This window comes from Amycolatopsis echigonensis, from assembly GCF_002846615.1.
Classification (GTDB): Bacteria; Actinomycetota; Actinomycetes; order Mycobacteriales; family Pseudonocardiaceae; genus Amycolatopsis; species Amycolatopsis echigonensis.
Window position 1 is genome coordinate 8,029,775 of sequence record NZ_PJMY01000003.1, and the last position, 113,197, is coordinate 8,142,971.

Here is a 113,197-nt window from a genome sequence, read left to right on the forward strand (position 1 = left end):
GCGCGACGTCGACGCCGCCGCTCACGACGCGGCCTTCGGCGCGGATCAGGAGGGCTCGGGCGGGGGTTTCCTCCAGCGAGCCGATCGCGTCCAGAAGCGCGTCCTGGAGCGGCTTCGTGTACAGGTTGAGCGGCGGCTCGTCGATGGTGAGCACGGCGAGCCCGCCGTCGCGTTCCAGCCTCGTCATGCTTGCTCCTCGTTCGCGGTGAGTTCGTCCCAGTACGCTTGCGCGGCCGGCCGCCATTCCACGTGCTTGCGGTGGAACAGCTCGGCCGCCTTGGCACCGCTCCAGCTCGGCGGCAGGAGCTCGGCCGGAAGTTGCGGGTCGAGGAACGGGAACCGGCGCCATTCGTGCACCAGTTCGGTCTGCGCGCGCAGCACCGCTTGCGCGCCGGAGGGCGACACGCCGGTGAAGCGGTCGATGAAGTCCTCGTACCGGTCGGTCAGCTCGGACAAATCCCACGACCGCGCGACCATGCTCTCCTGGTCGCCGATCGCGCCGTACTCCGCGGTGAAGGACATCGCCTGCGCTTCCAGGCCCAGTTCGGCGACGATCTTCTGCGCCTCGGGCTCGCGGCTCGGGTCGGGGCTCACCCAGACGCCCGCCACCGGAGAACCGAAACCGGCCCACGTGAGGCGCGTGCGCAGGCGGTGGCGCAGGTCCCGTTTCGCCTCCGGCACGGAGACGATCAGCATCAGCCAGCGGTTCTCCCAGACGCGCGCGTCGCGGCCGAAGGCGTATATGCGCTCGGCGCCCTCGGTGAGCAGCCGCCTCCCCGGCGGGGTCAGCGACCACCGGACGCGGCGGCCTACGCGCTCCGACACCAGCCAGCCCTCGCCCGCCGACCGCGCCAGCGCCTGCCGCGCGGACTTCTCCTCGATGTCGAGCATGCCGAGGGATTCGACCAGGATCGACGTCCACACCGGACGGTCGCGGGGCAGCACGTACTCGCCCAGCACGGTCATCAGCAGCGACCGCGCGCTCGCGTGGCTCACCTCGCGCCGTCTGCTGACGGACGGCCGGGGAGCCCGCTGCTTCCCCTGTCCGAACGGGACCGGGGCGGGTTCCGCCATCGCTTTTCACCGACCTCACTGCTCTTGTTGGACCCGGCAACCCGCCCAGAGTACCCACTCGGAGTGACGGAGCCGACACACGGCACGCGGCGCGAGGGCTCCCCGTAAACTCGGCTCCGATATGAGCGCCACACTCGTCGCGAAGGACCTGGCCGCGGGCCACGGTGACCGCGTCCTCTTCTCCGGTCTCGATCTCGTCGTCCCCCCGGGCGAGGTGATCGGCCTGGTCGGCGTCAACGGCGCCGGCAAGTCCACCTTGCTGCGCACGCTGGCCGGACTGGCCCGCCCCGAATCCGGCGAGGTCCGGCTGAACCCGCCGACCGCCACGGTCGGGCACCTGCCGCAGGAACCGGAGCGGCGCGAGGGAGAGTCGGTGCGCGCCTTCCTCGCGCGGCGCACCGGCGTCTCGGACGCGCAAACCGCACTCGACGCGGCGACGGATGCGCTCACCGCGGGCGCGGACGGCGCCGACGACGCCTACGGCACCGCGCTCGACCGCTGGCTCGCGCTCGGCGGAGCCGACCTGGACGAACGCGCCGGCGAGGTCGCCGCGGACCTCGGGCTGGCCGTCGACCTCGACCAGCCGATGGTTTCGCTCTCGGGCGGGCAGGCGGCGCGCGCCGGGCTCGCGTCGCTGCTGCTCAGCCGTTACGACATTTTCCTGCTCGACGAGCCGACGAACGACCTCGACCTCGACGGGCTCGCCCGCCTGGAGCGGTTCGTCACCGGGCTGCGCGCGGGCACCGTGCTGGTCAGCCACGACCGCGAGTTCCTGGCCCGCACGGTCGACCGCGTGGTGGAGCTGGATCTGGCTCAGCAGCAGGTGAAGACGTACGGCGGCGGCTACGAGTCCTATTTGGAGGAACGGGAGGTCGCGCGGCGGCACGCGCGCGAGGACTACGAGGAATACGCCAATACCCGCGCGGCGCTCGAAGCCCGGGCGGGCATGCAGCGCGCGTGGATGGAAAAGGGCGTCAAGAACGCCCGGCGCAAGGCGACCGACAACGACAAGATCGGCCGGAAATTCCGCAGCGAAGCCACCGAGAAGCAGGCCTCGAAGGCACGCCAGACGGACCGGATGATCGAGCGGCTCGAGGTCGTCGAGGAGCCGCGCAAGGAGTGGGAGCTGCGGATGGAGATCGCGGCCGCTCCGCGCGCGGGCGCGGTGGTCGCGACGCTGCGGGACGCGGTCGTGCGACGTGGCGGCTTCACGCTCGGGCCGGTGGATCTGCAGATCGACTGGGCGGACAAGGTCGCCATCACCGGCGCGAACGGCTCGGGCAAATCCACGCTGCTGGCGGCGTTGCTCGGCCGGTTGCCGCTGGACGAGGGCAACGCCGCGCTCGGACCGGGCGTGGTGGTCGGCGAGGTCGACCAGGCCCGCCGGCTGTTCCTCGGCGACGTCCCGCTGGCGGAGGCGTTCGCCCGCGAGGTCCCGTCCCTCGCCGACGCGGAAGTCCGTACTCTGCTGGCGAAATTCGGGCTCAAGGCCGCGCACGTGCTGCGCCCGGCCGCGACGCTTTCGCCCGGCGAGCGCACCCGTGCGGCGCTGGCGTTGCTGCAGGCGCGCGGGGTGAACCTGCTGGTGCTGGACGAGCCGACCAACCATCTGGACCTGCCCGCGATCGAACAGCTCGAGTCCGCTTTGGACGATTACCCCGGCACGCTCCTGCTGGTGACGCACGACCGCCGGATGCTCGACGCGGTCGCGGTGACCCGCCGGCTGGAAGTGGACGGCGGCAAGGTTTCCGAGCGTTAGCCAGCCCGACAGAACCACGCCCGAGGGCTACGGACCGGCCGGGGTGGGAACGCCGCAGACGGCGCGCGGAGCCTCGAAGCATTCGTCCCCTGGGTTTCTGGGAGCGCTCTTCGCGGGTCAGGCGCAGACTTTGCGGATCGCCGCATCGATTACCCAGCCAACTTCGTCGTTGAAGAAGCCATCGGTTTCGGCGTCGTCGCGACCGTGCCGTCGAATACGCCGTCGAAGCCCAGCGGGATCGAGTTTCCCTTGCCGGACTGCGCGCCACTGAGGTTCCTTGACCAGAGCCGCCCGACAAGAATTGCCACCTCGGCAACGGCGATCACCGCTGCGCGATTAGCTCCTTCAGCCGCTCCAGCCGGGCCGCGGCTTCCGAGCCGGGTTCGGCCGACCAGATCACCAGCTGCTGGTCCTCGTTCCCGGCCTGCTGGAAGCTGTCCCAGTCCAGCGACATCTCCCCCACTTCGGGATGCGCGACCGTCTTCGTGCCGAAGTTTTGGTGCGCTACCCGGCGTTCGGCCCACCAGCGACCGAAATCGGGGCTGTACAAGGACAAATCTCCGACCAGACGGGACAGTGCGGGGTCGGTCGGGTTGCCGGCGGCGTTCATCCGCAGCACCGCGACGCACGTGCGCGCGACCTGCTCCCATTCCGGATACCGCGCCCGCATCTCCGGATTCGTGAACACGAGCCGGATGTAGTTGCGGTCCTTTTCCGGGATTGTCCCGAAATCCACCAGCAGCGCGGCGGCGAGGTCGTTCCACGCCAGGATGTCCAGGTACCGGCTGAACACCAGGGCGGGCACGTTGTCGAGCTGGCCCAGCAGGCGCTCGATCTGCGGCCGGATCGCGCGGCGGCGCCGGGCGGGTTCCCGAGGAGGCTGCCCGTCCGAGCGGGCGAGGAGGGTGCGGACGTAGTCGCGCTGTTCGTCGTCCAGGCGCAGGTTTCGTTCCAGCGCGGCCAGCACCGGTTCGGACGGGGCGAGCCGGCCCTGTTCGATGCGGGTGTAGTAGTCCGTGCTGATGGAGACCAGCTGAGCGATCTCCTCGCGGCGGAGCCCGGGCACGCGGCGACGCTCCGCGGCGGGCACGTCGAGACCGACCTGGTGCGGTTGCAGTTCAGCGCGTCGGTGCTGGAAGAACTGTCCCAGCTCGCGTAGTTCCGTCGATGCTCCGGCCATAGGTTTGAGTCTACGGCGCGGCGCGGAGTTTATCCTGGGAAGGATCGTTCCTAGGATAATCGCTCAGCCCGCCAAGCCCAGTGAGGCGCCGAGCAGCAGAAGCCCCTTCGCCGTCCGCGGATCCGCACCGGTCAGGTTGGCGATGCGGGACAGGCGATTGTCCACAGTGTTCGGATGGACGTGCAGCTTCCGCGCAGTCTCACGACGGTTGAAATCGGTGTCGAAGTACGTCCGGAGCGTCGTCGTCAGATCGGGCTCGCCGCTCAGCCGCGCCGCGAGCGCGCGCAGTTGAGGGGTGGCCGCGCTGTCGTGGTTCAGCTGGTATTCGAAGAGGTGGTCCGCGAGCACCGCGACCGTGTCGGGGACCGAATTCAGCCGCAGCAGCCGCTCCGCTTCCGCCACCGCCGCCGGGATTTCCGCCAGCTCGGCCGCGTGGGCGAACCCGCCGGTGATCGCCACGCCGGTCGTCTGATGCGCGCGCGGAACAGCCTGCCGGGCCTCGGCCAGCGCCGCCTCCGGACTGTCCGAAGCAGACGGAATCAGCAACAGACCGCCGTCCGCGTCCAAGGCGGCCAGGACGTCTCCGGACAGTTCGCGATGCAGGTGCTGCAACAGCGACCTCGCCTTTCGCTGCCCGGCCAGATGACGGCCGACCGCGTCGCCGACCGAATCCGCCGGGTCCGCGGCGAAGCGCAGCGCCAGCACGCCGTACGCCGGGGCGAGCCGGACGTCGGCCGGTTCCGGGAGCATCTCCCCCGCGGCCAGCCGCCGCACGAGAGCCCGTGTCGCCTCGCGCTGTTCGCGGTCCGCGATCTGGAATTCCTTCTGGTGCGCTTGCACGGCCGCGTTCATCACCCGGTGCAGGCACTTCAGCAGCACCGCGGCCGTGTCGCTGGGCGGAGACCCGCCGGAAAGAGCCTGGACCTCCGCCCACACCTCCTCGGCCGCCAGCAGGTACGCGTTCACGAACTCGCTGACCGGCAGTCCCTCCGCGCCCCGCTCCCGGCCCCGCTGCCGGAACAACTCCAGCTCGTCCTCGCGCGGCTCGCTCCCCTCCCGCGCCGCGCGCGCGAACATCCGGCCGAACTCGCGGACCGTGTGCGCCATGTGCGGGTGCAGGTGTGCGGGCACCTCGCCGCGGTAATGCGGGGAGGTCTCGACGTACCGGCGGATCGTCCGCTCGACGACCTTCGGCAGCCGGTGCTCGAAGCCGCGCCACGACAGTTGTGACATGTCACAGCACGGTAGCCGAAAACCTGGGCGATGTGCGCTACCAGCTGGACAGGCCAGCGGCGACAGTTGGGGTTGTGTCCATGACCGCGATCACAGGAGGCACCGCCCCATGCGCTGCGAGCCGCTGTTCCGCCCGAAGTCGGTCGCCGTGGTCGGCGTGTCCGCGACCACCGCGGTGTCCTGGGGACGGATCGCGCTCGACCGGCTGCTGCGCGGCGGCTACGGCGGCGAGGTCTACGCGGTCTCCCGCGGCCCGCTCGACCTGCCCGGCGTCCGCACGGTCGGCTCTCTGGCCGAGATCGGGCACGGCCCCGACCTCGTAGTTCTCGCGACCCCGGCGGAAACGGTTCCCGCGCTGGTCCGGGAAGCGCGCGAACTCGGTTCCGGGGCGGTCATCGTCTTCGCCTCGGGCTTCGCCGAGGGCGGCAACACCGCACTGGAGGACGAACTGCGCGAAGCGGCTGGCGACCTGCCGGTGCTCGGGCCGAACTGCCTCGGCGTGGTGAGCCATCCGGCCGGCGTGCAGTTGTCGACGACCGTTTTCCTCGACCGCGAACGCGTCCCGCCGGGGCCGGTCGCGATCGTCACGCAGAGCGGCGCGATGGGGTTCGTGCTCGCTGACCTGCTCGAGCAGGCGGGGATCGGCTACTCCTACTACGCGAGCGTCGGGAACGAAGCCTGTCTGCCCAGCCACGAAATCGGCGGCGATCTGCTCGACCAGCCCGACGTCGAGGTGCTCGTGCTTTATCTCGAAGGCGTGCGCGACGCGGACGGGCTCCGCGCGCTCGGCCGTCGGGCACGAGCAGCGGGCAAGACCGTGGTAGCCCTAGCGGTGGGCAGCAGCGCCGCCGGTCGACAGGCCGCGCTGTCTCACACCGCGGCCGTCGCCGGGGACCATTTCCTGCTCGCCTCGCTGTGTCGCCAGGAAGGCATTCACCTGGTCACGGACGACGACCAGCTCGTGGACGCGGTGCTCTGCGCCCGTAAAGGCACGACGTTGCCGCCGGCTCCGCGGTTGGCCGTGCTCACGATGTCCGGTGGCGCGGGCGGCATCCTCGCCGACAACTTGACCGCGCTGGGCGTGCGGATCCCGCCGCTGTCCGACGCGACCCGCGCGAAGCTCGCGGAGGTCGGCGGGGTCGAGGCGGCCGACGAGAACCCCGTCGACCTCGGCGGCAACATCGACCGCTGGCTCGACCGGGTCGGCGATCTCCTGGGCGCGCTCGACCAGGACCCGGAGCTGGACGGCGTCGTGCTCTATCTGACGTTCGGCGACCGGTTCCGGGAGGCCTACCACCGGCTGGCCGCGGCTGCCGCTGCGATGCGGACGCCGACCTGGTTCGTCTGGGCGTGCGCTCCGCCCGGCGAGCTGGCGAGTGTCGGGCGGCCGGACACCGTACTGCCCAGCATCGGCGCTCTCGTGCGTCGGCTTCGAGTCCTCGTCCCCGACCGGGTCCCGGAGCCCGCGAACCACGCCACGGCCGACGACCGTCCGGTGTGGACCGAACTGCGCGCTATTCCGCTGCTCGAAGACGCGGGCATCCCGCACGTGGACACCGTCGCCGGCATCGATCTCGCCGCCGCGGTCCAGCGCAAGGGCTGGCCGGGGCCGTATGCGGTCAAGGGCGATGCCGCTGACGTGCCGCACCGGGCACGCGCCGGGCTGGTCCGCGTCGGCGTCACGGCGGCCGAACTGCCCGCGGTGCTGGACACGCTCCAGGCGAGATTGGACGAGGTCTCCACCGACCCGGATCGCACCCTCGTGGTGCAACCCCTGCTGCCGCACACCGCCGAACTCGCCCTCGGCGCGACGCGGGATCCGTTGTACGGCACCGCGATCGTCCTCGGCGCTGGCGGCGACCGTGCCGAAGACCCCGCCGCACCACGCCGCGCGCTGCTGCTCCCGGCCACCCCGGAGCAGCGGGCCGAACTGGCCGCCTGGGCCGGCGACGTCCTCGCCGCCCCGGTCCCCGCCGTCGCCGCCGCGATCGACGGACTCGTCCGCGTCCTCGGCGACCACCCGGAATTCGCCGAAGCCGACCTCAACCCGCTCTGCGTCACGGGCGACGACCTGGTCGCCGTCGACGCGCTGTTCACCGAAACCGCACCGGAGGCACCCCGTGACTGACCTGCTCGACTACGCCGACAAAGTCTGGCGAGGCGAGGCCGACACCCGCGTCTACCACACCGGCACGCTGCGCAAGGACGGTCTGCACGAGCTGGCCGAGGGCGTCTGGATGTGGCCGGCGTTCGGCAACGTCTTCCTCTTCCCCACCGACGACGGCCTGTTCTGCTTCGACACCGGCGAACGCCGCACCGCGAAAGACCTGTTCGGCGCGACCCGCGCGCGCACCGACGCTCCGCTGCACACCGCCGTCTACTCGCACGGGCACATCGACCACGTCTTCGGCGTCGGCCCGTTCGATCTCGAGGCCCAAGAGCGCGGCTGGCGTCGCCCCACCGTGCTGGCCCACGAAAACACACCGCCGCGTTTCGCACGGTACGAGCGCACCCGCGGCTACAACACGGTGATCAACCAGCGGCAGTTCCAGTCGCCCGGCTTCCGCTGGCCGGACCGGTACCGGCACCCCGACGTCACCTACCGCGACACCACGACACTGCGGATCGGCGACCTCGACGTCCGGCTGAAGCACGGCCGCGGCGAGACGGACGACGCGACGATCGCGTGGCTGCCCGACCGGAAAACCCTGTGCTGCGGCGACTTTTTCATCTGGTCCTCCCCCAACCCGGGCAACCCGCAGAAGGTACAGCGCTACGCCGCCGAGTGGGCGCAGGCGCTGCGCTGGATGGCCGGGCTGGGCGCGGAACTGCTGCTGCCCGGCCACGGCGTGCCGATCGTCGGCGCCGGCCGGATCCGGACCGCGCTGTCCGACACCGCCGAGTTCCTCGAAACCCTGCACGACCAGACCGTGGACGCGATGAACGCGGGCGCGACGCTCGACGAGGTCGTGCACGGCGTCACCGCGCCCGCCGAACTGCTGGCCAAGCCGTACCTGAAACCGTCGTACGACGAGCCGGAATTCGTCGTCCGCAATGTCTGGCGGCTCTACGGCGGCTGGTACGACGGCAACCCGGCCAACCTCAAACCCGCCCGCCGCGCCGACCTGTCCCGCGAACTCGCCGACCTGTCCGGCGGCTCCGACCGGCTGGCCACCCGGGCGCGGGAGCTGCTCGCCGCCGGCGAACACCGGCTGGCCGGGCACTTCGCCCAGCTCGCCGTGGACGCGGCCCCGGACGACGAGACCGCGCACAGCGCCCGCGCCGAAGTGTTCACCGCACTGGAAAAAGCCGCGACTTCGACGATGGCCAAGGGCGTGTACGCCTGGGCCGCCGCCGAATCGCAAGCCGTGCTCGACGGCACCGACCGCGCCGAGCAGCTGCGCACCCGCACCGCGGGCCGCACCCGATGGGCCTTCTGACCCGCCGGCCGTTCCGCACCACCCCGTCCGACAACGACGTTGAAATGGGGACTCCACGATGAACGCTCCCGCTCTCCCCGCCGAAACCGCCGCGCGCCGGCGCACCGGCGGCACCAGCACCCGCGGCTGGGTCGTCACCGGGCTGCTGCTGGTGTTCATGCTGATCAACTTCGCGGACAAGGCCGTGCTCGGCCTCGCCGCGAAACCGCTGATGCACGATCTCGGCCTGTCGCCCGAGGCGTACGGCCTGATCAGCAGCGGGTTCTACTTCCTGTTCAGCATTTCCGCGATCGTGGTCGGCTTCGTGTCGAACCGCGTGCCGGCGAAGTGGATCCTGCTGGTGCTGGGCGTGATCTGGGCGCTGACGCAGGCCCCGATGCTCGGCACGGTCGGCTTCGGCGCGGTGCTGGTCAGCCGGATCGTCCTCGGGGCGGCCGAGGGTCCGGCGAACCCGCTGGCGATGCACGCGGCGTACAAGTGGTTCCCCAACGAGAAACGCGGGCTGCCCAGCGCGTTGCTCAACGCCGGTTCCGGCATCGGCGTGGCCTTGGCGTCGCCGCTGCTGACCGCGCTGATCGTCGGCTACGGCTGGCGGTGGGCCTTCTTCGCGCTGCTCGTCGTCGGCCTGATCTGGTCCCTGCTGTGGGCGATCTTCGGGCGGGAGGGGAAGGTCGCCGGGACCGCGTCGGTGCACGCGACCGCGGTCAAGTCCGAAGTGGACGAACCACGCGTGCCCTACCGGCGGATCCTGCTGAACGGCACGTGGCTCGGCGGGTTCCTGGCCGGATTCTCCGCGTACTGGGCGCTGTCCGTGCTTGTTGCGTGGGTGCCGCATTACCTCGAGTCGGCGTTGCACTACAGCACGGTGACCACCGGAACGCTGGTCGCGCTGCCGTGGATCGCGTCGGTCGTGTTCAACCTCGCCCAGGGCGCGCTCAGCGACCGGCTGATGCGGCGAGGCGTGTCGAGCCGGGTGGCGCGCGGAGTGCTGGGCGGCGTCGCGGTGCTGATCTCCGGTCTCGCGATGCTGCTGTTCCCGCACACCGGGGGCTGGTTCCGGATCGCGCTGCTGACCGTCGCGTTCAGCCTCGGCGGGGTGGTGTTCGCGCTCGGCGTCACGATGAACGCCGAGATCAGCCCGACCCGGCAGCGCGGCGCGGTGCTGTCGATCACCGTCGGCCTGACCACCACGGCGGGACTGCTCGCGCCGTACCTCACCGGGCGGTTCATCCAGGCCGCGTCGTCTCCCGTCAGCGGCTTCACGCTCGCCTTCACCATCAGCGGCCTGCTGTCCGTCGCGGGCGGGCTGCTGGCCGTGTTCTTCGTCAACCCGGACCGCACCGCGCTGCGGCTCGGGCTCCGCACCGATCGGATCGAGGTGACCGGCTGATGCCGTTCCAGGACCGGAAGAACCCGCTCTACGGCACCGGCGAGATCACCGAGGTCGCGCCCGGCGTCCGCACGATCGGCCTGCAGGGCAACAGCCTGGCGGTGGAAACCCCTTCGGGCCTCGTCGTCGTCGACACCGGACCGTCCCCGGACGTCGTCGCGCCGGTGCTGGACCAGCTGGGCGAACCGGTGCGGTGGATCGTCTACAGCCACGGACATCTCGGCTACAACTACGGCGTGCCCGGGTTCTTCGACTACGCCGCCGCACACGGCGAACGCCGCCCGACCGTCGTGGCGCACGAAAACGTCATCCGGCGCTACCAGCGGTATCTGGAGACGGCTGGGCTGCAGAACCACATCAACACCCGGCAGTTCCGCCGCGCGATGCCCGACCTGACCGCGCCGCCGCCGATCACCTTCCCCGACCAGACCTACCGCGAAGCGATGACGCTGGCCCCGGACGTCCGGCTGCTGTGGGCACCGTCCGAAACGGACGACGTGACCGCCGTATGGCTGCCGTCCCAGCGGGTTCTGTACGGCAGTGCCGCGGTGATCAACGGCATCCCCAACATCGGCACGCCGATGCGGACCATGCGCGACACCGTCCGCTGGGCCGACACCTTGGACCGGCTCGCCGCGCTGAACCCGGCCGTGCTGGTGCCGGAGTTCGGCCCGGTGGTGCGCGAGGATCCGGTCCGGCAGCTCACCATGACCGCGGCCGCGCTCCGGTGGCTGCGCGGCGCGGTCGTGGACCAGCTCAACCAGGGCAAGCGGGCGGACGACATCGTGCACGATCTCCGGTATCCGGCCGAGCTGTTCGACGTGCCGTGGATGCGCGAGCACTACGGGCACCGCGAGTACATCGTGCGCGACATCGTCCGCTCGGAAACCGGCTGGTGGGACGGGAATCCGACGACGCTGCACCCGTCCCGCCCGGACGTCGCGGCCGCGGCCCGGGCCGAGGCGATCACGGACAAGCAGGCGGTGCTCGACCACACCTCACGGCTGCGCGGGGAGGGACGGGTACAGGAGGCGTTGCACGTCATCGACTTGCTGGCACTCGCGCCCGGGGACGACCCGTTGGTCAAGCAGGCGCGGGCGGTGAAGGAGGAGCTGTGCGCCGAGCGGGCTGCGGAGGCGAGCAGTTACGTGTCGCGGAGTTTCTATCGCAGCGGCTGGTGAGGGGTTCGCCGGGAAATTTTCTGGTGAGTCCCCGGTCGGTTGGCGGCGCGACCTGCGGTTCCAGCCCCGCCGTCTGGGTGCCCAGGCCGTGGTGCGGTCCGTGGCCGACATGATGGTTGCGCGTTCGGGCGAGGTTCAGGCTCGGGTCGGAGCGCAGGCGCGACAGCTGGTCCGGCACGCCTGCCCGATCGGCGCTCGGGCGGAAATCCGGCGCGGCGGGCATTAACGGATCCTGCACCGCCTCGACCTCACTCCAGGGCAGCGAGAACCAGCGCGGCCATCACTGCCGGGTCGCCGTTTTCCGGGCGCAGCACCAGGTCAGGGGACGCGGGCCGTTCGTAGGGCGCGTCCACTCCGGTGAATCCGGTGATTTCGCCCGCGCGCGCCTTGGCGTACATGCCCTTCGGATCGCGGTCCTCGCACACTTCGAGCGGTGTGTCGACGAAAACCTCCAGGAACGGCAAACCCGCGGCTTCGTGCACTGCCCGGGCCAGTGCGCGGTCGGCCTGGTACGGGCTGATCAACGACACGACCGCCACTACCCCAGCGTCCGCGAACAGCTTGGCGACCTCAGCGACGCGGCGGATGTTCTCGGCTCGCTCGGCCGGGGCGAAGCCGAGGTCGCTGGTGAGGCCGTGCCGGAGGTTGTCTCCGTCGAGCAGGTAGGCGGGGCGGCCTGAGGCGACCAGCCGACGCTCCAGCTCCACGGCCACGCTCGACTTGCCCGACGCGGACAGCCCGGTGAGCCAGACGGTCCGGCCGCGGGTCGCGCGTTCGTCGCGCGACACCGCCGCCGGATGCCAGACCACGTTCGGTGCCGTCGTGCTCGGGCCGGTGATCATGCCCGCCCCGACGGTGTCGCCGGAGTGTTCGTCGACCAGGAGGAAACCGCCGGTCGGCCGGTTGCGGAGGTAGGGATCGAACAGAAGCGGCTGCCGCGTCCGCAGGCGGACCCGGCCGATTTCATTGAGCGACAACGACTCCGCGGATTCGTCACGGTGGAGCGTGGTGACGTCCAGCCGGTAGTCGAGCGCGCGAATCTCGGCCTTGGTCTCGCGAGTGGTGTGCCGGACGAGGTAGCTCGCACCCGGGGCGAGCGCGGCCTGCTCGGAGAACCAGCACACCATGGCGTCGACATCCTGGCCCACGTGCGGACGGTTGCCCGGGCGGCAGATCAGGTCGCCGCGGCCGAGGTCCAGCTCGTCGGCAAGCTCGATCGTGACGGCCAGCGAAGCGAACGCCTCACTCACCTCCACCCCGCCCGGACCCCAGATCGCGCGCACCGTCGTGGTGAACCCGGACGGCAGCACGGTCACCTCGTCGCCGGGCTTGAACACACCGCCGGCCACGGTCCCGGCGTACCCGCGGAAATCCCGGCTGTGCTCGCGAATCACATATTGCACCGGAAAACGCGCGTCGACCAGATTCCGGTCGGACGCGACGTGCACCTGTTCCAGGTGGTGCAACAGCGAAGTGCCTTCGTACCAAGGCATGCTCGCACCCCGGTGCACCACGTTGTCGCCGTGCAGCGCGGACATCGGCACGAACGTCAGATCCGGGGTCTGCAATTTCATCGCGAACCGGCGGAATTCTTCGCGGATTTCCTCGAACCGCTCCTGCGACCAGTCGACGAGGTCCATTTTGTTCACGCACACCACCAGGTGCCGGATGCCCAGCAGACTGGCCAGGAACGCGTGCCGGCGCGACTGTTCGAGCACGCCCTTGCGCGCGTCGACCAGGATCAGCGCGACGTCCGAAGTGGACGCTCCGGTGACCATGTTCCGGGTGTACTGCACGTGTCCCGGGGTGTCGGCGATGATGAACTTCCGGCGGGGCGTGGCGAAATACCGGTGCGCGACGTCGATCGTGATGCCCTGTTCGCGTTCCGCGCGCAGGCCGTCGGTGAGCAGGGCGAGATCCGGATACGCGTCGCCCCGGTCCCGGCTCGTGCGCTCGACGGCCTCGAGCTGGTCGGTGAAGACTGTCTTCGAATCGAACAGCAAGCGGCCGATCAGGGTGGATTTTCCGTCGTCCACGCTGCCCGCGGTCGCGATCCGCACGGTCGTGACCCGGTCCCCGGCGCTCATCAGAAGTAGCCTTCCTTTTTGCGGTCTTCCATCCCGGCCTCGGAAATCCGGTCGTCGGCCCGGGTCGCGCCGCGTTCGGTGACCCGCGTCGCGGCGACCTCGGCCACCACGTCCGACGGGGAGGATGCGGTCGACTCGACGCAGCCGGTGCAGGTCGCGTCGCCGATTGTGCGGAAGCGCACCGTTGCAGGGTAAGGAACTTCGCCCTCAGCCAGGGGGAGAAACCGGGTATTCGCGAGCAGCATCCCGTCGCGCTGGACCACCGGCCGGCGATGCGCGTAATACAGCGACGGCAGGGTGATGTCCTCCGCTTCGACGTACTGCCAGATGTCCAGCTCGGTCCAGTTCGACAGCGGGAAAACGCGGATGTGCTCGCCTTTGCGATGCCTGCCGTTGTAGAGATTCCACAATTCCGGACGCTGCCGCCGGGGATCCCATTGCCCGAACTCGTCGCGGAAGCTGAACACCCGTTCCTTGGCGCGGGCTTTCTCCTCGTCGCGCCGCGCGCCGCCGAACACCGCGTCGAAGCCGTTCTCGCGGATGCCGCGCAGCAGCGTGGCCGTCTGGAGCCGGTTCCGGCCCGCCTTGGGATCCTCGACGCTCCGGCCCGCGTCGATGTCGTCCTGGACGCTCGCGACCACCAGCCGCAGTCCGTAGCGCTCGACGGTTTCGTCCCGGAAGCGGATGACCTCGTCGAAATTGTGCCCGGTGTCGACGTGCATGACCGGGAACGGCAGCGGCGCGGGCCAGAACGCTTTCGCCGCGACGTGCAGCATCACCATCGAGTCTTTCCCGCCGGAGAACAGCAGCACCGGCCGTTCGAAGGTCGCCGCGACCTCGCGGAAGACGTGCACGGCTTCGGCTTCGAGCGCACCGAGGTGGCTCAGCTCGTAGGCCGGGGCTGCCTGGGTCGCCATCGGATCCGCCCTTCCGGGTTCGAGGACAAAAAAGTAGAACAGGTTCTTGCGCAGGGTCAAGCGGCGGAGGACGCTGAGCGCATGGACCTCGCCGCACTCGAAGAAATCCGCCGCGTGAAATTCCGCTACCTCCGCTGCCTCGATCTGAAGCGCTGGGACGAGATGGCGGAGACGCTGACCGCCGACGCCCGCGTGCACTACGGCACGCCGTCCTACGGCGAACCGCTGAACTTCGACAACCGCGACGCGCTCATGGAGTTCCTGCGCACCGCCGTCGGCCCCGGCATCACGACGATGCACTTCGCCGGCCACCCGGACATCGAAATCGACGGCGACACGGCGACCGGCCGGTGGCTGTTCCAGGACAAGGTGATCGTCGCCGAACACCGGGTGGTGATCGAGGGAGCCGCGTACTACGAGGACACGTACCGGCGCGAGGACGGCGAGTGGCGGATCAGCAGCACCGGGTACGAGCGGCTGTACGAAACGCTGGTCTCGATGAAGGACCAGCCGGGGTGGAACCTGACGGCGAACATGTGGGGCCAGCCAGCCTGACCACGGCGGTCAGGGACCGCTGGAGTTCCGGGCAATGCTCCTTCACGCCCGAGCAGGACGCACTCCGCCCGCCTCGGCGGTCACCGCGTCCGCGACCGCCGCCAGCGCCGCACCCCGGCGCGCGATTTCCGCGCCGGTGATCGGTTCGCCGACCGACAGGGTCAGCACCAGTTCCTGCCGCCCCGCCGCGTCGAAAGTCGGGGCGGCGAGCAGGCTGACCGCGTGCTTCTTCCGCGGTTCGAGGTCCGCGCCGAGGTACACCCGCTCCCCCAGGCTCGACACCAGCTCGCCGACCAGCCCGCGCACCTCGGGCGGCAGATCCCCCGCCGCCACGCCCGCCATCAGCGTGTAGAGCCGCCGTCCCGCTGACGTCAGGCTTTCCACCAGATAGCCGTGTTCCCGGCACTCGGCGACCACGCGCCGCAGGTACGCCTCGTCCAGCCGGACCGGCACCGCGGGCGGCGTCGCGAGCCAGGCGTCGAAGGCGGAGTCGGCGTCCCACAGCACGTACATCAGCCCGACCGGCGGCGCGAACGGATACGTCTCGCCGAGCCGCACCTTGCCCGGTCCGGCGCTCTGCAGCATCAGGATGCGCCCGTCGACCACCGCCGACGCGGTGCACGTCGCCTCGTACCGCGCGCTGAGTTCTTCCAGGTGGGTGCGGGCGATTTCGCTGGCTCCGAAGCCCTCTCCCGCCGCGCGTCCGGCCGCGATCATCGCCGGGCCCAGGCGATACGTCGTCGTCCGGGGGTCGCGGACCACGTAGCCACCGGCGGTCAGCTCGGTGAGGATCCCGAGACAGGTCGGCTTGCTCAAGTCCAGTTCGCGGGCCAGCGCGGACAGCCCGAAGCGCTGCCCCGGCCGAGCCGCGAAGTAGTCCAGCAGCCGCACGACCCGTTCGGTCGGCGGCGAGCGCCGAGCAACCGCCATTGACCCGTCCTTAGAACGCGTTCTAGTCTCGATCGACACCGAACGTACCACCCCGGTACAGAATTGGACCAGCGTGAGGAGTCTCCGGTGCTGACCGAACCGCTCGCCGGCGCGATCGCCGAAGCCGAAAAGATCATTGCCGAGGCCCCGCACGTCCGGACGGAACAGGACCTGGTCGAGGGCTACGACTACCTCGCGGGCAGCATCCGGGCCTCAGTCCAGACCGCGTGGGCCTACGACCGGGACTTCCCGTACTTCACCCTGTCCACCGGCCCGTACACGAAAATGGGCCTGGACAACCCGGACACCCTCTACTTCAACGCGAACATCCGCGAGGACCGCGAATACGTCGTCACCGGAACCCGCGGGACCACCGCCGACCTCAGCTTCCAGGTCCTCAACGGGGACTACACGCCGGTCGAGGTGCCCGACAGCATGACCGCGTTCGACGACCGCGACATCCCGATCGCCGCCGACGGCTCCTTCGAAATCCGCTTCGGCCCGGCGAAACCCGATCCCGAGCCTGGTTATTTCGTGCTCGGACCCGGTTCGTCGATGCTCGTCGTCCGCGAGGTCTACAGCGACTGGGCGACTGAACGGCGCGGCACGATCCAGCTCCGCTGCGCCGACACCACCGGCGAGGCACCGCCCGCCCTGACCCGCACCGCGATGGAGAAACGGTACGGCGTCACCGGGAAAATCCTGCTCAGCCGGCTGCGGACGTTCCTCGCCTTCCCGAAGTGGTTCTACCTGAACCTGCCGGTGAACACGATGACCGAGCCGCGCAGCACGCCCGGCGGCCTGCCCACGCAGTACTCCTCGGCCGGGCATTACGAACTCGCCGACGACGAGGTCATGATCGTCACCGTGCCGCGTTCGGACGCGCCGTACCAGGGCATCCAGCTCGGCAGCACCTGGTATGTCTCACTGGACTACGTGCACCACCAGACCAGCCTCACCGCCGACCAGGCCCGGGTCGACCCGGACGGGAAGATGCGGTTCGTGATCAGCGAACGCGACCCGGGCGTCGCGAACTGGCTCGAACGCACCGGGCACGACCGCGGCTACGTCCAGATCCGCTGGCAGCGGCTGTCCCGGGAACTGACCACAGAGGACGGTCCGGAAGTCGAGGTCGTGAAGTTCGGCGAACTCCCGGACCGGCTGCCGTATCACCGGGAAGCCCGCGTGACCCCGGAGGAATGGGCGCAGCGGATCGCCGCGCGACAGGCCGCGGTCGCGGCCAGGATGCTGGGCTGAACCGATGGACCTCCTGACCGGCAAAGTCGTTCTCGTGTCCGGAATCGGACCGGGACTCGGCCGCTCCATCGCCCTCCGTTCCGCCGCGGCCGGGGCCGACGTGGTCCTCGCGGCCCGCACCGAGTCCCGGCTCGCCGAGGTCGCCGCCGAGGTCGAAGCGCTCGGCCGCCGCGCCGTCCCGGTGCCCACCGACGTCACCGACGACGCTTCGGCGGCCAAGCTCGTGGAGACCGCGCTGAACGAGTTCGGGCGGCTGGACACCTTGGTGAACAACGCTTTCGCAATCCCGCCGATCACCGACCTCGCCGAGGTCGATCTCGATGCGGTGCGCGCCGGGTTCGAGACCAACGTGCTGGCCGCGCTCCGGCTGACCCGGCTCTGCACCTCAGCGCTCGCCGAGAGCGCCGGTTCGGTCGTGATGATCAACTCTGCGGTGCTGCGGCATTCCCGGCGCACCTTCGGCGCGTACAAAATGGCGAAGGCGAGTTTGCTCGCGCTCGCGCAGAGCCTCGCGTCGGAACTCGGCCCGCGCGGGATCCGGGTCAATTCCGTTGCCCCTGGCTACATCTGGGCGGATTCGCTCAAGTGGTACTTCGCCTATCTGGCCAAGGAACGCGGCGTGCCCGCGGAGCAGGTATACGCCGAAACAGCGGAGACGATCGACCTGCGCCGCCTCCCGGAACCGGACGAGATCGCCGACACCGTCGTCTTCCTCGCCTCCGCGCTCGCCCGCTGCGTCACCGGGCAATGCCTCGACGTCAACGCCGGCGAATACCACCACTGAGGGGAAGAGCATGCGTCCAGGACGAGACAGCGTCGGCACGGTCGAAGACCTCCACGCGTCCGCCACGAAAATCACCGGCCTCGACGATTTCGGCGGCGACGAATACCTCGAAGGTCTGCGCGTCCTGCTCGATTCCTATGCGAACGAAGCCAATTTGACCCCGTACGGCAACAAAGTCCACCGCGCTTTCCTGCGCGGCGCGTTGGTCGCACGGTTGCTCAGCGAAGCCTCGTGGAAGCAGAATCCGCAGTACGCCGACGTACCCATCGAGCGGCCCATCTTCGTCACCGGCCTGCCGCGCACCGGCACCACGGCGCTGCACCGGCTGCTGACCGAAGACCCGGCACACCAGGGCCTCGAAGTGTGGCTGACCGAAATGCCGCAACCGCGCCCGCCGCGCGAGACGTGGCCGGAAAACCCGGTCTTCCAAGCGATCCAGGCTGGATACGAACAGCATCACGTCGAGCATCCCGAATTCATGGGCCTGCACCACATGTCCGCCGACCAGGTCGAGGAATGCTGGCAGCTGCTGCGGCAGTCGCTGAAATCCGTCTCGTACGAATGCCTCGCGCACGTGCCCGGCTACTCACGCTGGCTCGACGGCCAGGACTGGACCGACGCCTACCAACGGCACCGGCGCAACCTGCAACTCATCGGCCTGCCCGACGCCGGCCGCCGCTGGGTCCTCAAGAACCCGAGCCACCTGTTCGCCCTCGACGCGCTGCTGGAGGCCTATCCGGACGCGCTGGTCGTGCAGACTCATCGCGCGCCCAGCACCGTCATCGCGTCGGTCTGCAGCCTGACCGAACAGGCTTCGGAAGGCTGGTCGGACACGTTCCGCGGTGAGGTCGTCGGGCGCAGTCAACTCGACCTCTGGGCCCGCGGCGCGGAACAGTTCGCCGCGGCCCGCGCCCGCCACGACCCCGCGCAGTTCTGCGACGTCCGGCACGAGGACTTCGTCGCCGATCCGATCGGCACCGTCGAAGGCGTCTACCAGCACTTCGGCCTCGACCTCGCCCCGCAAGCGCGTGAGAAGATGGCCACGCTGCACGAACGGAGCCGCAGCGGAGACGCGAAACCCCGGCACCGCTACGACCTCGCGGACTTCGGCCTGACCGCCGAGGAGGTCGACGAGCGGTTCGCCGGGCACCGGAGCTGAAGCCGTTTCGAGACCGGGCTCCTCGCCGAACCGGCCACGCGGGACCGGGCCACCCCCTAGGATCTGCCTGACCTTCCTCGAGCGGAGAGCAGGCATGACGACCTTCACGTACACGATCCTCGAGATCATCCCGCGGGCATTGCTGCTGATCGTCGGGCTGTTCGGCCTGATCCTCTCGATCGGCCGGCGCTCGCGGGGCGGCTCCGGGATGATGGTGGCCGCCTTCGCGGTCATGCTCGTCACCACGGCGCTGGGCATCGCGTGGCAGCTCATGCTGTCGAACGTGGCTTCCTGGATGGCGTCGGATCACCTGAGCAGCGACGAGATGCAGACGATCATCCTCGCCGTGAGCATCCCGCTCAGCCTTCTCGAGGTGCTGTCGTGGCTGCTGGTCGTGCTCGCGGTCGTGAAGGGCAACCGCGCGCCGCAGCCCGGTTTCGCGCCGGGCGGGTACCCGGCGGCCGGGCAGCCGGGGTTCGCTCCGCAGACCGGCTACGGCCAGCCCGCGTATCCGCAGACCGGGTACGCGCAACCGGGCTATCCGGGCCAGTCCCAGGCTGGTCAGCCGCAGCCGCCTCAGTCCGGCTACCCGCAACCGGAGCAGCCCGGTTATTCCCAGCCGGGCGAGGGGGCTCAGCAGCCGCCGAACTGACGCCAGGCCGCCTCGCATTTCGGCGCGCAGTCCACTGTAGACACACTTGGCAGCCTGCCGGGCAGCACCTCGGAAGTGCGGCGCCCGCTTTCGCTACCGGGAGACGGTGGCCTGAATCAGCTCGTAGGCCAGGTCCGGCTGGACGCCGTCCGGATTGGTGAGCCCCTCCTCGTCGTACCAGGAGGCGTCGGCTTCCGGATGCGGCCCGCTGACCCCGACCCGCCCCTTGCCGTACGGGGCGACGACCACCGCGGCGGCCCCGTCGGGGTAGGTCGCCAACACCGTCGCGCCGGATCCCTCGTCCAGCCGGAACGCGGGCCCGTCCTGGAAGTACATATGCCGAGGCTTGCCGCGCCAGTTGACCTCGATGACGGTGTCGCGCTCGTCCGGAACCGTGGCGCCGGGAGTCCCCGCGTACCCGTGCGCGTCGCCGGGCAGCAGGCCGAACCCCGGATCACGCCCCGCCAGGTAGCCGCCGAAGCACAGTCCGAGATAGCTGCCGCCATTCCGGACCCAGTCGCGGACCGCGTCCGCGGACTCGTCCAGGTCCCGCCAGGTCCGGTCGAGATCCTGGCCGCCGCCGGGCTGGACGTACAACTGCGCTTCCGCCAGCACCGCCGCGGTAAGCGGCTTCCCCGTGCCCGGCCCGACGTACTCGACCCGGTAATGCTGCGGCGCCCGGCGCAGCAGATCAGCCACCGAGGGGCCGCAATCAGCACACCCCTGCGGGCCGTTGTAAACCAACGCGAGCGGCGCTTCCGCACTGCGCGCCGGAGGCTTCGCCACGACTCCCGGCTGGCCGCACCCCGCGGCCAGCAACGCGGTGGCGGAGAGGAAGCCGCACAGCAATCGTCGTCGCGGCACGGCAGTACTGGACATGGGTTCGCTCTCCTCTGATCGCCGATCCAGCTGCGGGCACCCTAGCACTACCCGTTATCTTCTCGTAACAGTTAGGGTTTGGGCTTGATAAGGTCGGCGTTGACCTTCCCCGGGTCGATCGTGCCACCGACCGGGCGCCGCCCGCCTGAGGAACCCCATGCCCGCCTGGCCCGCCACCGAGGCTGACGCCCTCGCCGAACAAGACCGCCTGCGCGCCCTCGTGGACCCGACCGGCCCAGCCCTCTCCGACGACGCGCTGGTCGCGGGCGTCGACGTCGCCTATGACGACGAACGGGACGTCGTCGTCGCGGCTGCCGTGCTCCTCGACTTCACCACTCTCGAGACAGTGGAGGAAACGACCGCGGCCGGGACAGTCCGCTTCCCGTACCTCCCCGGTTTGCTGGCCTTCCGCGAACTCCCGCCGGTCCTCGACGCTTTGGCCGCCCTCCGCCACCGCCCGGACCTGGTCCTCTGCGACGGTTACGGCATCGCCCACCCGCGCCGTCTGGGTTTGGCCAGCCATCTCGGCGTCCTCACCGGCCTCCGGACAGCCGGGGTCGCCAAGACTCCGTTCTCGTTCACGCACGACCAGCCCGGCCCCGCGCGCGGCGATTGGTCTCCCCTGCTCGACGGCACGGAGATTGTCGGCCGCGCGCTGCGCACGCGGACGGGAGTCAAACCGGTCTTCGTTTCGGTAGGCCACCGGATCGGCTTGGCCGAGGCGTGCGAGGCGACGTTGGCTCTGGCTTCGCGCTACCGCCTGCCGGAGACGACCCGTCGAGCGGACTCCCGGTGCCGACGGGCATTGGCGGAAGCTGTTCTTCGCGGCCGAGGCGAATCCCGAGGACTGGCCTAAGTTTTCAGGCCGTCCTCAGCCATTCGCGGAGGACCGCGAAATCCGTCTCCGCGAGACCGCGATCCGGGTCCACGCGGTGCAGCAGCGCACGGCCGGGATGCCGAGCCAGCACCCACTCCCGGTCGCCGCCGGTGATCTCGTCGTCCGCCCAGACGAAAGGACGCCCGTCCGCCCAGGCGACCAGGGCCCGGGTCTTCCAGTGCACGCCGAACCACCGATCTTCGCGTTCCTCCGCCGCCGAGGGCTCCGGCCAGCGCACGACCGGCAGCCGCGGCAGGCCGAGCCGCGGCGCGATTTCGGTGTTGGCTTCGTCTCCCCAGGTCGTCGCCCACACCAGTTCGGCGGGCAGCGAGGCGAGCCGGATCCCCAACCGGGGATCGAGCCGCTCCAGCGGAGGAGCCGACTCGGCCTCGCGACCCGGCGCGGAACCGTACGGCAGCAGCGTTCCGTCGACATCGAGGAAAAACACCGGGCAGCGACCGACCCGGCAACCGAGGGAAGACACAGTCGATTCCATTGTCCGGCCAGCATATCCGGTTGAACGGGCACCGCCGAGGCAGCTACGTTCACCACCGAACGGAGGGATTCCCGGTGACCGTCATCGACAAGATCGCTTGGCTCCGCTTCGACGCGGGCAGGATTCTCAGCACCCGCTCCCGCGGCAAGGACGTCTACTACCTCCCCGGCGGCAAGCGCGAACCCGGCGAGACCGATCTCCAGACTCTCGTCCGCGAGATCGACGAGGAACTCTCCGTCGCCATCACGCTCGAGAGCGCGCGGCATTTCGGCACCTTCCAAGCCCAAGCGCACGGCCACGCCGCGGGCGTCGCCGTCCGGATGACCTGCTATACCGCCGGCTATCGCGGCACCTTGGCTCCCCGCAGCGAAATCGCGGAGATCGTCTGGCTGACCTACGCCGACCGGGGCCGCGTGTCCCCGGTCGACCAGGTCATCTTCGATCACCTGCGCGAGACCGGCTTGCTAGCCGACGCTCCGCACTAGACAGCGAAGCAACTACGCCCCCGCGGCTTCCGGCACCCCGTATCCCCCTCCCCCGCCGGACTCGCAGCGCAGCACATCTCCCCGGCGCACCCGGAGGCTGTTCACCTTCAACATCTCCCGAGCCTCCGGCGTACCAGGGTTCAGCACCACCCGCGGCGGAGCACCCGACGATCCGCCGAAAAGACCCCACGCGGGCGTCACCGACCGTTCCCACCACAGCGACAGATCCTGATCCGCCTCCATCACATATTCCCGGATCACGCCGTCGCCCCCGCGCCAGCGGCCCGCGCCGCCGGAACCGGTACGGATGCGGTATTCGTTCACCCGCACCGGATACAGCGTTTCGACCACCTCGACCGGAAGGTCGCGCAGCGAGCCGTTCACGTTGTTGATCAGCGCCGTCTCCCCGTCCCCGCCTTCCCAGGCGCCCCAGCCGCCGACGGTCGCTTCCAGCGTCACGAACGGTTCCCCGGTCCGCGGGTGGTCCCCGGCGAACTGCACGATCATCGAATCGCCGTAGCTGGCCGCGGCGACGCGGTCCGGCATCGCGGGCGCGAGGGCAGCCACCACGAGGTCGATGAGCATGCCGAGGCTCGAGTAGTAGTACTGGCACGCCGCCGGCTCGCGCGCGCCGAGCATCGACCCGTCGCGGACCTGCACGTCCAGCGGCGCGAACGAACCGCCGTTCAGGCTCACCTGCGGCGAGATCAGCAGCTTGTACCCCACCCGCGCGGCCGAAATCGCCTGGGAGCGGCCGCAGTTGACCGGACCGGTGGCCTGGTCGGCGCAGTCGGTGAGGTCGATCGTCATCGACTCGCCCTCGACGATCACCCGCACGCGCACCTTCAGCGGCGTGTCCGGGTCGATCGCGTCGTTGTCCAGATAGCCCGTCGCCTCGTACTCGCCGTCCGGGATCGCCGCGATCCGCTCGCGCTCCAGCCGTTCGGTCTGGGCGAAGATCTGCTCGCGCGCGGCGTCGACAGTTTCCGCGCCGTAGCGGGCAAACAGTTCGCCGAGCCGCCGCACGCCCATCCGCGCACAGGCGATCTGCGCGCGCATGTCGCCGAGGGTCACGTACGGGAATCGCACGTTCGTCTCGATCAGCCGCAGGATATCGGCGCATTCGACCCCGCCCGCGACGATCCGCGTGGGCCCCATCCGGAGGCCCTCTTGGTAGATGTTCGTGGAATCCATCGAACCGCCGGGGTCCTTAGAACCCATGTCGATCCAATGCGCGCGCGAAGCCGCGAAGCCGACCAACTCGTCGCCGACGAAGATCGGCGCATACACCGTGCAGTCGTTGAGGTGCGTGCCGCCGATGTAGGAATCGTTGAGCACCCACACGTCGCCCGGCTGCCAGACGTCCGCGCCGAACAGGTCCTCGGTGTGGCTCGTGCAGATCTCCAGGTTCCCCAGGAAAATCGGCAGCCCCGACGACTGGCCGAGGACGCGGTGGTTCCGGTCCAGCAGCGCGACGGCGCAGTCCTTGCCCTCGTAGATCGTCGGCGTGTAGGACGACCGGATCAGCGTCATGTTCATGTCCTCGGCCGCCTGGATCAGCGCCGAGCGGATGATTTCGGTGGTGACGGGGCTGATGCTCACGCGTGCTCCTCCTGCAGGTGATCGGCGGCCGCGAGGGTGACGACCAGGAAGCCGTGGTCGTCGACGGCGAGTTCGCCCTCCGGCGGGACGACCGTCGTGGCGGTTTCCTCGTGCACGATCGCGGGTCCGGACAACCGGCTGCCGGGGGCGAGCGAGGCGCGCGCCACGATCGTGGTGGGCACGGGCTGTCCGGCGAAAACGACGTCGCGGACGACCGGCTCCGGTCGATCGGCGCTCGTTTCGGCGGACGCTGCGGCACGATCGACGAGGCCGTGGCCGGTGGTGCGGAGCGCGACGAACTGCACCGGTGCGCCCGGGGTGGCGTGGCCGTAGCGCTGGTGGTGGATCTCGGCGAACCTGGCCTCGACCGCGGGCAGGAACTCGGGGCTGTCGACCGGGTCGTCGTCCAGGATCGGCACGGTCAGGGTGTAGTCCTGGCTTTCGTAGCGCATGTCGACGCCGTGCGTCACCGACCGGCGATCTTCGGGGATTCCCTGTTCCCGCAACGCTTCCAGCGCTTGATCACGCAGCGAGTCAAGTGCCGTGCGCAGGGCGCGGGTGTCGAGCTCGGCTCCGTTGGCGAAGAACTGCATGGTGAAGTCCCGCCGGACGTCGGCTTCGAGCATGCCCCACGCCGAGAACGCGCCCGGGAACCGCGGGACGATCACCTCGGTGATGCCGATTTCCTGCGCGATGAACACCGCGTGCATCGGTCCCGCGCCGCCGAACGCGAGCAGCGCGAACTGGCCCGGCTCCCGGCCGTGCTCGACGGTCAGGGTGCGGATCGCCTGCGCCATCTTCGCGTTGCCGACGTCGCAGATGCCGGACGCCAGTTCGACCGGGTCCATGCTGAGCCGCTCCGCCAGCGTCGAGACGGCCGTGCGCGCGGCGTCCAAATCGAGCGGCATGCCGCCGCCGGCGAACGACTCGGGATCGACCCGGCCGAGCACGCAGTTCGCGTCGGTGACCGTCGCCTGCGTGCCGCCCCGGCCGTAGCACGCCGGGCCGGGCACCGCACCCGCCGACTCGGGACCGACCCGCAGCGCGTCGCCCTCGGCGTAGGCGAGCGAGCCGCCGCCCGCGCCGACGGTGTGCAGGTTGACCAGCGGCATCAGCAGCGGGAAACCTTCCGCCTCGCCGTCCGGCGAAACGTCGGCGGCGTAGTCCATCACCAGGGAGACGTCGAACGAGGTCCCGCCCATGTCGACGCAGATCAGGTCGGGACGGCCGAGCAGCTTCGCCGCCGCGACGCCGCCCATCGTGCCGCCGACCGGGCCGGACAGCAGCGTCTGCAACGGATGCCGCCGCGCGAAACCGGCGTTGACCAGGCCGCCGGACGACTGCATGACATGCACCGGGACGTGCAGGCCCTTCTCGGTGAACCGCGCTTCGATGCGGTCGAGGTAGCGGTGCACCGACGGACCGGTGTAGGCCTCGAGCACCGCGGTCGACGTACGCTCGTACTCCCGCCATTCCGGCGCGACCTCGTGGGAGAGCACGACCAGCGCGTCGTCGCCGAGTTCGTCGCGCAGGACCTCTCCCGCTCGGCGTTCGTGTCCCGAGTCCAAATAGGAAAACAGGAAACACACCGCGACGGCCTCGAAACCCTCTTCGCGCACGCGTTTCGCGACCAGCCGCACCGCGTCCTCGTCGAGCGGTTCGAGTTCCGCGCCGGTGGCGTCGAGCCGTCCGGCGACCTCCGCGACCGCTTCGGGCCCGACGAGCGGCGCGGGCTTGCGGTAGTGCAGGTCGAACAGCCGGTTCCGGTTGCCGCGCGCGATCCGGTAGACGTCGCCGATCCCCTTCGTGGTCAGGATCAGCACGTTCGCGCCGCGCCGCTCGAGCAGGGCGTTCAGTCCTTGCGTGGTGCCGTGCACGAAGAACTCGATCTCCGCGAACGGCAGGTCGAATCCTTCGAGCGCACCGAAAACGCCGCGCGCGAGGTCGTCGGGCGTGGTGAGCACCTTGCCCGCGCGCAGCCGCTGCGTCGCGCCGTCGTGGACGACCACGTCGGTGAAGGTGCCGCCGATGTCCATGGCGACCCGGTAGGTCATGAGAACTCCTTGTCGGATAAGGGAAATCAGGTGAGCGCGCGACCCTCGGTCTCGGGCAACGGCAGAACGGCCAGCAGGGCGACGACGAGGAAGGCCATGATCGACGCGACGGTCAGCGAGGACGCCACGCCGTGGTCCATCATCGCGCCGATCACCGGGACCGAAACGGTGTTCGCCAGCAGGATCGCCGAGGTGGACCAGGAGTAGCCGACGCCGCGCAGCCCGGTCGGCAGCACCTCGGCCGACCAGGTGTTCCAGATGCCCCAGGCGCCGAGCGAGAAGAACGCGAGGATCAGGTTCCCCGCGTACAGCTGCGCGGAACCGGTGGCGAGTCCGAAGAGGACGCCGCCGATCGCCGAGGCCAGCGCGAACAGCAGGAAGATCCGCTTGCGCCCGTGGCGGCGGGTCAGCCACGCGGCGAGCAGGTAGCCGGGAACGGACACGACCTGGGTCACCGCGACGAACCACAGCGCGCCGGACACGCTCAGCCCGCGGTTCTGCAGCAGGACCGGCAGCCAGGTCTGCAATCCCCAGTAACCCCAGCTGAAAGTGAACGACGTGAGCAGCATCGGCAGGAACCGACGCCGCACCGGCGAGCGGAACAGGTTGCGCACCGCGCCTGCCTTGCGGTCGGCGTCCTCGACGGAAAACGTTGTGCTGGCGGGGATTTCCGCGCCGAGACCACGCAGCACGGCGGCGGCTTCCGCGTGCCGGCCGCGCCGCGCGAGCCAGTACGGCGATTCGGGCACCCAGCGAAGCACGGCGAACGCCCACAGCCCGGCCAGCGCGGCGACAACGGCGACGGCTCGCCAACTGATCATGCCGAGCGACTGGCTCACGCCGATGCACAGCAGCGTGCCGATGGGAAACCCGATGCTGAGCGCGACCGCGCCCTGGCCGCGGCGAGCGGTAGGCAGAAGTTCGAGGAAGTACGGGAACGTGACCGCGTAGACCCCGCCGAACGCCACGCCGGACAGAAACCGCAGCACGACAAACGGCCAGAACGCCGGCGAAAGCCCGGCGGCCAGCGCGAGCACCGCGTAGATCAGCAGGCTCGCGACCGTCACGCGGCGGCGGCCGAGCCGGTCGATCAGCCCGCCCCACAGCAGCGCGCCGGGCACCATGCCGAACGCGACCGCGGACAGCGCCCAGCCCAGTTTCGTGTTGTCCACGCCGAATTCGCCGGCGATCCCGTTCGAAACGTACACCAGCCCGACCTGTTCCCAGGCTTCGACGACGAACGCGAAGAACAGCACTGATCCGGCGAGCCAATGCCGTCGGGTCAGCCGCATCCCGGTGCAGACGTCGCCGACGGTCGGCGCGGCGGTGGTGGTGGGCGGGGCGGGCTCGTGCGGGGCGGCCATGGCGCCTCCTATCATCATCAAAACGTTTTGATGAGCTTTCGCGGCATCAAACCCGCGCGCCGCCGCGGTGTCAAGACCTCCTCCGCCGGCCGGTGGGCGATACTGGGCCGTCCGGAGGCAGGACGAAGGGGAACCACGGTGGGCGGCGAGGCGGGCAAACGACCGGTGACGATCCGGGAGGTCGCCGAGCGCGCCGGGGTCTCGATCAGCACGGTTTCGCACGCGCTTTCCGGGCGCAGGCCCATTTCGGCGGCGACCACGGCGCGGGTCCGCGAGGCCGCCGCGGAGCTGGGCTACGACCCGAACCCGAACGCGCGCTCGCTGCGCACCGGCCGGTCCGGGCTGGTCGGGCTCATCCTGCGACCGCGCTACGCGGTGGCCGGCACGCCCGACCGGGCCGAAACGTTCAACCGGCTCGTCGGGTCGATCGCGACCGAGATGCTGCGCCGCAAAACCGGGTTGATCCACGTGCCCGACCTGCACGACCCGGCGGTGGCGAGCGTGCCGATGGACGGCTGCATCGTCGCCCACCCTTACGGCGGCGACACCGCGCTCGCCGAACTGGTCGGCCGCGGCCTGCCCGTCGTGACCGTCGAGGAGGACCCGGAACAGCCGGACCTGCCGTGGGCGGTGCGGCTGGACTATCCGCCGGTGGTCGAGGCGCTGCTGGACCATCTCCACGACCAGGGCGCACGCGACGTGCTGCTGCTGTCCGGCACCGAGGACAACGCCTGGAACCGGCGGCCGCGCGAAACGTATCTCGCCTGGTGCGAGCGGCGCGCGCTGCCGCCGCGGACCGCGTTGCTCAGCGAGGGCCTGACCCCGGGCGACGTGCCCGAACTGGTGCAGCCCTTGCTGTCCGGCCCGGACCGGCCGGACGCGATCGTCGTCGCGACAAGCGATTTCGCCCCGCTCATCGCCGAATCCGCCGCGGCACAGGGCTTGCGCGTCCCGGACGATCTGCTGCTCGCGGCGCTGACCGACAGCGAGCACGCGCGCACGAGCATCCCGCCGATCACCGCGATGGACCTGACCCACGAAGCTCTGGCCGAACGCGCCGTCGAACTGATGCTGGCGCGGCTGTCCGGCGCGGAAACGCCTGACAGGCCGGTGTTCCTGACTCCGGAACTGCGGCTGCGGGAATCAACCCAGCGGCGAAAGTGACCCACGCCGGTCAGAGATCTTCCGCCGAGAGCGCCAGCCACAACTCCAACCGGTCCCGCGGCCGGTCAAGCCGCCGCCGGGACACCCGCTCCGCGGTCCGCAACCGGGTCCGCACGGTATTCCGATGCACCCCCAGCTCCCGCGCGGCCGTTTCCAGATTGCCGTCCGCGTCGAGGTAGCGCCGGAGCGTCGGCACCAGCTCGCTGCCGGTGCGGCGATCGTGTTCGCGCAACGCCCCGAGCACCGCGGTCGTGAACGGGGCCAGTGCCGCCGGGCGCAACGCCTCCCGCAGCAGCCCCCACGACGACGCCTGCTCAGCGTCCACATAGGACGAGTCGGCGGGCACGACGTCCGCGGCACTAGCCCGGATCCGCGCACCGAGCCCGGCCGCAGCGGGCAGTACCGCCGCGGCACGGGGTCTTCAAGCCGCTGCACACGATCGCGAACGCGATGCTCCGGCAGACCCGTGAAGGCGCGGACATCGGTGCGGAGCAAGCAATCTCGCTCCAGGAGGCACTGCGAGCGCACACGCTCGACGCGGCGTACACGCTCGGCATGGAGGACCGGATCGGCTCGCTCACTCCGGGAAAACTCGGCGACGTCGTAGTGCTGGACGCGGACCTCGAACAGACCCGACCGGAGAACTTCGGCGAGGTCCACGTGACCACCACGGTGCTGGACGGGCGGATCGTGCACCAGCGGTAACCGCGTGGCCGGGGCGGTGTTCGCGGCCCCGGCCAGGTCCGCCGCTACTCGACCGGGGTGACCTCGGCCATTTCCGACCAGGCCTCGCCGTCGAGGTTCTGGTAGTTGATCTGAGGCTTCTTCGCCACGACCGTCGCCATGAACGGGAAGAACTCCTGCGCGTGCGCGGTGGCGACGTGCGCGTCCCCAGCGGCGCTGTCGGCGAAGACCTCGACGATGACGAATTCGTTCTCGTCGCCGCCGTTCTGGTAGTAGTCGAACGAGACATTGCCCGGTTCGCTGCGCACCTGCTCGGTGTAGCGCTGGATGCCTTCGAGCCACTCGCCGCGCTTCTCGGGGCGGATCTGTGCTTTGAGGACGATCAAGATCATGCCCCCAGTATCGCAGCAACCTCCTTGAGCCCGCAGTGTCTCTGCGCGGCCGTCGAGCCTCCCGTCTTGACGATCGAGAACGGTCGCACGCACAGCACCGAACCTCCGGCCGCGACCACCAGCACGGCCGCGGCGCGGGAGCACTGCTGATCGGAACCGCGCCGCGAGTGGCTGACCGATCCGGACCGCGGACCCCTGAGCCAGCGGACGTCACGCTGACGTCACGGATCCCCGCCCTCGCGGCGGCTCCGTTGACACGTCCGCCATCCGGGTGACATGATTCCGACACCGCTTGGAAACGTTTCCAAACCATCCAGCGCGTAGCTTGGAAACGTTTCCAACAGCGGTTTCCGTACCGCTGTGTCCGACTGGGAGGGACGATGACGTCAACCCGAGCCACGCTGATCCAGGTGGCCGAGCGCGCCGGCGTGTCGCTGGCCTCGACCTCGCGCGCGCTGCACGGGACCGGCGCGAGCAAGGCGATGGTCGAGCGCGTGCGCGCCGCCGCGGCGGAACTCGGGTACAGCGCGGACGCGATCGGGCGGTCGTTGCGGTTGAAGAAGACGTCGCAGATCGCCTTCGCGGTCGCGGACATCGGCAACCCGGTCTACGTCGAGATCATGCGCGGCATCCACGAAGTTCTCGCACCGCACGGATACCGGGTCGTGGTGATGTCCACCGGGGACACCGCGACGTCGACCGCCGAGCTGATCCACAGCCTGCACGGCGGGTTCGTCGACGGCATGATCGTCATCCCGCTGCGCACCGACGACGAGCTGATCGAGCAGATCGGCCAGGCCCCGGTGCCGGTCGTGGTGATCGGCCGGGCGATGAGCGACCGCGGGATCAGTTCGGTCTCCACCGATTCCGCGGCTGGGATCGGCGCGGCGGTGCGGCACGTGGTGTCGCTCGGCCGCCGCCGGATCGGCTTCCTCAACGGGCCGCTCGACACCACCCCGGGCTCTTCGCGGCAACGTGGTTTCGACGAGGCGGTGTCCGCGAAGGACTTCTCCGCCGAAGGAACGGACGTCGAGGTCGCCGCCGATTTCACGGTCGCGGCGGGGATCGAAGCCGCCCGGAAGCTGCTCGACCGTCCGCACCGGCCGGACGCCATCGTGGCGGCCAACGACCTGCTCGCCATCGGGGCCGTCCGCGCCGCCCGGGAGCGGGGCCTGTCCGTCCCGCGCGACGTCGCCGTCACCGGGATGGACGACACCGAACTCGGGCAGGTTTTCCTCCCCCGGCTGACCAGCGTGTCCCTCGGCTCGGCCGAGCGCGGGCGCGCCGCCGCCCGGCTGATGCTCGGGCTGACCGAGGACGCGGACGCCCCCGCGCAGCAGATCTCCGTCGGCACCGAGCTGTTCGTCCGGGAGTCCACTGTGGACCAGAACGGAGAGGACGCGGAATGACCACCGCGACGCAGCCGCGGCGGGTCGCCCCCGCTCCCCGCCGCGCCCGAAGAAGACCACGCTGGCCCGCACTCGCCGGCGCGAGGCGATCGCGCTGGTGATGCCGTCGCTGATCCCGATCCTGGTGCTGTCCGTGGCTCCGCTGGTGATCGGCATCGCGCTGGCGTTCACCGACACCCGGCTGGTGCGGCATCCGGACTTCGGCTTCGCCGGGATCGACAACTTCGTCCGCCTCGGCGGGAACTCGCTTTTCTGGGACTCGCTGCGGATCGGTCTGATCTGGACGGTCGGCGTGACCGTCCTGCAGCTGGCCGCCGCGATGGGCCTGGCGTTGCTGCTCAACTCCGGGCTCAAACTGCAGGGCCTCACGCGAGTGCTCGCGCTCATTCCGTGGGCGATGCCGCCGGTGGTCGTCGCGATTATGTGGCAAATGATTTATTCGGCCAACGGCGGTCCGCTCAACGCCTTCCTCGGCAGCATCGGACTGCCGGACGGAATCAACTGGCTCGGCGATTTCACCACCGCGTTGCCCGCAGTGATCGTAGTCGGCGTATGGGTCGGCATGCCGCAGACCACCGTGACGCTTCTGGCTGGCCTGCAACAGATTCCCGCCGAACTGCACGAAGCGGCGGCGGTGGACGGAGCCGGGGCGTGGCGCCGATTCACCGCGGTGACCTGGCCGAGCATGCGCCCGATTGTCAGTTCCATCACATCGCTGAACTTTATCTGGAATTTCAATTCCTTCTCGCTCGTTTACGTGCTCACCGCGGGCGGCCCGGGCGGCAAGACCATGGTCCCGGTGCTGTTCGTCTACCTCGAAGCGTTCAAGAACCGCGAGATCGGCTACGCCGCCGCGATGGGGCTGGTCCTCGTCCTCGTGGTCGTCGCGCTGCTCGCGATCTACCTGCGGTCGCAGTTCCGCGGCGACCGCCCGGAAAGGGGGCGGTGATCGATGCGCTGGTCCGTACGCCCCGCGCAGTACCTGGCTCTCGTGCTGTACCTGCTGTTCCTCGGTTTCCCGCTGCTGTGGCTCATTTCCGCGTCGGTCAAGTCGTCGGCGGAGCTGAACTCGCTGTCGGTCAACCTGATCCCGAGCGACTGGCATTGGGACAACTACGGCGAAGCGCTTTCCCGGCAGGGCCTGCTGCACTCGGCGCTCAACAGCCTGTTGGTCGCGCTGGCCAGCACCGTGCTGGCGATCCTGATCTCGGTGCCCGCGGCCTACGTGCTGGCCCGGCTCAAGGGCAAGCTGCGCATCGCGGGCGTCACCTGGATCCTCGTCAGCCAGGTGTTCCCGGTGGTGCTGGTGATCCTGCCGCTGTTCCTCGTGCTGCGGACGCTCGGCCTCGCCGACAGCCTCGTCGGGCTGACGCTCGTGCACACCACCTACATCCTCCCGTTCGCGCTGTGGATGCTGCAGGGCTACGTCGCCGCGATCCCGGTCGAGCTGGAGGAGGCCGGGGCGATGGACGGCGCGAACCGGTTCACCGTGCTGCGCACCATCGTGTTCCCGCTGCTGGCCCCGGGCGTGGTCGCGACGGCGATGTTCAGCTTCGTGTCGTCGTGGAACGAGTTCTTCTTCGCGCTGGTGCTGCTGCAGACGCCGGAGAACTACACCCTGCCGATCACGCTCACCATGTTCATCGGCGGCGAGGGCAAGGTCGCCCTCGGCCCGCTGGCCGCGGGCGCCGTGCTCGCGGCGATCCCGAGCATCGCCTTCTTCAGCCTCCTGCGGAAGAAACTCACCGGCGGCCTCATGGCCGGGGCGGTGAAGGGATGAGCCCCACCCCATCGGAAACCCCTTCGAAAGGTCGGTCGATGAAGACACGACGCGCGGCAGCCGCCGCCAGCCTCGCCCTCACCAGCTTGCTCGCCGCCGCGTGCGGCGGCGGCAGCGGCGGGGACAGCGGGAACGGCGGTCCGGTCACCCTCACCTTCCAGTCCCTGTCCGACCAGCCCGCCGCGATCACCGCCACGAACAAGATCGTCGGGCAGTGGAACCAGGCGCATCCCGAGACTCAGGTGAAGGTCGTCCAAGCCGGCTGGGACAGCGCCTACGACAAGCTGATCACCCAGTTCAACGCGGGCACCGCACCGGACATCGTGCACTACGAGGCCGCCGGGATCGGGCCGTTCGCGACCGACGGCTACCTCGCCGACCTCTCCCCTTACCTGTCCGAGCAGAAGCGGGCCGACATCCCGAAGGGCGTGCTCGACTCGGTGACCGTGGGCGGCAAGGTCGTCGCCTACCCGACCGAGCTGCAGTCCTATGTGGTCTTCGCGAACAAGAAACTGCTGGAGCAGTCCGGCGCGCGGATCCCGACCGGCGACACGATGACCTGGGACCAGCTGCGCCAGATGGCCAAGACCGCCACGAAGGACGGCAAGTACGGCCTCGGCTGGGGCCTGTCGAGCCCGACCGCGACGTTCGTGGCGATGGCGCCGGGGTTCGGCGGCAAGTACTTCGAGGGCACCGGCGACCAGGCGCAGATCAGCATCGGCCAGGGCGAAATGGCGCTGCCGCAGCTGGTGCACGACATGAACGCGACCGACCACTCGATCCTGCCGGTGACGCTCACCCAGTCCGGCGGCAAGGCGCTGGCCCCGTTCTACGCGGGCCAGGTCGCGATGACCGTGCAGGGCTCGTACCAGGCGGCGAACATCGAGAAGGACGCGCCGAAGGACCTCGACTGGATCGCGCTGCCGCCGATCGCCGGCCCGGCCGGACCGGCGCAGGCCGCGAACCCGCAGACGCTCTCGGTCAACAAGGACTCCAAGCACGTCGAGCAGGCCGCGAAGTTCCTGGACTTCTTCACCAGCACCGAGAACCTCGCCGCGCTCAACGAGGCCGACACGCTGATCCCGGCGAGCAACTCCGCTCGCGAGGCGCTCGACAAGAAGCTCAGCGCCAAGAAGGGCTGGAGCACCATCCTGGCGTCGGGCAAGTACCTGACCTCGGCGCCGTATCTGTTCGCCGGCAAGTACGCGCAGTGGAAGGACACTGTCGCGACGCCCGCCTACCAGCGCTTCCTGGCGAACCAGATCGACGCGAACACGCTGGCGCAGCAGCTGAAGGACGGCTGGAAGAGCGTCGGCAAGTGACTGCCGCGCCGGGACCGGGCGCTGGTCCGGTCCCGGCGCACAACAGGCGCGGGCGCTCCGCCCGCGCCGGGGAACGAAGGGACGCAAGCCGGTGACCTGGCTGGAGGACCGCGCGGTGGCAGTGATCACCGGCGCGGCAGTGGGGGACGCGCTCGGCGGCGCGACCGAAGGGTGGACGCCCGAGCAGATCGAGGAGCGGCACGGCGGCCGGGTGACCGGCATCGTCGGTCCGTGGTACCCGAACTGGCGGGACGCGCGCCCGATCGCGCCGTACCACAAGGGCGACGGGCACATCACCGACGACACCTTGATGACCCGCGCGATCGTGGAGGTGTACGCGAAACGCCGCGCGCACCTCGACGCGTACGCGATGGCCGAGGACCTCGTCCCGCTGATGATCGGCGAACCGCGCTGGGTGCCGGAGCTGGAGTCGACGGCTCTGTTGCTGCAGCGGGTGTTCCTGGCGGAAAAGTGGATCGTCGCCAAGCTGCACTACGGGCACGTGGACCCGCGCGAGGCGGGCGTCGGCAACATCGTGAACTGCGGCGCGGCGATGTACATCGCGCCGGTCGGCGTGGTGAATCCGGGAGATCCGCAGGCCGCGTACGCCGAGGCGATCGACCTGACCGCGCCGCACCAGTCGAGCTACGGCCGGGAGGCCGCCGGGGTGCTGGCCGCGATGGTCGCCGCTTCGGTCGCCCCGGGTGCGGGGCTGGACGACATCGTGCGGGCCGCGCTCGCGGTGTCGCACGACGGGACGTTGGCCGCGCTGCAGGCTGTGGCCGACGCCTTCCAGGGGTGGAACGCCACACCCAAGAACGACGACGAGGAGCGTGCGCTGGCGCGGAAGATCCGCGAGGTCGTCGCGCCGTTCGATTCGGTCGGACCGGAGTACCGGCAGATGTCGATGGACGCGCGGCGGCCGTCGCGGACCAAGTCGATCGAGGAATTGCCCGCCGCGCTGGGATTCGTGCTGGGCCATCGGGGCGACTATCGCGGGGCGGTGCTGGCTTCGGTGAACTACGGCCGGGACGCGGATTCGATCGCGTCGATGGCGGGTGCGCTCTGCGCAGGGCTCGGCGGAGCGGCGTCGGTGCCGGACGAATGGATCGATCCGATCGGCGAAGCCAGCAAGATGGACTTGCGGGAGACCGGGCGGCTGCTCGCCTCGGCCGCGACGGACATCGTCAAAGCCGACCGCGCACGGGCCCAGGCGCGGCTGGCGGCCCTCGACGCGCTGGACGCGGCATGAGGCTCACCTGGGCTCAGCCCGAAGACCTGCTCGCGCACGAGTTCGTCCAGTCCGCTGCCGAGGGCAGGGACGTGACCTCGGTGCGGGAGCGCTGGATCGCCGCCGGCGGTGATCCGGTTCCCGCCGTGAGCGGGGCTGGACCGCGGCCGGCGTCCCCGGCGTTGCGGGCGCTGGCCCGGACGCTGCTGGACGAGCTGGCCGCGCTCCCCGCCGCGCCGTCGCCCGGAGAACCGGACGGCTGGGACGAGATCCTCGCGCTGCTTCCGGCCGCTCCGGTCCTGCCCAGGCGTGCCGAGGACCGCACGCTCGGCGCGTGGACCGGCCGCGCGGCGGGGTGCCTGCTCGGGAAGCCGGTCGAGAAGATCCCGCGCGAGGGCATCGAGGAGATCCTGCGCGCGACCGGACGCTGGCCGCTGGACCGGTGGTTCACCGCCGTCGGACTGCCGGACGACGTCGCCGCGCGGTGGCCGTGGAACCGGCGGTCGGCCCCGACTTCCCTGGAGGAGAACATCTCCGGGATGCCGGAGGACGACGACCTCAATTACCCCATCCTCGCGCTCACGCTGCTGGAACGGCACGGCCGCGAATTCACGACCGACGACGTCGCACAGCTGTGGCTGGAGCAGCTTCCGGCCGGGCGGGTGTTCACCGCCGAGCGTGCCGCGTACCGGAACCTCCTGGACGCGCGCCCGGTGCCGGAGACTGCGAAGCACCTCAACCCGTTCCGCGAGTGGATCGGCGCGTTGATCCGGACCGACGTTTTCGGCTGGGTCTCCCCCGGCGATGTCCGCGGTGCCGCACGGCTCGCGTGGGTCGACGCGCGGCTCAGCCACACCCGCAACGGCATTTACGGTGCGATCTGGGCAGCCGCACTCGCGTCGGCGGCGATGGTGGTCGACTCCGTCCACAGTGTCCTCGATGCGGCGGAAACCGTTCTGCCGCCGGAAAGCCGACTCGCCGAGGCGGTGCGGTTCGGGCGAGAAGCCGCTGCTTACGACGACGGGCTGGACCGGTTGCACGCCCGGTACGGCGACCTGCATTGGGTGCACGTGCTGAACAACGCCGCAGTGATCGCGTACGCGCTGGCCCGCGGCGACGGTGACTTCGGACAGAGCATCTCGCTCGCTGTCACGGCTGGCTGGGACACGGACTCCGCCGCCGCGACGGTCGGCGGAGTGGTCGGCGCGCTGGTGGGCGTGGACTGGATCGGCGAGCAGTGGACGAAACCGCTCGACAACCGGATCGCGACCTCGTTGCCCGGCGGCGAGCAGCGGATCACCGACCTCGCCGCGCGGACGGCCGGGGTGGCGCGATGACCGAGCGAGTCGCTGTCGTCGGGTCCGCGAACGTCGATCTGGTGGTCGACGTTTCGCGACAGCCGCACGGAGGCGAGACCGTGCTGGGCGGCGAGGTGCGGCGGAGTCCGGGTGGCAAGGGGGCCAATCAGGCGGTCGCCGCGGCCCTCGCCGGCGGGGTGGAGACGACGTTCCTCGGTGCGTTCGGTCCGGACGACGGGGCTGACTTTCTGTTGGCGTCGTTGACGAAGGCCGGGGTGCGGACGGACCTGGTGTCGCGAGTGGACAGTGCCACCGGAACCGCGTTCATCATGGTGTCGCCGGACGGCGAGAACTCCATTGTGGTCGCCCCGGGGGCCAACTCGCTGCTCTCGCTCGCCTCGGCGCAGCTGGAGCGGATCGCGGCGGCGGACGTCGTGCTTGCCCAGCTGGAGATTCCGCTCGAGGCCGTCACCGCTGCTGCAGCGGCCCGACGGTCTGGTGCGCGCATGGTGCTCAACGCCGCACCGTCCCGGCCGCTGCCGGACCTTGAGCTGGACGTGCTCGTTGTCAACGAGCACGAAGCTGCAGACCTGGCTGGGACGACGGGCACGCCCGAGGAGCTGGCCCGGATACTGCAGCAGCGCGCACCCGCTGTGGTGATCACGCTCGGTGCCGCTGGTTGTGTTGTCGCTGAACAGGAAATCGTGCACCTGCCTGGTTTCCAGGTGTCCTCTGTGGACACTACTGGTGCCGGAGACACGTTCTGCGGCGTCCTCGCCGCGGCGCTCGCCGAGGGTCGTCCGCTCCGCGAAGCCGCTGAACGCGCCGGGGCCGCCGCCGCGCTCGCTGTCACCCGGCCCGGCGCGCAGTCCGCCGTGCCGACCGTTGCGGAGGTCGCTGAGTTCGCGACCGGAGGAAACGCCCGATGACGTACGTGTTCAACCCGCTCGTCCCGCGCCCGATCGACCAGCCGACCGAGGTCCCGCTCGGTGCGCCCCTCTCCCCTGAGCAGCTGGCCGCGCTCGACGAGGCCAAGATCTTCGTCGGCCCGGCGGACCCCGCCGACCGTCCGGAATGGCGGGCAAGGCTGGAGCAATGGCGTGCCGACGCGCACCAGCGGCACAGTTATCACGGCCGCGCCTACGACCGGCCGGAAGCCGCGTGGGCCGCCGGATGCCACACGGTCGCGCAGGTCTGGCTGTGGGACGAATTGCTGTATTCCTTCGAGGAGCGCCGGTTCACGCCGGAGCGCTTCCTTGCCGACGCGCACCAGCGGTTCGGCGGGCTCGACGCGGTCGTGCTGTGGCACGCGTACCCGGTGATCGGCCTCGACGACCGCAACCAGTGGGATTTCTACCGCGACGTGCCCGGTCTCCGCGAACTGGTCGAGGTGTTCCATTCGGCGGGCATGCGGGTGTTCGTGGACTACAACCCGTGGGACGTCGGGACGCGCCGGGGGAAGGAAGATGCCGCGGAACTGTCCGCGGTGCTGGCCGATTTCGGTGCCGACGGCGTCTTCCTGGACACCTTGAAGAAGGCCGATCCAGCGCTGGTCGAGCAGCTCGAACGGGCACGGCCCGGAGTGGTGCTGGAGGGCGAATCGAAGCTGCCGGTCGAGCGGATCGAGGACCACTCGGCGTCGTGGGCGCAGTTCTTCGCCGACTCGCCGGTGCCGGGCGTGCTGCGGTCGCACTGGTACGAGCGGCGGCACATGCAGCACCACGTGCGGCGGTGGCACCGCGATCACACGGAGGAGCTGCAGTCGGCCTGGCTGAACGGCGTCGGCGTGATGGTGTGGGAAGTCGTGTTCGGCGTGTGGGTCGGCTGGTCGCAGCGGGACGCGGCGACGGTGCGGCGGATGGTCACGGTGCAGCGTGCGGTCGGTGACCTGCTGCGCGAGGGCGAGTGGACGCCGTTGGCCCCGTTGACGCCGGAAGCCGAAGCGGCCGGGGTTTACGCGTCGCGCTGGGACCTCGGCGACTGGACACTGTGGACGGTCGTGAACCGCGGCGACTCCGACTACTTCGGGCCGGTCGTGGACGGGCGGGTGATCGACCTTTTCGCTGACGGACGGGTGCCCGCGCGGGGAATTTCGGCGCTGCTGCGGATCGCGGACGGAGCCGCCGAGCCGCCGTGGCTGTCTCAGGTGGCGACCCTGCCGCACGATCCGGACGCCCGGTTCCCGCACCGGCTCGCGGTTCGTCGGCAACCATCGACGACAAGCGGTGCGCCCGACGCCGATGCGGTAGTGGTGCCTGCCGGGCCGTATGTGCTGACGGTCCGGTATCGGGCGCGCGAGACCGGGATGTACCAGGGCGCGCCGTACGTGGACGAGTGGAAGCCGCTCCCGCCGCGGCTGCACGACGCCCGGACGCTGCAGCGGGACGGTTCGCTGGCGTCGCCGGTCGTGGTCGCCGCCACCGAGGTGACGAACGGCGAGTTCGCGGAATTCCTTGCTGTCACTGGGTATCAGCCGGTCCAGCCGCACCGGTTCCTGGCCCACTGGGTCGACGGTCAACCGGTCGCCGAGGACGAGCCCGTGACCTTTGTGGACCTCGACGACGCCCGCGCGTACTGCGCGTGGCGCGGCGGCCGGTTGCCGACCGAGGACGAATGGCAGCTCGCCGGGGAAACCGGCGGTCTGCGGCGCGGCACGCCCGCGGTGTGGAACTGGACCGAAAGCGAACACTCCGACGGGAGGACCCGGTTCGTGATGCTCAAGGGCGGCAGTGATTACCGCGCCGAGGGTTCCGAATGGTACGTCGAAGGCGGTCGGCACGCATCGGACTACAGCGTGAAGCTGCTGCTGCCCGGCCTGGGGCTGGCGCGCGGCGCGACCGTCGGGTTCCGCTGTGCCTGGGATGTGACGCGATGACCGTGTCGAGAGAAGCGTCCGCCGGAGCGCTGGCCGGGCTGCGGGTGGTGGACGCGTCGACCTTGTTCGCCGGGCCGATGGCCGCGATGCACCTCGGTGACATGGGTGCCGACGTGATCAAGGTGGAGCACCCGTCGCGGCCGGATCCGTCGCGCACGCACGGGGTGGCCAAGGGCGACGTCAACCTGTGGTGGAAGACGTTGGGGCGCAACAAACGCACCGTCACCGCGAACCTGAGCAGCGACGGCGGGCGCGAGGTGTTCCTGGCGCTTGCTTCGACGGCCGACGTGGTGATCGAGAACTTCCGGCCGGGCACGCTCGAACGCTGGGGGCTCGGTTACGAGGACCTGTCCGCGCGCAATCCGGGACTGGTTCTCGCCCGGGTGACCGGATTCGGCCAATTCGGGCCGTACTCCCCTCGACCCGGCTTCGGCACGCTCGCCGAGGCGATGAGCGGATTCGCCGCGGCCACCGGAGAACCGGACGGACCGCCGACGCTGCCGCCGTTCGGACTCGCCGACGGAGTCGCGTCGCTGGCCACCGCGTACGCGATCATGGTGGCGCTCGCCGGGCGTACGGCCAGCGGACGCGGTCAGGTCGTGGACGTCGCGATCATCGAACCGATTCTCGCCATGCTCGGACCGCAGATCACGCGGTGGGACCAGCTCGGCACGGTTCAGCCGCGCACCGGCAACCGCTCCACAAACAACGCCCCGCGCAACACCTACCGCACGTGCGACGGGCACTGGGTCGCGGTGTCGACGTCGGCACAGTCGATCGCGGAACGCGTGGTGCGGCTGGTCGGACGTCCGGAACTGGCCGACGAGCCGTGGTTCGCGACCGGTGCGGACCGGGCCGCGCACGCGGACGAACTGGACGAGGCCGTCGGCGGCTGGATCGCCCAGCACACGCGGGACGAGGTCGTAGCCGCGTTCGAGGAGGCGCAGGCCGCGGTCGCGCCGATCTACGACGCGGCTGACATCGTCGCGGACCCGCAGTTCCGCGCACTGGGCACGATCCACGAAATCGAGGACCCGGAGCTGGGCACGACGCTGATGCAAGGGCCGCTGTTCCGGTTGTCGGACAACGACGGCGTCATCGGCTTCACCGGACGCCCGCACGGCGCGGACACCGACGAAGTGCTCGGTTCGCTGGGCTTCACCGCGGCACGGATCGCCGAACTTCGCGCGGAGGGAGCGGTATGACGCCCGCGCTGACCCTGCTCTACGTCCCGGCCGACCGGCCCGACCGCGTGGCCAAGGCGCTCGCCTCGGACGCCGACGTCGTGCTGGTCGATCTCGAGGACGCCGTCGCGCCCGCGCAGAAGGACGCCGCACGGGACACCGCGATGCGGCTGTTGGCCGACGTGCCCGCGTCGCGGCCGGTGCAGGTGCGGATCAACCACCCGGACACCCCGTGGCACGCGGCGGACGTGGCCGCAGTCGCCGCCCTGCCGACGTGGGTGGGCGCGCGATTGCCGAAGGTCGAGAGCCCGCTCGACGTCCGGTCGCACGCCGATGCCTTGCCGGGGCGGGAATTGCACCCGCTGATCGAGTCGGCGCTCGGCGTGGAGCGGGCGCTGGAGATCGCGCTCGCTTCGCCGCAGACCGCGTCGCTCGGACTGGGCGAGGCGGATCTGCGGTCCGACCTGCGGCTCGCCGACGAAGCCGGGCTCACCTGGGCGCGCAGCCGGATAGTGAACGCCGCCCGCGCGGCGCGGCTGCCCCCGCCGGCGATGTCGGTGTACGCGAACGTCCGCGACCTGGAAGGGCTGGCGGAGAGCTGCCGCGCCGGGCGGGCACTCGGTTTCCGCGGCCGGACAGCGATCCATCCGGTGCAACTGCCGACGATCCGCGCGGCCTTCTTGCCGACTGCGGAGGAGATCGCACGGGCACGGGAGGTACTGTCCCGAATGGACGGTGCCACCCAAGCCGGAGTGGGCGCGCTCGCCCTCGCCGACGGGACGTTCCTGGACATCGCGATGCGGGACCAGGCACTCGCAGTACTGGCACTCGTCTCCGATTAGGACGTGGCCCCCGGAAACCCACTCCCCGGGATGCTCCAGCCGGACAGCGATCCATCCGGTGCAACTGCCGACGATCCGCGCCGCCTTCCTGCCGACCGCCGAGGAGATCGCACGAGCGCGGGAGGTACTGTCCCGAATGGACGGTGCCACCCAAGCCGGAGTCGGCGCGCTCGCCCTCGCCGACGGAACGTTCCTAGACGTGGCGATGCGAGACCAAGCACTGGCAGTACTGGCACTCGTCGCCGATTAGGACGTGGCCCCCGAAACCCACGCCGCCGACGGAGCGCCTCGAGGTCGCGAGTGCTCGCGCTCGTCTCCGGCTAAGCCTTGTCCGCGGAAACCAAGCGCAGCAACGGGTCGAAGCGGGCCGGGCCTTCGGTCGTCAGCTGCACCGGTTCCGCGACCGGCTGGTAGCCGGTCACGACGACGGTGTACTCGCCGGGGAACAGATCGTCGACGGTGTAGTGGCCCGCCTCGTCCGTGACGGTCACCCGCTGGACCTGCCCCTCCGCGTCCAGCACCGCGACCTGCGCGCCCGGGAACGGGCCCCGGACCGCGTGCACGGTGCCGGTGAGCCGGACCGGCCGCGTCAGTTCGATGTCCTCGCGCACCGGTTCGGCGCCCACTCGCACGTGCCGGGCCACCGGCTCGCGGCCGCCTGCCTGCACCAGCAGCAGATACGAGCCCGCCGGGGCGTCCAGCGCGAAAGTATTGTCCGCGCCGGTGGTGGTGCGGCGCACTTCGTGGGTTTCCAGGGACGTCAACGACACCGAGGCAGTTTCCGCGGGAGCGAGTCCGCTCACCGAGCCGGAAACGGCCGCGGGTCGCGGGGTGCTTTGCGGGACGCCGCGGGTCTTGCGGGTCCGGGACAGCAGCACATCGACGACGCCGAACAGCAACGCGAGCCCGACCAGCGAGGTCGAGCCGATCAGCCCGAGCGCGGTCGCGCGGTGGTAGTCCCCGTGCGAGCGGCCGAGTTCGCCGAAGAACAGCGAGCCGCCGAGCGCGGTGCCGACCGCGGAGCCGATCCGCTGGCCGGTCTGCAGCACCCCAGCTGCCGTGCCGCCTTCCGCGGGCGGGACTTCTTCGAGGGTGAGCGTCGAGTTCGGCGAGATCACCAGGCCGCTGCCGAACCCGCCGACGAACAACGGCCCGGCCAGCACGAAGGCGGTGTTCGCGCCGGAGTAGTCGCGGACGAGCCACGCGGTCGTGGCGAGCCCGATCGCGACGAGCAGCGTGCCGAGGACGACCATCGGCCTGCCGAACCGGTGCACGAGCCGCCCGCCGATGGTCGGCGAGATCGCCGAGCCGATCGCGAACGCCAGCATCGCGGTGCCCGCCTGCAGCGCGGTGTAGCCGAGGCCCTGCTGGAAGAACAGCGTCAGGACCAGGAAAATCCCGGTGAACCCGGCGAAATAGACCATGCCGAGCGCGGACCCCATCGAGTAGCTGCGCACGGTCAGCAGCTTCAGGTTCACCAGCGGGTGCTTGCCGCGGTTGCCGAGCCAGCGCTCCCACAGCACGAACACGACGAGCAGCCCGGCCGCGACGCCCATCAGCCACCAGCGCGGCGACGTCGCCTGTTCCTCTTCCTCGATCAGCGGCAGCATCACCAGCACGACCGCCACGCCGAGCAGCACGCTGCCGAGCAGGTCCGGCGTCCGCTTCCGGCCGCTGCGCGCGTCCTTCGGCAGCAGCCGCAGCCCGAACAGGATCGCGAGGATGCCGATCGGCAGATTGACGTAGAACACCCACCGCCAGCCCTGCTCTACCCCGATGCCCTGGATCAGCAAGCCGCCCAGCACCGGCCCGATCGCCGTGGACAGCCCGACCGTCGCGCCGAACGCGCCGAACGCCTTGCCGCGCTCGCGGCCGGAGAACAGCTGCTGCATCAGGCCGATGATCTGCGGGTTCAGCAACCCGCCCGCGACACCCTGGCCCAGCCGCGCGACGACGAGCCAGGTCGCGTTCGGCGCCGCGCCGCACAGCACGCTGGTCGCGACGAACAACGCCAGGCCGAGCAGGAACATCCGGCGGCGGCCGTAGTCGTCGCCGAGCCGCCCGGACGGCACCAGCGCAAGGCCGAACGTGAGCGCGTACCCGGAGACGACCCACGAGACGTCCGCGGGCGTCGCGCCGATCCCGTGCTCCATCGAGGGCAGCGCGACGTTGACGATGCTCACGTCGAGCAGCGTCATGAACCCCGCGATGAGGCACACCCACAAGGCGCGCCAGCGCTGCGGATCGGGCTCGGGCGAAGGAGAAGCGTCCACGGACCGTCCTGATTCGAGACCGGTAAGATAATTACTGGTGTTAGAATACTCGCCCATGCCAGCGGAGCGGGACCACGTCGACGGAGTCATGGCGCAGATCACCGGAGTGCGCGCGGACGACCGGGTCAGCAAGGCGCTCAGCTTCCGCCTGCTGCGCGCCGCCCGGCTGCTGGAAACGGAACTGCGCCGCGAATTCGACGCCTTCGGGGTCGGCCTGTGGGAAGTCGAGCTGCTGGGCGCGCTCAAACGAGCCGGTCCCCCGTACCGTCTTTCGGCCGGGCAACTGCTGGACAGCATGCGCCTGACATCGGGCGGGGTGACCAAACGCGTGGCCGGGCTGGAACGCAAAGGCTGGGTCCGGCGCGACATCGACCCGGACGACCGGCGGCAGATCCTGGTCAGCCTGACCGACGAGGGGCTGGCCCGGGCGCACGAGGTGTTCGGGATGAAGACGCAGACGGAGGCTCGGTTGCTGGGCGTTCTGTCGCGTGCGGAACAGGACCGGATGAACGACGATCTGCGCGCGTTGCTGCTGGACTGGGAGGGGCCGGACGGACGGGCATGACCGCCCGGCGGCTCAGGCGACAGCCCAACGCATCGGCCGGCTCCCGGCACGGACGTGCCCGGCGACGTCCCCTGCGCCCGCACGTCGCCGCGGAGCGAAACCGGCACTCTCCCGCCGGGATCGCCCGGTTTAGCCCGGCCACGGCCGTTGTCCGGCGGATTGGATGCTTGAGCGGCCGTTTTCGCGAATCTCGCGCCGATCGGCCTACGCCGCGGCGGGCGCCTGCTCGCCGGAACGCCGGCGGCTCTTCGCCCCCGAGCGGGCGGCGTGGAAATTCCAGCCGAGAACCATCAGCGCGTCGACGATCCCGAAGGTGACGCCGACCCCGAAGCCGACCTCGTCCGGCCGGTGCAGGTCGACCGCTTTCTTCGGGTCCACGACTACCGAGACAGTGCTGCCCGGCTTGTCGTGTTCCACTGCCACCAAGCCGTGTTGCCCGTCCGGAGTGACGACGACCAGCGCGTTCTTCGTGTATTTGTCCGGCGGCGTGAATTGCACCGCCGTCCAGTGGTCGGTGTAGCCGGTCGCGCTCGCCCGCATCGGCACGCCGCGCGTCTCCAGCACGTAACCGTCGATCAAGGACGATCCGGTCATGAAGATCATCACGAGATGAAGACCGGCGACGAAAAGGTTCAGCACGACGAAGATGCCGCTGCGGCCCAGGATCGCGGGGAGAACGACGATCAGCGCGGCGCTGAGCCAGACCAGCTGAGTTCCGCCGCCGTGGTGGAATACGGTCAGCGTCACCCCGAACCAGGCGACCGCGAGTATCACGAATGTCGTCAGCAGCGTCCGCACCCACACCATGAGCGGATAGTAACGGCGTGCGCCCGCAGCGCGCCGAAGTGCGAATCGCGGTTTTTGCTGCTGCACGGTCGGAGCAGGTCAGGCACCGCGCACGCCCCGGCACCGCCCGGCAGTGTCTCCGACGCGGACCAGGAATTCCGGTTCGTTGTCCTCGATCCGGGCCAGCAGCTGGTGCGGCGCGAGCGCGGCGGTCCAGGTGTGGCCGGTGGCGCCGGGCCCCGGCGGGCGCAGGCGGTCTCCTGCTCGAGCTCCGCCCGGAGCTGCCGGATCTCCGCCCGCAGCCGCCGCTGGTCCTGCGCGGCACGCGCCCGGGCCGCTTCCCGCGCGTCACGACGCGCCGTCCTCGCTGTTCACCGCAGCGGCGAAGGCCGTGATCGCCTCGCGGAAGTCGACCTTGACCGGCAACCAACAGTGCTTCGCCAGAACTATGCCCCGTCAGCGAATTCCGGCCAGGATCGCCATGCGGTCCTGACGACGATCAGCACCCGGGACGGCGTCCGAACGGCGAAACCACCGCCTTCAAGACCCAGCGAACTCCCAGCAAGTCGCCCCGTGCGGTTCCGCCGAAGCGACTCCCACCGCGCGTCGCAGGGTGAGCCGGTACAGGTGCCACGGCGGCGGGCCCGCGCTCGGGGCGCTGAACGGTGCCGTCAAAGCGTCGCCGTCCGCCGTCGCTGGCCAGCCGCCGGAGCGGTAGACCTCGGCTAGCCGTGCCACGGTGCCGGCATCCGTGACTCGGTGGGCGTCGCCCTCCAGAGTCAGGTCCAGGCCGCGGAGGCGGACCGAAATGCTGCACGCCGCGTTCGCCGCGAGGTTGCGGGAACGCCTTGTGCCCGGTCCGCCGACGAAGTACAGCGCGTCGTCTGCCCAGACCGCGCCCACGCCCGCCGAATGCGGGCGGCCGTCTGGGCGGACGGTTGCGACGAAGAACGTCAAGTCTGCGGTCGGGGTGTCGGCGGCGAGGATGTCGCGGGCGCGACTCCATGGCAGCGGGGCGTTCCCGTAACGGTCGAGGTTGCGGGTTGAAGTCGGTTCGTAGTCAGTCATGCCCATGCGTCGAACGAGCAGCCGCTGAATCGACATGGCCCCGCGATTAAGTGGTCAGGCACCTCCTGACTGCACCGGGCGGTAGCGGAAACCGTCGCCGTCTCGGTCGATTCGTCCGGGCCCGAAGTGCGCGGGCAGGACGAGGGCATCTCGTTCGACAGCCAGCTCGCACAAGGTCCGTCGAGACTCCGCCGCGACGGCGGGATCCGCGTCGCCGCCTTGGGCGAGCGTCAGGTCCGAGAACTGGAACGGATGGTGCAGCACATCGCCGCTCACCACAGCGTGCTGGCCGCCGCCGCTGAGTTCGGCGATCAGGTGGGCGGTGGTGTGGCCGGGCAGGGCGCGCAGGGTGATGCCGTCCGCGACCTCGTACGGGAGGTCGATCAGTTCGACCAGACCAGCCTCGACCACCGGCAGCACGCTGTCCTCGAACGTCCGGGCCAGGTCGGCGGCCACCCCGCCTTCCGGGGCCGCGGCGTGCACCTCCTGGAGCCAGGCGTATTCGTCGCTCGCGATCAGGTACCGGGCACGCGGGAAGGTCGGATCCCACGAACCGCCGGCCAGCTGGGTGAAGCCGCCGCAGTGGTCCGGGTGCAGGTGGGTGGCCACGACGACATCGACGTCCTCCGGCACGACGCCCGCCGCGGCCAGGCGGTCCAGGTACGGCGTGTCGAACCGGTGGTGCGCCAGCAGAACCGGGCGTTCCTTGGCGTTGCCGTTCCCGGCGTCGAGGAGCACGGTCTGGTCCGGCGTGCGCACCAGGTACGTGGTGATCGACAGGTCCAGGTCGCCGCGGTGGTCCCCCAGCTGTTCCGGGGTGACCGCCGGGAACAGCTCGGCCGGGGGAAACGGCCAGTGGTCCAGTTCGGCGACCGGGTCGATCCGGATCTGTCCGAGCGTGATCGTCATCGGGCTTCCTGTCGTCCGGGCAAGGGATCGGCGCTCACCGGGGCACCGCTGCCATCGCTTCGATTTCCACGGCCAGTTCCGGTTTCGCGAGCGCCGACACGACGATCAGCGACTGTGTCGGCCAGTCGCTTTCCGGGAACCACCGGCTGAACACGTCGCCGGTCGCCGTGCGGAACCCGGCCAGGTGTTCGGCTCCGGCGACCATGCTGAAGACCTTCACCAGATGTTCCGGCCCGCCGCCCGCCGCGGCGAGCACCCGTTCGATGTTCGCCAGCGCCTCGCGCGTTTGTGCCTCCGCGTCCGGCCCGGCGAGCGTGCCGTCCGGCCGTGCGCCGATCTGCCCGGCGACCACGACCAGCTCGTGGCCGGCCGGAATCTGCGCGAGGTGACTGTAGCGGCCTATCGGAGCCGCGACCGTCCCCGGATTCCAGCGTTTGCTCATCAGGTGTTCCCCTCCCTCGGTTCGTGCCCGCAGTCCACCACGAGCCACCGACAAAAACTCGCCGGCCGGGTCAGCCGATCGCGACCACCAGCTTCCCGAACTGGTCTCCCGACGCCAATTCGGCCAGCGCACGCGGCCCGTCCGCGAGGTCGTAGCCGTGGTGCGCCACCGGCCGCACGCGGTGTTCCACGACCAATCCGACCATCTGCGAGAGCTCCCGCGCGCTGCCCATCGACGTGCGGGCCGGTAGTCACCATCCGGCCGCCGGAGCGGAGCACGGAGAGACAGCCGTCGAACGTCGCCGAGCCGATGCTGTCCACGACCAGGTCCACCGGTTCGCCGAGTTCGGCGGCCCAGCCGCCGCGGCTGCCAATCGCCCGGTCGGCACCTGATTCCGTTGCCCTGGCGAGCTTTTCGGGACTGCGCGAGGTGACGCTGACCGTCGGCGGCGTCCGCTCCCGCCGCCACGACGATTCCGGTCCCGTCCGAGCCCAGCACGGTCGACGGGTCAGCCCGACCGCGACTGTCCACGATGGACAGATCCCGGTGGTTCAGCCCGGCCGCCTTCAGCCGGACCAGCACCTCGCCCGGTCCCGGTCGCGGCACCGGGACCTCCGCGACCCGCACCCCGGCGATCCCCGGCGCGCCTTCGTGGACCCCCGCATCGGTTTTGTTGTCACGTCCGCGAACCTGGCAGCCGTGCCCCGCCGCGCCCGGCCGGACGCGAACCCCGGCACAGCGGGGAATTTCCGCCCAGCCCGTCCGTCCGCCCGCCACGGCGCGATCGACGCCGCCTCACCCCAGCGGGATGGCGCGGAAAACCCCGTCCGGGTCGTAGCGGTGTTTGACGTCCCGCAACCGGGCCGAGTTGCGGCCGAAGACGTTCGCCGAGGGGACGTCCGGACCGAGCAGGTTCGCGTACGCCTCCGGCAAGGCGAACGGGGCCAACGCCTCCGAGACGGCGTCGGCCCAGCCCCGGTCGTCGGCGCCCTCGCCCATCCCGAGCACCTCGACCATCAGATGGTCCTCCCGCAGCGGAAACGCCGTGTCCGCCACCGGAACCCGGGCGGCCGAGCCGTGGAAGTGGTGGATCGACAGGCCGGACAACGGCGAGGCCATCGCTTCCATCTGCGCCAGCAAGGCAGAGACGGCCTCCGGAGCGAACGCCGGAAGCGACCGCGTGCGGATGACGACCGATCGGCCGTCCGGGAACATCGCGTCCCGGCTCGCGACCTCCGCTGCGTAGGACGAGACCGTCTCGATGTTCGAGGCGAGCGGAGGCCCGAGCCGGGCGAGGAAGCCGTCCGGATCAGCGGGACCGCACCAGGTCGGCCAGACCACCACGCACAGCGAACCGTCGGCACCGGCGAGCATCCCGGTCTGCACGGTGAGGTCGTCCGGCGCGCCGGCCTGGATCTCGGCCACGGCGGCGAAAACGCGGGCCGCGTCAGACGCCGGATACCAGACTGGGCCGGTGGTGATCCGCGGCGTCGCGTGCAACCGCACCCCGAGCGACGTCACCACGCCGAAATTCCCGCCGCCGCCCCGCAGCGCCCACCACAGGTCCGGCAGCCGCGAGGCGTTGGCGAGCACGACCTCGCCGTCCGCGAGCACGATCTCGGCGCCGAGCAGATTGTCCGCGGCGAGCCCGTATTCGCCCAGGAAAGGACCGTATCCGCCGCCGAGTGCGAGCCCGGCGAACCCGACCGCGCCGATCGTGCCGACCGCCGCGGTCAGGCCGTGCGCCTCTGCCGCGGCCAGCACGTCGTTGGCCCGGGCGCCGCCGCCGACCACCGCGGCGCGCCGCCCGGCATCGACCGCGACGCGGTTCAGCGGCCGCAGATCGAGCATGATCCCGCCGTCGGCCACCGCACGTCCGGCCCAGTCATGGCCGCCGCTTCGCACCGACAACGGCAAGCCCAATTCGCGCGAGGCACGCACCGAGGCTTGGACGTCCGCGGTGCTCCGGCATTCCACCACCACCGCCGGACGCGCGGCGACCGCGGCGTTCCACACCGTCGCCGCCGATTCGTACTGCGGGCCGGAGGTGTGCACCTGCCCGGCGGACAGTCGGGCTCGCAAGACATCCTCGGCAGTCATCGGCCGCTCCCCTGCTCGTCGGTTCCGACTCTAGGGGCGAATCGACCGCACAAGCCCGCCGCGCACCAAGATTCAGCGGTTCACATAAGCCGCCGACGCTTCGCTGAGCGCCTCCAGCGCCGCCCGGACCCCGCCGTGCGCCTCCTCGCCGGACCGGCACGCGGCGATGATCGTGCGGTTCAGCACCGGCCGCGTCGCGAGCATCCGGACGCCGTCCGGAATCGGCCCGCGGGCGAGCCGCGGGACGAGCGCGGCGCCGACATTGCCCGCGACGAGCGCCAGTTGCGTCACGTAACTCCCGATGGTGCAACTGATCCGCGGTTCCAGCTCCTGCGAGCGGAGCACGTGCACGAGCCATTCGTAGCAGCCGGAGCGGCCGGTCCAGCTGATCCACGACACGTCGTCCACCTCGGAGAGGTCGACCGTGCGGCGGTGCGCGAGCCGGTGCCCGGCGGGCAGCGCCAGATCGGCGACGTCGGAGAACAACGTGACCTGCGTGATCCCCGGCGGCACCAGGGTCGGCCGGTCCGCCCAGCTTTCGAACACCGCCACGTCGAGGTCCCCGGCGAGCACCTTCGGGAGCGTCTGCTCGGCTTCGCCCTCGCCGAGCGTCACGTCCAGCCGCGGGTGTTGTTCGGTGAGCATCGCGAGCGCGGGCGGCAGCAGGGCGTGCACGCACGTCGCGATCGACCCGATCCGCAACGGCCCGAAGACGTCCTCGCGAAGCCGTTCGAGATCGGTGCGCGCTTCGGCCAGCTGGGCCAGCACGCGTTCGGCGTGCCCGACCAGCACCTGCCCGGCGCGCGTGAGCCGCACGGTCCGGCCGCGCGGCTCCAAAAGCGCCAGGCCCGCTTCCCGCTCCAGTTTCGCCAGCTGCTGCGACACGCCAGACGGCGTGACGTGCAGCGCGGCCGCCGCGCCGGCGACCGAGCCGTGCTGCGCGACCGCGTGCAGGGCGCGCATCCGATCCACACTGAACACGGTAGTGATGCTACCGGGTTTTACGCAGGAATCTTCACTTGTCCTTGATAGTTAGCGACCCCACGATAGAAGGCATGACCACCGAATCCGCTCCGTTGCCGACCGCCGGTCCGATCGCCGCGCTCACCGGCCGCGCCGACCCCCGGCTGCTGGCCGCCGCCGGCTGCCTGTGCATCGCGCTGACCTCGGTGCTCATCAAGGTGTCCGGGGCCAGCGGCGCGACCAGCGCGTTCTGGCGCTGCGCCCTCGCGCTGCCGCTGCTCGCGGTCCTGGCGTTCAGCGAGGCGCGGCGGACCCGCGTGCGCGCGAAGATCCTGCTGCCGCTGCTGGCCGGGCTCGGCCTCGGGCTCGACTTCGTCCTGTGGGGCGAGGCGATCCCGCGCGTCGGCGCGGGCGTCGCGACCATGCTGCTCTCGGTGCAGGTGGTGATCGTGCCGCTGCTGGCGTTCGTGTTCCTCAAGGAGCGGCCGGACCCGCGGTTCAAGTTCGTCGCGCCGACGCTGATCGGCGGCATCGTGCTCGCCGGCGGCGTGTTCGGGTCTTCGACGACCGGCTCGAACCCGGTGCTGGGTTTGGTTTTCGCGCTCGCCGCCGGGGCGGGCTACTCCGGGTACCTGCTGCTGCTCCGGCTCAGCAGCAGCCCCGCGACGCAGGTCCGCTCGCTGTCGCTGGCCACCGTGTCCGCGGGCTTCGTGTCGGTCGTGCTCGGGCTGCCGTTCGGCCGCCTCGACCTGGCGCCCAGCCTGCCGTCGCTCGGCTGGTTCGCCGCACTCGCCATCGTCGGGCAGGTCGTCGGCTGGCTGCTGATCGCCGGAGCCCTGCCGCGGCTGGCGGCCTCGACCGGCGCGACGATGATGCTGCTGCAGCCGGTCGGCGCGGTCGCCTTCGGGTTCCTGCTGCTGAGCGAACGGCCGGGCGCGCTGCAGCTCGTCGGCTGCGTGATCGTGCTCGCCGCGGTGTGTTTCGCCGGACGCGGCGCGGCGAAGAAGCCCGCGGTTCAGTCGTCGGCCAGGCTCAGCCCGACCGCGTCGAGCAGCCCGCGCGCCATGTCCCTGAACTCGTCGCGGCGGTGATCGACCAGCCCGTCCCCGCCGAGCAGGTCGGCGGCCAGCTCGTCGACCGGCCAGCGGACCAGCTTGCCGTGCCGCCCCAGCAGCAGCCCGACCTCCCGGATCCGGTACAGGTCCGCCACGTCGAGCCAGGCGTACAGCAGGATCTGCCACAGCCAGCGCCCAGCCCGGTCCGGATCGCCGACGGTCAGCACGGTCTTCACGTCCAGCAGCGTGCCGTCGGCGATCCCCTGCTCGGGGTCCAGCCGTCCGAGCAGGAGGTCGCCGTCCGCCCAGCCGGGCACGATGGTCGGCCCGGCGATCCCGAGCGGATACCCCTCCGGCGGAGCGCCGCCGAGCCGCCGCAGTTCCCAGAGCGCGCCGTTGTCGTGCAAGCGTTTCGCGAGTTCCGCCAGTTCGGTCACCTGTGCGTCGGCGGGAAGGGCGCGCAGGTCCGCGATCGTGCCGCCGCCGTCGACGACCCGCGCGAGCCGGGGATCGACGCGGCCGGAGCGGTAGATGTCCTCGCACGCGGACAGCACCCAGTTCGTCCGGGCCAGCCCGGCCTCCGCACCCGGCCCGCCGAGCACGCCGGGCGGGGCGTGCTGCGCTTGGTACCGGCGAGCGCGTCCCAGCAGTTCTCCCCACAGCTCTTCGGCGCCCGGGATCGCCTCGCCGTGCGGCAATCCGTCTCCGAGGTCGAGCCAGGTCGCGGCCGCCGGACGGATGCCGAGCGCCCGCGCCCGGTACTCCGCCGGAAGCTCGTCGTGCGTCGGGTATTGGGCGGCTTGCGCGTGCGCCCACCGGCCGCTGCCCCACTGCGCGCGCACCATGCCGAGCAGTGCGTAGTACGGCGGCGCGGGCTGCACGAGGTCCGCGATCCGCTGGCCGAACGCCCCGCCGATTTCGGCCCAGTGCTGCCGGGGCGGACGCGCGAGCGCCGGACGGACCGGGCGCACGCCGTTCGTCGTTTCCTCGATCCGCCGCGCGGCCGCGGCCGTGCCGGTGAAGACCCGGGCGCACCAGCGCGCGAGCTTCCCTCGCGGGTCGGCCAGCTCGGACGTCAACGACACCCGGCCAGTATCTCCCGGGACAGGAAGGGCAGCAGGAGATCGAGGAACGCGCGCGGACGGTCCAGCGGGATCAGGTGCCCGCAGTCCGGCAGCACGCGGCCGGCGAGGTCGTCGGCGATCGGACGCAGCTGCTGCTCCAGCGCGTCGCCCACCGGATGCGCGCCGATCGCCATCGTCGGCACGGTCAGCCGCTTCTCCGCCGCTTCGGTCAGCTGACGGACGCTTTCCGGCATTGCCCGGTAGTGCTCGAAGGCGCAGCGGAGCGCTCCGGTGCCGGTGTACGCCTCGGCGAAGGCTGCTTGGACCTCCGCCGGAACGCCCCGGCCGAGCGTGCCCTGGTCGAGGAACCACCCGACGTATTCCGCCTCGTGTCCATTAAGGACAGTCTCCGCCAGTCCCGGCACCGCGTGAAAGCCGAACCACCACGGCGGGCCGGCCGGGAAGCCCCAGGGCAGCGACTCCATCAGCACCAGGCGCCGCACCCGCTCCGGCTGCCGCAACGCCAGCAGCAACGCACTCTGGACGGACAGGTCGATCGCCACCACGTCCGCGTCCGGCTCCCCCAGCGCGTCGAGCAGGGACGTGACGTCGGCGACGACCGTTCCAGCGTCGAACCCGCTCTCCGGACGGCTGCTCGCGCCCAGTCCGCGGAGGTCCGGCGCGAGCACCCGGTACCGCTCGGCGAGCGTCGGGAGCACTGCGCTCCACAGCTGCCAGGTGTGCGGAAACCCGTGCAGCAACACGAGCGCCGGACCGCTCCCCGCGACGGCGACGTTCAGCCGGACCCCGTTCGCTTCGACCTGCCGCACCGCGTCCATCGAACCTCCTGTGGTTACCATTGGTTACCAGCACACGGTAGGTAACCCCAACGGTGCCGCCAAGACGGCACTTTCCCGACAGGTGGTGAGCCCGAGGTGACCCCCTCCCCCCGCGGCGATCTGTTCGACCCGGCCTGCCCGACGCGCCGGCTGCTCGACCGGATCGGCACGAAGTGGACGTCGATGACCGTCAAGATCCTCGCCGAGGCCGCGCCGGACGAGGTGCGGTTCGCCAACCTCCGCCGGCGCATCCCCGGGGTGTCGCAGAAAATGCTTTCGGTCACCCTGCAGAGCCTGGTCCGCGACGGCCTCGCCACGCGGCGGGTCGAAGCGACCGTGCCGCCTCGGGTGCATTACCGGCTCACCGCGCTGGGCACGTCGCTGGAATCCGCGCTCGCGGTGTTGCGGACGTGGGCGGAAGAGCACATGGCCGACGTCGACCAGGCCAACCAGAAATCCGGGCGGTAATTTTCCCCACCCTGGCGAGTCGGTCAGCCACCGCGAAGCGAAAACGGCACACACTCCCGCTGTGGAGTCGCCAACCGAACGGGACAGCAAACCCGCACGGCACGCAATCGGACAGTTCTTCGCGCATCCGCTCGCGTCGTTCCGGATCATCGTCGCGATTTGGGCATCGCTGACGCTGCTCGGCGCGGTGATGGCGCTGTCGTCCTCGGCCGCCGCGGCCAATCCAGCCGCCGGAACCGGGGTGTACCAAGCCTTTTTCCGGCATCTGACCTTCGTCGCACTCGGCGCGGTCGCGTTCGTGCTCGGCTTGCGCATCCCGTTTTCGCGGCTGCGCAAGGCAGCCACCCCAGCTCTGGCCGCGGCCGTCGTGCTGCTGCTTCTGGTGCTGACCCCGCTGGGTTCCGACCACGGCGGCGCGCAACGCTGGCTCTCCGCCGGGCCGATCACCTTGCAGCCAGTGGAAATCGCGAAGGTCGCGCTCGTGTTCTGGGGCGCGCATTTGCTGGTGTCGAAACAGAAGGTGCTGCACCATTGGCGGCACTTGCTGGTGCCGCTGATCCCGGTGACGCTCGCGTTGTGCGCACTGTTGCTGGCCCAGCCGAATCTCAGCGGCACGGTCACGCTCGCACTCATCACTTTGGGCTTGCTGTGGTTCGCCGGAGCGCCGAAGCGCTTGTTCGCCGCTATTCTCGCCGGCGGGGTCGCCGGAATCGTCGTCCTCGCCCTTTTCGCCAGTTATCGCCTCGCGCGCATCCTTTCCTTTCTTTCGCCGAATCCGGACGCGAGCGGCAGCGGCTACCAGGCGCAGCAGGCGCAATACGCCCTCGCCGACGGCGGCTGGTTCGGCGTCGGGCTCGGTCAGGGCGCGGCGAAGTGGAGCTACCTGCCGGACGTCCAGAACGACTTCGTCTTCGCGCTCGTCGGCGAGGAACTCGGGTTCGCCGGCTGCCTCCTGGTGCTCGGGCTGTTCGGCTTCCTCGCGGTCATCGGCCTGCGCACCGCCGCCCGGGTCGCCGATCCGTGGGTGCGGCTGGTCGCCGGGACGACCACCTTGCTGCTGGTCGCACAGGCGCTGATCAACATCGGCTACGTCGCGGGCGCGCTTCCGGTGACCGGGGTGACGCTGCCGCTGGTCTCCGCGGGCGGCACTTCGCTCGTGATCACCATGCTCCAGTTCGGCATCCTCGCCCAGGCCGCACGGGAGGAACCGGCCGCGCAGACGTTCCTGGCCGGCCTGCGGACCAAGGACTCCGGTACAGTCCGAGCGTGATCAAGAAGGCACTCTCCGCTGCCTTCGGGACCACGGTCACCACGACGCGCGCTGCCGGATCCTGCCCGGCGAGAAGAAAGAACTCGCCAAGGCGAGCGCTCCCGGCGAGCCGGTGACCTGCGAATACCCCGCCAGTCCCCGACCCGCGCCGGAGAGTCCTCAATGGACTCCCGGGCCCGGGCCGGGGCGTCGCGGGCTCCCCTCCGCCTCTCGGTACCCTCGTGACCTTCGGGTGAACGCGAGATGGCCGCCAGGCGAACCGGCGGACCGGAGAGGGGTTGTATGGCGACCGCGGCCGGAGCTTCCAGCAGCGAGACGTACGACGCGATCACCCATTTCGGCCTGGCGATGCCGGGCTGGGTGCAGGCTCTCGTGCTGGCGTACACGTCCTACGGCCTCGTCCTCGTGGCTCCGTTCTTCGCCTGGCTCTGGTGGCGGGCGCGGCAGACCGGCTCGCCCGAGCGGATGGCGTCGGCGCTGCTGGTCCCGGCGGCCACCGTGGTCGCCTACGCGCTCAGCGAGATCGTGAAAGCGTTCGTGCACGAGCAGCGGCCGTGCCGGGGGCTGCCGCCCGGGGCGATCGTCGGCACCTGCCCGCCGCCCGGCGACTGGTCGTTCCCCAGCAACCACTCCACCATCGCGGCCGCGGTCGCCCTCGGCGGAGCCTTCGCGTGGCGCAAGGGCGCGCCGTGGCTGGCGGCCTTCGCGGCGACGATGGGTGTCTCGCGGGTGTTCGTGGGCGCGCACTATCCGCACGACGTGCTGATCGGGCTCGCGCTCGGGGCCGGGATGGCGTTGCTGCTGCAGCGATACGCGCTGGCTCCGGCTGCCGAGCTCGTGCGGCGGTTCGCGGGCAAGGTGCCGTTCGGGTTGCTGGGTATGGCGCCGGAAGGCGCGGACGCGGTGCGTTCGGACGCTCGCGCTGCCCGCCCAGGTCGAGACGGCGCTGCTTCGCTCCCGGACGGAGCGCCGGTCCGGGCCTCTCGTCCGCCGCGGGCTCCGCGGCCAGCTGACCGGGACACGGGTGCACCGCCCACTCGCCGCGTCGATCTGCCCGGAGCCGCCGGCCAACCTGCTCCGCCCGCGCGCCGAGTCGATCTGCCCCAGGCGCACGACGCCAGCGGCCAGCCCGCCCGGCCGCAGCCGGATTCGCCGCAAGCCCGCGGCACGAGTGCCCCGCCGCCCCGGCGGCGGAATTCGCAACCGGTCGGCACCGCCGCCCCTCGGCAGCGCTCAGCCGACGGCCCGGTTCCCGGACCGCAAAACTCCCGCCCGATCCGCCCCGCAGCCCCGCGACCCGGCGCGGCCGACTCCCCGGCATCGCGGCGGCAGCACTCCCAGCCGATGCCCCAGCCCCGGTCCGCCGAGGCCCCGCCGCAGAACCAGCCGCGCCCGCCCGCGCAACCACCGGCCCGCGGCCCCGTCCAGCCGCCTGCTCGTCCGGCGCGCTCGCCCCAGGCCCGCCCCGCAAGTCCGCCGCAGGCCCGCACCGCGGGCCCGCCGCCGCCGCGTCCGTCGAACCAGGCCCAGGCCGGTCCGCCGCCGGAGGTCAGCCCGGGAGATCGCCCGTCGCGGCGAACTCCAGGCGCTTCGCGACCGACACCGCCTGGTCGGCGAAACGCTCGTAGAAACGGGTGAGCAGGCTCAGCGCGACCGCGATCCGCTGGTCGTGCGTCCAGTCCGGAGAGGTGACCGTCGCCATCACGCGGGCGTGCAGCGCGTCCACGCGTTCGTCGGCGCGGCTCAGCTCGGCGTAGCCGCCGCGGGCCTCGCCGCGCACGAGGTCGGCGAGCCGGTCCGCCATCGCCGAGGTGACCTCGCCGAGTTCGGCGAACACCGGCTCCAGGTCGGCGGACACGGTCGGCTCCGGGTGGCCCCGCCGGGCGGTGCCCGCGACGTGCGCCGCGAGGTCGCCCATCCGCTCGAGCTTCTCCGCGCAGTACACCACCGCCAGCACGGCGCGCAGGTCGCCGGCCACCGGGGCTTGCAGGGCGAGGAGCGAGTACGCCTCGTCCTCGCAGGTGGCCCGCAGGTCGTCGAGGTCGGCGTCGCCGCTGAGCACCTGCTCGGCCAGCGGCAGGTCCACAGCCAGCAGGGCCTGGGTGGCCCGGCGCATCGCCTCGGCCGCCGCCTCGGCCATCGCCGCCAGACGCCCGTTGAGCCGTTTCAGGTCGTCGTGGAAGCTTTCGCGCATGTCGGGCGACTTTACCGGCGGCCGGCGGGCAGGCCCGCGTCGGCCAGCGGCCAGGCCGGTTCCGGCTCGGCCAGCTCGTAGCTGTGGCTGCCCTCGTGCCCGCCGGGCACGCGGCAGAAAACGCCCTCGTCGGACTCCGCGCCGCAGAGCGCGCGCGTCTCCAGCACCCGGCGGCCGGGCCACCAGCGCAGCCACATCAGCCGCTCCTCGCCGCGTCCGCCGACCGGAGTCGCGTGCTCGTGGCCGTGCCCGGCCTCCAGCTCGCAGAACAGCTCGGGCTCCGTCCCTCGGACCGCTACGCTCCGCAGGACCGAGCGCTCGCGCCCGGTCAGCTCCACCGGTTCGCGGCACAGCGCACCATCGGCCATGCGGCCAGCGTAAACGGCCGCCGCCGATTCCGCGCGCAGGGCCCGGCCGCGAGCGCGTCCCGCGTGCCGGGCCCTTGTCGTGCGCGGGTCAGCGCACCCGCTCCAGGAGCGCGAACAGGTTCTCCCAGTGCCGCTTCTCGCCCTCCTCGTGGTACGCGGCCGTGTCCGACATCGTGAAGCCGTGCGACGCGCCCTCGTAGACCTCCGACCGGTAGGTCACCCCGGCCTCGTCGAGCGCGTGCTCCAGAGTCTTGATCTGCTCGGCGGTGGCCGACGGGTCCTGGTCGGCGTGCCCGAAGTACACCTCGCCGGTGATCGACCCGACCCGCAGGTGCGGGCTGTCCGGCTGGTCGGTGGCGAGGCGGCCGCCGTGGAACGACGCGATCGCCTTGACCCGGCCGGGGAACGCCTCGATCACGCGCAGCGCGTTCAGGCCGCCCATGCAGTAGCCGGTGATCACGACCGGCCCCTCGGCGACGCCGTCCTGCGCGGCGAACCAGTCGAGGTACTTCTCCGCGTCCCGGGTGATCGCGTCGGTGTCGAGAGCCTCGATCATCGGCATCAGCTTGCCGAACACCGCGCCGCGCTTCTCCGGGTCCTCCAGCGCGGCGAAGTCCACGAGCGGCGACCGGCCGCCGCGGTAGAGCAGGTTCGGGGCCAGCACGGCGTAGCCCGCCTCGGCGATGCGTCCGGCCATCTCCTCGATTCGCGGCCGGAGCCCGAACGCGTCCGGGAAGAGCAGCACCCCGGGATGCGGCCCGCCTTCCGGCACGGCCAGGTACGCGTCCGCGGTCCCGTCGGCGGCCGGAACGTCCACCATTTCCTTGCGCATCCGCTTTGTCCTCCATCGAATTCGGTGCGTACGAGAGCAAATCTATCCCGGTCCGGCTCCGGGCCGCCGCTCCGCGCGAATGTCGCGTTTCCTGTCCGGTCGGTGGACTGAACCACTGCCGGTCGGCGGATTGACGGAGTCCGGTTTGCCCGGTCAGGATCACCGGGCCCGCTCCGGGCCGCCCTCCGCAGAACGGACTGTCGATGGCCAGACCTCCTCGCTCCCCGCGCGCCCGGAACCGGGTCGCCCTCGCCGCGCTCGTCCTCCTGGGCGGGCTCCTCCCTGCTCACGCCGCACAGGCCGCTCCCCCGCGCCAGCCGGACATCGGCCGCCCCGCGCTCGACCACAACGGCTGCGCCCGCGTCGAAAACTCGCTGCCCACGCTGTCGGACTGGCCGAAAGTGGACAGCGCGATGCCGCGGAACCCGGTCGACGAACGGCGGATCAAGCAGATCGTGTCCGGCATGTCGCTGGAGGAAAAAGTCGGGCAGATGACGCAGCCCGAGATCGCCGCGATCACGCCCGCCGAGGTGACCCAGTACTCGATCGGGTCCGTGCTCAACGGCGGCGGCTCGTGGCCGGGCGGGAACAAGCACGCCAGCCAGCAGGACTGGCTCAAGCTCGCGGACTCCTACTGGGACGCGGCAAGGGCCACCAGGACAAAGATTCCGGTAATTTGGGGCATAGATGCCGTGCACGGGAACAACAATGTGTACGGCTCCACCGTTTTCCCGCAGAATATCGCGCTCGGCGCGGCGCACGACCCGTGCCTCGTGCGCGACGTCGAGAATTCCACCGCGCGGCAGATCCGGTCGACCGGCCAGGACTGGGCGTTCGCGCCGACCCTCGCCGTCGTGCAGGACGACCGCTGGGGGCGCACTTACGAAGGTTTCTCCGAGGACCCGCGCATCACCCGCGCCTACGGTTACGAGGCCATGAACGGCCTCCAGGCCGGCGCGCGGCTGCGCATCGGAGCGAACGGCGTGATCGGCACCGCCAAGCACTTCATCGGCGACGGCGGCACCACCAACGGCCAGGACCAGGGCGTGAACGCTTCCTCGGAAGCGGACATGATCAACATCCACGGCCAGGGCTACTACGGCGCGCTCGCCGCGGGCGCGCAGACGGTCATGGCGTCGTTCAACAGCTGGACCAATCCCGCCCTCGGCATCAACGAGGGAAAGATCCACGGCAGCGACAAGGTCCTCAACCAGATCCTCAAGGGCAAGATGGGCTTCGACGGCCTCGTCGTGTCGGACTGGAACGGCATCGGCCAGGTGACCGGCTGCACCAACTCCAGCTGCCCGCGCGCGATCAACGCGGGCATCGACGTCGTGATGGTCCCGAACGACTGGAAAGCCTTCATCGCCAACACCGTCGCGCAGGTGCGCGACGGCGAGATCCCGATGTCCCGCATCGACGACGCGGTCACGCGGATCCTGCGGGTGAAGATGCGCGCTGGCCTTTTCGAGGAGCGCAAGCCTTCGGAGCGTCGGTACGCCGGTTCGCCGGACGCGCTGACGGACAAGGCGCTCGCCCGCGAAGCGGTGCGCAAGTCGCAGACGCTGCTGAAGAACAACGGCAATGTGCTTCCCTTGGCGCGCAACGCGAAGGTGCTCGTGGTCGGCAAGAGCGCGGACAGCATCCAGAACCAGACCGGCGGCTGGACGCTGACCTGGCAAGGCACCGGGAACACCAACGCGGACTTCCCCGGCGCCACTTCGATCCTCGCCGGGCTCAAGGAGGATCTCGGCACCGCTAACGTCACCTTCGATCCCGCTGGCACCGCCGATCCGAAGGGTTACGACGCGGTCATCGCAGTCATCGGCGAGACTCCGTACGCGGAAGGCGTCGGCGATCTGCAGCGGAAGAGCCTGGAAGCGGCGAAGCTGTATCCGGAAGACCTTGCGGTGCTGGACAAAGTCAGCGGCAAGGGCACTCCGGTGGTTACCGTGTACGTCAGCGGGCGTCCGCTGTATGTCAACAAGGAACTCAACCGTTCCGACGCTTTCGTCGCCGCGTGGCTGCCCGGCACGGAAGGCGGCGGCGTCGCGGACATGCTGGTGCGCGGCAAGGACCACGGCGGCTACCGCGGCAAGCTGTCCTATTCGTGGCCCAAGAGCGCCTGCCAGACGCCGCTCAACCCGTGGAGTCCCGGCTACGACCCGCTCTTCGCGCTCGGCTACGGCCTCGCCTCGAACCAGCGGACCACCGTCGGAAAGCTCGACGAGACCGAAGGCCCGTCGCGCTGCGGATCGACCGGAGGCGGCGGCACCGCGACCGAGGACCTCCCGATCTACGACCGCACGGACGTCGCGCCGTACAAGAGCTTCATCGGCTCGGCGTCGAACTGGGGCGGCACCGAGATCGGCCCGGACGGCACCGCTTCGCATCCGGAGATCAATGTGGTGCCGGCAGACGTCAACGTCCAGGGCGACGGCCTGAAAGCGACGTGGACCGGCACCGGCGCGGCACAGCTGTACTCGCAGCATCCCGGCGGCACCGATGATCTGCGCGGATATCTCAACGCGGACGGCGCGCTCGAGTTCGACGTGATCGTGCATTCGCCGCCGGTGAACCGGACGGTCGTCAGCCTGCACTGCGTCTACCCGTGCTCGTCCGAGGTCAATGCCACGAAGCTGTTCGGCGATCTGCCTGCCGGGCAGAAGTCGACGGTGAAGATCCCGTTGTCCTGCTTCGCGAGCGGGCTGGACTTCGAGAGCATCGACACGCCGTTCCTCGTTTACACCGACGGCCCGTTCTCGGCGTCCTTCGCGAACGTGCGGTGGTCGCCAGGCGGGGCGAAGGATCCGGACGCGCGGAAGTGCTCCGACCTCACCGGGTAAGTCGTCCGGCGAGTTCGACGACCCGGGACCTGGCCGCCGTGCGCGACGCGGCGGCCAGGTCTTCGAGCCCGTCCAGCGCCGGAACGTCGCCGACGCGGGTGAACTCCTGGGACACGAACGTCAGCCTTTCCGGGTCGACGCCCTTGTCGCCGAGGCAGGCGCGCAGATACGACTCCTGGAACTCGAACTTCTCCCGCGGCGTGCCGGGCCCGTATCCGCCGCCGCGGGCGGCGACGACCACGAACTCCTTGTCCGCCAGCAGTTTCCGGCCGGTCTCCGGGTCGACGAACACGCCGGGGAAGCTGATCCGGTCGATCCACGCCTTGAGGGTCGCGGGCACTCCGAAGTTGTACATCGGCACCCCGAGCAGCACGGCGCGGGCTTCGCGCACCTCGTTCACCAGCGGCAGCGTCAGGTCCCATTCGCGCTGTTCGTCGTCGTCCTCGATCAGCGTCGCGATGTCCTCCAGCGAAAGCACTCCCTTGCGTTCCACCCGGCGGCCGAGCCGCGCATACGCCTCGCGCAGCGGCGCCACCGGCTCGGCGGACACGTCGCGGTGCCGCACGATTCCGCCGCCTCTCCGCCACTCGTCGGCGAACAGCGCGCCCAGCTGCCTGCTCACCGACGCCTCGCGGTCGGCGCTCGAATCGACGTGCAGCAAAGGCGCTAGCATGACGGTCATCCGGTTCCTCTCCTCGTCCTTGGTCCTCGGGCCGGCACTCCCATGACGGATCGAGACGGGAAAAGGTGACCGATGGACGACGCACTGGCGCGGCGCTTCGAAAACGAGCGCCCGCGGCTGCACGCGCTGGCCTACCGCATGCTGGGCTCCGCGGCCGAGGCCGAGGACGTCGTGCAGGAGTCGTGGCTGCGGCTGAACCGCACGTCCGGCGTCGACAACCTGGGCGGCTGGCTGACCACGGTCGTCTCCCGGCTGTGCCTGGACGCACTGCGAGCGCGGCGGGAAACCCCGGTCTCTTCTTTGCCTGATGCCGCCGGTGGCACCGTCCCCGAGGACGAAGTCCTGCTGGCCGGCGAGGTCGGGCGGGCGCTGCTGGTGGTCTTGGACCGGCTCGCCCCGCCTGAACGGGTGGCCTTCGTGCTGCACGACCTGTTCGCGGTGCCGTTCGACGCGGTCGGACCGATCCTCGACCGCAAGCCCGCGACCGCGAAGAAACTCGCGAGCCGCGCGCGGCTGCGGGTACGCGGGGAACCGGCGGTGCCTGCCGAGGAACTGGCCGAGCACCGGGAAGTGGTGACAGCCTTCCTGTCCGCGGCCCGGGGCGGGGATATGGCGACGCTGCTGACCGTGCTGGCGCCCGATGTCGTGCGGCACACCGATCCGGCGATGCTGCCCCCAGGCGCGGCTGCGGTGTTGCGCGGGGCGGACGAGGTCGCCCGGGGCACGACGCTGTTCGCGGGGAATGCTCGCCTGGCCGAACTCGCCCTGATCGACGGAGATGTCGGGCTGGTGCTCGCTCCTGCTGGGCGGCTGGTGGGGGTGCTGCGGATCGAGGTCTCGGGCGGTCTGCTCCAGGCGTATGAAGTGGTCGCGAGTCCCGAGCGGTTGGCGGGGATGGAGATCGCGACGCTTTCCCGCGATGCCGTATAGGTCGTTATACATTCAGCCGTGATTTCGCCTCGGAGCGATCCATCCGCGCCGAAATCGGGCTGCCCGGTCTACGTGCGAGCCTTGGCTGCGCGAACCTCGACGCCGTGCACCAGCCCGCGCAGAAGACGGACGTACCCGCTGTGACGGCTTCGCGGCACCGCACCCGGGACCAAGGCGGTCTCCGCGAGATCGAGGGAATCCTCCACCAGGGCGTCGTGCAGCCAGCGCCACATGAGCGACCAGGCGAGCCCGTCCTTGCCGTGCACGCGCATGACCAGCTCATGCGTCAGACGGGCATGCGTGTCGTCCACTTCCTCCACAACGAAGCCATGCGTCCCGTCGAAACCGCGCGGACGACGGAAGCGGAACACCGCCTCGCGGGCCGGAACGTGCTTCACGCAGGTGTAGCGAATCGGCCCGTGGCCGCCTGAAGCATCGACACCGAGCGGCCGGTCGAACCGCATCGCAGGCCACCGGTCCACCGGCCACAGCCGGTCGTCGTCGGTCGCCAGCGTGTCGAGCAGGCCGCCCACCGCCTGAGCATCGGCCGCGATCACCCGACTGTGGACATTGCGCACCATCACGGGAACCTCCGGTTAGCGACTACTCTCTAAATCAAATTAGAGGCTACTCTCTAGAGAGTGTCAAGGAAACCAGCACACAACGCGGATTCACTGCTGGACGTCGCCGCGGGCCTCGCGGCGGCCCAAGGCGCCGGAGCGGTCACGATGAGCGCGGTCGCGGCGGCCGCGGGCGCGCCGAGCGGCTCGGTCTACTACCGCTTCCCCGACAGAGCGGCGCTCCTGGCAAGCCTGTGGCTGCGGACGATCGACCGGTTCCAGAGCGGATACGTCGCAGCCTTGCACACCGATCCTCCCCAGGCGGCCGCCGTGCAGGCCGCGCGCCACGTCGTCGACTGGTCGCTCCGCAACCCGACGGAAGCGGCGGTCCTGCTCGCCGGCCCGGAGTCGTTCGGGTCGGCACAATGGAGCGCCGAAGCCCGCGCCGCGGCCGCGGCCCGGCAAGCGCGGCTGGACGACGCCGTACGGAATCTGGGCGATCGCCTGGGCTGGCGCAGCCAGGTCGACCGCGAACGTCTGGCACTGCTGATCATCGAGTTGCCGTACGCAGCCGTACGCCGCTGCGCCCGCAAGCCCGACGCCGACCTGGCCAGAACCGCCGAAGCGGTCGATCAAATGATCCGGAAGGTCGTGGGCGGAGGGGAGACGCCCGCCTGCGGGAGAGGATGATCTGGGTCGGACAGCCCCACCTGTCCCTCGCGTTCGATCCGCCCAGAAAGCTCTCCGCTCGGTCTGCCCGGAACCGAGCGACGGCGGTTGGCGACGGGCATCCGTCGGCGACTTTGCGGCAGCGGATCTCCTCAGTGGCCAGTTTCTGAACAGGTACGCCCGGGGGATACTCCAGATGGAGGCAATCGGTTAGAACCTCTCCGTGACAGCTTCGAGACGTCAGTTCCTCGCCGGCGCGGCGACGGCCGCCCTGGGCACGGCCGCGGCGGCGTCCACGGCCGCCGCTGCCGAGAGGACTTCCCTTCCGGCACCCGACGCCTCCGGCATCGACCACATCGTGGTCGTGATGATGGAGAACCGGTCGTTCGACCACTACCTCGGCTGGCTGCCCGGCGCGGACGGCAGGCAAGCCGGACTGACCTATGCCGACAGTGCCGGCCGGACCTTCCCGTCCTGGCATCTGGACGACTACCAGGGCTGCTCGCACCCGGACCCGGACCACAGCTTCGAGGGCGGGCGAGTCGAGTACAACAACGGCGCCTGCGACGGCTGGCTCCGCGCCGGCAGCAACGACGTCTTCAGCATCGGCTACTACCAGAAGCAGGATCTGGCCTTCTACGGCCAGGCCGCGCCGTACTGGACGACGTGCGACCGCTACTTCTCGGCGATCATGGCCGAAACCTACCCGAACCGGTTCTACCAGCACGCCGCGCAGACCGACCGGATCCACAACTCGACGACTGTCTCGACGCTCCCGACGATCTGGGACCGCCTCGCGGCCGCCGGCTTGCAGGGTCGCTATTACTACTACGACGCCCCGTTCACCGCGTTGTGGGGCTCGAAGTACCTTGCGATCAGCAAGCCCTACGCCGCCTTCCTCAGCGACTGCGCGGCGGGCACCCTGCCCGAGGTGTCCTTTGTGGACCCCAAGTTCCTCGACGAGGACACCGGCAGCTCCGCCGACGACCACCCGCACGCCGACATCCGTGCGGGACAGACGTTCCTCAACCAGGTGTACGAGGCCGTCACGGCCAGCCCGGTCTGGGAACGCACCCTGCTGGTCGTCAACTACGACGAGTGGGGCGGATTCTTCGACCACGTCGCACCGGACGTCGCCCCGGACGCGAACCCCGCCTGGGGCCTGCGCGGGTTCCGCGTGCCCTGCCTGCTCATCTCGCCGCGCGCCCGCCGCAACTACGTGGCGCACAACGTCTACGACCACGCCTCGGTCCTCAAGGCCATCGAGTGGCGTTGGAACCTCCCCCCGCTGACCCCACGCGACCAGGCCGCACGCAACATCGCCGAAGTCCTGGACTTCACCAACGCCCCGAACCTGACCGCGCCACGCTGGCCCGTGCCGACAGTCGTCGGCGCGCCCTGCGCGGTCAGCCAGTACGTCGACTACGAACAGTGGCACGCACTCCGCGCCCTCGCCCTGCAGAACGGATGGTCCCTGTGACGATGAGGAAAATGCTCCGCCGAGCCGGCCTCGCCGGCGCGGCGGTGCTCGCCGCCGCCACGATGACCGGAGCGGCCACGTCCTCCGCCCTGCCCAGCGTCGGTTACGTCTTCGTGATCAACCTGGAGAACAAGAGCTTCGACCGGACCTGGGGCCCCGACTCGGCGGCACCGTACCTGAGCAAGGACCTGCGCTCGCAAGGCGTGCTGCTGACCCAGTACTACGGAACCGGGCACAACAGCCTGGACAACTACATCTCGCAAATCTCCGGGCAGGGCCCCAACTCCGAAACGCAGGCCGACTGCCAGATCTACTCCGACTTCGCCCAGGCAGGCACGGTCGCCCCGGGCCAAGCCGTCGGTCAGGGCTGCGTCTACCCCGCCTCGGTCCCGACCCTGGCAAACCAGCTGTCCTCGGCGGGCCGGACGTGGAAGGGCTACCTGGACGACATGAAAACGCCCTGTCGCCACCCTGCCGTCGGCGCGCCCGACGACACCCAGCTCGCCAAGACGGGCGACCAGTACGCGGCCCGGCACAATCCCTTCGTCTACTTCCACTCGATCATCGACACACCGGCCTGCGCCAGCAACGTCGTGGATCTCTCCGCGCTTCCCGCGGACCTGAGCTCGCCGCAGACCACTCCGAACCTCGCCTACATCACGCCGGACCTCTGCGACGACGGGCACGACTCCCCCTGCGTGGACGGGCGACCCGGCGGGCTCGTCTCCGCCGATGCCTTCCTGCGCCAGTGGGTTCCGGCCATCATGTCCTCCCCCGCCTACCAGCGCGACGGCATGCTGGTCATCACGTTCGACGAGTCCGACGGGGCGCAAGCCGACGCGAGCGCATGCTGCGGCGAGGGCCCCGGCCCGAACGCGGCCCTGCCGGGACTCACCGGGCTCGGCGGCGGCCGGATCGGCGCGCTCGTCCTGTCCAAATACACCGCACCGGGCAGCTGGAACGACCGGCCCTACAACCACTACTCGCTGCTCGGCAGCATCGAGAACATCTTCGGCCTCCCGCGGCTCGGCTACGCCCAAACCCCCGGGCTGAACACCTTCGGCCTGGACGTGTTCAACAAGTGATCCCCTAGGCCCCCGGCACTGAGCCGGGGCACGGATTCCGTGGTGCGCACGGGTTTCGCCGATGCGGGCGGCCGACCTCCGCACCGGCCAGCCCCGGCATCCTGATCCGGTGCCGGGGAGTGCACGGCCTTGCGGATCAGGAACCGGGGACCGCGGGACAGCGCTCCCCGTCGAACACGGGCCAGCCTGGCAACCGCGGCCCGTACGCGGTCGTGGGCGATTCGAAATGTGGCCGTTTCACCGGGAATTCGCTGGTCGTCGAGCGAGCTTCAGGCCTGCCCCAGCCCAGGGGAGGTGGCGTGCCGCGCCAGGCTGGGGCAGGCATGACGGTGCGGTGAGCGATGGGCGGGACGCTCCTAACCGCACCGGGCCTTATCGGGTTTCTCCTCTTTTCGCGATTGCCCGGCCTCCGGAAAGACGGTGTCCTCCTCCGCGCGTTCGGCGGCGGCCTCTTCGGCTGTCCGGCGGAATGCGGCCAGCCGGGCCTGTTCGATCTCGGCTTGGACCTCGTAGTCCAGCCGGGCCTGGAGGTCGCGGGCGGTCAGTTTTCCGCGCGGCGGCGGGACCGCCCGGCACGCCCGCCACAGCCACATCGAGACCAGCACCAGCAGCAGGAGCACGCAACACCCGATGACCACTGCCGGAGGGCCGGTGCGGGTCGCCTCGCCGAGCGTCTCCGCTGCCTTCATGCGATCCACCCCTCGGCTTCGGAAGTGTCTTCGCGTTCGCCACCACAATGGGGCCGGGCAGTGGCCTGGACCAGCCAGCAAACCGGGAGAAAAGCGGGCGGCAACCGAGGGAATCGCCTTGCCCCGCACATGGTGACCTGCGGTAATCTAGCGACCCCGGGTTGTGGCGAAGGGGTGTCGCCCATGGGCGAACGGCGAGAAGGACTTGTCCGGGCACGCAAAGCGGCGAACCTGACGCAAGAAAAGCTCGCCGCGCTGCTCCCCGCCGACGAAAAAAGTATCCGTGCCTGGGAATCCGGCCGTTCCGAGCCGCGTCCGCACCGGCGCGACCGGCTCGCGCGGCTGCTGCGCATCAGCCCCGCCCGGCTGGAGGAACTGCTCCGGGAAGGCACCGCGGCGGGTCTTCCGAGGCAGCGGGGCGCGCCGAGCGTGCTGCTGCCCGTCGTCGTGGACGGGCGGCCCGTCGCGCTGCCGCTGGACCGGGCCACCGTCGCGGCCAGCGTCCTCGCCCGGCTCGTGCCCGGCGACGCGGCCCAGCCAGCGGTTCCGACCACAGAATGGGACGCCATGAGCCCGCTCAGTCGCCGCTCACTGCTCAAGAACGGGCTGCCGGTCGCGGCCTTGCCCGCGCTGGGAATAGGCAGTGCCGAGCATGTCGCGCGAGCGCTGGAGAATCCCCGGCGGTACCTGGACAAAACCGTCACGCAGTATTTCCGGCGACAGCTCGACCAGTACAAATACGAGGACGGCGAACGAGGTCCGGCCACCACGCTGCCGATGACGCTGGGCTTGCTGAACATCATCGACCGGCTCGCCCGCGACGCGACTGCCGAGGATCAGCGCGAGCTTCTGCGCATCGGTTCGGAGGGCGCGGAGTTCGCCGGATGGCTCTGCCGGGACCGCCGGCAGAGGGAAGATTCGCTGTACTGGCACGACCGCGCGATGGAATGGGCGCAGGCGGCGGGCGACAGCACGATGCAGGGCTACATTCTGCTCAAAAAAGCCCAGGTCGCCTACGACGAACGCGATCCGCGGCGCATGCTCGTCCTCACCAGAGCGGTGCGCAACGGTCCCTGGTCGCTCCCCCAGCGGCTGCGGGCCGAGGCCGCCCAGCAGGAAGCCCGCGCGGAGGCGATGCTCGGCGCGTCTGCGGACCAGGTGAACCGCAACCTCGACGTCGCCTGGAAACTGCTGGACGAGGCCGGACCGGCCGAATCGCCGCTGGGCGCGCACTTCAACGCGACTCTCCTGAATATGCAAACCGCGATCTGCTACACCGAAGCGGGCGAACCGCGCCGGTCGGTCGAGCTGTACGAGAAAACGTTGAAGGAAACGCACTTCTCCCGTCGCGACTACGGATTTTTCCTGTCCCTCATGGCAAACTCGCTGGCTCTTTCCGGCGAACCGGACCAAGCAGCCACCACCGCCCTCGTCTCCGCCCGGCGGGCCGCGGAAACGAACTCCCGCCGGACCAAGGAAGAACTCCGCCGGGTCGTCGGAGTGCTCAAGCCATGGCACAACCGGCCGGATGTCCGGGAATTGCGCGAGGCGCTGAACAGCTGACCGTCAGCGAAGCCATTCCCGGACTTCGCGGATCACCTGGCGTTGCCAAGCCCGCGTCCGCGGATCGGCGTACCCGGGGTCGTCGTGGACCGCGAAGCCGTGCTGTGCGCCGTCGAGCTGGAGCAGCCGGTGTTCGCAGGTCAGCTCCCGATCAGCCGCCCGCGACGACTCGACGGGGACGAACGTGTCCTCGGTGCCGTGCACGATGAGCGTGGGCGCGGCGATGTGCGGCAGGGTTTCGCGCGCCTCGAACCAGAACGCCTCGTTGAGCAAGCCGCGGCCGAGCCGGAAACCGGGCCCGTGCCCGAGGTAGTTCCGCGCCTTGAGGTCGGCGGAAGCCTTGTCGTTGAGGTAACCGTCGGCCGACCACTCGGGCTTCTCTTCGATGAACCGCCGGCGGTAGTCGAGGAGAGGGTTGAAAAGGATGAGCCGCTCGACGTCGTCCGGTCGCTTGGCCGCGTAGTACGCCGCGGCACCGCCCGAGAAACTGGCCGCCGCGAGCGAAGTGCGCACGCCCGGGACGGCAGCGGACAGGTGCTCGAGGCTGCCGCGGATCACGTTGAGCAGCGCGGAAAGGGTCAGCTCCTCTTGGCGGCCTTCGCTTTCGCCGTGGCCGGGGAGGTCGATCCTCAGGGAGGCGATGTCCGCCTCAGCCAGATTGTCGGCAAGACGGGTGAAGAAACCGCCTTCCTCGCGGGTGACGCTCGCACCCTGAACGAGCACCACCGCACGACGAGCCTCGCCCTCCGGCTCAGTCAGGGTGCTGGCCAAATCGAGGCCGTCCGGTGTGCGAACTGTCCGATAGCTGTCGCGCGACATGGACACTCCCGGAGTTGTCGTCAAGTCCCAGTGTGTCAGGTTCGCGCTCTCGGGGGACGGAAATACCCCGGCGGTGTAACGGAGTCAACAGCTGTAGCGACCGGATGCGAAAAGGCACCTGGCAGACGATGCGCAGCCGACTCGTCGGACCAGACGGCGTCAAGTGACCGCGCCCGGTCCGCGCTCTTCTCCTATCGAGGTGAACGCGCCGCAGTTCCACGCTTTAGCGTGCGTCCGGTGGAAACGCAATCACGTGAAGCAGGCCCACGAGCGACGAAGCGCCGAGGATCTCGCCCTTCCTGATCCGCTCACGCACAGACGACAACGGCACCCATGCCACCCGCTCCGCCTCGTTGATGTCGATGTCGCCGCCGACGTACTCCGCACCCCGGGACAGGAACAGCAAGTTTTCGTTGTCCGCGATGCCGACGTTCGGCTGAAGCGAAGCCAACGGCTCGCTTGTCCGAGGTCGCCATCCCGTCTCCTCTTCGACCTCGCGCGCTGCCGTGATCGCCGGGTCCTCGTCCGGGTCGACGTATCCCCCGGGCAGTTCCCACACCCATCGGTCGAAGATCCAGCGATGCCGCCACATCATCAGCACCGACGTGCCTGGGTTGTCGAGAACCACCATCATCGCGGCCTTCGGCATCCGCATGACGTATTGCTCGAAGGTCACGCCGTCCGGCAGTTCGACCGAGGCGACGCTGAGCCGCAAGCGTCGCGTGTCGTCGACAACGCGTTCTCCATGGATGGTCCATTTGGTGGCCTCAACCGGCCCATCCGGGTCCACAGCCCGACCGCCCCCGCTCGCCTACTTCTTCAACCGCCTGCTCCCGCCGTGCCAGTCCTGTTCCTTCCCGGTCTCCCCCGCCTCCACCCCGAACGACGGGAGCTGCGGCATCTCCCGCAAACTCCGCTTCAGTTCGGCGAAACCCGGGAACGCCGCCAATCCCACCACGTGGTCCCACAGCTCCACCGCCTCCTCGTCCGACGGCAGCCGGCTGATCACCGGGCCGAAGAACGCTACTCCCTCGGGCGGCCGGAAGTGCAGGATCGGCGTCCCGACGTCCTTTCCGGTCAGCGAAAGGGCTTCGTCGGTCTCACGCTGGATCTCGGCATCCCACTGAGAGTCGTCGACCGCATCGGCAAGGTCCGCCGGAAGGCCAGCCCGCGACAAAGCCGTCGAAGCGGCCGAACGAGTGCCGTGTGCAGCGCGTGCCGAGGCGGTGTCCTCGACCAGACCGCTCTCGAAGTTCTGCTCCCCCAGCGCCTCGTACAGCGGACCGACCGCTTCCCGGCCGTGCTTCGCGCGCACTGCGGCCGCCAGGCGGAGCAGGCGCAGACCGGCCGTGTGCGAAGCGTCGTACTCCGGCGGGAAGTGCGTCGCGTAGTCCACGTGCGCGTTCAGCAAGCGCAGCGAGATGAACCGCCAGTCCACGTCGTACGAGCGCTGGCGGGCGACCTGGCGGACCCACTTGCTGGTCATCCACGCGAACGGGCACACCGGATCGAAGTAGAAGTTCAGCTCGGCCATGGCCCAACTCTACGTCCGCGAAGGATCAAGCGCCTTTGCTCTGCCGGACATCGCCGGACAGCTCCTGGTGATGCTGCACGGCCAGCTGGACGATGTGCCGCACGTGCGGGTCTTCCAGCACGTACACCTGCCGCTTCCCCTCCCGGCGGGCCCGCACGAGACCGGCGAGTTTCAGTTTGCCCAGGTGGTGGCTCGCGGTCGGCACGGTCTGGCCGGTCTCCTCGGCGAGCGTGCCGACGTCGCGTTCTCCGTGCGACAGGAGCCAGAGCAGGTGCAGCCGCACGGTCGCGGACAGCAGGCCGAACGTCGCGGCCGCGTCCTGCAGCAGACCGGCGGGGAGAGGTTCTGGCGGGGGCTGGGAAGGGGTGGACACGACGGACATCCTCTCGGGTGGGCCTCCAGCGTGACCTAGCCCCCATCAGTTGCACAAGTGTTTGACTGTTTCCGTGATCTGCGCTCTACTGGTCCCCGGCCGGCGCGCGACGCCGGCCGATGAGTCTTGCGGAGGAGGTGAGCCGGGTGACCGGCGAAGGAAGTAGTCAGCACGACCGTGCGGGAACCCCGGCAGCCAGGTAGGTCCGGACGAACCCGCGCGGTCCGCTGATGCCCAGCTGACCTCGAGGGGACGACCATGACCCGCTTTCCCGCCCTGCGCGCCCACGGCGACGCGCCGGTGCTGACCCTTTTCCGGAATCTCGACAGCTCGCCCAAAGGCCTCACCGAGAACGAGGCGGCCGAACGGTTGCGCCGCTTCGGCGACAACCGCATCGACGGCACGGTCCACGCGCCCGTCCGCATCTGGGCCGCCGCGCGCAGTCCGTTCGTCGCGTTGCTGACCGCCCTCGGCGTGGTCTTCGCTGGCGTCGGCGACATCCGCGGCGCGGTGACCGTCGGCGTGATGGTCGTGCTCAGCATCGGTCTGCGTTACTGGCAGCACGCCCGGTCCGAGCGCGCGATCAGCGCAGTCCGCGACCAGATCACCACGACCGTCACCGTGCGTCGGCGCGCTGCGGCGGACTTTCCCGGCACCGAGCGCGAAGTGCCCACGGGAGATCTCGTGCCCGGCGACGTCGTGCTGCTCGGACCCGGCGACGTGATCCCGGCTGACGTGCGCATCGTCGCGGCGAAAGACTTCGTGGTCGACCAGTCCGCGCTGTCCGGCGAGGCGATGCCGGTCGCCAAGCGGGCGCCCCAGCCAGGCAAGCCCGAGGAGCACGAACTCGTCGAGACGCCCGCGCTCGGCTTCGCGGGCACGTCGGTGGTCAGCGGAACCGCCACCGCGGTCGTAGCCGCGACCGGCAGCGACACGTACTTCGGCGTGCTGGCCCGGCAATCCGCCGAACCGCGCGCGGAATCCAGCTTCGACGCCGGGGTGCGCCGCGTCGGCTGGACGCTCGTGCGGTTCATGCTCGTGATGGTGCCGATCGTGCTCGTCGTCAACGGCACGGTCACCGGCGACTGGGCGCAGGCCGGGATGTTCGCGGTCGCCGTCGCCGTCGGCCTCACGCCGGAGATGCTGCCGGTCATCGTCACCACGAACCTCGCCCGGGGCGCGGCCGCGTTGTCCCGGCGGCAGGTGATTGTCAAGCGGCTCAACGCCATCCAGGACCTCGCCGCGATGGACGTGCTGTGCGTCGACAAGACCGGCACCCTCACCGAGGACCGGATCGCCTACGCGCACAGCATCGACTACTCCGGCAGCCCAGACGGCGAGGCCGCCGAATACGCCGGACTGGCGGTGCGCTTCCAGACTGACCGGAACAACCGGCTGGACGAGGCGATCGAGACCTTGTTCGACGGCGAGGACGACCTGGTCGCCGAAGCGCTGTTCACCGGCGTCGCCGAGATCGGGTTCGACCACGCGCGCCGCCGGGCCAGCGTCGTGGTCCGGCGCGGCAGCGAGCACCTGCTGATCAGCAAGGGCGACCCGGACGAGATCCTGCCGCGCTGCAGCCACGCGCGCCGCGACGGTGTCGTCACCGAATTCGACCACGCGGCCCGGATCGGCGCGGACGAACTGGTGCGCGCGTACGCCGAACACGGCATGCGGGTGCTCGCGGTCGCCGCACGGGAAGTCGACGCCCGGCTCGACGGATACGACGAAACTGACGAGAACGAGATGATCCTCGTCGGTTTCGTGGGATTCGTCGACCCGGTCCGCGACGGCGTCGTGAACGCGGTGGAAGCCCTTGGCGAGCAAGGCGTCGCGCTGAAAGTGCTGACCGGGGACAACCGGCATGTCGCCGCGCGCGTCGCGGATTCGGCCGGCATCCCGGTCGGCGAAGTCGTGCTCGGCCGCCAGGTCGAAGCAGCGGACGACGCGGAATTGCGCGAGATCGTCAAGGACACCACCGTCTTCGCGAAGCTCACGCCGGCGCACAAGGCCCGAGTCGTCACTGCGTTGCGCGAGAACGGACGTGCGGTCGGCTTCGTCGGCGACGGCGTCAACGACGTCACCGCGCTGCGCACCGCCGACGTCGGGATCGCCCCGGACACCGCCACCGACGCGGCGAAGGACGCTGCGGACCTGGTGCTGCTGGAACGCGACCTCGGCGTGCTCGCTCGTGGCGTGGCGGAGGGGCGGCGGACGCTCGGGAACACGCTGAAGTACGTCAACATCACCGCCGCGTCGAACTTCGGCAACGTGTTGTCAGTGCTCGCGGCCAGCGCGTTCCTCCCGTTCCTGCCCATTCTGCCGATCCAGCTCGTGGTGTCGAACCTGCTCTACGACCTGGCTCAGCTCGCGCTGGCGTGGGACCGGGTGGACGACGACTACCTCAGCAAGCCGCGCCGCTGGGACGCACGCGGGCTGACCGGCTTCATGCTCGTGTTCGGCCCGTTGTCGTCGCTGTTCGACCTCGCGACCTTTGCGGTGCTGTGGCACGTCTTCGGCGCGGCCGCGGACCCGCTGCTGTTCCAGACCGGCTGGTTCGTCGAAGGGCTGCTCTCGCAGTTGCTGGTCGTGCTCGTCCTGCGCGGTCGCGGCACGCCGTTGCGCGCCAGCCGACCGGTCGTGCTGGCCACGGCAGCCGCGGCGCTCGCCGGCCTGCTGGTGCCGCTGTCGCCATTGGCCGAACCGCTGCGGATGCAGGCGCTGCCCGCCGGCTACCTGTTGTGGCTGGTGCTCGTGCTGGCCGGGTACGCGCTGGCAGCTCAGGTGGCGAAACGCGGCTACGCACGCCGGCGTGCGTGGTGGTAACTGTCCTTTTTCCGGCTTTTCCCGACCATTTCTGAACTTTTAGCGACAATCAGTGGGAGCGCAGATGACGACTGCGGAGATGTTGCTGCGCCTGGGCACCGGAGTGGGCCTCGGCACAGTGATCGGATTTGAACGCCAATACCGCGCCCGGATGGCAGGACTGCGCACCAACGCACTGGTCGCGGCCGGTGCGACGCTGTTCGTGCTGCTGTCCGCGCACGGATTCAGCGGAGCGAGCGCCGACCCGACCCGGGTCGCCGCGCAAATCGTTTCCGGAATCGGTTTTCTCGGCGCCGGCGTGATTCTGCGCGAAGGCCTGACCGTGCGCGGGCTCAACACGGCCGCGACGCTGTGGTGTTCCGCGGCGGTGGGCGCGCTGGCCGGAGCCGGGCTGTACCCGGCCGCGGTCGCGGGCACCGCCGTGGTGATGGCGGTGAACATCGCGCTGCGCCCGCTCGGCCGGGTGGTCGACCGCCGTCCGGCGACCGGCCGCGAGACCCCGACGTCGTACACCTTCCTGGCGGTGACCAAGGACGACGCCGAAGCACACGTGCGCGCGTTGCTCGTCCAGGCGCTGGCGCGCACCGATTTCGCGCTGCAGTCGGTCACCAGCACCAATACCGACACCGACGGGCAGGTGCAGGTGCGCGCCGAACTGTCCGCCGATCAGCGTGACGACAAGCAGATGGAGTCGGCGGTGAGCCGGCTGTCGATGGAGCCGTCGGTGACCAGCGTGCGCTGGCAGGCCGAGCACTCCTACTCCGACCAGGACAGCGAGAACTAGACCATGCTGCGTACCTTCCCCACCCGCGGCGCGCTCGTCCGGCCCCGCCGCACGATCGCCGACGTGGCGGTGTTCCTCGGCGCCGCCGCGGCACTGTGGCTGATCGTGCGGCTCGCGCACGGGGCCGCCACCGCGTGGACTCCGGCGACCGCACCGTCCACAGTGTCCACTGATCCGGCCGAACTCCCCTACTACGCCGGACGTTCGCTCCTGCGGATGTTCGTCGCGCTCGTGCTGTCGGTCGGATTCACCTTCGTCTACGCGACCGCCGCGGCGCGTTTGCGGCGTACCGAAAAGATCCTCCTGCCCGCGCTCGACATCCTCCAATCGGTGCCGGTGCTCGGGTTCCTTTCGGTGACGATCACCGGCTTCATCGCGCTGTTCCCCGGCTCGCAGCTCGGCCTGGAATGCGCGTCGATCTTCGCGATCTTCACCTCGCAAGCGTGGAACATGACGTTCGCCTTCCACCACTCGCTCGTGTCGCAGCCGCGCGATCTGGACGAGGCGTCCCGGCTGCTGCGGCTGTCGCGCTGGCAGCGGTTCTGGCGCGTCGACGTGCCGAGCGGCATGATCCCGCTCGTCTGGAACGGGATGATGAGCTTCGGCGGCGGCTGGTTCTTCCTCACCGCCTCCGAAGCGCTCAGCGTGAACAACCAGAAGTTCGCGCTGCCCGGCATCGGCGCGTACGTCGCGACCGCCTCCGCACAGGGCGATCTCGGCAAGGTGCTGATGGCCGTCGGCGTCATGGTGGTCATGGTCGTCGGCGTGAACGTGCTGTTCTGGCGGCCGCTCACGGCGTGGTCGGAGCGGTTCCGCATCGAGAACTCCGAAGCCGCCGAAGCACCCCGCAGCCTGGTGCTCGACCTGCTGCGCCGCTCGCGGATCCCGACGCTGCTCGGCCGGGTGCTCGGCAAACTGGTGTTCCCGCTCGACCGCGCGCTGGCGATCTTCGGCCTCGCCGAGTACCCGCTGCGGTTCTCCCCCGCCCGCAGGCGCGCCGCGGACATCGTGTTCAGCGTCGTGGTCTTCGGGTTGATCCTCTACGGCACCGTGCGCGCGGTGCTGTTCGTCGGCGAGACCACCGGCTACGGCGAGATCGGCCACGTGCTGCTGCTCGGGCTGATCACGTTCGCGCGAGTGGTGACGCTGGTGGTCGTCGGCACGCTCGTGTGGGTGCCGATCGGCGTGTGGATCGGGATGAACCCACGGGTGTCGCGGCTCGCCCAGCCGGTCGTGCAGGTGCTCGCGTCGTTCCCGGCGAACTTCCTGTTCCCGCTGATCACCGCCGCGCTCGTGGCCACCGGGATTTCCCTGGACTGGGGCGGGATCCTGCTGATGAGCCTCGGCGCGCAGTGGTACATCCTGTTCAACGTCATCGCGGGCGCTTCGGCCATCCCGCACGACCTGCGCGAGGCCGCCGCGAACCTCCGGCTGCCGCGGGCGCTGTGGTGGCGGCGGCTGGTGCTGCCCGCGATCTTCCCGAGCTACGTCACCGGCGGGATCACCGCGGCGGGCGGAGCGTGGAATGCCTCCATCGTCGCGGAAATCGTGTCCTACAACGGCGTCACGCTCACCGCGACCGGCCTCGGCGCGTACATCGCGGACGCGACCGGCTCCGGCGACGCCGGGCGGATCCTGCTCGGCGTCGCGGTGATGAGCCTGTACGTCGTCGGCCTCAACCGGCTCTTCTGGCGACGGCTGTACCGCCTCGCCGAACGCCGGTTCTCCCTGTCCTGACCCGTTTCCGCGAGAGGTGTCCCCATGTCCGAAGTCCTCGTGTCCGTCGAGCACGTCAGCAAAAGCTTCCCCGGGTCGGCGGGCGACGAACTGCGCGTCCTCGACGACATCACCCTCGACCTGCGCGAGGGCGAGATCGTCGCGCTGCTCGGCCGGTCCGGCAGCGGGAAATCGACGTTGCTGCGCACGATCGCCGGGCTGATCGGCCCGACCCGCGGCACCGTGCGCTACCGCGGCGACGAACTCGACGGCGCGAATCCGGGCACCGCCATGGTGTTCCAGACCTTCGCGCTGATGCCGTGGCTGACCGTGCAGGACAACGTCGAACTCGGCCTCGCCGCCCGCGGGGTCCCGCCGAAAGCCCGCCGGGAGCGCGCGCTGCGGGCGATCGACCTGATCGGGCTCGACGGCTTCGAATCCGCTTACCCCAAGGAGCTTTCCGGCGGGATGCGGCAGCGCGTCGGCTTCGCCCGCGCGCTCGTGCTCGAACCGGACGTGCTGCTGATGGACGAACCGTTCTCCGCGCTCGACGTGCTGACCGCGGAGAACCTGCGCACCGAGCTGATGAGCCTGTGGCAGCGCCACGATTTCCCCACGAAGGCGGTCTGCATCGTCACGCACAACATCGAGGAGGCAGTGCTGCTCGCGGACCGGGTACTGGTCCTCGGCACCAACCCGGGCAACGTGCGCGCGGAAGTGGAGGTCGACCTCGCCCGGCCGCGCGACCGCAAGTCCCCCGCCTTCGCCGCGCTGGTCGAGCGGCTCTACGACCTGCTGACCGGACGCGACCCGGCGGCCGTCGAACCCGCGCAGGCCACGCCCACCGCACGGCCGCTGCCGCACGCGTCGGTCGGCGGCCTCGCCGGTCTGGTCGAACTCGTGCACGCCCGCGGCGGGCACGCCGACCTGCCGGACCTCGCCGCCGAGCTGAGCTTCGAGGTCGACGACCTGCTGCCGCTCGTCGACGCCGCTGCCCTGCTCGATCTCCTCTTCGTGGCGGGCGGCGACCTGCACCTGACGCCGGTGGGCACCGCGTTCACCACCGCGGACATCCAGACGAGCAAGAAGATCTTCGCCGGTCAGGTCCGCGACCGGGCGCCGCTGGTGCGCACGATCGTCAACGCGCTCACCGCCAGTTCGGACGGCACGCTGCGCGCGGAGTTCTTCCTCGACCTCCTCCGCCGCGGCTTCTCCGCCGCCGACGCCCGGCAGCAGCTGGACACGGCGATCGACTGGGGCCGGTACGCGGAACTCTTCGACTACGACACCGACAGCGACCGGATCGCCCAGACGACCGCCGACTGACTCAGCTCTCCGGCGCCGGAACCGCGTCCGGCGCCGGGCTGTCCGCCGGGGCGTCCGGGGCCGGATCCCGGTTCACCACCGCGATCGCGAGCGCCCCGATCACCGCCACCACCGCGAAAAGGTAGAAGCCCCACGGATACGCCAGCCCCGCCGACAGCAGCAGCCCGGTCACCAGCGGCCCGGACATCGCGCCGAACCGGCCGATCCCGCTCGCCGCGCCGAGGCCGGTCCCGCGCGCCTCGGCGGGGTACACGCGGGCGATGTACACGTAGACCAGCACCTGCGAACTGAACGTGAAGATCCCCGCCAGCAGCACGCCGGCGTACACGCTCGCCCCGGGCAGCTTGATGCTCAGCAGCGCCAGGAACACCGCCGCCGCGGCGAACCACACGATGCTCGAGCGCCGATAGCCGATCCGGTCCGCCACCCGGCCGCCGACCAGCAGGCCGAGCACCGCGCCGACGTTCAGCACCAGCAGCAGGGCCAGCGCCGCGCCGAGTTCGTAGCCCGCCGCGCGCATGATCTGCGGCAGCCAGGTGTTCAGGCCGTACACCAGCAGCAGCCCCATGAACGACGTCACCCAGAACGCGATCGTCGCCCGGCCGTAGCCGTGCCGGAACAGCACTCCGAGCGGGTTCCGGTTCCGCCGGGCTTCCTTCGCCCGCTCCAGCGCCTTCGACTCGGGCAGGAACTTCATCATCAGCGGCACCAGGACCAGCGCGGGCGCGGCTCCGATGACGAACATCCACTGCCAGCCGAACTGCTGCAGCACGAGGATTCCGAGCAGCGCGGTGAGCACCGCGCCGACGTGGTAGCCGGTCATCAGCACGGTGGTCGCACTGCCGCCGCGGCCGATCCGCGCGTACTCGGTGATCAACGCCAGCGCGGTCGGGAGCACGCCGCCGAGTCCGAGCCCGGCAAGGAAGCGCAGCACGCCGAACAGCCACGGTCCGTTCGCGAAGGCGCAGAGCAGCGTGCAGACCGAAAAGCTGGTCACGGTCAGGAGCATCATGCCGCGGCGGCCGAACAGGTCGCTGAGCGGGCCGATCGCGAACGCGCCGACCGCGACGCCGAGCAGCCCGACCGCGGAGATCAGCGACGCCGTGTTGGGGTCGAGCCCCCACGCTTTGTCCTTGAGCAGCGCGGGCAGGACGACGCCCAGCACCACCAGGTCGAACCCTTCGAGCGCCACCGCCGTCCAGCACAGCGGGGCCACCCACCGGGCGTGGCGCGCCCGCGGATCTGTCGAGACCGTCATGTCATCACCTGCGTCATCGGAGGGGACCGGGCCGGATACTGCTTCAGAACGGGTACTGCGGAAGGTCGCCGCGCACGGTGACCCACTGGGTTTCGGTGAACGCCTCCAGGTTGGCCTGCGCGCCGCCGTGCCGGGAGCCGGTTCCCGAATCCCCCACCCCGCCGAACGGCGCGAGGGCTTCGTCGTTGACCGTCTGGTCGTTGATGTGCACCAGGCCGGACGGGATCCGCTCGGCCACCGCCAGCCCCCGCGCGGTGTCCCGGGTCAGGATGCCCAGCGACAGCCCGTATTCGGTACCGCCGGCCAGGCGCACTGCTTCGTCCACTGTGGAGAACGGCACGACCGGTGCGACCGGACCGAACACCTCCTGGGCGTAGGCGGGCGCGGCGAGCGGGACGTCGGTGAGCACGGTCGGCCGGTAGAACAGGTCCTCGTAGGTGCCGCCGGTGGCGATCTTCGCCCCGGCGTCGACGCTGCCGGCGACCACCGAGTGCACGCGGTCGCGCTGTCCCGCGTCGATCAGCGGACCGAGCGCGACGTCGCCCTTCGCCGGATCGCCGACGGTCAGCTTGGCCGCGTGCTCGGCGAGCGCGGCCGCGTAATCGTCAGCGATTTCCGCCGCGACCAGGTGGCGTCCGGTCGCCATGCAGATTTGCCCGGAGTGGTTGAACGAACCGAACGCGCCGACCGACGCGGCCTGCTCGACATCCGCGTCCGCGAGCACGACCAGCGCCGAGTTGCCGCCGAGTTCGAGATGCACCCGCTTGAGCCGCTCCCCCGCCGCCGCGGCGATCCGGCGACCCGCGCTCGTCGAACCGGTGAACGCGATGACGCGCACCAGCGGGTCCTCGACCAGCGCCGCACCGACGTCCGCACCGCCGGGCAGGAGGTGGAACAGACCTTCGGGCAGACCGGCTTCCTCGAAGATCCGGGCCAGCACGACGCCGCCGCACACCGCGGTGCGCGGGTCGGGCTTCGCCAGCACCGCGTTGCCGAGCGCCAAAGCGGGGGCGATCGCGCGGATAGACAGGATCACCGGCGCGTTGAACGGCGAGATCACGCCGACCACTCCGGCGGGCACCCGGCGCGCCATCGACAGCCGGGGCTGGCTGGAGCGCAACAGTTCCCCGTAGGGATGCGCGGCGAGCGCGGCGGCTTCGTGGCATTCCTCGGCCGCGACCGCGCGGGTCTGGAACTGCGCGAATGCCCGCGTGGCCCCGGATTCCCGCACCAACCATTCGTCGATCTCGTCGCCGTGGTCTTCGAAAAGCCGCGCTGCCCGACGCAAAACCCTGGCCCGCTGGTCGTACGGCTGAGCAGCCCACTCGCGCTGCGCTTCCTGCGCGGCGGCGGCAGCCTTCGCGACGTCCTCCGGGGCCGCTGCCCCGACCCTGGCGAGCGCGTTCCCGGTGGCCGGCTCGACCGCGTCGCATTCCCCGCCCCCGCCGGGGATCCAGCCGCCGGAGAAGATCCGGCCCTGCCATCCGCTTCCGAGCAGCGTCATGCCGTCACCGCCACTTCGAGCACCAGCGGCTCCGTGCGCGCGGCCAAGGTCGGCAGCACCTCGTTCAACACCGACTCCAGCTCCTCGTAGGTTCCCGCGCGCCGCGCCGGGCAGCCGAGCGACTTCGCGAGCCCGCTCACGCTGATCTCGTCGAACCCGGGCCACGGCGCTTTCCCGCCCCCGGCAGTGCGTTCTCCGTGCCCCCGGGCAAGTTTGTCCATGATCGCGTATCCGCCGTTGGACAGCACGAGCACGAGGACGCCCACGCCGTAATGCGCGGCGCTCCACAACGCCTGGATCGAATACAGCGACGAGCCGTCCCCGATCACCGCCACCACCGGACGCTTCAATCCGCCCATCCGCAGCCCGATCGCCGCCGGGATGCCGAAGCCCAGACCGCCCATCGCCGCGCTGAGGAACCCGAGCGGCTCGCGCGCCGGGACGAGTGCGTGCAGCAACGGACGGCTCGACGGGGATTCCTCGACCAGCACCGTGTCCTTGGGCAGCTGCCGCGCGAGCAACCCGAACACGTGCTGCGGCGCCAATTGCGCGCCGTCCTCCGGCGCTCCCGGCAGCTCGACCATCCGGCCGATCTTTTCCGCGCCCGCTTTGCGCGCCGGGACCAGCTCCGCCAGCGCACCGCACACCGCCGAGGGCCGCGCCAGCACCGCGAGGTCCACCGGGCTGCGGTGCGCTTCGTCCGGATCGTCGGTGACCACCGCGAGGCGCGTGCCCGGCTCGGCCAGCTGTCCCGGTTCCCGCGGGTACTGCCGGAAAACCGGGGCGCCGACCGAGAGCACCGCGTCGTGCCCGGACAACGCTTTCCGCAGTTCCTCGCGGCCCGGCGGCAGATGTCCGGCGAACTGCGGATGGTCCTGCGGGAAGCCAGCACGGGCGCCGAACGCCTCCTGCCACACCGGGCACGCGAGCTTCTCCGCCAGCGCGGTCAGCCCGCGCCACGATTCGGCGTCGTCGGCCCCGGCACCCGTCACCAGGGCCGGATTGCTTGCGGTACTGAGGAATTCCGCCAGCTCGGCCAGCACCGCGGGCTCGGCGGCGCTCGCACGGACCAGCTTGGCCGGGGCGGGCAGCGGCTCGTCCGCGTCCGCCGGCCGCGCCCAGTCGTCCATCGGCACGATCACCAGCGCCGGGCCGCGGTGCTCGCGCGCCTCGTGCCAGGCGCGGGCCAGCGCGCCCGGAACGTCCTGCGGGCGCGGCGGTTCCGCGATCCACACCGGCGTGGGCCGGGCGAGGTCGTCGAGCCGGTGGCCGGTGAGGAACGGCTCCAGCGCGAGGTGCCGTCGGTCCTGCTGACCGACGAGCACGACCAGCGGGGCGCGGTTGACCCGCGCGGTCGCGAGCGCGCCGACCGCGTTCCCCAGCCCCGCGGTGGTGTGCAGGATCGCGACCGCGGGCCGGTCGTTCGCGAGCGCCCAGCCGGTCGCCATCCCGACGACCGAACCCTCGTGCAGCGCCAAGACGAACTCGAGGTCGTCGGGAAGGTCGGTGAGCAGCGCGATCTCGGTCGACCCGGGATTGGCGAACACCGTCGTGGCGCCGAACCGGCGGAGCACGTCGAACGCGGCGTCGCGAACGGTCGGGGCAGGGCTCACGGACTTTCTCCTCCGGCAGAGCGGCAGCGGGCGGTCCGGAGTGTTCCGGTTCGGTTCCCGGCCGCCCAGCCCCTCTTCCACTCAGCGGAAAAGTTCGTCAGCCTTGCAATGCCCGCGTGACCCCCAGCGCGGCCATCCGGACCACCGGCACGAGCGGCGACAGATTCGGCGTGCCGCTGGGCACCACCACGGAAATGGCCGCCACGACCTGATCGCCCGGCCCGCGCACCGGAGCCGCGACCGACGACGCGCCCTCGGTCATCTCGTCGCGGGAGATGCAGAACCCCTGCAGCCGCACCTCCGCGAGCACCTGCCGCAGCCGCGCCGGGTCGGTGATCGTCCCGCTGGCCCGTCGTTCCAGCCCGGCGGCCAGAACGCGTTCGACGCAGTCCGGCGGCGCGTGCGCGAGCAGCACCTTGCCCGGTCCCGCCGCGTGCAGCGGAAGCCGCAGCCCGACCCGCGAGGTGACGACGACGTCCGGATGCGCCTCGAGCTTTTCCAGGTACAGCGCGCGGTCCCCGTCGAGCACGACCAGATGCACGACCTCGTGCGTCACCTGGAGCAGATCCTGCAGGAACGGCAGCGCGACGTCCCGCAGCTCGCGCCCGCCCGGCGCCTGCGCCCCGAGTTGCCACAGCCGGAGCCCGATCCGGTACCGGCCCCGGCCGGTGCGCTCCAGCGCGCCCCATCCGGTCAATTCGGCCAGCAGCCGGTGCACCGTCGCGGGCGCGAGCCCGGTCGCCCGGGTGATCTCGCCGTGAGTCTGCTCGGGGCGGCCCGACAGGAAGGAATCCAGCACCGCGAACGCGCGGCTGAGGACCGTGCGCCCGGGTTCGGCGGCGTTGCCGGCGATCGCGTGCCTCCGGGGCTGCGGTGGAACGGGACGGGGACTGGCCGCCCATCATCCGCCAGTCCCGCGGACACGGCAACCCGCCGCCGCGCACACCGTCCACACCGGACACTGCGCTAGCCCGCCGTCGCCGCCGGGCAGCTGTTCCGCGCGGGATCCCGCACAGCCGCGGCGTCCCGCCCGGACCGGATCACCGCCCGAACGTGCTGACCGCGGGGCGGGTCGCCAGCGCCTCCTGATTGAACGTCACCGCCACTCCCCTCCCTCGAAGCCGGGACGCCCGCTGGTCGATCTTCCACCCGTCGATCCGGACCCCGACCTCCGGATGCCGCCGCACCTGCTCGCCGTCCAGCCGCACGCGCACGGTCGCCGCTTCCCCGCCGATCAGATTCAGATAGTTGTCGCTGAACGTCGCCGGAAGAACCCGCTCCCCGGTCCGGACGTCGTACACCTGCAAATGCAGCATCAACGCCACGGACTTGCCGATGTTCCGCACGTCGACGGCCACCTCGAGCCCGTCCGGCTCGCGCGAAACGCCAGCGATCACCGAAACAGCAGCCGCGGGCATCCCGTCCAGCCCGGCGAACCCCGCCGCCCGCTCGGGATTCTCGACCCAGTAGAAGTTCCGGACCACCTCCGCGCCCCGCGGGTCCCGGAGCACCAGGCGAACGAAGGCAATATCGGACGGCGCACCCTTCACCTGCGAAGCGAGGCTCCCGACCACAGCACGATCAGAACCGGCCACTCCGTCCACCCGCACAGTGCTACCGGCGAATTCCGCGCCGTCCAGTCCGTAGAGCGTGGCTTCGACGGTGCCCCGCACCACCGTCCGGGAATGATTCGCCACCACCACGTCGAAATTCTGCGCATCCAGCACCGCATTGATCCGCCGGCAAGCGTGCTGAACAGCGTAGAACGACGAATGCGCCTCCAGATCGTGGCTGTACATCTGCCAGACAAAACTGGGCTGCGCGGGATTGGTCATCCACATGATGACCCCAGTGCGCGGATAAGGCCCGGCGCTCCGCATGTGAGCCACCGGAGCCTCGTAGATCGCCTTGATGCACTCGTAATTCATCAACTGCGACTTGCGCGCGAAATCGGGAAGATTCCGCACTTCCCCATATCGCTCGGCAGTCAGCCGAAGATACCCGGCCCCGCCCCCGTTGCCGCCGTTGCCGTTCACATCCCGGTCGGCCCAAAAATCGTCCGGATGCTCCCATGATGCCTCCGGCAACATCTTCCGCATGAACTCCAGGGTCGGAATCGAATAGGAGCCGACCTCGTTGTGAAACGGCGGCCACTGCGTCCCGTCGTTGAGCGAGAAATGCTTCGCGGGCGGCACCCAGTGGTACGGCCCGCCGGACCGGTACCCGTCGACCGGATTCGCCCCGGTATCCCCGGCGGAGCTGGTCAGCACGACTCGCTGCGGGTCGAGCTCGGCGACCAGCGCGTCCAGCCCGTCGATGAGCGGCTGCGGCGGCGGCCCCTCGTTCCCGCCGCACCACAGCAGGATCGACGGATGATTGCGGAACCGGACAATGCAATCGCGGATGTTGGCGAGATCCCTCGCGACATTCTCCGGAGGCGGCCCCTCGGTCGAGCAGAAGAAGTCCTGCCAGACCAGAATCCCGTACTCGTCGCATGCGGCGTAGAAGTCCTCGGTACTGCTCTGCCCGTTCCAGTTGCGGATCAAGTTGAGATTCGCGTCCCGATGCAACCGGACCTGCGCCCGCAGCCGTTCCCGGGGAATCCGCTTCAGCGCCTCGTCCAGCCCCCAGTTGCCGCCCATCACCAGGATCGGCTGATTGTTGACCGTGATCGCCAAACACTGGCTCACCGTCCCGGACGGCGACCGCATCGGCGTGGTGTACTCGATCCGCCGGACCCCGAAGTCGACCGACCGCTCGTCGCAGACCTGCCCGCCGACCTCGACCCCGACCGTCAAGCGATACCGATCCGGCTCCCCGTACCCGTTGGGCCACCACAACTTCGGTCGATCCAGCCGCAGGCACGCGATCTCCTTCGACGTCAGCGTCACCGACGACGCCCCGGCCGGGACACTGACCGTCCGCCGAAACTCCCGCCCGTCGAGCGACCCCGTCACCACCACGGACTTCTCGGCCGCACTGTCCAGCGCAAGCTCGACCGCGACCTCCGCCGTGCGCAAGTCCGGCGACAGCGTCGAGGTGACCTGTACGTCAGCGACCCGGACCGGCCCGGTGGTACGCCAGGTGACCGGCTGCCAGATCCCCAGATCCCGGTCCGGGATGGTGGGCAGCCAGTCCCACCCAGCGGTGCAGAAGAACGTCGGCCCGTTCTTCAACGTCACCCCGGTCGGACCGCCGTTGCGCCCGCCCCGCGTCACCCCGCTGGCGTAACTGGGCAACGCGGGCGGGTCGGTGTACTCGAGCTTCCCGACCAGCACCGCCAGCCAAGCCACGCCGTCCGCCTTGGCCACGATGTCCGTGACCTCGAAGACCGCCCGCTTGAACGCACCTTCGACCGTGCCGACCTTGCTGCCGTTGAGCCAGACGGTCCCGAGGTAGTTGATCCCGTCGAACTGCAGCCAGAACCGCTGCCCCGGGATGAGCTTCGGGACTCGGAACGCGACCCGGTACCAGTAGCCGGTGTCCTTGAGGCTGTCCGGAACCGTGTCGGTCACGATGTGGCCGTACAGCGGATCGGGATACTCGCCGTTGGCGATCATGCTCGTCAGCGGCGTCCCCGGAACGATGGCGGGCCTCAGCCCGGCAACGCTTTCCGCGCTGGCCAGCGCACTCCCGTCCGCAGCCGTGCCGTCCGCCGCGACGAATGTCCAGCCGCTGCCGATCTCCCCGCCGCCGAGTTGCCGCGGGCCGGCGTCCGACGCGGCGTCGGCGGTACCGGAAACCCCGAACGCACCGAGCACACCACCGCCCGCGACAGCAATCCCGCCGGACAGGAAACGCCTGCGATTCACCTGGGTCACGTCGCTCCCAAAAGCCTCTGACATCGTTGTCAACCGCACTTGAACCCTATTATTCGGCCGCGCGCGGCCCCGGTGTCAACCGACATCCGGAGGTTTCCGCGTCCCGGCAGGCTTTCTGTCGGGCGGACAACCGGCGGCGGCGCCCGAGAGTGAGCACCGCTGCGCCATAGGAAGGAATATTTACAAACTAGGCGGGAAATCGGCCCGCGCCTCTGGCGACCGGCCGCCTCGCGCTTTTAGGGTGACGGCGTTCGCGGCGGGGACGAATGCCCCGCTCACCGGTGCACCACCGAAGGAAAGGGAGTTTCCCATGCCCGAACCCGTCGAAACGTGGACCGCGCCCGACTTCGTCGAGTACGAAACGCCGATGGAGGTCACCGCCTACGCGGCCCGCCGGGAGGAGTGAGCCGCGGGACGGGACCGGTCCGCCGCGGTCCCGTCCTTCCCGGAAAACTGTGCCGCTCAGAGAGAATCCGGAGTACGCGAATGTCCACTGTGCACCCGATGAGCCCGGCGGAGTTCACCGGAGCCCTGCGCAGCCTCGCCCGCCGGTACTGGGGCAGCCATCCGTTCCACCAGCGCATGCACGCCGGCGAACTCACCGAGCACGAACTGAAACTCTGGGCCGCCAATCGCTGGTATTACCAATGCGTGCTGCCGCGAAAAGACGCGGCCATCATCAGCAACTGTCCGATCCCGGAAATCCGCAGAATCTGGCTGGACCGCATTGTCTACCACGACGGTGCTGTCGAAGGCGAAGGCGGAGCCGAACGATGGCTGCGGTTGTGCGCTGCCGTCGGGCTGGAGCGCACCGAAGTCCTCGACGAACGGCATGTCGCGCCGGGCGTCCGGTTCGCCGTCGATGCCTACGTCACCTTCGCGCGCACCAAACCCTGGGTCGAAGCCGTCGCCTCCGGACTGACCGAGATGTTCGCCGGGCACCTGATGCAGCAGCGCGTGGCCGACGTCCTGGCCAACTATTCGTGGATCTCCCGTGCCGACCTGGCGTATTTCACCAACCGGATCGACAAGGTCTCCGGCGAGGGCAAGGACACTTTGGACATTGTCGTGCGGCACTGCGTCACCCGCGAGCAGCAGGAGAAGGCGGTGTCCGCGCTGTCGTTCAAATGCGACGTCCTGTGGTCGATGCTCGACGCCATCGAACGCGCCGCGGCCAAGGAGTGAGCCGATGGACACCATCACCGCCGAGTCGGTGCCGAAACTGCGTCTCGGCGTGCGCCTGACGTTCGATCACGTCCGCGAGGTGCACGTGCTGTTGTTCCCGGAAGGGGTGCTGGTGCCGAACTCCACCGCCACCGCAGTCCTCGAACTCTGCGACGGCGCTACTCCGGTCTCCGGATTTGTCACCACCTTGCGCAGCCGGTACCAAGGCGTCCAAGAGAGTGAGGTCCTGGCCGTGCTGACCCGGTTCGGACAACGGCGGGTGATCGAATGGACGTAACCGCACCGCTCGGGTTGCTCGCGGAACTGACGCACCGGTGTCCCCTGCACTGCCCGTACTGCTCAAATCCCCTGGAGCTCGTGAGCCGTTCCGCGGAAATGTCCACAGTGGAATGGACCAGCGCGCTGTCCCAAGCGCGAGAACTGGGCGTGCTCCAGGTCCATCTCTCCGGAGGTGAACCACTGGCGCGCTCGGACCTTCCGCAGCTGGTCACGCACGCGAGCGGCCTTGGCTGCTACGTCAACCTCGTCACCTCCGGCCTCGGCCTGACCGAACCACGGCTGCACGACCTCGTCGAACGGGGCCTGGCCCACGTCCAACTCTCCGCGCAAGCCGCCACCCCAGAGCGCGCGAACCTGCTCGCCGGAGCGAAGGCCTTCGACCGAAAACTGGCCGCCGCCGAACTCGTGAAGAACGCGGGCCTTCCCCTGACGGTCAACGTGGTACTGCACCGGCAAAACCATGACCAGCTAGGCGAGATCATCGCCCTGGCGGAGTCCATGGGCGCAGATCGCCTCGAACTGGCCAACACGCAGTATTACGGCTGGGCCCTGCGCAACCGCGACGCACTGATGCCCACCCGCGCGCAACTCGCCGCCGCGGAACTCGTGGTCCGCGCGGCCGTCGAACGTCTCCGCGGCACAATGGAGATCATCTACGTCGTCGCCGACTACTATGAGCCATTCCCGAAGCCCTGCATGCACGGCTGGGGCGCGCGGCAACTCACCATCGCGCCCGACGGCACCGTTCTTCCCTGTCCCGCCGCCAGCGCGATCACCACGCTCGCCCTCGACAATGTCCGCGACACCGCCTTGGCCGACATCTGGTACCGCTCGGAATCCTTCAGCGCCTACCGCGGCGAGGAGTGGATGCGCGATCCGTGCCGCACCTGCGACCGCCGCACCACCGACTTCGGCGGCTGCCGCTGCCAGGCGTTCCAGCTCACCGGCGACGCAGCCAACGCCGACCCCGTCTGCTCCCGGTCCCCACACCGCGGCACCGTCGACCTGATCCTCGCCGCACCGTCCACTTCGGACTTAGTCCTGCGCGGCCCAGCCCGGTGAAAGTCATCCTCCTAGGCACCGCGGCCGGGGGCGGCTTCCCGCAGTGGAACTGCGCCTGCACCACCTGCACGTCCGGCTCGCCCCCGCGTACGCAAGACAGCGTCGCCTTCAGCGCGGACGGCCGCACCTGGCACCTTCTCAACGCCTCGCCCGACATCCGCGCCCAAATCCTGGCGACCCCGGCCCTGCGCGCCGGCCCAGGCCCGCGCGAGACGCCGCTGCGCACAGTCCTGCTCACCGACGCCGAACTGGACCACACGCTCGGCCTGCTCATGCTCCGCGAGGCAGCGGCCCTCACCATCCACGCCCCCGCCGCCGCGCTGCACGCGCTGACCGACCACTTCCCCGCCCGCCCCATCATCAGCCAGTACCACGACTGGACCTGGCTCCCCTCCACTGAGACCACCGTCGACGGCCTGCGGATCACCTCGCTTCCGGTCAGCGACAAACAACCGAAATACGCTCGCTCGTCTACTCATCCCGGCCCGTGGGTCGTCGCCTACCGCATCCACGACCCGACAACCGGCGGCACGCTCGTCTACGCGCCCTGCCTGCGCACCTGGCCGCCCGGCTTCGACGCGTTCGCCAACGGCGCGAACGTCGTCCTGCTGGACGGCACCTTCTACCGCGGCAGCGAATTCACGACCGCCACCGACAACGCCGACCTGACTGCCCAGCAGTCGATGGGCCATCTGCCGATCACCACGACGCTGCCGACGCTCACCAACCGCCCGGGCACCACTCGGTGGGCATACACGCACCTGAACAACACGAACCCAGCCGTCGACCCAGCTGGCCCAGAGCACGCCGCGGTGGTGGGCGCTGGAGCGGAACTGCCGCCGGATGGAACGGAGTTCACCCTCTGAGCCAGCCACCCACGTATCGCCCACACGGCATCACCACCACAGCAGAACCGCACCGGCCACCGACCCGGCTGCTCTGGAACACTCCGCATTTCCCGCCACCGACCGGAATCGGCACCGAACGGAACCGAGTTCACGCGGTGAACGCCAGCCCGAGATCATCGACCAGGCCTCAGCAGGCGCACACCATCCGATCAGCCACTTACGCTTCGCCCACACACGTTCGCTGCCACGGCAGAACCGCACCTGCCGCCGGACAGAACCGAACTCACACGTAAGCCAGCCACCCACGCACCACCCACACAGCATCACCACCACAACAGCACCGCAGCGGCCACCGACCCGCTTGCTCTGGAACAGGCCACATTTCCCGCCACCGACCGGAATCGGCACCGAACGGAACCGAGTTCACGCGGTGAACGCCAGCCCGAGATCCTCGACCACGTCTCAGCAGGCGCACATCACCAATCAGCAGCGCGTCCGCGGTCACGTCCTCGGCAGCGAAGTCTCAGCAGGCGCACACCACGAACCGCCCGTCCCGACAACCACCGCACACTCGGCTGCCCGCCCATCACTTCTCCACCGCAGTGTCCCGCTTCTCGACACGCGAGCCTTCCCGCAGGCACGCGGCGGCGCACCTGGTGTGCGCGACGTATTCCGCGACCAGCCCGTTCATCTCCCCGATGGCCACCTGCTCCCCACCCGGCGGCTCCGAACCGCCGCACCACCTCCGGCGGATCAAGCCCGCCCACGAACGAACCGCAGAAGCCATCCCCCAGCCCGTAACCGTCCAGCCCTGCCCACTCGCTCCGTGACTCGACGAGAGCCATGATGGCACCCAGCACCGACAAAAACCGGGGCCAGGAAAGCCGGACCACCTCACAAGTCCACTGTGGACACCAGCGGAGCCGTCGTCAGGCCTGGGGCGGCGCCGCCTGCAACGTCCCGGCGGGCAGGCGGTCCGCGCCCCAGCTCCGTTCGAGATAGCCGATGATCCGCGCGACGTCCTCGTCGGGCACCTTCTCCGGCTCGCCGTGCTCGCGGGGGTCGACGTGGAAGATGTACAGCCGGGACGCGAACTGGTCGAACGGCAGCGAGGCCTCGCCGAACCGCTCGCCGTTGCCCGCGGTGGAGACCACGACGCCGTCGCCCCAGTCCTGGCCGCTGTCGTTGTTCGGGTTGTAGAAGTAGACCCGCATGACGTCCTCGGGATCCGCGGCGGTGCGCAGGATCGTGATCGCGTGCCAGCCGACGTAGCGGGCCGCGCTGTCGGTGACCGCGATCCCGGCCGGCTGCGGGTGGATCAGCGGCTGCCCGCCGTTGTAGGACGGGTGGTAGCTCGCGTGGAACTGCCGCAGGAAATCGTCGAGGTCGACCAGTTTGCCGGTGGCGACGTCGACGTTGATCCGGAATCCCCGCGACGCCCACCAGCCGTGGAACTCGGGGTTGACCCAGCGGTGCGGATCGCCCGGCCGGTCCGCGCAGCGGCGGCCCATCTCGGCGTAGATCCGGTCGAGATGCGGCACCACGAGCGACGACACCGGGTCCAGGTCGGCGGGCAGCCCGGCGGACAGCCCGGCCCCGCTTTCCTTCGACGAGACCGGCTGTCCTTCGAAGTGCATGACGATCTCGTCGTCGCGCGCCGCCCACACCACGACCTGCAGCAAGTAGTCCGGGTCGTTGTAGGCCCACATCGACAGCGCGCGCGCCGACTGGCAGGTCGGGTTGTCGCCCTGCCCGACGCCAAGCGGCTGGCCCAGCATCGACAGGACGCCCGCGAGCAGCCGCGCCTCCGGGCTCGGCTGCGGGCCGAACACGAGCGTCAGCCGTTCCCGCGCGGCGGCGGACAACTCCAGCGCCAGCTGGCGCCACAGCGCGGGCACGACCGGCGGCTCGTAGAGGATGCCCCGGTCGAGCAGCAGCGCGAGCCCGTAGACGCACTGCGCGGTCTCCGGGTGCACGGCTTCTTCGATCAGCCGGTGGACCAGGTCGTGGTAGCGCATCAGGCAGTTCCGGCCCACGTCGGACAGGCCGAGCGCCTCGCCGAGGAGGTAGTCGCTTTCGTGCGCGAGGTACCGCAGCAGCTCGGCGTGGTACGGCGACACGAGGCCGGTGTCGTGCATGGCGCGGGCGAACCCGGCCGCCTCGTACTGCAGGCTCGCCGCGTCCATCGCCTCGAGCCGGGACCGGAAGACGTCGACGCCCGGGTCCTCCCGGCAGGCCTCGGTGGTCCCGAACAGGCTGCTGATGAGCCGGTCGAGCCCCTGCACCGAGGACCCGCCCAGGTCGACGTCCGGGTCGCCGCGGTAGATCGAGATCCGGGTGATCAGCGATTTGACCTGGTCGACCTGGATCGGGCGCTGGCGCAGGATCCGCCAGATCTCCTCGACCACCTTGTCCAGGATGCTGTCGTAGCCGATCTGGTCGGCGAGGTACCGGAGCAGGTCCCGGATCAGCTGGGCGGTCCGGCCCTGCCGGGTCCGCTCGGCCTCGCTGGGCGGGGTGAACAGCAGCTCCAGGTTCGCCCCGAGCACCTGCGACAGGAACACGCGGGCGTCCTCGGCCGGCAGCGTCGGATGCTCGTAGTCGCCGCACGCGACCGCGAGCATCCGCAGTTCGCTGGTCGCCTCGATCACCACGGTGTCGGTGTTCTCGCTGTGCAGGCCGGGTCCGACCAGCGCGGGAATGAGGATCTCCGGGGTGTCCCAGTCGGTGCCCTGGAAGACCCCGGCCTCCTCCAGCGCCCGCGCCCTGGCCCGGACCGCCGCCGCGCCGCCCGGCTGCAGCAGGACCCGGCGCAGCGCCTCCAGCACCCGCCGCAGCTTCGTGTGCTTGCCGAAGTCGCGGGTCTCGGCCATGGCCGCCACCGCGTCGTCGAGCGCGGCCACGCGTTTGGCCAGCGTCGCAGTCGTGCCGGTGACGTCGGCGTTCGGCTCCAAGTGCGTCCTTCGGTCGGGGTGGCGGACTCGTCCGGGGTCAGACGTAGAAGTCCAGTTCTTCCTGCTCCTTCAGCAGGTCTCGCATCCGGTAGGGATCGTCCCCGAAGAAGTACAGCAGACCCCAGTGCGTGCCGAACGCGGTCCTCTTCGTGACTGTCTCCTCCAGGGGCGCGGTCAGGTCGTGTGACTCGTAGTAGTCATCGTCCTCGGTCTGCTGCGGGATCCGCAACTCGCTGACCACCCGGCGGCGCGGGTACACGCCGAAGCAGCCGGCGACTCCGGTCGCGTCGACGACTTCCCGGGGGAAGAAGGCGTCGATCTCCTCCTCGGTCGTCTTCGGGTCGAAGGACAGGACGAGCGCCTGGTAGGCGTTGAAACCGTAGGCGCGCTCGAGCAGTTCGAAGACCTTGAAGCCCGGCGGGCGGTAGGCGACCTCGCCGAAGTACATCTCGCCGTCGCTGGTGACGAAGTACTCCGGATGCACGAAGCCGAACTCGATGTCGAAGGTCTTGACGAGCTTCTCGATCTGGGCGGTGATCTGCGGCCGGTACTTCTCCAGCTCCGGGGTCGCCGGGACGAACACCGAGTACCCGAGCGTGACGTACTCCGAGATGTTCAGGAACTTGACCTTGCCGCGGTGGATCCACGCCTCGACGGCGAACTCCCATCCGTCCAGATGCGACTCCATCAGGACCGGGAACTCCTCCTCCGGGATCGAGTCGATCTCGTCCGGGGTGCGGATGACGCGGTGCCCGAGGCAGCCCGCCTTGTCGAACGCCTTGAGGTGGATGGGATCGTTCGGGTCGCCGTCGAGCTTGAGCAGCGTCTGGTTGACCCGCTTGAGGAAACGGACGACGTCTTCGCGGTCGTGCGCCTCCTCGAAGATCCCCACCCGGATGCCGCCGAGCTGCGCGCGCCGCTTCATCAGGGCCTTGTCCCGCAGCAGCATCGCCTGGCCGAACAGGCGCGGATTGTCCAGCAGCACCGAGTTGATCGCCCCGGCCCATTCGACGGTCTCCTCGAACAGCGGGATGGCGACGTCGACGCCTTCCTCGTGCAGCATCTCGGCGATCTCCATCGAACGGTCGTTGAGCCGCTCGAAATTCCACGACATGTACGGGATGTCGTGCTCGACGCAGTATTTCTCCGCCCAATCCGGGGCGACCACGACATAGCGCCGGTCGAACCGGTCGAGCGCCTCGACCGCGTTGAGCGACCAGCCGAGCAGCGCTACATATCCCTTGTCCGGGTCCTTCGCGATCGGCTCGGACTGTGGCATAGACCGTTCCTCCGTTCAGCAGGTGCGACTCGCCACGGCGTGGCGGCCACAACCGTGCTGAAGCCATATACCCGAAATCCGCGGAATCAAACGGATCCACGCCGTCCGGCGAGGGTCAGCGCGCGAAAACCATTGCGCCGCAACGCTTTCCGGGACTTATCCGGACTGCCCGACACCGGCCGCCTGACCGAGCAACGCGCCAGCGGTCGCGAACGCCCCCGCCAGATCGTGTCCCATCCCCGCCACCACGTCGTCCAGCCCGCGCAACTCCGCCCGTTCCAGCAAGGTTTTCTCGTTCGTCACCCACTCTCCTCGCGCGGCCAGCACCGCGTGCCCGGCGTGCATCGCCGCCACCCCCACCGAAGCCGCGGTCTCCGCGACCCGCCCGTGCCGCACATACGCCGACTTCGCGTAGTCCAGCGTCCGCGCCGCCGAAGCACGCCAGAACTTGGGGGCGTTCTCCCGCAACAGCTCCGGATACTCCGGCCGCGGCAGTTCCCCGCGCAGCACCCGGTTCAGCGCCAGCTCCGCCACCACCAGATAGCTCGGGATCCCGGCCAGGTGGAAGGCCAGCGGCTCCCAGCGGAACCGTCCCTTCTCCGCTTCGGCCAGCTCGTGCGAGACCACGTCCAGATCACGGTAGTGCACGTCCACCGGCCGCCCCTGGACGGTCAGCCACGCGCCGCCGTTGAAGACCCCGCCACCCCATTCGCCCAGGTCCGACACCGACCCCGGCAGGCCGAGCGCGCGCAGGTCGGCCGGGTCGAACGCGCCGCGGTAGTACAGCGCGAAGTCCCAGTCGCTGTCCGGGCGGTGGGTGCCGCGCGCCCGAGAGCCGCCCAGGGCCACCGCTTCGACCCCGGGCAAACCGGACAGCAGATCGGCCACGTGCTCAGCGAACGTCGCCTCGTCGTTTTCCCGCATCCCCAGAACATGCCATGAATCCCTGCCGAGATCGCCCGTTTTTCGCCGGTTGTCCAGCCAGCCTGGGGGTTTGCATGCATCGTTGCCGCACCATCGCACTCGAATTCGCGGCAGGCCCGCGCGAGCACCTGCTCGCACCCGGCTCCGCGCCGGCGGCGCAGGAACCGGGTCCGGTCCGCATCAGCACCCGGCGTGCCAGCGGGCACGCAGCCGCCGCGTACCGTTCTCGTCGAGCACCGGCTCCCACGTCATCCGCAGCCGCCGGGGCTGCTCGAGCGGACGGCGCGGGACCGGTGCGGTCGCCTCGACGGCCGGGTCAGCCCGCCGCTGCCGGGCGCCGGTCAGGATGCTGGTCATGAGGTCCTCCCGAAGGGTGGTCGATCACGGTCGAGCTGCGACTGTGCGACGGACTCATGTCCTCACCTCCTCCGGCCGATTCCCGCTGCTCCGTTCAGCACGTCCTCGGGTCGCCGTCTCGGGAACCGAGCCGGTCGATGCCGTGCCGGCACAGGGATCCGCGTTCGTTCGCGTGCGGCGCACCCCTGCGAGTCCTTGAGAGCTTTGGCACTGCCCGGCATATCCGCGCACATCGCGCGGGAAGCCACTCGGCCTCACCCCTCAACCCGGGGAGAGGTGTCCTGACCGTGGGCGTCTCCCGACGTCGTGGGGTCAGTGGCCGGTGTCCGAACAAACGCCTCACCTCACGAGGTGCCGCCCCTCCAGTGAACGCCACCAGTCCGACAGCTGTCAAGCACTTGTACAAGTGTTTGACAGTTGTCGCGAGCTTCGAGGACCCGGGACCCCCGCGCCCGGCTATGTCCCGCGCGGACGGGTGCGCCTCCGCGCGGGAGTGCCCGCCCTTTCCGCGCCACAGCGTGCGCACCATCGACTTTCTCGCGGTTGGCGCAACGGTCGCTCCCCCGCTGCGGATCATGGGGACAAGCGGCCGGACCTGCCGGTCGCCGGCCCCGGCGCGACCGGCCTCGTCCGCACCGGCGGGGACCGGCCATGGAGAGGATGGCCGGGGCCGGGCGCGGGTGCCGGGCGGCGCGATCAGCCGCCGGTGGCCATTTGGACGATGGTGATCACGACGAGGACGACGGCGATGGCGAGGTAGCCGCGCAGGGCGAGCATGCCGGCCTTCCGCAGCGGCGAGAACACCGGACGCGGCAAGGTGTCCAGGGCTGGGGTCTGCCAGGTGTCCCGATCGGCGCGCAGCAGGGCGTGGCGTTCGGTGCGAGAGAGGGCGTCCTGGGCGTCTTCGTCGATGTCCTCGACCTGCTCGGGATCCAGTCCGCCGAGGCACCGGGCGGTGGCTGCCGCTTCTTTCCGGGCCTTGACGCGCGAGGCGAGCAAGACGGCCAGCCCGCCCAGCGCGCCGACACCGGCGCCGACGGTGAAGAAGGCGACCCACTGGGCGGAGGAGATGCCGTCGGGGAACCAGGCCGATCCCTTGGGGAACAGCGTAGAAGCGGTCATGGCCAGCGACAGCAGGACCAGCGCCCACACGATGATGCCCGCGGCGATGTTCTGCCGGACGGTGTTGACCCACGGGCCGAGAACGGCCTTGTCGTTGCACAGCAGCACCAGGAACACCGTCGCCGAGGGCAGCAGGACCCCGGCGAGGATCTGCACGCCCTGGGTGATCAGGCCGGCGTTGAAGCCGGGGATCAGCACCACCCCGGCGGAGACGGCCAGCACGACGCCGTAGCCGATGAAGAACCCGGGTGCCTGGCTGATCTTCCAGTGCAGCGAATGACGCTTCTTGAACACGTCGCCGAGCGTGTAGGTGGTGGCGAGGCCGACCGCGTTGGCGCCGATCAGCGAGGCGTCCAGCAGCAGCACCGCGAACAGGGTGCCCACGACGTGCCCGGCGTGCGGAGAGCTCGCCAGCGCGCTGGCGACGGTGCCCGCGTTGGAGTTGTCTCCCCAGTTTCCGGCGGCGCCGGTGCCGGCGAGCCCGAACGCGGTGACGGCCATGATGGCGACCGCGCCGAGGACCACGATCACGATGCCGGCCCACAAGTCGGCCTTGGAGTAGCGCATCCAGCGCGGGGTGATGCGCTTGTCGACCACATTGGACTGCTGGAAGAACAGCTGCCACGGGGCGACGGTCGTGCCGACGATGCTGACGACGAGCAGCAGCAGGTCCGAGTTGAGCCCGCCGGGCAGCTGCGGCAGGAAACCGCCGCCGATCCGGCCGAGGTCAGGACCCACCATGATCGCCAGCGGGACGAGCACCAGGTTCGCCGCGATGAGGACGAACAGGAACCGCTCCCACCGACGGAACGAGCCGCCCGCGACCACGGTGAACAGCAGCACCGCCGCGGCGGGCACGGAGAGGTAGTCCGGGATGCCGAAGTAGCGCAGCGCGTAGGTGACGCCGATGAACTCGGTGATGATCGTCAGCGTGTTAAGGAGGAACAGGTCCGCGACGCTGAACGCGCCCCAGAATTTCCCGAACCGCTGGAAGATCAGCTTGGCGTGCCCGACCCGGGCGACCGCGCCGAGCCGGACCACCATCTCCTGGTTGACATACAGCACCGGGACGAGCAGCAGCAGTGTCCACATCAGACCGGTGCCGTGCTGCTGGCCGGCCTGGGCATAGGTCTGCACCCCGCCCGCGTCGTTGTCCCCGACCATGACGACCAGGCCCGGCCCCATGATCACCAGGAAGGTCCGCAGCCGCTGCCAGAACGACCTGCGGGCGCCGTGGTCGTGCTGTTTGATCGTGCCCAGCGCACCGACGATGTCGCCCTCGTGCGCGGTGTCGGCCACCGCCGACGAGGCGGGAGCGACGGTCTTGCGTGTGGGCCGGGTCATTTTGAATGCCATGGGTCTTCCCCCAAGGTGAGAGAAGCGCGCGACGTTCGGGGAACGGGCACGCCGAATCGATACGTGGTGGTGTGCACGCCGGAACAGGGCGCGACGGAGCGACCCCGGCGCTCACGTCAGACGGGCGCGGGGCCTCAGGCTTCTCGGGTCGGCTGGGTCAGCCGCCGGCCGCGGTGCGGCGGACGGGGTGTGCGCTGGCTGACCTACTGAGTCCGGGACTCATCCCGTCACCTCCTCGCGACCGGGCACCGCAGTGCCGCTTCCCACGCCGGACACCATTGCGCGGGCACGGATCCGGCGTGAATTCCTGCCCATGCGAACTGGCCCGCACCCCCACGTAAGAGCTTCAGCACTGCACGGCGTAATCCCTTGCGGGAAGCCACTTTGGGTCACCCCTTAGTCCGAGGAGACCTGTCCTGACCCGGGGCGTCTCTCGACGTCGTAGGGTCAGTGGCCTGTTTCCGTGCAGACGCCTCACCGAACGAGGTGCCAGCCAGGGAGCAAGTAGACCCTCATCGTCACGCACTGTCAACCAGCGAACGGGTCAACGATCCCGAATTAGACGCACGCCACATCGCAGCCAGGCGGCGATCTATTCGCCGGCCGGAACAGATTTCCGTGGAATGTCCGGTGTTATGCATTCGCCGTTCGTCGCGAACTTCGCGGCGTTCCTTGCCGGAATTGGCGAACGAGGCGATTCGACGCGGCCCGTTCAGGATCTGCCGTTGGCGCGGCACGCCAGGAGCCGCCGGCGGGCATCGAGCGCAGAGCCCTCGCGTGCGGTTTGACTGACCGCACAAAGAGAAAGGGCCCTCGCTCCACCACCCCGACGGGTGGAGCGAGGGCCTCGCCCACCGGCTGGAGGGTCGGTGTTCCTCCCAAGAACACCGGCCCCTCCGGTCGATGAGCGACCTCAGGCGGTCCGCTGCCTGAGCCGAGCCGCCTCGACGGCTACGACCGGCATCGACGCTTCCCGCAGCGCCGCCCGTTCGACCGGCCGCCGGACCGTCCCGTTCGGAGTCCGCACGCAATATCGCTCCACGGATTCCATCAGCACGGCGGCGACCATCACGACCACGGGCGTAGCCAGCGCGAACCACATGGTTGCTTTGGTACCCAGCCGCGGCGAGAACCAATCGCCCTTTCCCCGGACGGGGGGCCGTTAGACTGGCGGCGTGCGCACGCGACCGACGCTGACCTGGGCCGGACCTGGCGAACCGCTGCCGCGCACGGGCACGGTCGCGGACGTGGCGGAGATCGTCGCCGGGCGGCGGGTGCTCGTGCTCAGCGGCGCGGGCCTCTCCACCGAATCCGGCATACCCGATTACCGCGGCGAAACCGGCAGTCTTCGCAAACACACGCCGATGACCTACGGCGAATTCGTCGCCAGCGAGGCGGGCCGCCAGCGGTACTGGGCGCGCAGCCACCTCGGGTGGCGCACCATCGCGCGGGCCGAGCCGAACGACGGGCACCGCGCCGTTTCCGCGCTGCGCGCAGGCGGCTGGCTCTCCGGCGTCATCACGCAGAACGTCGACGGCCTGCACCGCGCGGCCGGCACCCCCGGCGTGGTCGAACTGCACGGCAACCTCGACCGCGTCGTCTGCCTCGGCTGCCGCCGCGTCACCGCGCGCGAGGAGCTCGACGCCCGGCTGCGAGCGGCCAATCCGGATTTCGGCGGCACGGCGACGCGGATCAACCCGGACGGCGACGTCGAGCTCGCCGAGGACGTCGTCCGCACCTTCCGCACCGTGCCCTGCACGAGCTGTTCCGGCGTGCTGAAGCCGGACGTGGTGTTCTTCGGCGAGAACGTGCCGCGCGCCCGCGTGGAGCGGTGCTACCGGATGGTCGACGAGGCGTCCGCGGTGTTGGTGCTGGGATCTTCGCTCACCGTCATGTCCGGCTTGCGCTTCGTCCGGCGGGCCGCGAAATCCGGCAAACCCGTCGCGATCGTCAACCGCGGCCGGACCCGCGGCGACGAGCACGCGACCGTCCGCGCCGACCTGCCGCTCGGCCCGGCGCTCACCGAACTGCTGACGGTGCTGGAAACCTCGTTGCCGAGCCCGACGCCCGCCGGATAGGCTTCGGGCACTCCGAAGGAACGGTCCCCGGAAGCACGCCGCAGAGCGGACCGGCCAGCCTGAACGCATCCAGGCGCAGGAGCGGGCGGCAACCCTTGTTGCCGACCCGTTTTCCCGGAGGTTCTCCGATGTCCATCGGCATTGGCCTGCCCGTCAGCGACCCCGCCGCCCTGCTCGAGTGGGCGCGGCGCGCGGACGCCGGCCCGTTCAGCACGCTCGGGCTGCTCGACCGGCTCGTCTACCACAATCCCGAACCGCTCACCGCGCTCGCCGTGCTGGCCGGCGCGACCACCCGCGTCCGGCTGCAGACCGAGGTCCTGCTCGCTCCGTTGCGCGAGACCGCGCTGCTCGCCAAACAGGCCGCCACGCTCGACCGGATGAGCGGCGGCCGGTTCGTGCTCGGCCTCGGCGTCGGCGGCCGCGAGGACGACCACCACGCCGCCGGGACCCCGCTGCGCGACCGCGGCCGCCGCTTCGACCAGCAGCTCGCCGACCTGCGCCGGCTCTGGTCGGGCGAACCGCACAGCGCCGAAGCGGGTCCGATCGGCCCGGCCCCGGCCCGCGAAGGCGGCCCGGAGATCCTGATCGGCGCGTTCAAGCCCAAGGCACTGGCCCGCGTCGCCCGCTGGGGCGACGGGCTGCTCGCCGCCGCTCCCCCGTCCTGGGCCGGCGGGCTGTTCGACACCGTGCGCCGCGACTGGCAGGAGCACGGCCGCGAAGGCAAGCCGCGGCTCGTCGCGCAGGTCAACGTCGCGCTCGGCCCGGATTCCGTCGCGGACGAAGCGAAAACAGCGATGCGGGCGTACTACGCGTTCACCGGAGCGGCGGAGCACATGGTGAGCGGGATGCTCACCACCGCCGACGACATCCGGGGCGCGATCCGCGCGTACCGCGACCTCGGCGCGGACGAGGTGATGCTGTACTGCTGGGGCAGCGATCCCGGCCAGGTCGACCGGCTCGCCGACCTCTGCGGAACAGCTGACAACTCCTGAACAGCACGGGAAGTAAGCTCGCGCTCATGCAGGCGTCGACGCTTCCCGGCGGATCTTCCGCGCCCCGTCCCGGAACCGCCCTCCTCCGGGGATGACCGGCGAGCCTTCCGAGCGAGCCTCCTGGCTCGCCGCGCACCCCCGGCGAAGCTTCCTGCTGGGGGCCGGTGCGGTGCTCGCCGGTTCCGGCGCGCTCGCCGCCGCGCTCTCCCGTCCCGCGCCCCCGGTGGCGCGGGACGGGTTCGGCGCGGACTGGCTTTTCGGGCCGTTCGTTCCCGGCAGCACCGATCCGGACTTCGACGACAGCGGGATGGCGCTGGTGTCGGTGCCGCACTGCGTCGTCCCGCTGTCCTGGCAGGACTGGGATCCGACGGACTGGCAGCAGGTCTGGGTGTACCGGCAGCATTTCCTCGCGCCCGCGCAGCTGCGCCGGAACCGGGTGTTCCTGCAGTTCGACGGGGTGCTCAGCGCGGCGACCGTGTATCTCAACGGCCGCCGCGTCGCCATGCGCAGCGGCGGTTACCTCCCGCTGCGCTGCGAGGTCACCGGCCTGCTGACCGAAAAGGACAACGTGCTCGCGGTGGTCGTCGACGGCCGGTGGCAGCAGAACACCCCGCCGGATCTGCCGGAATTCCCGCACCCGACGGCCATCGACTTCTATCAGCCGGCCGGGATGTACCGCGAAGTCCGGCTGACTGGCGTGCCCCAGACCTATCTGTCCGATGTGTACGCGCAGCAGGTCGCCGTGCTGACGCCGAACCGCGAGGTGCTGCTGCACTGCACGGTGGATTCGGCGAAGGCGGTCAAAGGCCCGGTCCGGCTCACCGCCACGCTCAGCCAGCACGGCGCCGAGATCGCGACCTCCTCCACCGACCTCACCGGGCTGCCGAAGGGCAACACCCAGGCCACTGTGTCGCTGCAGGGCCTCGAATCAGTGCAGCTGTGGGACCTGGACGATCCGGCTTTGTGCGACATCCTCGTCACGCTCGCGGTCGGCGGCCGGAAAGTGCACACCTACGCGGTGCGGACCGGGCTCCGAGACGCTCAGTTCACTGTGGACGGTTTCCGGCTGAACGGGCGGCCGCTGAAACTGTTCGGCCTCAACCGGCACCAGTGGTACCCGTTCGTCGGCGGCGCGATGCCGGACCGGGTGCAGCGCCGTGACGCTCAGCTGCTGAAAGAAGAGCTGAACTGCACGATGGTGCGCTGCTCGCATTATCCGCAGGCGACGGCGTTTCTCGACGCCTGCGACGAACTCGGCATCCTGGTGTGGGAGGAACTGCCGGGCTGGGACCACGTCGGCGACACGGCATGGCAGGAGCTGGCGGTGCGCGACGTGCACGACATGATCGTGCGCGACCGCAACCATCCGTCGATCATCGTGTGGGGCACCCGGGTGAACGAGACACTCGGCCAATACGCGCTGTACGGGAGAACGGACCAGCTCGCCGCGGAACTCGACCCGATGCGGCCGTGCACCGGCGCCGTCGCGGGCGAGCGCGGCTACGTTTCGCCGCTGTACCCGGTGAAAGCGGCAGGCGGGGTGTTCTCGTTCAACGACTACAGCCGTCCGCATCCGCCAGGTTCGCCGCCTCCGCTGCGCCCGCCGCGGCGCGGGATTCCGTACCTGGTCAGCGAAGCGATCGGCACCCTGGTCGGCTCCGCGTATTTCCGCCGGACGGATTCCCTTGCCGTGCAACGGGAACAGAGCATGCTGCACGCCTGGGTGCACGACCACGCCGCGTCCGATCCGCGCTACAGCGGCCTGCTCGGCTGGTGCGGTTTCGACTATCCCTCCGGCTGGTACCACCACTATCGCGGCGTGAAATACCCCGGCGTGATGGACTTCTTCCGCATCCCCAAACTGGGCGCGGCGTTCTACCGGGCGCAGCGCGATCCGTCTCGCGGCGCGGTGATCGAACCGGCTTTCTACTGGGATTTCGGCCCGGGCTCGCCGCCGGGCGGGCCAGGCCGCGACGCGATCGTCTGGTCGAACTGCGAGGAGCTCGTGGTGACGGTCGAGGGCAAGCGTCCGGTCACCGTGCAGCCGGACCGCGCGCGATTCCCGCACCTGGCGTATCCGCCGTTCTCGGTGGACCTGCGGGTGAACGGCCGGGCGCGCCCAGAGCTGACCATCGAAGGCAAGATCGGCGGGCAAACCGTGCTGCGCAGGCGATTCAGCGCGGATCCCGCGTACGACACGATCGCGGTGACCGCCGACGACGAGCAGATCGTCGCCGACGGTGCGGACACCACCCGGGTCGCGTTGCGCTCGCTCGACCGCTACGGCGCCCCGCGGCCGCATGCCCGCGGAGTGCTGGCCGTCTCGGTGCAGGGGCCGGGCGTGCTGATCGGCGATCCCTACCTCGATTTCGGCGCGCTCGGCGGCGCGGCCGCGGTGTGGATCCGGTCGATGCGCGGCACCCCCGGCACGATCACCGTGAGCGCCACGCATCCGTTCGTCAACACCGGAACCGCCACGATCGAGTCAGTCTGACGTCACCAGACGACCGGGACCCGCGAAACCCCTCCGGTGAGCCGGTTGGCCCGCACTTCCAGCTCGTCGACGGGCACGGCCAGCCGGAGGTTCGGGAAGCGGCGGAACAGCGTCGTGAACACGATGCACAGTTCCGTGCGCGCGAGGCTCGCGCCGATGCAGAAGTGGCCGCCGTGGCCGAAGGCGAGGTGGGAGTTGGGTTTGCGGTCCGCGTCGAACTCGTGCGCGTCCGCGAACACCGACGGGTCGCGGTTGGCCGACGCGGTCGAGATCATCACCGCGTCGCCGCGCGAGATGCGGACGCCGCCGATCTCGACGTCCTCGTGCGCGTACCGGAGCAGCCCGAGCCCGCCCGGCGCGGACATCCGCAGGATCTCCTCGACGGTGCCGTGCACGCGCCCTTCCGGGTCCGCGGCCAGCGCGTCGCGGCGGGAGAGGTCGGCGAGGAGGAACAGGACGCCGAGGTCGATCCGGTTCGACGTGGTCTCGTGGCCGGCGAACAGCAGCCCGGCGGCGAGCCTGCCGAGGTCGTCGTCGGTGAACGTCGGGTCCTCGGCCTGCGCGGCGACCAGATCCGACACCACGTCCTGGCCCGGGTTGGCGCGTTTCGCGTCGGCGAGGCCGGACATGTAGGCGGTGAACTCGGTCATCGCCGCCTCGGCGTCGCCGCCGCTGTCGAGCACGCCGATGCGGTCGGACAGGGCGCGGAACTTCTCGCGGTCGTCGTACGGGACGCCGAGGAGTTCGCAGATCACCAGCACCGGCAAGGGAAACGACAGGTGCTCGTGCAGATTCGCCGGCGAGCCCGCCGCTTCCATCCCGTCGAGGCACCGGTCGGCGAGTTCCTGGATCCGGCTGCCGAGCCGGCGCATCCGGTTCGCCGAGAACGCCGGGACCAGCAGGCGGCGCAGCCGGGCGTGTTCCCGGTCCTCGGTCTCGAAATCGCCCTGCGGCCCGTTCAGCACCGCGGCGTCGGAGACCGCCGAGGCGTCCTCGGGATGCGGGTGGGAGCGGCCGAACCGGTTGTCCGCGAACACTTCCCGCGCTTGGTCGTAGGAGGTGACGAGCCAGGCGGGGTCGCCCGCCGGGGTGGTCACCGGGACGATCGGGCCTTCGCGGCGCAGGACTTCGTACAGCGGCGCGATGTCCAGGACGTTCGGCCTCGCGAACGGCAGCTGGGCGGTGGTGGGCATCGAGGTCCTCTCTAGGGTAAGCCCGCTCGCGTGCGCAACGACGCGAGCCAGTCCTGTTCGTTTTCGGCGCGGCGCTTGACCTCCGCCAGCACGAGCCGGCTCCACGGATCGGGCTGCCCCGAGCCGAGCTTGGCCAGCCGGTCCCGCTGCGCCGCGACGGCGGCTTCGCGGGCGTCCAGCACCCGCAGCCGTTCCTCCGGGGTGAGCCTGCCGAATCCCGCCAGGCGCGCCAGGAACTCGGCCGGGTCGCCCGCGAGCTCCGGCGGCAGGTCGGCGAGCAGATCGTGCAGCAGTTCCCGTCCGACGTCGGTGATCGTGTACACGTGCCGCGGCGGCCGTCCCTCCTGCGGCTCGGCGGTCCGGGTCACCGCGCCCGCTTCGGCGAATCGCCGCAGCGCCGGGTAGAGCGAGTTGTTCGACAGCGTGCGGCCGGTGGATTCCTCGATCTGCTTGCGCAGTTCGTAGCCGTGCCGCGGTCCGTTGGCGAGCTTCGAGAGGAGGAGCACGTCGATCCACACATAGGTCACAGTAACCTAGGTTCCGGTAACCCGGCAACGGCCGAACGGCGGATGCCGGACCACGATCTCCGCCCGGTTTTTGTCGGTCCCTCCCGATACGGTCGCGTTCGACCGATCCGGAGGGGGATCTCGCATGGCTGACCACGTTCGCTACGGCCTGTACCTGCCGCCTTTCGGCCCGTTCGGGGATCCGGCGGTGCTCGTCGACCTCGCGGTCCGAGCCGAAGCCGCCGGCTGGGACGGCGTGTTCCTGTGGGACCACGTCGTGCCCGCCGCGGCGCCGATCGCCGATGCGTGGACCGCGCTGGCCGCGATCGCCCAGGCGACGAGCAAGGTGTTGCTGGGGCCGATGGTCACGCCGCCGAGCCGCCGCCGTCCGTGGGTCTTGGCCCGGCAGGCCGCGACTGTCGCGCGCCTGTCCCGCGGCCGGTTGATCCTGGGCACCGGCATCGGCTCCGACGAATCGGGCGACTTCAGCCGGTTCGGAGATCCGTCCTCGCCCGCCGAGTTGTCGTCGCGGACCGACGAGGCGCTGGAGGTCGTCCGCGCGATGTGGGCCGGGAAGGCCGTGCGGCACGAGGGGTCGCACTATCGCGTGAACCTGGAATCCGCTGATCCGGAGCCGTATCCCCTTCCGGTGTGGACTGCCTGCACGACCCGGCATGAACGGGTTCTGCGCCGTGCCGCGGGCAGCGACGGGATTTTCCCGAATCCAGGTCCTCAGCCGTTGCCGCCCGAGGCGTTGGCCGGCCTGGTCGCTCAAGTCCGGCCGACGGACTGCCCGTACGACGTCGCGGTGTCCGGAAATGCGAGCCCGGCCTGGGAGGAACCGGCCGCGGTGGATCTCGCGGCGCTCGCGGAGGCGGGGATGACGTGGTGGATGGAATCGCTGATCCACTTCGATCCGCTGGATCTTTCGCTGTCGGTCGTGGACGCCGGTCCGCCTCGGATCGGGAGTTAGGCGGGCCGGTGAAGTCGCGTGCGGCAGCAGAACTCACGGTTGCCGGGCAGCCACCGCCGGGGGTGCTGTCGGATCGCGGCATAGCCGAGCCCAGTGAGGTTCCTCAGCAATGCGCCGGTTCTCGCCTCTGCCGACGGGCCCGGCGCGACGCCGAAGGGCAGCGCCGTCTCAGCCGGTGCTCCGCAGCGGCCTGGCCAGCATCGCGACGGCGAAGCCTCGGCACCGCGCTACTGAGAAACCCCAATGCGCGTGCGCTGACCTCGATGCCAAACCTGGAAGAGTTCCCGTTGGCGGCGAAAAAGATCCGGTCGGCGCACCCAGTCATCACGAGCGCGGTGCGCAACAGATCTCCGCCATCCATCAGCAAGAATTCCGAGCCGCGATCGGATTGTTCTTTGCCTCCACCGTTTCCGGCGCACGCAGCAGCACGCTTCCCAGAGTTGCCTGACCGTTCAACCACTGCCCGCCTCGCCCGCGCGTCCGGCCTCCGGAGGCGGTCGTCCCCCTTCGGCGGCTTCCCTGAGCGGCCGAGGAGAGCTACGGTAGAGGGCGGTTGAGTCTCCAGCCACCGCGATTCGTCCCGCGCGCCGGGATGCCCGGTGCACGGCCGGTCCGGCATTCCGCAGCCCTGTGCGCGGCTCAGAGAGAGTGCCGTGATGACCGCCGCGCATACTGCCCGACTGCCCGCACTGCCCTCGTCGGACCCGACGGGGATGCTCCGGCTGCGTGTCCGCCACCCCGCCCCGGGGACCGCTGTCGTCGAGGTTTCCGGAGAGGTCGACCTCGCCACCGCGCCCCGGCTGGCCGAGGTTGTCGAGGCGAGGCTGCGCAGCACCGTCAGCCTCGTGATCGTCGACCTGCGCCGGACGACCTTCCTCGGCGTCGCGGGCCTGCGCGTCCTGATCCGGCTGAAACTGCTGGCCGCCGGAGCGGACAAGGATTTCTACGTCGACCCCGGCACCGCGCCCGCGGTCCGGCGGTTGTTCTCGCTGTTCCCCCTGGACTGCATCCGGTCCGGCGCCGCCGAGGGGCTCGCCGAGATCCCGCTGCCGCGGCCCGCGCAGAAGGCTTGACCGTCCACTGAGGACACCGCAGGCCGGGCGCGAAGAGCCCCGCGGCGGCGAACTGGCGCTGAAGCGAACGGCCCGGCAGCGGTCCGCGACCGCGTAAGCCAAACCGGCGGACCGGGCGTGCCCGTCACCCGCGCGAGCGCAGCCCGAGCGCGAACCGAGCGAGGCTCATCCCGGCATCAAGCGTCCGGGTCGCGGAAATCCTCCGGGCTCACGTCGTCCAGCAGGTCCCGGAAGCGGCGGATCTCGTCCTCGGTGGCCTCCGCCGGTTCGTCCAGGTCGGCAGCCGCGTCGAGCGCCGAGCCGAGGGCGGTTTCGTCGCCCGCCGCCACCGTCACGTCGACCGCCGCCTCGTCCAGCACCGCCTCCGCGACTTCCAGCGGAGCGTGGGTCCGCAGGCCGATCGCGATCGCGTCGCTCGGACGGGCCGAGACTCGCACGCCGCCGGACAGGACGAGGTCCGCGTGGAAGATGCTGTCCAGCAACTGGGTGATTTCCACCCGTTCCACGCGCTGGCCCAGCGCCGCCATCACCTCGATGATCAGTTCGACCGTCCCCGGCCGCGCCGACACGACGTGTTCCTGCGCGGCGGCCAGTTCCTGCGCTTCCGGCGCGCCGATGGTGATGGCGAGCCACCGGCGCGAGCCGGATTCCTCGCGCAGCAGCACGACCGGCGCCGACTCCTGCGCCACCACGGCCAGCCCCTGCACCCGCACCTGCACCATGGGGGTCACCCCGCTTCCGAAAAGGTTCTCCCTGCTGACTACCCAACCGCCGCCGGTTTGTCACGCGAAATCGCCGTCCGCATCACGCCGGATTCACTCCGGACGGCGCCGCGAACCAGCGGATACCGGCCGCAAACGTGCCGCTGCGCACACCGCCGGAATCCCGGCCGGAGGTGTCGATCGGGCCTCGCCTGGGTATGCGGGAGCCATGAACGACGAGGGACCCGGCGGCCGCGCCAGCGGCGGCATGCCAGCCGTGGACCGTTTGCTCGACGAGGTGATCGAGCTGCGGCTTCCGGCGGAGACCTACCAGATCCCGCTTGTCCGCATGCTCGCGCAGGCTGTCGCCGCGCGGGCCGATTACGGGCTCGACGCGATCGCCGACGCCAAAATGGCCGTCGACGAGGCGTGCGCCCAGGTCGTCTCCACGGCCGCCCCGGGGGCGGCGATGACCTGCCAGTTCACCGTTTCGCCCGACGGGATCCGGTTCAGCGTCCGGACCCGCACCCGGCAGCCGGAGCCGCCGAGCGAGCGAAGTTTCGGATGGCACGTGCTGACCACGCTGGCCGCGAACGTGTCGGCGCGCTGCGTGCCGGACCCCGCGGAGGACGGCTACGCGCTGACCCTCGACCTCGACCTGCATCGGGAGGCGAGCGGGTGAACCAGCAGCCCGTCACCCGCCACCGGGACGAATACGCGCACACCGCGCCGCTGTTCGAGGAGCTCGCCGCCCTGCCCGCCGACGACGAGCGGCGGCCGCGCCTGCGCGAACAGCTCGTCACCGAATTCCTGCCGGTCGCCGAGCACATCGCGACCCGGTTCACCGGACGCGGCGAACCCCGCGAGGACCTGGTCCAGGTCGCCCGGATCGGCCTGATCAACGCGATCGACCGGTTCACCCCCGACCGCGGCCCGGACTTTCTGTCCTTCGCCGTGCCGACGATCATGGGCGAGATCCGCCGCTACTTCCGCGACACGGGCTGGTCGGTCCGCGTCCCGCGGCGGCTCAAGGAACTGCATCTCGCGCTGAGCCGCGGTTCGGCGACCCTGTCGCAGTCGCTCGGCCGCGCGCCGACGCCCACCGAGCTCGCCGAGCACCTCGGCCTCGAACTCTCCGAGGTGCACGAAGGGCTGGTCGCGGGCCACGCGTACCAGACGTTGTCGGTGGACAAGCCGGTCCACGACGACGCCGAGCCGCTGCTGCTCGCCGACACGCTCGGCAGCGACGACCCGGAGATCGAGCACATCGAGAACCACGAGGCCCTGCAGCCGCTGCTGCGCGAACTGCCCAAACGGGAGCGCGCGATCCTGGTGATGCGGTTCTTCGGCGGCCTCACCCAGACGCAGATCGCCGAGCAGGTCGGGATTTCCCAGATGCACGTGTCCCGGCTGCTGTCGCAGACCCTCGAGCAGCTGCGCGACAAACTCACCGGCGACCCCTGAGCACGCCCGCGACGGGGGTCGCCCGACCGGGCCTGACCCCGTTGTCGCACCCCCGCGGATCTGCGACGATTCGGGCCCGTCCATCAGCTGAGGAGGGCCCGATGGCCTCGAAACTCAACCCGTACATCAGCTTCGCGGGCAACGCGCGGGAAGCGATGGAGTACTACCACGACCTGTTCGGCGGGAACCTCGCGCTGAACACCTACGGGGAGTCCGGCGCACCCGCGGAAGGGGGCAACGCGGACCAGATCATGCACGCGATGCTGGAGGGCGACCACGGGTTCACGCTCATGGCCTCCGACGTGCCGCCCGGCATGGAGCACAACCCGGGCACGAACATCTCGATCAGTCTCAGCGGCGACGACGGCGACCTGCTCCGCCGCTGCTGGGAAAAGCTGTCTGACGGCGGAACCGTGGCGGTTCCGCTGGAAAAGCAGATGTGGGGCGACGAATTCGGCGCCTGCACCGACCGGTTCGGCATCTCCTGGATGGTCAACATCGGCCAGCCCGGCTGAGCCGTTCCGGCGGCTGTCCACCTCCGCCTCGGCCTGCTCCCGGCCGGGTGGAGGCAGCCGTGCGACGAAAGGTCGAGCGGCCCGGCGTCGAACGCGATGCCGCCCGCGGCGGAGAGGACCACGTTCGCATCGCGTCGCGGTGTTCGCTGCGGCGGTGGTGGCGGTCCGTCCACGCCACCCGTGATATCCCGATGGAGGCGGGCGGCCCGGGCCGCCCGCCTCCATCGGGACCGGCCAGCACGATCGCCCCCCGTCCGTCAACGACCAGTTGACAGGCGGGGGGGAGGATTCGGACTCACGCTGGACGGGTTTTGAATTCGACGCCGCCTCCTGACTGTCCATTCAGGACGCTTTGCCGCCGAGAAGCTTCTGCAGCGCCGCGCCGTCGGGTGTTCCCAGCCCGGTGCACGCGTCCCATCCCGCCGCGGCCGAGTACGCGCCGTTGCTGCCTTCGGTGACGTCGCGGAATCCCGGCTGTGCCTTGCCCGCGCCGACCCCGGCGTACAGCTTGCTGTGCACCAGCCCGAATCCGCGCCCGGCCGACTGCGCCAGCCTGGCCAGCAACGCCGACCACAGCGGCGAAACCGCGCTCGTGCCGCCGACGACGATCTGCTGTCCGTCGACCAGAACCTGGTACCCCGTCGCCGGATCCGCGTTCCCCGCCACGTCGGGCACGCCTCGGCCGGGCTTTCCGTCCCCCGCCCGCGTCGGCACGCCCGCGGACTTCTGGTAGTCCGGCACCGGGAACGCGTCGCTCACCCCGCCGCCGGTCGCCCCGCCGCCGGCGGTGTTCCAGACTGTTTCGGAGTTCACTGTGGACGGTGGGGTGCCGTCGAGCTTGGTGCCGCCGCAGGCGAGCGCGTGCGGGCTCGACGCGGGGAAATCGACGTGCTGCGCCCCGTCGGTTTGCCCGTCGGCGCTGCCGTTGTCGCCGGACGCGCAGCACACCGTCACGCCGAGCGCGGCGGCGTCGGCGAACGCCTGGTCCATCGCGCTGCGGGCCTGCGGCGTCCACTGGTCCTCGGACTGGCCCCAGCTGATGCTGACCGCGACCGGGGTCGGCGACGCGTGCACCGCGGTGCTCACCGCGTCCAGGAAACCCTGGTCGGTGTTCGGCGCGAAGTACACGATTTGCGCGGCCCCGGGCGCGAGCGCGCCGATCACCTCGATGTCCAGCGCCACTTCCCCGTCCGCGGAATTCGGGTCGCCGGTCGGCGCGTTCTTGCCGCCGTCGACCCCGGCCGCGGTCACCTTCGGTTCGGTGATCTTCAAGCCGGAGAAGTACTTCGTGAGGTCCTCCGGCTTGTAGCCGCCGCCGAGTTCGATCACCGCGACGGTCTGCCCGGTGCCGTCGGTGCCGGCCGGGAACCCGTACAACTGCCCGACCTGATCCGGTGTGTACCCCTTCGCGGCGGCTTTCTTGTGCCGCCGGAACATCGCCCGCGCCTGCGGTCGTTCGTCGAGGCCGAGGACGGCGACCACGACGTCCCCGAGCTCAGCGGGCACCTGGAGTTCCCCGCTGCGCGCGGCGAATTCGCCGGTCTCGCCGTAGCGGACGCGGTTCAGTTCGGTCTTGAACGCGGCCGTCATCGCCCGCGCCGGGCCCCGGACCGAAACGCGGCGCGAGCCCGCGTGCGCGTCGGTGACGGTGAGCCCGGCGTCGGTGAGGACAGTGCGCACCAGGTCGAGATCGTCGGCGGACGCCCCGTAGCGGTCGGCGAATTCCTCGGGGGCGAGCGGCTCGCTCAGCGCGGCCACGTCCAGCTCGGCACGCCGCCGCAGCACGACGGTCGCGGTGACGGTGGCGTCCGCGTCGAGCGGGCCGAGCACCTCGGCCTCGGCGAGCGCGGGACGCAGACTTCCGGATAGGGGTACCCACTGTGAGTCTGTCATCACTCCATGGTCGTCCCCTGGAGACCGGAACACCACCGTCGTATCCCCCGTCCGGAGGCAGAACCTGTCCAGTTTTCTGTCGACCCGATGACCGGGATCGCGGCTGCCGCGCCGCGCGGAGGCGCGCACAGTGTCTCCATGAAACGGATCCTGACTCTGGGCACGGCCGCCGTGCTCGCGCTGGGCGCGGTCACCGCGTCGGGCAGCGCCGAGGGCGATCTGGCCGCGCACGGCTGGGTCGGCACGTGGGCGGCGTCGCCCGCGGCCGCGGTGGCGAACACGCCGCAGGGGTATCCGAACTACTCGATCCGCAATGTCGTGCACACCAGCGCCGGCGGAAATCAAGCCAGGGCAAGGCTTTCCAACACCTTCGGCACCGCGCCGCTCACCCTCGGCCACGTGACGCTGGCCGTCGCCGCGGACGGCCCGCGCGCGGCGAGCGGCACGATGCGCACGCTGACGTTCGGCGGACAGTCCACTGTGGTCGTTCCGCCGGGCGCCGAGGTGCTGAGCGACCCGGCGTGGCTGCGCGTTCCGGCGGACGCCGACCTCCTCGTGACCACCTACGTGCCGACGCCGTCCGGACCGGTGACCTACCATCCGCTCGCCCAGCAGACGTCGTACTTCACTCGCGCCGGTGATTTCGCGGGCGAGGAATCCGGCGCGTCGTTCACCGAGCAAACCGCGGTGTGGCACTACGTCAGCGAAGTCGACGTACGCGGGCCAGCACGAGGCATCGTCGTGACGCTCGGCGATTCGATCACCGACGGCGCACACTCCACTCCCGGCGCCAACCGGCGCTGGCCGGACCGGCTGAGCGACCGGCTGCACGGGCAGCTCGGCGTGCTCAACGCCGGGATCAGCGGCAACCGGCTGCTGCTCGACGGAGGCACCGCCGGCCGCAACGCGCTCGCCCGGCTCGCCGACGACGTGCTGACCAGCGGCGATGTCCGCACGCTGATCGTGCTGGAAGGCATCAACGACATCCAGCAGAACCCGCACCAGACCGACCCGGCGATGATCGTCTCCGCGCTGCGCCAGATCGTCGCGCAGGCCAAGGCACAAGGCATCCGGGTCATCGGCGGCACGCTGACGCCGTTCAAGGGCTGGAAGGTCTACGACCCGACGCTGGAGAAAAC

Annotated in this window: 103 protein-coding genes, 3 pseudogenes and 2 riboswitches (2 of these 108 cut by a window edge); of the genes and pseudogenes, 54 read left to right on the top strand and 52 right to left on the bottom strand. The window is 70.3% G+C overall.

The genetic code is table 11. The annotated features are described in order from the left end of the window. Together ATK30_RS42955 and ATK30_RS42960 are read right to left on the bottom strand one after the other, a co-directional pair. Positions 1–187 carry the 5' portion of an enoyl-CoA hydratase/isomerase family protein gene (locus ATK30_RS42955; RefSeq protein ID WP_167442093.1) on the bottom strand. Its footprint begins 584 nt before the window's first position, so the window shows 187 of its 771 coding nt (coding positions 1–187); its start codon is at positions 185–187; its stop codon lies off the left edge, out of view. Further along, positions 184–1,074 (bottom strand): PaaX family transcriptional regulator, encoded by an 891-nt coding sequence (locus tag ATK30_RS42960; RefSeq protein ID WP_101440380.1) that lies wholly within the window; start codon positions 1,072–1,074, stop codon positions 184–186. Before ATK30_RS42960 ends, ATK30_RS42955 begins: the two co-directional genes overlap by 4 nt. A 121-nt stretch (positions 1,075–1,195) precedes the next feature. Between ATK30_RS42960 and ATK30_RS42965 the strand changes: the two genes are divergently transcribed. Continuing rightward, entirely contained in the window at positions 1,196–2,833 is a 1,638-nt protein-coding gene (locus ATK30_RS42965; RefSeq protein ID WP_101440381.1) for an ABC-F family ATP-binding cassette domain-containing protein, read from the top strand. A 149-nt stretch (positions 2,834–2,982) separates the two neighbouring features. On the opposite strand, the gene ATK30_RS45270 is transcribed toward ATK30_RS42965, so the two are convergent. From ATK30_RS45270 to ATK30_RS42975, 3 genes are all read right to left on the bottom strand, one after another. Beyond that, on the bottom strand, positions 2,983–3,159 hold the full coding sequence (locus tag ATK30_RS45270; protein WP_158242588.1) for a hypothetical protein: 177 nt from the start codon (positions 3,157–3,159) through the stop codon (positions 2,983–2,985). Further along, positions 3,156–4,013 (bottom strand): helix-turn-helix transcriptional regulator, encoded by an 858-nt coding sequence (locus ATK30_RS42970; protein WP_101440382.1) that lies wholly within the window; start codon positions 4,011–4,013, stop codon positions 3,156–3,158. The genes ATK30_RS45270 and ATK30_RS42970 overlap by 4 nt, the downstream gene beginning before the upstream one ends. Before the next feature lie 63 nt (positions 4,014–4,076). Further along, positions 4,077–5,246: a PucR family transcriptional regulator gene (locus tag ATK30_RS42975; protein WP_101440383.1), complete on the bottom strand. Its 1,170-nt coding sequence runs from the start codon at positions 5,244–5,246 to the stop codon at positions 4,077–4,079. A gap of 109 nt (positions 5,247–5,355) precedes the next feature. Here ATK30_RS42975 and ATK30_RS42980 point away from each other — a divergent pair, with 109 nt between their 5' ends. From ATK30_RS42980 to ATK30_RS42995, 4 genes are read left to right on the top strand one after another with little or no spacing between them, the layout of a single operon-like run. Then, a complete protein-coding gene (locus ATK30_RS42980) occupies positions 5,356–7,374 on the top strand; it encodes an acetate--CoA ligase family protein (RefSeq protein ID WP_101440384.1) in 2,019 nt (672 codons plus the stop codon). Then, positions 7,367–8,686 carry an alkyl sulfatase dimerization domain-containing protein gene (locus ATK30_RS42985; protein WP_101440385.1) on the top strand — a complete coding sequence of 440 codons (1,320 nt, stop codon included), beginning with the start codon at positions 7,367–7,369 and terminating at the stop codon, positions 8,684–8,686. The genes ATK30_RS42980 and ATK30_RS42985 overlap by 8 nt, the downstream gene beginning before the upstream one ends. 58 nt (positions 8,687–8,744) lie before the next feature. Further along, on the top strand, positions 8,745–10,076 hold the full coding sequence (locus ATK30_RS42990; RefSeq protein ID WP_101440386.1) for an MFS transporter: 1,332 nt from the start codon (positions 8,745–8,747) through the stop codon (positions 10,074–10,076). Next, a complete protein-coding gene (locus ATK30_RS42995) occupies positions 10,076–11,257 on the top strand; it encodes an alkyl sulfatase dimerization domain-containing protein (RefSeq protein ID WP_101440387.1) in 1,182 nt (393 codons plus the stop codon). Before ATK30_RS42990 ends, ATK30_RS42995 begins: the two co-directional genes overlap by 1 nt. 248 nt (positions 11,258–11,505) lie before the next feature. Here ATK30_RS42995 and cysC read toward each other — a convergent pair whose 3' ends face one another. Both cysC and cysD read right to left on the bottom strand, forming a co-directional pair. Beyond that, positions 11,506–13,344, bottom strand: a complete 1,839-nt coding sequence (gene cysC / locus ATK30_RS43005; protein WP_101440389.1) for an adenylyl-sulfate kinase — start codon at positions 13,342–13,344, stop codon at positions 11,506–11,508. Then, positions 13,344–14,261 carry a sulfate adenylyltransferase subunit CysD gene (gene cysD, locus ATK30_RS43010; protein WP_101440390.1) on the bottom strand — a complete coding sequence of 306 codons (918 nt, stop codon included), beginning with the start codon at positions 14,259–14,261 and terminating at the stop codon, positions 13,344–13,346. The genes cysC and cysD overlap by 1 nt, the downstream gene beginning before the upstream one ends. Positions 14,262–14,342: 81 nt before the next feature. On the opposite strand from cysD, the gene ATK30_RS43015 reads away from it, so the two are divergent. After that, positions 14,343–14,816, top strand: coding sequence for a nuclear transport factor 2 family protein (locus ATK30_RS43015; protein ID WP_101440391.1), 474 nt, complete (start codon positions 14,343–14,345; stop codon positions 14,814–14,816). Between the two features lie 42 nt (positions 14,817–14,858). Here ATK30_RS43015 and ATK30_RS43020 read toward each other — a convergent pair whose 3' ends face one another. Further along, complete coding sequence (locus ATK30_RS43020; protein ID WP_101440392.1) at positions 14,859–15,746, bottom strand: helix-turn-helix domain-containing protein; 888 nt, start codon at positions 15,744–15,746, stop codon at positions 14,859–14,861. Positions 15,747–15,833: 87 nt separating this feature from the next. Here ATK30_RS43020 and ATK30_RS43025 point away from each other — a divergent pair, with 87 nt between their 5' ends. The 4 genes from ATK30_RS43025 (at position 15,834) to ATK30_RS43040 (ending at position 19,598) form a co-directional block, all read left to right on the top strand. Beyond that, a complete protein-coding gene (locus tag ATK30_RS43025; protein ID WP_101440393.1) occupies positions 15,834–17,003 on the top strand; it encodes a DUF1214 domain-containing protein in 1,170 nt (389 codons plus the stop codon). A gap of 4 nt (positions 17,004–17,007) precedes the next feature. Continuing rightward, the gene (locus ATK30_RS43030; RefSeq protein ID WP_101440394.1) at positions 17,008–17,787 is read left to right on the top strand and encodes an SDR family oxidoreductase; all 780 of its coding nucleotides are present in this window, start codon (positions 17,008–17,010) and stop codon (positions 17,785–17,787) included. 10 nt (positions 17,788–17,797) lie between these two features. Next, positions 17,798–18,946 (top strand): sulfotransferase family protein, encoded by a 1,149-nt coding sequence (locus tag ATK30_RS43035; RefSeq protein ID WP_101440395.1) that lies wholly within the window; start codon positions 17,798–17,800, stop codon positions 18,944–18,946. A gap of 94 nt (positions 18,947–19,040) precedes the next feature. Continuing rightward, positions 19,041–19,598 carry a hypothetical protein gene (locus ATK30_RS43040; protein ID WP_101440396.1) on the top strand — a complete coding sequence of 186 codons (558 nt, stop codon included), beginning with the start codon at positions 19,041–19,043 and terminating at the stop codon, positions 19,596–19,598. 93 nt (positions 19,599–19,691) lie between these two features. Here the strand turns inward: ATK30_RS43040 and ATK30_RS43045 are convergent, their stop codons facing one another. Beyond that, positions 19,692–20,477, bottom strand: a complete 786-nt coding sequence (locus ATK30_RS43045; protein ID WP_167442094.1) for a BPL-N domain-containing protein — start codon at positions 20,475–20,477, stop codon at positions 19,692–19,694. A 157-nt stretch (positions 20,478–20,634) separates the two neighbouring features. Here ATK30_RS43045 and ATK30_RS43050 point away from each other — a divergent pair, with 157 nt between their 5' ends. Further along, the gene (locus ATK30_RS43050) at positions 20,635–21,333 is read left to right on the top strand and encodes an endonuclease V (protein WP_101440397.1); all 699 of its coding nucleotides are present in this window, start codon (positions 20,635–20,637) and stop codon (positions 21,331–21,333) included. 4 nt (positions 21,334–21,337) lie between these two features. On the opposite strand, the gene ATK30_RS43055 is transcribed toward ATK30_RS43050, so the two are convergent. After that, positions 21,338–21,838 (bottom strand): HAD domain-containing protein, encoded by a 501-nt coding sequence (locus tag ATK30_RS43055; RefSeq protein ID WP_244194899.1) that lies wholly within the window; start codon positions 21,836–21,838, stop codon positions 21,338–21,340. Positions 21,839–21,924: 86 nt separating this feature from the next. On the opposite strand from ATK30_RS43055, the gene ATK30_RS43060 reads away from it, so the two are divergent. Then, entirely contained in the window at positions 21,925–22,335 is a 411-nt protein-coding gene (locus ATK30_RS43060; RefSeq protein WP_101440399.1) for an NUDIX hydrolase, read from the top strand. Positions 22,336–22,347: 12 nt separating this feature from the next. Here ATK30_RS43060 and ATK30_RS43065 read toward each other — a convergent pair whose 3' ends face one another. Genes ATK30_RS43065 through ATK30_RS43075 form a run of 3 tightly spaced genes read right to left on the bottom strand, consistent with a single transcriptional unit; the run spans position 22,348 to position 27,355 of the window. Further along, positions 22,348–23,937, bottom strand: coding sequence for a hydantoinase B/oxoprolinase family protein (locus ATK30_RS43065; RefSeq protein WP_101440400.1), 1,590 nt, complete (start codon positions 23,935–23,937; stop codon positions 22,348–22,350). Next, the gene (locus ATK30_RS43070; RefSeq protein WP_101440401.1) at positions 23,934–25,991 is read right to left on the bottom strand and encodes a hydantoinase/oxoprolinase family protein; all 2,058 of its coding nucleotides are present in this window, start codon (positions 25,989–25,991) and stop codon (positions 23,934–23,936) included. The genes ATK30_RS43065 and ATK30_RS43070 overlap by 4 nt, the downstream gene beginning before the upstream one ends. A gap of 26 nt (positions 25,992–26,017) precedes the next feature. After that, complete coding sequence (locus tag ATK30_RS43075; RefSeq protein WP_208637580.1) at positions 26,018–27,355, bottom strand: MFS transporter; 1,338 nt, start codon at positions 27,353–27,355, stop codon at positions 26,018–26,020. A 138-nt stretch (positions 27,356–27,493) separates the two neighbouring features. Between ATK30_RS43075 and ATK30_RS43080 the strand changes: the two genes are divergently transcribed. Continuing rightward, complete coding sequence (locus tag ATK30_RS43080; RefSeq protein WP_167442095.1) at positions 27,494–28,519, top strand: LacI family DNA-binding transcriptional regulator; 1,026 nt, start codon at positions 27,494–27,496, stop codon at positions 28,517–28,519. A 10-nt stretch (positions 28,520–28,529) separates the two neighbouring features. Here ATK30_RS43080 and ATK30_RS43085 read toward each other — a convergent pair whose 3' ends face one another. Continuing rightward, on the bottom strand, positions 28,530–28,865 hold the full coding sequence (locus tag ATK30_RS43085) for a helix-turn-helix domain-containing protein (protein WP_208637581.1): 336 nt from the start codon (positions 28,863–28,865) through the stop codon (positions 28,530–28,532). Between the two features lie 77 nt (positions 28,866–28,942). On the opposite strand from ATK30_RS43085, the pseudogene ATK30_RS43090 reads away from it, so the two are divergent. Continuing rightward, positions 28,943–29,224 (top strand): annotated as a pseudogene (locus ATK30_RS43090) (amidohydrolase family protein); the annotation flags it as partial. Positions 29,225–29,268: 44 nt separating this feature from the next. Here ATK30_RS43090 and ATK30_RS43095 read toward each other — a convergent pair. Then, on the bottom strand, positions 29,269–29,595 hold the full coding sequence (locus ATK30_RS43095) for a putative quinol monooxygenase (protein ID WP_101440406.1): 327 nt from the start codon (positions 29,593–29,595) through the stop codon (positions 29,269–29,271). 380 nt (positions 29,596–29,975) lie between these two features. Between ATK30_RS43095 and ATK30_RS43100 the strand changes: the two genes are divergently transcribed. The 11 genes from ATK30_RS43100 to ATK30_RS43150 all read left to right on the top strand — a co-directional run bounded on the left by ATK30_RS43100 (position 29,976) and on the right by ATK30_RS43150 (position 41,786). Then, entirely contained in the window at positions 29,976–31,004 is a 1,029-nt protein-coding gene (locus tag ATK30_RS43100) for a LacI family DNA-binding transcriptional regulator (protein WP_101440407.1), read from the top strand. 100 nt (positions 31,005–31,104) lie between these two features. After that, on the top strand, positions 31,105–31,953 hold the full coding sequence (locus tag ATK30_RS43105) for a carbohydrate ABC transporter permease (protein WP_167442096.1): 849 nt from the start codon (positions 31,105–31,107) through the stop codon (positions 31,951–31,953). A gap of 3 nt (positions 31,954–31,956) precedes the next feature. Next, entirely contained in the window at positions 31,957–32,784 is an 828-nt protein-coding gene (locus ATK30_RS43110; RefSeq protein ID WP_101440409.1) for a carbohydrate ABC transporter permease, read from the top strand. A 38-nt stretch (positions 32,785–32,822) separates the two neighbouring features. Continuing rightward, positions 32,823–34,106, top strand: coding sequence for an ABC transporter substrate-binding protein (locus ATK30_RS43115; protein ID WP_101440410.1), 1,284 nt, complete (start codon positions 32,823–32,825; stop codon positions 34,104–34,106). A gap of 91 nt (positions 34,107–34,197) precedes the next feature. After that, positions 34,198–35,358: an ADP-ribosylglycohydrolase family protein gene (locus ATK30_RS43120; protein ID WP_101440411.1), complete on the top strand. Its 1,161-nt coding sequence runs from the start codon at positions 34,198–34,200 to the stop codon at positions 35,356–35,358. Next, a complete protein-coding gene (locus tag ATK30_RS43125; RefSeq protein ID WP_101440412.1) occupies positions 35,355–36,674 on the top strand; it encodes an ADP-ribosylglycohydrolase family protein in 1,320 nt (439 codons plus the stop codon). Before ATK30_RS43120 ends, ATK30_RS43125 begins: the two co-directional genes overlap by 4 nt. Then, on the top strand, positions 36,671–37,564 hold the full coding sequence (locus ATK30_RS43130) for a ribokinase (protein WP_101440413.1): 894 nt from the start codon (positions 36,671–36,673) through the stop codon (positions 37,562–37,564). The genes ATK30_RS43125 and ATK30_RS43130 overlap by 4 nt, the downstream gene beginning before the upstream one ends. After that, positions 37,561–39,510: an SUMF1/EgtB/PvdO family nonheme iron enzyme gene (locus tag ATK30_RS43135; RefSeq protein ID WP_101440414.1), complete on the top strand. Its 1,950-nt coding sequence runs from the start codon at positions 37,561–37,563 to the stop codon at positions 39,508–39,510. Before ATK30_RS43130 ends, ATK30_RS43135 begins: the two co-directional genes overlap by 4 nt. After that, positions 39,507–40,715, top strand: coding sequence for a CaiB/BaiF CoA transferase family protein (locus ATK30_RS43140; protein ID WP_101440415.1), 1,209 nt, complete (start codon positions 39,507–39,509; stop codon positions 40,713–40,715). The genes ATK30_RS43135 and ATK30_RS43140 overlap by 4 nt, the downstream gene beginning before the upstream one ends. After that, positions 40,712–41,536, top strand: a complete 825-nt coding sequence (locus tag ATK30_RS43145) for an HpcH/HpaI aldolase/citrate lyase family protein (RefSeq protein ID WP_101440416.1) — start codon at positions 40,712–40,714, stop codon at positions 41,534–41,536. The genes ATK30_RS43140 and ATK30_RS43145 overlap by 4 nt, the downstream gene beginning before the upstream one ends. A gap of 58 nt (positions 41,537–41,594) precedes the next feature. After that, on the top strand, positions 41,595–41,786 hold the full coding sequence (locus tag ATK30_RS43150; RefSeq protein ID WP_244194900.1) for a hypothetical protein: 192 nt from the start codon (positions 41,595–41,597) through the stop codon (positions 41,784–41,786). A gap of 70 nt (positions 41,787–41,856) precedes the next feature. On the opposite strand, the gene ATK30_RS43155 is transcribed toward ATK30_RS43150, so the two are convergent. Further along, the gene (locus ATK30_RS43155) at positions 41,857–43,809 is read right to left on the bottom strand and encodes an MFS transporter (RefSeq protein ID WP_101440417.1); all 1,953 of its coding nucleotides are present in this window, start codon (positions 43,807–43,809) and stop codon (positions 41,857–41,859) included. A gap of 55 nt (positions 43,810–43,864) precedes the next feature. Between ATK30_RS43155 and ATK30_RS43160 the strand changes: the two genes are divergently transcribed. Continuing rightward, a complete protein-coding gene (locus ATK30_RS43160; protein WP_101440418.1) occupies positions 43,865–44,374 on the top strand; it encodes a MarR family winged helix-turn-helix transcriptional regulator in 510 nt (169 codons plus the stop codon). Positions 44,375–44,578: 204 nt separating this feature from the next. Here the strand turns inward: ATK30_RS43160 and ATK30_RS43165 are convergent, their stop codons facing one another. From ATK30_RS43165 to ATK30_RS43195, 8 genes and pseudogenes are all read right to left on the bottom strand, one after another. Beyond that, on the bottom strand, positions 44,579–45,181 hold the full coding sequence (locus tag ATK30_RS43165) for a hypothetical protein (protein WP_101440419.1): 603 nt from the start codon (positions 45,179–45,181) through the stop codon (positions 44,579–44,581). Positions 45,182–45,700: 519 nt separating this feature from the next. After that, complete coding sequence (locus tag ATK30_RS43170; RefSeq protein WP_101441377.1) at positions 45,701–46,228, bottom strand: pyridoxamine 5'-phosphate oxidase family protein; 528 nt, start codon at positions 46,226–46,228, stop codon at positions 45,701–45,703. A 54-nt stretch (positions 46,229–46,282) separates the two neighbouring features. Beyond that, positions 46,283–47,137 (bottom strand): MBL fold metallo-hydrolase, encoded by an 855-nt coding sequence (locus ATK30_RS43175; RefSeq protein ID WP_101440420.1) that lies wholly within the window; start codon positions 47,135–47,137, stop codon positions 46,283–46,285. A 34-nt stretch (positions 47,138–47,171) separates the two neighbouring features. Next, positions 47,172–47,579: a RidA family protein gene (locus tag ATK30_RS43180; RefSeq protein ID WP_101440421.1), complete on the bottom strand. Its 408-nt coding sequence runs from the start codon at positions 47,577–47,579 to the stop codon at positions 47,172–47,174. 70 nt (positions 47,580–47,649) lie between these two features. Beyond that, positions 47,650–48,121: pseudogene (locus tag ATK30_RS47190) on the bottom strand (zinc-binding dehydrogenase). Continuing rightward, a pseudogene (locus ATK30_RS47195) lies at positions 48,027–48,356 on the bottom strand (alcohol dehydrogenase catalytic domain-containing protein); the annotation flags it as partial. The pseudogenes ATK30_RS47195 and ATK30_RS47190, both read right to left, overlap by 95 nt. 18 nt (positions 48,357–48,374) lie before the next feature. Further along, positions 48,375–49,679: an FAD-binding oxidoreductase gene (locus ATK30_RS43190; RefSeq protein WP_101440422.1), complete on the bottom strand. Its 1,305-nt coding sequence runs from the start codon at positions 49,677–49,679 to the stop codon at positions 48,375–48,377. A gap of 72 nt (positions 49,680–49,751) precedes the next feature. Next, a complete protein-coding gene (locus ATK30_RS43195) occupies positions 49,752–50,642 on the bottom strand; it encodes a LysR family transcriptional regulator (RefSeq protein WP_220816332.1) in 891 nt (296 codons plus the stop codon). A gap of 92 nt (positions 50,643–50,734) precedes the next feature. Between ATK30_RS43195 and ATK30_RS43200 the strand changes: the two genes are divergently transcribed. Then, on the top strand, positions 50,735–51,733 hold the full coding sequence (locus ATK30_RS43200; protein WP_101440424.1) for a DMT family transporter: 999 nt from the start codon (positions 50,735–50,737) through the stop codon (positions 51,731–51,733). Here ATK30_RS43200 and ATK30_RS43205 read toward each other — a convergent pair. Together ATK30_RS43205 and ATK30_RS43210 are read right to left on the bottom strand one after the other, a co-directional pair. Further along, positions 51,658–52,782: a hypothetical protein gene (locus ATK30_RS43205; RefSeq protein WP_167442097.1), complete on the bottom strand. Its 1,125-nt coding sequence runs from the start codon at positions 52,780–52,782 to the stop codon at positions 51,658–51,660. The two genes, ATK30_RS43200 and ATK30_RS43205, sit on opposite strands and share 76 nt — an antisense overlap. Then, complete coding sequence (locus ATK30_RS43210) at positions 52,773–53,600, bottom strand: alpha/beta fold hydrolase (protein ID WP_101440425.1); 828 nt, start codon at positions 53,598–53,600, stop codon at positions 52,773–52,775. Before ATK30_RS43210 ends, ATK30_RS43205 begins: the two co-directional genes overlap by 10 nt. A 96-nt stretch (positions 53,601–53,696) precedes the next feature. Here ATK30_RS43210 and ATK30_RS43215 point away from each other — a divergent pair, with 96 nt between their 5' ends. The 3 genes from ATK30_RS43215 to ATK30_RS43225 all read left to right on the top strand — a co-directional run bounded on the left by ATK30_RS43215 (position 53,697) and on the right by ATK30_RS43225 (position 56,976). Then, positions 53,697–54,068, top strand: coding sequence for a winged helix-turn-helix transcriptional regulator (locus tag ATK30_RS43215; RefSeq protein WP_101440426.1), 372 nt, complete (start codon positions 53,697–53,699; stop codon positions 54,066–54,068). 61 nt (positions 54,069–54,129) lie between these two features. Continuing rightward, positions 54,130–55,338 (top strand): putative lipid II flippase FtsW, encoded by a 1,209-nt coding sequence (ftsW, locus tag ATK30_RS43220; RefSeq protein WP_101440427.1) that lies wholly within the window; start codon positions 54,130–54,132, stop codon positions 55,336–55,338. Positions 55,339–55,620: 282 nt separating this feature from the next. Then, positions 55,621–56,976 (top strand): phosphatase PAP2 family protein, encoded by a 1,356-nt coding sequence (locus tag ATK30_RS43225; RefSeq protein WP_101440428.1) that lies wholly within the window; start codon positions 55,621–55,623, stop codon positions 56,974–56,976. Here the strand turns inward: ATK30_RS43225 and ATK30_RS43230 are convergent. From ATK30_RS43230 to ATK30_RS43240, 3 genes are all read right to left on the bottom strand, one after another. Beyond that, positions 56,888–57,532, bottom strand: coding sequence for a phosphate signaling complex PhoU family protein (locus ATK30_RS43230; protein ID WP_101440429.1), 645 nt, complete (start codon positions 57,530–57,532; stop codon positions 56,888–56,890). The two genes, ATK30_RS43225 and ATK30_RS43230, sit on opposite strands and share 89 nt — an antisense overlap. A gap of 11 nt (positions 57,533–57,543) precedes the next feature. Continuing rightward, positions 57,544–57,900, bottom strand: a complete 357-nt coding sequence (locus ATK30_RS43235) for a hypothetical protein (protein WP_101440430.1) — start codon at positions 57,898–57,900, stop codon at positions 57,544–57,546. Positions 57,901–57,988: 88 nt separating this feature from the next. Then, positions 57,989–58,732, bottom strand: a complete 744-nt coding sequence (locus tag ATK30_RS43240; RefSeq protein ID WP_101440431.1) for a dienelactone hydrolase family protein — start codon at positions 58,730–58,732, stop codon at positions 57,989–57,991. Between the two features lie 203 nt (positions 58,733–58,935). Between ATK30_RS43240 and ATK30_RS43245 the strand changes: the two genes are divergently transcribed. Further along, positions 58,936–61,578, top strand: a complete 2,643-nt coding sequence (locus ATK30_RS43245; RefSeq protein WP_101440432.1) for a glycoside hydrolase family 3 protein — start codon at positions 58,936–58,938, stop codon at positions 61,576–61,578. On the opposite strand, the gene ATK30_RS43250 is transcribed toward ATK30_RS43245, so the two are convergent. After that, positions 61,568–62,260, bottom strand: a complete 693-nt coding sequence (locus ATK30_RS43250) for an FMN-dependent NADH-azoreductase (protein WP_244194901.1) — start codon at positions 62,258–62,260, stop codon at positions 61,568–61,570. The genes ATK30_RS43245 and ATK30_RS43250 overlap by 11 nt on opposite strands. A 72-nt stretch (positions 62,261–62,332) precedes the next feature. Here ATK30_RS43250 and ATK30_RS43255 point away from each other — a divergent pair, with 72 nt between their 5' ends. Next, positions 62,333–63,190, top strand: a complete 858-nt coding sequence (locus tag ATK30_RS43255; protein WP_101440433.1) for a sigma-70 family RNA polymerase sigma factor — start codon at positions 62,333–62,335, stop codon at positions 63,188–63,190. Between the two features lie 68 nt (positions 63,191–63,258). On the opposite strand, the gene ATK30_RS43260 is transcribed toward ATK30_RS43255, so the two are convergent. Further along, on the bottom strand, positions 63,259–63,771 hold the full coding sequence (locus ATK30_RS43260) for an SRPBCC family protein (protein ID WP_208637583.1): 513 nt from the start codon (positions 63,769–63,771) through the stop codon (positions 63,259–63,261). A 60-nt stretch (positions 63,772–63,831) separates the two neighbouring features. Between ATK30_RS43260 and ATK30_RS43265 the strand changes: the two genes are divergently transcribed. From ATK30_RS43265 to ATK30_RS43275, 3 genes are all read left to right on the top strand, one after another. Beyond that, the gene (locus ATK30_RS43265; RefSeq protein ID WP_101440435.1) at positions 63,832–64,440 is read left to right on the top strand and encodes a TetR/AcrR family transcriptional regulator; all 609 of its coding nucleotides are present in this window, start codon (positions 63,832–63,834) and stop codon (positions 64,438–64,440) included. A 202-nt stretch (positions 64,441–64,642) separates the two neighbouring features. Next, complete coding sequence (locus ATK30_RS43270; RefSeq protein WP_101440436.1) at positions 64,643–65,899, top strand: alkaline phosphatase family protein; 1,257 nt, start codon at positions 64,643–64,645, stop codon at positions 65,897–65,899. 11 nt (positions 65,900–65,910) lie between these two features. Continuing rightward, a complete protein-coding gene (locus ATK30_RS43275; RefSeq protein ID WP_101441380.1) occupies positions 65,911–66,984 on the top strand; it encodes an alkaline phosphatase family protein in 1,074 nt (357 codons plus the stop codon). Between the two features lie 356 nt (positions 66,985–67,340). Here the strand turns inward: ATK30_RS43275 and ATK30_RS43280 are convergent, their stop codons facing one another. Then, complete coding sequence (locus ATK30_RS43280; RefSeq protein ID WP_101440437.1) at positions 67,341–67,673, bottom strand: hypothetical protein; 333 nt, start codon at positions 67,671–67,673, stop codon at positions 67,341–67,343. Positions 67,674–67,856: 183 nt separating this feature from the next. On the opposite strand from ATK30_RS43280, the gene ATK30_RS43285 reads away from it, so the two are divergent. Continuing rightward, entirely contained in the window at positions 67,857–69,236 is a 1,380-nt protein-coding gene (locus ATK30_RS43285; RefSeq protein WP_101440438.1) for a helix-turn-helix domain-containing protein, read from the top strand. Between the two features lie 3 nt (positions 69,237–69,239). Here the strand turns inward: ATK30_RS43285 and ATK30_RS43290 are convergent, their stop codons facing one another. The 4 genes from ATK30_RS43290 to ATK30_RS43305 all read right to left on the bottom strand — a co-directional run bounded on the left by ATK30_RS43290 (position 69,240) and on the right by ATK30_RS43305 (position 71,971). After that, positions 69,240–70,055: an alpha/beta hydrolase gene (locus tag ATK30_RS43290; protein ID WP_167442098.1), complete on the bottom strand. Its 816-nt coding sequence runs from the start codon at positions 70,053–70,055 to the stop codon at positions 69,240–69,242. Positions 70,056–70,278: 223 nt separating this feature from the next. Next, positions 70,279–70,845, bottom strand: coding sequence for an NUDIX hydrolase (locus ATK30_RS43295; protein ID WP_101440440.1), 567 nt, complete (start codon positions 70,843–70,845; stop codon positions 70,279–70,281). Between the two features lie 21 nt (positions 70,846–70,866). Continuing rightward, positions 70,867–71,589 carry a mycothiol-dependent nitroreductase Rv2466c family protein gene (locus tag ATK30_RS43300; RefSeq protein ID WP_101440441.1) on the bottom strand — a complete coding sequence of 241 codons (723 nt, stop codon included), beginning with the start codon at positions 71,587–71,589 and terminating at the stop codon, positions 70,867–70,869. A gap of 25 nt (positions 71,590–71,614) precedes the next feature. Beyond that, complete coding sequence (locus ATK30_RS43305) at positions 71,615–71,971, bottom strand: ArsR/SmtB family transcription factor (RefSeq protein WP_101440442.1); 357 nt, start codon at positions 71,969–71,971, stop codon at positions 71,615–71,617. A gap of 249 nt (positions 71,972–72,220) precedes the next feature. Between ATK30_RS43305 and mgtA the strand changes: the two genes are divergently transcribed. From mgtA to ATK30_RS43325, 4 genes are all read left to right on the top strand, one after another. After that, complete coding sequence (gene mgtA / locus ATK30_RS43310) at positions 72,221–74,788, top strand: magnesium-translocating P-type ATPase (RefSeq protein WP_101440443.1); 2,568 nt, start codon at positions 72,221–72,223, stop codon at positions 74,786–74,788. Positions 74,789–74,852: 64 nt separating this feature from the next. Beyond that, the gene (locus ATK30_RS43315; RefSeq protein ID WP_101440444.1) at positions 74,853–75,572 is read left to right on the top strand and encodes an MgtC/SapB family protein; all 720 of its coding nucleotides are present in this window, start codon (positions 74,853–74,855) and stop codon (positions 75,570–75,572) included. A gap of 3 nt (positions 75,573–75,575) precedes the next feature. Continuing rightward, complete coding sequence (locus ATK30_RS43320; RefSeq protein WP_101440445.1) at positions 75,576–77,309, top strand: ABC transporter permease; 1,734 nt, start codon at positions 75,576–75,578, stop codon at positions 77,307–77,309. Between the two features lie 24 nt (positions 77,310–77,333). Beyond that, positions 77,334–78,614, top strand: coding sequence for an ABC transporter ATP-binding protein (locus tag ATK30_RS43325; RefSeq protein ID WP_101440446.1), 1,281 nt, complete (start codon positions 77,334–77,336; stop codon positions 78,612–78,614). A 1-nt stretch (position 78,615) separates the two neighbouring features. Here ATK30_RS43325 and ATK30_RS43330 read toward each other — a convergent pair whose 3' ends face one another. The 5 genes from ATK30_RS43330 to ATK30_RS43350 all read right to left on the bottom strand — a co-directional run bounded on the left by ATK30_RS43330 (position 78,616) and on the right by ATK30_RS43350 (position 86,810). After that, on the bottom strand, positions 78,616–79,872 hold the full coding sequence (locus ATK30_RS43330; protein WP_101440447.1) for an MFS transporter: 1,257 nt from the start codon (positions 79,870–79,872) through the stop codon (positions 78,616–78,618). Between the two features lie 43 nt (positions 79,873–79,915). Further along, positions 79,916–81,376 (bottom strand): aldehyde dehydrogenase family protein, encoded by a 1,461-nt coding sequence (locus ATK30_RS43335; protein ID WP_101440448.1) that lies wholly within the window; start codon positions 81,374–81,376, stop codon positions 79,916–79,918. Next, complete coding sequence (mdlC, locus tag ATK30_RS43340; RefSeq protein ID WP_101440449.1) at positions 81,373–82,989, bottom strand: benzoylformate decarboxylase; 1,617 nt, start codon at positions 82,987–82,989, stop codon at positions 81,373–81,375. Before mdlC ends, ATK30_RS43335 begins: the two co-directional genes overlap by 4 nt. A gap of 97 nt (positions 82,990–83,086) precedes the next feature. Then, positions 83,087–83,788 carry an IclR family transcriptional regulator gene (locus tag ATK30_RS43345; protein WP_244194902.1) on the bottom strand — a complete coding sequence of 234 codons (702 nt, stop codon included), beginning with the start codon at positions 83,786–83,788 and terminating at the stop codon, positions 83,087–83,089. 241 nt (positions 83,789–84,029) lie between these two features. Then, on the bottom strand, positions 84,030–86,810 hold the full coding sequence (locus ATK30_RS43350) for a glycoside hydrolase family 2 protein (RefSeq protein WP_101440451.1): 2,781 nt from the start codon (positions 86,808–86,810) through the stop codon (positions 84,030–84,032). A 310-nt stretch (positions 86,811–87,120) separates the two neighbouring features. On the opposite strand from ATK30_RS43350, the gene pqqA reads away from it, so the two are divergent. From pqqA to pqqB, 5 genes are all read left to right on the top strand, one after another. Then, positions 87,121–87,216 carry a pyrroloquinoline quinone precursor peptide PqqA gene (gene pqqA, locus ATK30_RS43355; protein ID WP_101440452.1) on the top strand — a complete coding sequence of 32 codons (96 nt, stop codon included), beginning with the start codon at positions 87,121–87,123 and terminating at the stop codon, positions 87,214–87,216. A gap of 80 nt (positions 87,217–87,296) precedes the next feature. Next, a complete protein-coding gene (pqqC, locus tag ATK30_RS43360; RefSeq protein WP_101440453.1) occupies positions 87,297–87,995 on the top strand; it encodes a pyrroloquinoline-quinone synthase PqqC in 699 nt (232 codons plus the stop codon). Between the two features lie 4 nt (positions 87,996–87,999). Then, the gene (pqqD, locus tag ATK30_RS43365; protein WP_101440454.1) at positions 88,000–88,272 is read left to right on the top strand and encodes a pyrroloquinoline quinone biosynthesis peptide chaperone PqqD; all 273 of its coding nucleotides are present in this window, start codon (positions 88,000–88,002) and stop codon (positions 88,270–88,272) included. Next, the gene (pqqE, locus tag ATK30_RS43370) at positions 88,263–89,336 is read left to right on the top strand and encodes a pyrroloquinoline quinone biosynthesis protein PqqE (RefSeq protein ID WP_101440455.1); all 1,074 of its coding nucleotides are present in this window, start codon (positions 88,263–88,265) and stop codon (positions 89,334–89,336) included. Before pqqD ends, pqqE begins: the two co-directional genes overlap by 10 nt. Beyond that, positions 89,333–90,202 (top strand): pyrroloquinoline quinone biosynthesis protein PqqB, encoded by an 870-nt coding sequence (gene pqqB, locus ATK30_RS43375; RefSeq protein ID WP_101440456.1) that lies wholly within the window; start codon positions 89,333–89,335, stop codon positions 90,200–90,202. Before pqqE ends, pqqB begins: the two co-directional genes overlap by 4 nt. Positions 90,203–90,770: 568 nt before the next feature. Here the strand turns inward: pqqB and ATK30_RS44905 are convergent. The 7 genes from ATK30_RS44905 to ATK30_RS43400 all read right to left on the bottom strand — a co-directional run bounded on the left by ATK30_RS44905 (position 90,771) and on the right by ATK30_RS43400 (position 99,278). Further along, positions 90,771–90,971: a hypothetical protein gene (locus ATK30_RS44905; protein ID WP_143271491.1), complete on the bottom strand. Its 201-nt coding sequence runs from the start codon at positions 90,969–90,971 to the stop codon at positions 90,771–90,773. Positions 90,972–91,113: 142 nt separating this feature from the next. Continuing rightward, the gene (locus ATK30_RS43380) at positions 91,114–93,138 is read right to left on the bottom strand and encodes a hypothetical protein (protein ID WP_101440457.1); all 2,025 of its coding nucleotides are present in this window, start codon (positions 93,136–93,138) and stop codon (positions 91,114–91,116) included. A gap of 37 nt (positions 93,139–93,175) precedes the next feature. Then, on the bottom strand, positions 93,176–94,417 hold the full coding sequence (locus ATK30_RS43385) for an ATP-grasp domain-containing protein (protein ID WP_101440458.1): 1,242 nt from the start codon (positions 94,415–94,417) through the stop codon (positions 93,176–93,178). A 156-nt stretch (positions 94,418–94,573) separates the two neighbouring features. Next, positions 94,574–95,341: a nucleotidyltransferase domain-containing protein gene (locus ATK30_RS43390; protein WP_101440459.1), complete on the bottom strand. Its 768-nt coding sequence runs from the start codon at positions 95,339–95,341 to the stop codon at positions 94,574–94,576. Between the two features lie 180 nt (positions 95,342–95,521). Next, positions 95,522–95,698 (bottom strand): hypothetical protein, encoded by a 177-nt coding sequence (locus ATK30_RS45275; protein ID WP_158242589.1) that lies wholly within the window; start codon positions 95,696–95,698, stop codon positions 95,522–95,524. A gap of 189 nt (positions 95,699–95,887) precedes the next feature. Next, a riboswitch (M-box (ykoK) riboswitch) is annotated at positions 95,888–96,052 on the bottom strand. 342 nt (positions 96,053–96,394) lie between these two features. Next, positions 96,395–98,176, bottom strand: a complete 1,782-nt coding sequence (locus ATK30_RS43395; RefSeq protein WP_101440460.1) for an NRAMP family divalent metal transporter — start codon at positions 98,174–98,176, stop codon at positions 96,395–96,397. A 324-nt stretch (positions 98,177–98,500) separates the two neighbouring features. Further along, a riboswitch (M-box (ykoK) riboswitch) is annotated at positions 98,501–98,669 on the bottom strand. Positions 98,670–99,089: 420 nt separating this feature from the next. Then, positions 99,090–99,278, bottom strand: a complete 189-nt coding sequence (locus ATK30_RS43400) for a hypothetical protein (RefSeq protein ID WP_167442099.1) — start codon at positions 99,276–99,278, stop codon at positions 99,090–99,092. A gap of 73 nt (positions 99,279–99,351) precedes the next feature. Here ATK30_RS43400 and ATK30_RS43405 point away from each other — a divergent pair, with 73 nt between their 5' ends. The 3 genes from ATK30_RS43405 to ATK30_RS43415 all read left to right on the top strand — a co-directional run bounded on the left by ATK30_RS43405 (position 99,352) and on the right by ATK30_RS43415 (position 103,740). Further along, positions 99,352–100,254 carry an NAD-dependent protein deacetylase gene (locus ATK30_RS43405; protein ID WP_101440462.1) on the top strand — a complete coding sequence of 301 codons (903 nt, stop codon included), beginning with the start codon at positions 99,352–99,354 and terminating at the stop codon, positions 100,252–100,254. 128 nt (positions 100,255–100,382) lie between these two features. Next, positions 100,383–101,246, top strand: coding sequence for an LLM class flavin-dependent oxidoreductase (locus ATK30_RS43410; protein WP_101440463.1), 864 nt, complete (start codon positions 100,383–100,385; stop codon positions 101,244–101,246). A 91-nt stretch (positions 101,247–101,337) separates the two neighbouring features. Beyond that, on the top strand, positions 101,338–103,740 hold the full coding sequence (locus ATK30_RS43415) for a glycoside hydrolase family 2 protein (protein ID WP_101440464.1): 2,403 nt from the start codon (positions 101,338–101,340) through the stop codon (positions 103,738–103,740). Between the two features lie 2 nt (positions 103,741–103,742). On the opposite strand, the gene ATK30_RS43420 is transcribed toward ATK30_RS43415, so the two are convergent. Next, entirely contained in the window at positions 103,743–104,933 is a 1,191-nt protein-coding gene (locus ATK30_RS43420; RefSeq protein ID WP_101440465.1) for a cytochrome P450, read from the bottom strand. Positions 104,934–104,944: 11 nt separating this feature from the next. Continuing rightward, positions 104,945–105,460, bottom strand: coding sequence for a PadR family transcriptional regulator (locus ATK30_RS43425; RefSeq protein ID WP_101440466.1), 516 nt, complete (start codon positions 105,458–105,460; stop codon positions 104,945–104,947). 124 nt (positions 105,461–105,584) lie between these two features. On the opposite strand from ATK30_RS43425, the gene ATK30_RS43430 reads away from it, so the two are divergent. Further along, positions 105,585–106,412 carry an LLM class flavin-dependent oxidoreductase gene (locus tag ATK30_RS43430; RefSeq protein ID WP_101440467.1) on the top strand — a complete coding sequence of 276 codons (828 nt, stop codon included), beginning with the start codon at positions 105,585–105,587 and terminating at the stop codon, positions 106,410–106,412. Positions 106,413–107,068: 656 nt separating this feature from the next. Next, positions 107,069–107,485 carry an STAS domain-containing protein gene (locus ATK30_RS43435; RefSeq protein ID WP_244194903.1) on the top strand — a complete coding sequence of 139 codons (417 nt, stop codon included), beginning with the start codon at positions 107,069–107,071 and terminating at the stop codon, positions 107,483–107,485. Between the two features lie 176 nt (positions 107,486–107,661). Here the strand turns inward: ATK30_RS43435 and ATK30_RS43440 are convergent, their stop codons facing one another. Beyond that, positions 107,662–108,207 carry a bifunctional nuclease family protein gene (locus ATK30_RS43440; RefSeq protein WP_101440469.1) on the bottom strand — a complete coding sequence of 182 codons (546 nt, stop codon included), beginning with the start codon at positions 108,205–108,207 and terminating at the stop codon, positions 107,662–107,664. 208 nt (positions 108,208–108,415) lie between these two features. On the opposite strand from ATK30_RS43440, the gene ATK30_RS43445 reads away from it, so the two are divergent. From ATK30_RS43445 to ATK30_RS43455, 3 genes are all read left to right on the top strand, one after another. Then, entirely contained in the window at positions 108,416–108,868 is a 453-nt protein-coding gene (locus tag ATK30_RS43445) for an ATP-binding protein (protein ID WP_167442101.1), read from the top strand. Beyond that, positions 108,865–109,650 (top strand): SigB/SigF/SigG family RNA polymerase sigma factor, encoded by a 786-nt coding sequence (locus tag ATK30_RS43450; protein ID WP_101440470.1) that lies wholly within the window; start codon positions 108,865–108,867, stop codon positions 109,648–109,650. Before ATK30_RS43445 ends, ATK30_RS43450 begins: the two co-directional genes overlap by 4 nt. Positions 109,651–109,751: 101 nt before the next feature. Then, a complete protein-coding gene (locus tag ATK30_RS43455; protein ID WP_101440471.1) occupies positions 109,752–110,165 on the top strand; it encodes a VOC family protein in 414 nt (137 codons plus the stop codon). A gap of 342 nt (positions 110,166–110,507) precedes the next feature. Here ATK30_RS43455 and ATK30_RS43460 read toward each other — a convergent pair whose 3' ends face one another. Continuing rightward, complete coding sequence (locus ATK30_RS43460) at positions 110,508–112,058, bottom strand: S53 family peptidase (protein ID WP_167442102.1); 1,551 nt, start codon at positions 112,056–112,058, stop codon at positions 110,508–110,510. 138 nt (positions 112,059–112,196) lie between these two features. On the opposite strand from ATK30_RS43460, the gene ATK30_RS43465 reads away from it, so the two are divergent. Further along, on the top strand, positions 112,197–113,197 hold the 5' portion of the coding sequence (locus tag ATK30_RS43465; protein ID WP_101441383.1) for an SGNH/GDSL hydrolase family protein. Its footprint extends 190 nt past the window's final position; 1,001 of the gene's 1,191 nt are visible here — the first part of the coding sequence; its start codon is at positions 112,197–112,199; its stop codon lies off the right edge, out of view.

Coding starts and splice junctions, on each gene's coding strand:
- ATK30_RS43305 (WP_101440442.1), bottom strand. CDS start 71,971: ATGTCCGTCGTGTCCACCCCTTCCCAGCCCCCGCCAGAACCTCTCCCC.
- ATK30_RS43440 (WP_101440469.1), bottom strand. CDS start 108,207: ATGGTGCAGGTGCGGGTGCAGGGGCTGGCCGTGGTGGCGCAGGAGTCG.
- ATK30_RS43420 (WP_101440465.1), bottom strand. CDS start 104,933: ATGCCCACCACCGCCCAGCTGCCGTTCGCGAGGCCGAACGTCCTGGAC.
- pqqE (WP_101440455.1), top strand. CDS start 88,263: ATGGACGTAACCGCACCGCTCGGGTTGCTCGCGGAACTGACGCACCGG.
- ATK30_RS43410 (WP_101440463.1), top strand. CDS start 100,383: ATGTCCATCGGCATTGGCCTGCCCGTCAGCGACCCCGCCGCCCTGCTC.
- ATK30_RS43145 (WP_101440416.1), top strand. CDS start 40,712: ATGACGCCCGCGCTGACCCTGCTCTACGTCCCGGCCGACCGGCCCGAC.
- ATK30_RS42975 (WP_101440383.1), bottom strand. CDS start 5,246: ATGTCACAACTGTCGTGGCGCGGCTTCGAGCACCGGCTGCCGAAGGTC.
- ATK30_RS43280 (WP_101440437.1), bottom strand. CDS start 67,673: ATGAAGGCAGCGGAGACGCTCGGCGAGGCGACCCGCACCGGCCCTCCG.
- ATK30_RS43050 (WP_101440397.1), top strand. CDS start 20,635: ATGCCCGCCTGGCCCGCCACCGAGGCTGACGCCCTCGCCGAACAAGAC.
- ATK30_RS43260 (WP_208637583.1), bottom strand. CDS start 63,771: ATGGTGCGCAATGTCCACAGTCGGGTGATCGCGGCCGATGCTCAGGCG.
- ATK30_RS43200 (WP_101440424.1), top strand. CDS start 50,735: ATGACCACCGAATCCGCTCCGTTGCCGACCGCCGGTCCGATCGCCGCG.
- cysC (WP_101440389.1), bottom strand. CDS start 13,344: ATGAGCGCCGGGGACCGGGTCACGACCGTGCGGATCGCGACCGCGGGC.
- ATK30_RS43255 (WP_101440433.1), top strand. CDS start 62,333: ATGGACGACGCACTGGCGCGGCGCTTCGAAAACGAGCGCCCGCGGCTG.
- ATK30_RS43190 (WP_101440422.1), bottom strand. CDS start 49,679: ATGACTGCCGAGGATGTCTTGCGAGCCCGACTGTCCGCCGGGCAGGTG.
- ATK30_RS42995 (WP_101440387.1), top strand. CDS start 10,076: ATGCCGTTCCAGGACCGGAAGAACCCGCTCTACGGCACCGGCGAGATC.
- ATK30_RS43075 (WP_208637580.1), bottom strand. CDS start 27,355: ATGGCCGCCCCGCACGAGCCCGCCCCGCCCACCACCACCGCCGCGCCG.
- ATK30_RS43170 (WP_101441377.1), bottom strand. CDS start 46,228: ATGACTGACTACGAACCGACTTCAACCCGCAACCTCGACCGTTACGGG.
- ATK30_RS43140 (WP_101440415.1), top strand. CDS start 39,507: ATGACCGTGTCGAGAGAAGCGTCCGCCGGAGCGCTGGCCGGGCTGCGG.
- ATK30_RS43300 (WP_101440441.1), bottom strand. CDS start 71,589: ATGGCCGAGCTGAACTTCTACTTCGATCCGGTGTGCCCGTTCGCGTGG.
- pqqA (WP_101440452.1), top strand. CDS start 87,121: ATGCCCGAACCCGTCGAAACGTGGACCGCGCCCGACTTCGTCGAGTAC.
- ATK30_RS43030 (WP_101440394.1), top strand. CDS start 17,008: ATGGACCTCCTGACCGGCAAAGTCGTTCTCGTGTCCGGAATCGGACCG.
- ATK30_RS43385 (WP_101440458.1), bottom strand. CDS start 94,417: ATGCCACAGTCCGAGCCGATCGCGAAGGACCCGGACAAGGGATATGTA.
- ATK30_RS43070 (WP_101440401.1), bottom strand. CDS start 25,991: ATGACCTACCGGGTCGCCATGGACATCGGCGGCACCTTCACCGACGTG.
- ATK30_RS43035 (WP_101440395.1), top strand. CDS start 17,798: ATGCGTCCAGGACGAGACAGCGTCGGCACGGTCGAAGACCTCCACGCG.
- ATK30_RS42990 (WP_101440386.1), top strand. CDS start 8,745: ATGAACGCTCCCGCTCTCCCCGCCGAAACCGCCGCGCGCCGGCGCACC.
- ATK30_RS43130 (WP_101440413.1), top strand. CDS start 36,671: ATGACCGAGCGAGTCGCTGTCGTCGGGTCCGCGAACGTCGATCTGGTG.
- ATK30_RS43275 (WP_101441380.1), top strand. CDS start 65,911: ATGCTCCGCCGAGCCGGCCTCGCCGGCGCGGCGGTGCTCGCCGCCGCC.
- ATK30_RS42970 (WP_101440382.1), bottom strand. CDS start 4,013: ATGGCCGGAGCATCGACGGAACTACGCGAGCTGGGACAGTTCTTCCAG.
- ATK30_RS43315 (WP_101440444.1), top strand. CDS start 74,853: ATGACGACTGCGGAGATGTTGCTGCGCCTGGGCACCGGAGTGGGCCTC.
- ATK30_RS43395 (WP_101440460.1), bottom strand. CDS start 98,176: ATGGCATTCAAAATGACCCGGCCCACACGCAAGACCGTCGCTCCCGCC.
- ATK30_RS43195 (WP_220816332.1), bottom strand. CDS start 50,642: ATGCGCGCCCTGCACGCGGTCGCGCAGCACGGCTCGGTCGCCGGCGCG.
- ATK30_RS43095 (WP_101440406.1), bottom strand. CDS start 29,595: ATGATCTTGATCGTCCTCAAAGCACAGATCCGCCCCGAGAAGCGCGGC.
- ATK30_RS43235 (WP_101440430.1), bottom strand. CDS start 57,900: ATGGCCGATGGTGCGCTGTGCCGCGAACCGGTGGAGCTGACCGGGCGC.
- ATK30_RS42965 (WP_101440381.1), top strand. CDS start 1,196: ATGAGCGCCACACTCGTCGCGAAGGACCTGGCCGCGGGCCACGGTGAC.
- ATK30_RS43040 (WP_101440396.1), top strand. CDS start 19,041: ATGACGACCTTCACGTACACGATCCTCGAGATCATCCCGCGGGCATTG.
- ATK30_RS43100 (WP_101440407.1), top strand. CDS start 29,976: ATGACGTCAACCCGAGCCACGCTGATCCAGGTGGCCGAGCGCGCCGGC.
- ATK30_RS43160 (WP_101440418.1), top strand. CDS start 43,865: ATGCCAGCGGAGCGGGACCACGTCGACGGAGTCATGGCGCAGATCACC.
- ATK30_RS43015 (WP_101440391.1), top strand. CDS start 14,343: ATGGACCTCGCCGCACTCGAAGAAATCCGCCGCGTGAAATTCCGCTAC.
- ATK30_RS43135 (WP_101440414.1), top strand. CDS start 37,561: ATGACGTACGTGTTCAACCCGCTCGTCCCGCGCCCGATCGACCAGCCG.
- pqqD (WP_101440454.1), top strand. CDS start 88,000: ATGGACACCATCACCGCCGAGTCGGTGCCGAAACTGCGTCTCGGCGTG.
- ATK30_RS43045 (WP_167442094.1), bottom strand. CDS start 20,477: ATGTCCAGTACTGCCGTGCCGCGACGACGATTGCTGTGCGGCTTCCTC.
- ATK30_RS43445 (WP_167442101.1), top strand. CDS start 108,416: ATGAACGACGAGGGACCCGGCGGCCGCGCCAGCGGCGGCATGCCAGCC.
- ATK30_RS43250 (WP_244194901.1), bottom strand. CDS start 62,260: ATGACCGTCATGCTAGCGCCTTTGCTGCACGTCGATTCGAGCGCCGAC.
- mgtA (WP_101440443.1), top strand. CDS start 72,221: ATGACCCGCTTTCCCGCCCTGCGCGCCCACGGCGACGCGCCGGTGCTG.
- pqqC (WP_101440453.1), top strand. CDS start 87,297: ATGTCCACTGTGCACCCGATGAGCCCGGCGGAGTTCACCGGAGCCCTG.
- ATK30_RS44905 (WP_143271491.1), bottom strand. CDS start 90,971: ATGGCTTCTGCGGTTCGTTCGTGGGCGGGCTTGATCCGCCGGAGGTGG.
- ATK30_RS43285 (WP_101440438.1), top strand. CDS start 67,857: ATGGGCGAACGGCGAGAAGGACTTGTCCGGGCACGCAAAGCGGCGAAC.
- ATK30_RS43435 (WP_244194903.1), top strand. CDS start 107,069: ATGACCGCCGCGCATACTGCCCGACTGCCCGCACTGCCCTCGTCGGAC.
- ATK30_RS43175 (WP_101440420.1), bottom strand. CDS start 47,137: ATGACGATCACGCTCGGACAGATCCGGATCGACCCGGTCGCCGAACTG.
- ATK30_RS43415 (WP_101440464.1), top strand. CDS start 101,338: ATGACCGGCGAGCCTTCCGAGCGAGCCTCCTGGCTCGCCGCGCACCCC.
- ATK30_RS42960 (WP_101440380.1), bottom strand. CDS start 1,074: ATGGCGGAACCCGCCCCGGTCCCGTTCGGACAGGGGAAGCAGCGGGCT.
- ATK30_RS43020 (WP_101440392.1), bottom strand. CDS start 15,746: ATGGCGGTTGCTCGGCGCTCGCCGCCGACCGAACGGGTCGTGCGGCTG.
- ATK30_RS43455 (WP_101440471.1), top strand. CDS start 109,752: ATGGCCTCGAAACTCAACCCGTACATCAGCTTCGCGGGCAACGCGCGG.
- ATK30_RS43210 (WP_101440425.1), bottom strand. CDS start 53,600: ATGGACGCGGTGCGGCAGGTCGAAGCGAACGGGGTCCGGCTGAACGTC.
- ATK30_RS43430 (WP_101440467.1), top strand. CDS start 105,585: ATGGCTGACCACGTTCGCTACGGCCTGTACCTGCCGCCTTTCGGCCCG.
- ATK30_RS43400 (WP_167442099.1), bottom strand. CDS start 99,278: ATGTGGTTCGCGCTGGCTACGCCCGTGGTCGTGATGGTCGCCGCCGTG.
- ATK30_RS43290 (WP_167442098.1), bottom strand. CDS start 70,055: ATGTCGCGCGACAGCTATCGGACAGTTCGCACACCGGACGGCCTCGAT.
- ATK30_RS43460 (WP_167442102.1), bottom strand. CDS start 112,058: ATGACAGACTCACAGTGGGTACCCCTATCCGGAAGTCTGCGTCCCGCG.
- cysD (WP_101440390.1), bottom strand. CDS start 14,261: ATGGCGACCCAGGCAGCCCCGGCCTACGAGCTGAGCCACCTCGGTGCG.
- ATK30_RS43105 (WP_167442096.1), top strand. CDS start 31,105: ATGCCGTCGCTGATCCCGATCCTGGTGCTGTCCGTGGCTCCGCTGGTG.
- ATK30_RS43180 (WP_101440421.1), bottom strand. CDS start 47,579: ATGAGCAAACGCTGGAATCCGGGGACGGTCGCGGCTCCGATAGGCCGC.
- ATK30_RS43245 (WP_101440432.1), top strand. CDS start 58,936: ATGGCCAGACCTCCTCGCTCCCCGCGCGCCCGGAACCGGGTCGCCCTC.
- ATK30_RS43125 (WP_101440412.1), top strand. CDS start 35,355: ATGAGGCTCACCTGGGCTCAGCCCGAAGACCTGCTCGCGCACGAGTTC.
- ATK30_RS43325 (WP_101440446.1), top strand. CDS start 77,334: ATGTCCGAAGTCCTCGTGTCCGTCGAGCACGTCAGCAAAAGCTTCCCC.
- ATK30_RS43115 (WP_101440410.1), top strand. CDS start 32,823: ATGAAGACACGACGCGCGGCAGCCGCCGCCAGCCTCGCCCTCACCAGC.
- ATK30_RS43110 (WP_101440409.1), top strand. CDS start 31,957: ATGCGCTGGTCCGTACGCCCCGCGCAGTACCTGGCTCTCGTGCTGTAC.
- ATK30_RS43230 (WP_101440429.1), bottom strand. CDS start 57,532: ATGCGCGAAAGCTTCCACGACGACCTGAAACGGCTCAACGGGCGTCTG.
- ATK30_RS43240 (WP_101440431.1), bottom strand. CDS start 58,732: ATGCGCAAGGAAATGGTGGACGTTCCGGCCGCCGACGGGACCGCGGAC.
- ATK30_RS45275 (WP_158242589.1), bottom strand. CDS start 95,698: ATGACCAGCATCCTGACCGGCGCCCGGCAGCGGCGGGCTGACCCGGCC.
- ATK30_RS43225 (WP_101440428.1), top strand. CDS start 55,621: ATGGCGACCGCGGCCGGAGCTTCCAGCAGCGAGACGTACGACGCGATC.
- ATK30_RS43165 (WP_101440419.1), bottom strand. CDS start 45,181: ATGGTGTGGGTGCGGACGCTGCTGACGACATTCGTGATACTCGCGGTC.
- ATK30_RS43330 (WP_101440447.1), bottom strand. CDS start 79,872: ATGACGGTCTCGACAGATCCGCGGGCGCGCCACGCCCGGTGGGTGGCC.
- ATK30_RS43335 (WP_101440448.1), bottom strand. CDS start 81,376: ATGACGCTGCTCGGAAGCGGATGGCAGGGCCGGATCTTCTCCGGCGGC.
- ATK30_RS42980 (WP_101440384.1), top strand. CDS start 5,356: ATGCGCTGCGAGCCGCTGTTCCGCCCGAAGTCGGTCGCCGTGGTCGGC.
- ATK30_RS43320 (WP_101440445.1), top strand. CDS start 75,576: ATGCTGCGTACCTTCCCCACCCGCGGCGCGCTCGTCCGGCCCCGCCGC.
- ATK30_RS43390 (WP_101440459.1), bottom strand. CDS start 95,341: ATGCGGGAAAACGACGAGGCGACGTTCGCTGAGCACGTGGCCGATCTG.